The following is a 115,343-nucleotide window of genomic DNA, read 5'->3' on the forward strand; positions in this document are numbered from 1 at the left end:
AAGCTGATTGTCTTTGTATTCAGGACGAGACAAGGCTTGGGAGAGGGAATACAAAAATTGCTTTATTTCATCAACTGCGGAAAATGAATATTCCTATTTATACAATTACACATGAGGGAAGACTGGAGCTTAATGAAGCTGACTCTATGGTGTTAAATATTGTCGGTATAGTGGAAGAATATCAGCGTAAACTACATAATATGAAAATAAAACGGGGCATGCGCCGCGCTGTATCAAATGGATATAATCCTCAGAAAAATTTAAATCATATCAATCAGTCTCCGGGAAGGGAGCGTACTGAAATTCCGATAGAGGAAATTGTCCGGCTTCGTCAGAATAAATTAACGTTTCAAGAGATTACAACAATTTTAAACGGACTGGGCTTTGAGGCATCCAAAGCAACGATCCACCGGCGGTATCAGGAGTATATCAATTCCTTGAATGAAAATTAATCGTAGCGTAAGATAGAATAACAGGAAGTTTATCTCCTGTTTTTTTAGTAGAAGGAGGGACAAGATATATGTTGTCTAAAGATAAGCTGGACAGAATTAATGTCTTAGCTAACAAAGCAAAGAATGAAGGATTAACTGAAGAAGAAAAAAACGAGCAGCAGGCATTGCGTAAAGAATATCTGGGGAATGTACGGGGGTCTTTTAAAAATCATCTGAAAGGGATGACAGTAATTGACCCGAAAGGTAATGATGTTACTCCGCAAAAGCTTCGAGATTATCAAGAGCGCAATAAAAAACACTAATTCTACACAATCTTCACATTGACTTAGCTTGTATAGTAAAGGATTTCATTATAAAATAGAGTTAGAAATAGAATATGTTTTGAAGTGGAAGGAGAAAAATAATGACACAACAAATTGAACAACAATCTATTAATACGATTCGTACGTTATCCATTGATGCGATTGAAAAAGCAAACTCCGGACATCCTGGTTTACCAATGGGGGCAGCTCCAATGGCTTACACCCTTTGGACAGATTTTATGAATCATAACCCGAAAAATTCAAAATGGTTCAACCGTGACCGTTTTGTCTTATCTGCCGGTCATGGATCTATGCTGCTGTACAGTCTATTACATTTATCCGGTTACAAAGTGTCAATCGACGATTTAAAAGAATTCCGTCAATGGGATTCTAAAACGCCGGGACATCCCGAGGTACATCATACGGACGGTGTGGAAGCAACGACCGGCCCATTAGGTCAAGGGCTTGCTATGTCTGTTGGTATGGCAATGGCTGAAGCACATCTTGGTGCTACTTATAATAAAGAGGGGTATAATGTGGTAGATCATTATACATATGCGATTGTCAGTGACGGGGATTTAATGGAAGGTATTTCGCATGAAGCAGCATCTTTGGCCGGTCATTTGGGCTTAGGTAAACTGATCGCTCTCTATGATTCCAATGATATCTCATTAGATGGTGATTTGGACCGGGCATTCTCTGACAACTCAGAACAGCGCTTTAAAGCATATGGCTGGCAAGTTCTTCGGGTAGAAGACGGCAATGATGTCGATGCCATTCGCCAGGCGATTAAAGAAGCACAGCAAAATCAGGATCAGCCGACACTAATTGAAGTTAAAACAATCATCGGTTATGGTTCTCCAAATAAATCTGCTTCCAGTGCTTCACACGGATCTCCACTTGGGGCAGATGAAGTGAAGTTAACAAAAGAATATTATAAATGGAATCATGAGGATTTTTATGTATCTGATGAAGTGTATGCAGACTTCAAAGAAAAGATTGCTACGGATGGTTCAGAAAAAGAATCTGCGTGGAATGATCTTGTTGCCAATTATAAAGAAGCATATCCGGAACTAGGTGAGCAATTTGACCTTGCGTTGAAAGGCGAGCTTCCTAAAAACTGGCATGAAAGTCTTCCAGTGTATGAGGAAGGATCAAAGCTTGCTACACGTGCCTCTTCAGGAGAAGTATTAAATGCCGTAGCAAAAGCTGTTCCAAACTTCTTTGGCGGAAGTGCGGACCTTGCAGGATCAAATAAAACGACAATTAACGATGAAAATGATTTTACAAAAGCAGATTATGCCGGCCGTAATGTCTGGTTTGGTGTTCGTGAACATGCAATGGGCGCTGCCTTAAACGGAATGGCTCTCCATGGCGGGCTTCATGTTTTTGGCGGAACATTCTTTGTGTTCAGTGACTATTTACGTCCATCTATCCGTCTTGCATCTATAATGAATATGCCTGTAACCTATGTGTTTACACATGATTCGATTGCCGTTGGTGAAGATGGTCCAACGCATGAACCTGTGGAGCATTTAGCTGCTTTACGTGCGATGCCGCATCTATCATTAATCCGTCCAGCTGATGGGAATGAAGTGCAGGCAGCATGGAGGTTAGCTCTGGAATCAACGGATCAGCCTACAGCTCTCGTGTTGACCCGCCAAAATCTTCCTACATTAGCTAATACAGCAGAATTAGCCTATGAAGGGGTTAAAAAAGGTGCTTATATTGTAAGTAAATCTGAAAAAGAAACACCGGATGCGCTTCTGTTAGCTACAGGCTCTGAAGTTCAATTAGCAGTTGCAGCTCAAGCAGCATTGAAAGAAAAAGGATTGGATGTTCAGGTAGTAAGTATGCCTTCATGGGATCGTTTCGAAGCACAGGATGAAGCATATAAAAACGAAGTACTTCCTAAAGAAGTAACAGCCAGAGTCGGCCTTGAAATGGCTGCGTCATTTGGATGGGACCGTTATGTGGGACTCGAAGGTAAGACACTTACTATTGACCGGTTCGGTGCTTCAGCGAATGGTGATCTATTGATTGAGAAATATGGTTTTACAGTCGATAACGTTGTTAAATTAGTTGAAGAAATTACGAAATAAGGTAAGTTTATATATTTTATATTTGCCAGGAGAGAGGTGATAGAGCCTCTCTCCTTTATTTATTTCAGTTTCGACAAAAGAAGTTGTTCTTTGCACACTATTTTGACAACTTTCGGAAATAGATTCCTCTATAATAATAGTCAAAGGAGGAATGCGTGATGAATGAATATGCAATTTATTGGATAGAAGAGAGTGTAGCAAAAAATTATTTTCATAAAAGTGATTTATTACATCGATTTTTTTTAGAATGTGCTGAAAATCAGGATGAGATTATCATTAGAAAGCAATTTCGTTTCATAACCAGAAAAATCCATTTTTATAAGTTTGCTATGCATTTAAAGACGTTTTCTTCACCTGATATTATGATAAAACGAATCGGGAATAGAGTGATTGTAAAAAAAGGAGAAGAAACACTTTGTCTATATATAGAGAATGGGCAGTTAATTTTAAAATGTAATCATTTAGTTTCTGCAGTATCGGTTCTTTTCCCTATATTAGAAGATATCCATCCTTATTTCTTTGTACAGGGGAAGGATACGCCTCAGTATGGATGGATTTCTCCAAAGCCGGTAAAAGCGCAGGATGATGAAAGTCAAGTGTTGTATAATTTCCTCTAATCTAATATACTGTATTAGAGACAACACGAAGGAGGAAATTTTGTAACATGAGTACGATATGGGTAGTATTAATTGCAATTGCAGCTTTAGTTGCTGGTGTTGCTCTTGGATTTTTCATTGCCAGAAAATATATGATGAATTATTTGAAAAAGAATCCGCCGATTAATGAGCAGATGCTTCGTACATTGATGATGCAAATGGGCCAAAAGCCGTCGCAGAAGAAAATTAATCAAATGATGCGGGCGATGAATAACCAAAATCAGTCTGGGAAATAATTTATAATTATTTTATGGACAAGCACTAAAACCACTTTTTTAGAAGGTGGTTTTTCTTATTGGCAAAAATGCTTAGTATGCAGCAGAAAAGGTTAAAATAAAATCTCCTCAGTCATCTTTTTAAATTATTAACGTAAAATGTATAGAGATTGTCATAAAATAATCTTTTATTTTTGTATTTCTCTGTTAGAATAGAAATGATTGATAGGGGGATTATCATGGAGGAAATTAATATTTTCTTGGCTTTTTCAGCTGGATTTCTTTCCTTTATTTCACCTTGTGTTCTTCCGCTGTATCCTGTATTTCTTTCTTATATTACGGGGATGAGCATGAATGAAATAAATCAGGATAACAGAAAACTTGATCGAAAAGCAATTTTACATACGATATGTTTTCTAATCGGTTTTTCAAGTATTTTTATAATGATTGGTTTTTCGACAACGTATATTTCTGATTTCTTGAATATGTATCAAAATGAAATAAGACAGATTGGTGCTATTTTAATTATCTTTTTTGGATTGGTTATTGTCGGGGTATTAAATTTTCAATTTCTCATGAAAGATCGGAAAATACAATTTAAAAACCGTCCGGCAGGGTATTTGGGATCTATTATCATTGGCATGGCATTTTCGTTAGGGTGGACACCATGTACTGGGCCAATTCTAGGCATTGTATTTACACTGGCCGCAACAAGCCCAAATATGGGATTGATTATGATGACCAGCTATATTTTAGGATTTTCTATTCCTTTTTTAGTACTGGCCTTCTTTATCGGCAAATTAAAATGGTTTAAAAAGCACAGCCAGAAAATGGTGAAAATCGGCGGCTGGATTATGATTTTAGTAGGAATTGCATTGTTTTTTGATTGGATGACAAAATTAACTGGATTTTTAGCAGGATTATTCGGCTTTAGCGGGTTTTAAATGCTTTCAAATAACATCATTTCGAGTTATGATTAAAAGAAAGATGTTAAATTTGAAGAAGGAAAGCATCGAATAATTTTTTGAGAGATGCTTGCCAGAATTTAGAGAAAAGAGTTGTTAGGAATGTATTTAGCACTTGCAACTACGGCCGTTTTTGCATTTATGGCAATTGTGATGATATTTGTACGTATGCGTGCTTCCAGAAGACCGGCATCTGTAAAAAAGATTATTCTGCCGCCGTTTTTTATGAGTACAGGGGCGCTGATGTTCTTATTTCCGATGTTTCAGATAAGCTGGCTGCAAGTTGCAGAAGCGCTTATTGTAGGAATGATATTTTCTATTTTTTTAATTAAAACATCAAAATTAGAGCATGAAGGAGACCATGTTTATGTTAAGCCATCAAAGATGTTTCCTGTCATTTTGGTCAGTTTGCTGGTGATCCGTATTATCATTAAACTGATTATTGGTACAAGCATCTCTGTTGGTGAAACATCCGGTATGTTCTTTTTACTTGCTTTAGGAATGATAGGAACATGGAGATTGGCTATGCTTTATCAGTATTTACAATTAACAAAAAAGCAAAGTGCAGAAATTTAAGCACTTTGCTTTTTGTTTATGAAAATCATTTTTTATTAGGATATACTTATTTATCCTAGAGATTTGCAAACTATGATTTCTTTTGCTTATATTTTTCTTCCCAATTCTCCTGATAATTGTCTTTCGACTGTTGGAAAAAATCTTCATAGGGCGCAACATCAATATTTTTTTCTTTCAGTTTTTTGCGGAGAAATTTATGATCTCTTTTTGGTGTTGCTAAAATATATCCTTCAATTAATGTCGGACGAGTAATGGAATCCTCCTTTTTTTGAATGGATAATTCGCCAATTTTACTGGCAATTCTTTGTCTGGCCACATCTCTGAACAATTCAGGGACCGGTGAAACCAGCTCTTCCAAGAAGTCTTTTTCTGTCTGAGACCATTTATGTAATGTCTGTTCAAAATAATATTCTTCCCAATCCATAATGGACCGTCCGTCCTCTTTCGGCAGCCGCTTTAAGAACTTTCGAAACATAAAATACCCACCGATTGCCATCAAACCTATTAATAAACAGCCCCACATTATAACAATAAGTGATATCATCGTACACCTCACCTTAATCTCACAAGAAAAATTACGAATATTGCTAATTATTATAAACTATCAATTTATTTTTTTAGAAAATTGTAGTAACATTAACTTAACCATTGTCATCATTCCTTACTTTTATATTATAAAGTTAATAAGAAATATACACAAGTATTCATAATTGTTTCGTCATAATCATACATATTATTTATAATAATTTCTGGAAGGAGCATGGGTATGGATAAAAAACCAAAAAATGAACTGCCTAATGGCTTACAAAGTTCTGAAAGTCGTCATAATTTACACCCCGATGCAACGCTTTCAGCAGCCATTGTTTCATGGCTGAGTAAGAAAATTGAAGGAATTGTGGTAGCATTCAAACGAAGCGGTGAAATAGAATATATCAGCGATTCTGTCTATAGAATACTTGGCTATGAACCAAAAGAAGTAATCGGGACAACGTGGAAGGATGCTCCAATCAGAATAGATTCTGAGATTACAACACAGTTTTTGACTGATGACAAAGTGAAACAAAAAAATCTGTTAATCGATATTCCTAATAAACAAGGAGAAGAAATATCTTTTTCCTGTGAGTTAAATTATACTTTAACGGGAATAGATACAGAAAAAAGAATTTTGGCTTATCTGGAGAAAAAAACAGAAGATTCCATGCTTGAGGACTTGATGATCCGTTCAGAGAAGATGAATGTAGCGGGCCAGCTGGCCGCAAGCTTAGTGCATGAAATTCGTAATCCGCTTACGTCCTTAAAGGGGTTCTTGCAATTACTCCAGGCCGGCGCCCAGCATAAGGAAGAATACTTTAATGTGATGATTGAAGAGGTTGAAAAAATCGAATCAATTACATCAGAATTATTATTTATTTCGAAGCCATTGACAGATAATCGTTCTAAAGAAGAAGTAACAAGTATGATGCAGGATGTAGCAATGTTATTACAATCCCAGGCGAATCAAAAGAATATTCAAATCCAGCTGCAAAGCAGTACAAATGCACCGGTTCTTTGTGATCGTTCTCAAATTAAACAAGTTCTAATTAACCTGGTGAAAAATGCAATTGAAGCCATGGATCAGCCCGGGCAAATTATTGTGAAAGCAAAAGAAAATGAAGATAAAATAAAAATTTCCGTTATTGATGAAGGCTGCGGGCTGCCGGAAGAAGTTCTGCACCGGCTTGGAGAACCTTTTTTTACAACAAAATCATCTGGAACAGGACTGGGGCTGTTAATTACCAAAAAAATTCTCAGTAACCATGATGCGGATTTTCATATGTATAATAATGAATACAAAGGAAGTACTTTTGAAATTATTTTTCCAAAAGCTGATAATGAAACGGATTTATAAAATTATTTTTGACGGTTATGTTGTCCTTTTCCAAACCATTAAGAGGATATGCAGCACTCATATTATTTTCACTATCAATAAATTAGGGATTGTATAAGTTAGACTTATCTCTTGGCATAACTTTTTACTATCTACTATTTAACAATAATTATTTGTTTTATTTGCTAGATTCCTATATTATATACTATGAACAGTCTATTTATTTGAATAGCAGAATTGATTAAAAAAAGTAATACCTCCCTGTGAAAAGACGGGGAGGAGAGGAAATGAAAGGGGTAACACAATATGTCGAACACAAATGCGTACAATGCAAAAAAGCAGTTCGAGCTGAACGGTAAAACGTATAATTATTACCGTTTAAAGGATTTGGAAGAAGCAGGATTAGGCAAGGTGGACCGTTTGCCATTTTCTATCCGTGTTCTTTTAGAATCTTTATTAAGACAGCATGATGGACATCAAATTAAAAATGAACATGTTGAATCACTGGCAAACTGGGGAACAGATAAGGCTACAGGAGCAGATGTACCTTTTAAACCTTCCCGTGTTATTTTGCAGGACTTTACAGGAGTTCCTGCAGTTGTTGACCTTGCTTCCCTTCGTAAAGCAATGGTAGACCTTGGCGGAGAACCGGACAAAATCAATCCGGAAGTTCCAGTAGACCTGGTTATTGACCATTCTGTACAGGTTGACCAATACGGAACAGCGGATGCGTTACGTGCAAATATGGAATTGGAGTTTGAACGTAATGCGGAGCGTTATCAGTTCTTAAACTGGGCTCAGAAAGCATTTAATAACTATCGTGCGGTACCGCCGGCAACAGGTATTGTTCACCAGGTAAACCTGGAGTATCTTGCTGATGTTGTACATGCGCTTGAAAATGAAGACGGCACTTACGACACGTTCCCTGATACACTTGTAGGAACCGATTCTCACACAACAATGATCAATGGTCTGGGTATTCTGGGCTGGGGTGTCGGCGGAATTGAAGCGGAAGCAGGCATGCTTGGACAGCCTTCTTATTTCCCTGCACCGGAAGTAATCGGTGTGAAATTCACTGGTTCATTCCCGAATGGTACGACAGCGACTGACCTTGCATTGAAAGTAACACAGGTATTGCGTGAGCAAAATGTAGTCGGTAAATTTGTAGAGTACTTCGGACCAGGTCTAAAGGATATGCCATTAGCTGACCGTGCGACTATTTCTAATATGGCGCCGGAATACGGTGCAACTTGCGGATTCTTCCCAATCGATCAGGAATCGCTTGATTATTTGAAATTAACCGGGCGTGACGATGAGCTGATTGCAACTGTTGAAAAATACTGTAAAGAAAATAATTTATGGTATGACGCAGATGCTGCTGATCCTGAATACACACAAGTAATTGAAATAAATCTTTCAGAGTTAGAACCGAATCTTTCCGGACCAAAACGTCCGCAGGATTTAATTGCGCTTTCTAACATGAAAAAAGAATTTAATAAAGCAATTACTGCAAAAGAAGGAAACCAGGGATTTGGATTAGATAAAGCTGAATTTGATAAAGAAATTGAAATCAAGCATCCAAATGGTAAAACTTCTGTTATGAAAACAGGAAGTCTTGCTATTGCAGCAATCACATCCTGTACAAACACATCTAACCCGTATGTTATGTTAGGGGCAGGTCTTGTTGCGAAAAAAGCTGTTGAAAAAGGCCTGGAAGTACCTGAATATGTTAAAACTTCACTGGCGCCAGGTTCCAAAGTTGTAACACGTTACTTAGAAGATGCAGGTTTACAAACGTATTTAGATAAACTTGGCTTTAATCTTGTAGGTTATGGATGTACAACATGTATCGGTAACTCTGGACCATTACGTGAAGAAATTGAAGAAGCTATTGCTGAAAGTGATTTAATTGCGTCTTCTGTATTATCAGGTAACCGTAACTTTGAAGGACGTATCCATCCGCTTGTAAAAGCGAACTACTTAGCTTCACCGCCGCTTGTAGTTGCATATGCACTTGCAGGAACAGTGGATATTGATCTGACGAAGGATGCTCTTGGTAAAGATACAGAGGGCAATGACATTTATATGTCTGATATCTGGCCGACACTTACTGAAATCAAAGAAGAGGTTCAGAAAGTAGTTACTCCGGAAATCTTCCGCAAAGAATATGAAAATGTATTTAATTCCAATGAAAAATGGAATGAAATTGATACAACAGATGAACCGTTGTTTGAGTGGGATGAGGAATCTACTTATATCCAAAACCCTCCATTCTTTGAAGGGCTGACTCCGGAAGCGGGCACGGTGGAACCGCTCAGCGGATTACGCGCTATCGGATTATTTGGCGATTCTGTAACAACAGATCACATTTCTCCGGCAGGTGCAATTGCAAAAGATATGCCAGCAGGCAAGTACTTGCAAGAAAAAGGAGTTTCACCTAGAAACTTTAACTCTTATGGATCCCGTCGCGGGAACCATGAAATCATGATGCGTGGTACGTTTGCTAACATCCGTATCCGTAACCTGTTAGCTCCTGGTACAGAAGGCGGTTATACTACTTACTGGCCAACTGGTGATGTAATGCCGATCTATGATGCTGCAATGAAATATCAGCAGGATGGAACAGGTCTTATTGTTATGGGCGGAAAAGATTATGGTATGGGATCATCCCGTGACTGGGCTGCAAAAGGTACCAATCTATTAGGAATCAAAACTGTTATTGCTGAAAGCTTCGAACGTATTCACCGTTCCAACCTTGTTATGATGGGTGTATTACCATTGCAATTTGAAAAAGGTCAAAACGCTGAAAGCTTAGGTTTAACAGGTAAAGAAACATTTGCGGTAGACGTTGATGAATCTGTAAAACCGGGTGACCTGGTCGATGTAACTGCAACAGATGAAGCTGGTAAAGTAACTTCATTTAAAGCAGTAGCCCGTTTCGATAGTGACGTAGAAATTGATTACTATCGTCATGGCGGTATCTTACGTATGGTACTGCGTGAAAAAGTAAAAGCATAGCAGCCTGCTGCTTTATAAGAAAGAGAGTCTTGCTGTAATCAGGCAAGGCTCTTTTTCTATGCTTTTCCCAGGGCTCTATTCTTTACAAATTTCAAGTTCCTCTTTACGATAGAAGAAGGAAACCAATTAATTGGGATGGTAGGAGATAAGAAGTGTATAAACGGATATTTGCCCTTGCCTTATTATTAGTGCTTGTGGGGATTGTTATTGCAAATATTGTGCAGAACCGAATAATGGACAATACTGCAGGTGGAGAAGAAGAACCAGTTCTTATAGACGATGGTACTTCCGGACAGGGTGCTGCCATTGCTCCTGCTGAAAGCGCCGGAGTAGAACCTGGTGAACAAGCTCCTGATTTTGAACTCGAGACATTAGAAGGAGACAGCTTTCGGCTTTCAGATTTGGAGGGGAAGAAAGTAATTTTGAACTTCTGGTATTCCTGGTGTCCTCCTTGTATAGAAGAAATGCCTGAGCTTCAGAAATTTTATGAGGACTATCAGGAAGAAGTGGAGGTAGTCACTGTTAATCTGACTGACGTTGAAAACAGCGTATCCGACGCGGAGACATTTATCAAGGAACATGAATATACGTTTCCTGTACCTTTAGATAAAGATAATGCTGTGTCTGATCAATATGTTGTCTATGCGGCACCGACTACATATTTCATCGGAACAGATGGGAAGATACAGCATCCAAGAAAAATGGGTCCAATGGATTATGAATATATGGAGGAAATGGTTCAAGAAATGAATTGATTGCAGGAAGCAAGAGGAGGAAGAATGCTTGTTAATTACAGAAACACCAATAGAAGTAAGATATCAGGAAACCGATCAGATGGGTGTCGTCTACCATGCGAATTATCTGGTATGGTTTGAAATCGGGCGTACAAAGTTTGTAGAAGCTTTAGGGCTTAACTATCATCAAGGGATGGAGCAGCATAATGTTGTTTCCCCTGTAATAGATGCACAAATTTCATATAAACATGCCGTTCGCTATGGTGAAAAACCAGTAGTAAAAACCTGGCTGGAGGCTTATGATGGTTTACGTACTGTTTACCGCTATGAAATTTTAAATGGAGCTGGAGATTTGGCTGTCACTGGTACAACAACCCATACGATTGTTGATAAAGATACCTTTCGACCGTTGTCAATCCGCAGAAAATTTCCTGACTGGCACGCTGCATATCAAGATCAGCTCAAGAAAGAGGAGTAGGAATGGCTTTTGGATTAAAAAGAGAAGAATTAAACCAGTGGAAGCGCAATGTGCGGGCCGGACAGATTGATTTTATCACCCATTATTGGCTGGATGACCGTTTTCCCGGCTGTAATACAGTGACAAAAGTTGGCTGCAGTGATTTGGAGAAGCTAAAAGAGTGGGGGAGGAAGTATAATTTAGATGAATCCTGGATTGATTTAAAACCAGAATACCCTCATTTTGATTTATTTGGTGATTACCAATGGCAGATTTTAAAATCTGAAAACAGGCTGAATCAATTAGAAAGATTTAAATAACAAAAAGTGCAGGAAATTTAATCTCCTGCACTTTTTGTTTGTTATACGGTAATTTCATTCGTTCTTTTCAGGGTATTCAATTTTTGGTTCTTTTTTAGATTCATCATAAGACACAGATAAATTTGCTCCTTCAAAATACCAGTCATCGGATTCTTCAATAAAAAAATGGATACCTTCTACCGTGGTTGAAGCAATTTCGTCTTTTGGCGCCTCCGCTTTAATTCCAAGGGAAAAACCGGCAATTCTGCCGCCGACACCGCCATATCTTGGAAAGAACCGTACGTTCTTTTCGTTTTCTAAAGATAATTCTTCTTTATACCATTGTGCAGCTTGTTCTGATACTTTAATGTCCATTGTCTCTCTCCCTTTTATGAATGCTTTTTCTCAGATTTTTCTGGAACGTAATCAACCCCGCCTGGATGGAATGGATGACATTTACTAATTCTCTTTATAGTCAATATTCCACCTTTAAAAAATCCAAAACGTCGAAATGCTTCTATAGCATAGGCTGAGCAGGTAGGATGGAAACGGCAGGTTGCCGGTGTAAAAGGACTGATAGCAAGCTGGTAAAAGCGAATAAGTCCAATAAATATATATTTCATATTAAAATCAACCTTGTCCGTTGCGCTTATCATACGTAACAGAAGCAATTGCATCATGCATATGAATGGATTCTTCGTTACGGCAAGCTACATGAAATTTGAGAACAGAAGGCAATTCATAAAGATCTGCTGCAATTAAGCGGACCATATCCTCTACAAATCTCGGATTTTCGTAAGCCTGTTCTGTTACCATTTTTTCGTCCGGTCTTTTTAAAATAGGGTGAAGTCTGGCACTTGCATTACTTTCAGCAGCTTCCAGTAAAAGAACCTTCCAATCATCATCTTCATTCGAAAAATTGGACTCCAGCTCTGTTTCAATCGTCACATTGCCGCGCTGGTTATGAGCGCTGTATTCACTTATTTCTTTTGAACAGGGACATAGCGTCGTTATCTGTGCTTTTAAAGAAACATTGATTTGATAATCATCCTGTTTGGAATAACGTACAGAAGCAGATGCTTCCGCATGATTCAGCCCGGTAGCAAGGGTTTGCGGTGCTTCACGCTCATAGAACCAGGGAAAGCTTACAGAGACAGAGGCATCTTCCTGTTCCAGTTTATTTGCCAGATCCCTGGTAAACTGTTTCAGGTCATCAATGGAAACGGTAAAGCCTCCTTGATGATATTGCTCTAACAGCTCCATAAAACGGCTCATATTTGTGCCTTTACTATTGGCCGGGATGCTGGATGAAAATGTGAATGTCCCGATAGTTGTCTGTTCAAAAGGTGCTTGCCCGCTCAGAACACGGACAGGGTATTTTACATTTGCTATTCCAACAGTATCTAAATCAAAAAGAAAATCGCGTTTTACATTTTGTAAATCAGCCATTTTGCTTTTTTCAGTAGGTTTTTTTTTCTCACCAGGCGGGACAGAACCAAATAATCTATGTCTTTCTTCCTTAGATGGAAGTTTTTTTAATGAAATCGTGTCTATTTGCTGCATTAAAAAACGCCCTTTCTTGTAAACATCTGTAATACCTTAGATGCTTAAACAATCAAAATTATAACTAGCCACTAGTATACTGAATTCGGCTTAAATATTCAATTTATCGGCTTTCTACATCCACGTTATTTTAGGCTCTGTACCATTTTTTATTCGTTTAATATTCGCCCAATGACGATAGGTTACAAAAGCAGTTAATAAGAAGATAACAATCGTCAGTCCGATATCATTGAAAAACAAGGAAGTAAAAAAGGCAACAATTCCGGCAATCATGGATGAAAGTGATACATACTTTGATAAATATAATGATAATAAGAACGTTACAATCATGATAATAAACAGAAACGGATTAATTCCGAGAATCATCCCGCCTGATGTTGCAACTGCTTTTCCGCCTTTGAACTTAGCGAAAATTGGATAAGTATGACCTAAGACTGCTATAATACCAATGATTAAAGGATAAACATTTGCATCAAATAATTGAGGTAATAAAACAGCTGCAGTTCCTTTTAAAATGTCACCTATAATAACGATGCTTCCAGCTTTTATTCCAAGTACTCGAAAGGCATTGGTTGCGCCAAGGTTACCGCTCCCATGCTCACGAACATCTATTTTATATCCTGCTTTGCCAATAATTAAGGCAAATGGAATAGACCCTAAGAGATATGCGATAATCCCAAAAATAATATAATCCATACGTTCCCAACTCTCTTTTCCAAATTCTTATTCTATGCTCCTATGATTATTTTAGCATGAACCAATCTGTTTAAGTAAAAAATTTTTTAGAAAAGCTCATCTAAGCTGGTCTTTTAGCAAATTTATTTTTTGATGATACGTATCTTTATAAATTACTCTACTTCGCACTTTAAAAAGAAACTTCCTAGCTGCAGGAACAGGGGGATCATTTCTTCCATCTAACTCTTGACAAAGCATAAACTCTATCGACAAAGAAGGTAACGTGTGAGGCGACCGCTGCGGCGGACCGTTTTGCTTTCGACGTACAGGACGTACTAATGCAGGCGTTGCAACAGGACGTTGCGACTTTAGCCTGCCTAGGGGCACGATCTTCAGATGGTGCTGATCCCTCAGGAGTCAAAACGGTCCGCCTCCGCTAGCAGGGTGGGTTCTATACTGAAATAACTGGACAAATAAAAGGCAGATCTAACAGAACAAATTTTTTGTGTTAAATGGTAAACATGCCTAGTAATCCTTATTTCTGGTGCATGAAAGCTATTCTCGATATAAATTATTCCTGCTGTCATGATTTGAACTGCTGAAAATCATTTGAAACACTAGCATGATTGTTTATTTAGGCTGAAAAACGATGATTTCATCTAACTTCATCAGGATATTATTTCTTCCATGCGCTGTAGAAGCCTAACTGAGCGCAGACCAACCACGTAGACTCCTATGGGAACAGGGCGAGCTGAAGATCCACTTGAAAAGCGGGTTTCTTTTCAAGTTAGCTGAAGCCGTCCCCATGGAAAGCGTAGTGGTTGGTCGAAGCGGAGCTATACAACAATCTTCATTTCAGAATGATAATGAAGAACATGTTTATCCTGAAATAGGAAGGTATAGATGCTTATTCTTAGGTGCGGAAGTTGAGTAATTTATATAAAGTGAAAAATAAAGCTGTAGCAGGTTTTTAAATACGTACAATCGGGAATGATTTTACGAAGGGGGATTTACGATGATTACATTTGATGATATTACAAAAACATACCCGGATGGGACAACTGCTGTAGACCGTTTTAATCTGACGGTGGAAAAAGGTGAATTTATGACATTGATTGGTCCCAGCGGCTGTGGAAAGACTACCACGATGAAAATGATTAACCGTCTGATTGATCCGTCTGCAGGAACAATATACATAGATGATAAGCCGGTAAGCGAATACTCTATTCATGAATTGCGATGGAATATCGGTTATGTTCTGCAGCAAATCGCTTTGTTTCCTCATTTGACAGTTCAAGAAAATATTCAGGTGGTTCCGGATTTGCTGAAATGGAAAAAAAGTAAAATGCAGAAACGGACAGATGAATTATTGGATATGGTAGGACTAGATCCATCCATTTTCAAGAAGCGATATCCAGGAGAACTGTCAGGAGGGCAGCAGCAGCGGATCGGTGTTATCCGGGCTTTAGCTGCGGATCCTGATATTGTATTAATGGATGAGCCGTTTAGCGCACTCGATCCAATCAGCCGGGAGCAATTACAAATAGATATAAATAAATTACAAACAGAGATCAAAAAGACGATTGTTTTCGTTACGCATGATATGGACGAGGCGCTGAAAATGAGCGACCGTATCTGCCTGATGAAAGAAGGCAGAGTTGTTCAATGCGGATCGCCTGAACAGTTGATGAGACATCCTGAAAATGAATTTGTGGAAGAATTTATCGGGAATCGGCAGTCACCATGGCTGAAGCCGATTAAAGAAGTTATGAAGAAGGATGCCGCGTATTTTAGGGAGGACAATGCGAATGATATGATAGAACACAGAGATGCTTTTTTCATGCTTGTGGACAAGAACCAAATTTTAAAAGGAATTTTTGAAAATCAAAAGGAGCAGAAAGAAGCTGTGACGATTCCTGTCGAAAGTACAGTTGAGGACGCATATGCCATCATTCATTCCTCAAATCAGACTTATTTTCCGGTGGTGGAGGATAATCACAAAGCTGTCGGTGTTGTTACAAGTGATGAATTGCTTCAATACTTCTATCAGCAGGAAAAGGAAGGAGCAGGCATCTTATGAGTTCATTTATAAATGTGTTCCAGAATCGGCAGGATATGCTCCTCCAGGCTATTTGGGAGCATTTACAGATTTCTTTAATTTCACTGGGTATTGCTATTTTAATTGCTGTTCCATTAGGAATTCTACTGACAAGATATCCACGTGTTGCAGAGCCTATTATCGGCACATCTGCAGTCTTACAGACAATCCCGAGTCTTGCGGTGCTTGCCTTTTTGATTCCTTTTTTAGGGATCGGAATTCAGCCGGCTATTGTTGCGCTTGTACTATACGGCCTGCTGCCAATTCTCAGAAATACATACACCGGAATTGACGGGGTCGATCCGGCATTACAGGAAGCTGCCAGAGGGATGGGGATGAATACCAGGAAACAATTACTGAAGATAGAGCTGCCAATTGCGATGCCGGTAATTATGGCCGGTATTCGAACCTCCATGGTCCTTATTGTTGGTACAACGACGATTGCAGCTTTAATCGGTGCCGGCGGACTTGGAGATATAATTTTACTCGGCTTGGACCGTGGAGGAGACATCCCGCTCGTCTTATTAGGGGCAATACCCGCCGCTTTATTAGCTGTCATTCTTGATTTTATTCTCCGTTTATTTGAGAAGCTGTCTAAGAAATATGGAATGCAGGCTTTTGCAGCCATGTTATTGGTTGTTGTGCTTGTGCTTGCGATTCCTTTTATGATACCCAACAGCCAAAAAGGCGAAATTGTCATTGCCGGAAAATTAGGAGCAGAACCTGAAATTATCATGAATATTTATAAAATCTTAATTGAGGAAGAAAGTGATATTAAAGTTGATTTAGAGCCGAATCTTGGAAAAACAGATATGGTGTTTAACGCACTGGAGCAGGGAAGTATTGATATTTATCCGGAATTTACAGGAACCGTTATTGTTTCGCTGCTTGATGAACAAGCAGAGTCTAATGAAGCTGAGGAAGTATATGCACAGGCCAGAGATGGCATAAAAGAAGCATATAATTTGGAGCTTTTAGAGCCAATGCAGTTTAATAATACGTATACAGTATCTGTTACAAAAGAATTTGCAGAAGAAAATAATCTTAATGATATTTCAGACTTAAAGCCGATTGAAAATGAAATAACTGCCGGCTTTACATTAGAATTTAATGATCGCTATGACGGTTATGTAGGGATGCAGGAAGTATACGGACTGGATTTTAACGAAGTAAAAACGATGGATGCAGGGCTTCGGCAGGGCGCAATTTCTGGCGGAGAGGTAGATGTTATTGATGCATATGCAACGGACAGCTATATGGTAGAATTAGGATTGGTATCCTTGGGAGACTCTGAAAATTTATTTCCGCCATATCAGGGTGCACCGTTAATGCGGGCTGATACATTAAAGCAATATCCAGAACTGGAGGATATTCTTAATCAGCTGAGCGGGAAAATTACAGATGAAGAAATGAGAGAAATGAATTATCAAGTGGATTATGAGGATGCATCTGCAGAGGATGTAGCCAAAGATTACTTGATAGAAAATGGTTTTATTGAATAATTATAAAAGGAGGAATTATAATGTCCATTGAAAATCCAAGTAAAGAAAGGTTAAAAGAAATTCTGACAGGAGCAAAAACAATTGCAGTTGTGGGGTTATCTGCCAATCCAGAGAGGACATCACACCAAATAGCTAAAAGAATGCAGGAGGAGGGATATAAGATTATTCCTGTGAATCCGACTCTTGATGAGGTTCTTGGAGAAAAAGCCTATCACTCGTTAGCAGAAGTAGATGAGTCTATTGATATTATTAATGTTTTCCGCCGGCCGGAGCATTTAATGGATGTAGCAAAGGATGCTGTACAAACAGACTGTAAAATGTTTTGGGCACAGCAGGGGATTGTAAATGAAGAGGCTTATCATTATTTAAAGGAACATGATTTTGAAGTGGTAATGGACCTTTGTATTAAAGTGGTACATTCGGTGTTATTGAAGTAAAGACTTTATTTTTATATTTTGTACATTTATAAATTGCTTATCTTCGGGCGCTATTATAAATGTTCTAAAAAGCTGAGTCAGGCATGGAAGCCAGATTCAGTTTTTTGGATTAAGAGGATATTCAAAAAGTGATATATAAGTTGATTCTCGCTCGTAGTATTTGCTAAAAACCAGGTTGGGCCCATTCGTGTGAATCTGCCGGTTCACACGCCTTTCAGCTCTGCTGAAAGGTGCAGTATGATGATATAACAAGGAAATGGATCAAGAGTACATACTAGCACTTAAGGACTTTTTGAACATGCTCTTTAAATAAAATATTGAAATGAAATTTACTTGTCAAAGAATCATAAATAAATGATTGCCTTGCTTTTCTTTGGTTTTTCCAATAAGATATTAATGATGTAAACATTGATATAGTGCGTTTAATCCTAATCGGATAAAGCTCTCTCAAACGATAATTTTATAGAAGATATTCATTAAAAAGTTATCTGATTTATTGGAAGCATGCATGTTTAGACTAGACGGAAAAACAAATTTTGCTCTATAGTGTATAAACAAGGTTAAAATTTCTTATATAGGTAGAACAAAGATGGAAAAGAAGTATCATATAAGCATAGCTGCCTGAAGCTCCAAGCATTCAGCTGCTTACAGACTTTTAAAACAAGGTTTGTAACCCAATTGGTTTGCCGCTGAATTATCGCTGTGTGCTTTTTTCTTTTATTAGAATGCTATAGTTGGGCTTATGCAAAAAAAGATTTTACTACTTACCCAGTTGCTTAATAAGAACGAATGTTCTGTGATGTGTATAGAGGAAGTTTTGAAAGGAGAAGATGGTTCGTGGAGAAAGAAAATCAATACTCTGACAGTTCTATTCAGGTGCTGGAAGGACTGGATGCAGTACGCAAACGGCCAGGGATGTATATTGGAAGTACAGACATCCGTGGATTACATCATCTTGTTTATGAAATTGTTGATAATGCTGTCGACGAAGCATTGGCAGGTCACGGCAATCAAATTATGGTAACCATACATAAAGATGAAAGTATTTCAGTGGAGGATAAAGGCCGCGGGATGCCAATCGGGATGCACGCGACCGGAAAGCCGACAACGGAGGTTATTTTCACTGTTCTGCATGCAGGCGGAAAATTCGGTCAGGGCAGTTATAAAACAAGTGGAGGACTGCATGGGGTAGGAGCTTCCGTTGTAAATGCCCTATCTGAATGGCTGATCGTAACGACTTATCGTGATGGGCGTAAATATGAGCAGCGTTTTGAAGATGGCGGAAAGCCTGTAACCACTCTGGAGGATAAAGGCCCTTCGAAAAAGAAAGGTTCCTGTATTCACTTTAAACCGGATCCGTCCATCTTCTCTACAACGGTATTTAATTTTGAAACTATTTCAGAGCGTTTAAGAGAATCTGCCTTTCTGCTCAAGGGCCTGAAAATTGAGCTGAAGGATGAACATAGTGGCGAACAGCAGGTTTATGAATATCCTGAAGGGCTGCAATCCTTTGTAGAATGGCTGAATGAAGAAAAGGACGTTCTTCATCCGGTTGTTTCGTTTGAAGGAGAGCAATCGGAAATTGAAGTTGAATTTGCTTTTCAATTCAATGATGGATTCGCTGAAAATATGCTCTCATTCGTAAACCATGTGCGGACACGTGATGGCGGCACACATGAATTTGGAGCAAGAGCTGCAATCACCCGGACCATGAATGATTATGCGAGAAGAGCCGGTTTATTAAAAGAAAAAGATAAGAATTTAGAGGGGACAGATATCCGGGAAGGATTGACAGCAATTATTTCTGTTCGTGTCCCGGAGAATAAATTACAATTTGAAGGGCAGACAAAAGGAAAGCTGGGAACTACAGAAGCACGCTCTGCAGTTGATTCCGTTGTGTCTGAAAATCTGACTTACTTTTTAGAAGAAAATGTTGAAATCTCTTCTTTGCTGATTAAAAAATCGATTCGTGCGAAAGAAGCAAGAGAAGCAGCGAGAAAAGCACGGGAAGAAGCCCGTTCCGGTAAAAAGAGAAAAAGAAAAGATACCTTATTAAGCGGGAAATTAACCCCGGCTCAATCGAAAAACCCTAAAAAGAATGAATTATACCTGGTAGAGGGAGACTCTGCAGGCGGATCGGCAAAACAAGGCCGGGACCGTAAATTTCAGGCAGTGCTTCCATTACGGGGGAAGGTCATTAATACAGAAAAGGCAAAGCTTGAGGATGTCTTTAAAAATGAAGAAATCTCAACAATTATTCATACAATTGGAGCGGGTGTCGGCGGAGATTTTAATATGGAAGATGTCCAATATGACAAAATTATTATTATGACCGATGCAGACACCGATGGAGCACATATCCAGGTGCTTCTGTTAACTTTCTTTTACCGTTATATGCGCCCATTAGTAGAATCAGGAAAAGTGTTTATTGCACTTCCGCCGCTGTTTAAGATTTCTAAAGGTAAAGGAAAAAAAGAAAAAACGCTTTACGCTTGGGATGAAAAAGAGCTGAAAAAAGCAGTCACAGAATTAAAGAATGGTTATATTATTCAACGCTACAAAGGTCTGGGCGAGATGAATGCTGATCAGTTATGGGAAACAACAATGAATCCAGAATCCCGTACGCTTATTCGTGTATCCATTGATGATATCGCCAGAGCGGAACGAAGAGTAACCACCCTGATGGGGGATAAAGTAGAACCGCGCCGTAAGTGGATTGAAGGACATGTTAAATTTGGTTTGGAAGAAGACGGGACCATTTTAGAAAATGAAAATATTCATAAAGAAGATTAGTTCGGATTGTAAGGAGTGATTCCATTTGGATCATACAGAGAAATATTTAGATCTTCCTTTAGAAGAAGTTATCGGAGATCGTTTTGGAAGATACAGTAAATATATCATTCAAGATCGTGCCCTTCCTGATGCAAGGGATGGATTGAAGCCTGTGCAACGGCGTATACTTTATGCAATGCATGTAGAAAGAAATACACATGATAAGAATTTCAGAAAAGCCGCTAAAACTGTTGGAACAGTTATCGGTAACTATCATCCGCATGGAGATTCTTCTGTTTATGAAGCAATGGTACGCTTAAGTCAGGACTGGAAAGTACGTAATGGGCTCATTGAAATGCATGGAAATAACGGCAGTATTGATGGGGATCCTCCTGCTGCAATGCGTTATACGGAAGCGAGGCTGTCTCCTATTGCTTCAGAGCTTCTGCGTGATATTGATAAAGAGACGGTTGAGTATATTCCTAACTTTGATGAAACCACAGATGAACCTGTTGTTTTACCGGCAAAATTCCCGAACCTGTTAGTAAATGGATCAACCGGGATATCTGCAGGGTATGCAACGGATATCCCTCCTCATAATTTGGGAGAAGTAATCGATGCTGTTATTACGCGGATTGACAAACCTGAGGCCGGTGTAGATAAACTGATGCAGGTGCTGAAGGGTCCAGATTTCCCGACAGGCGGTATTATTCAAGGTATTGAGGGAATTAAGAAAGCATACGAGACTGGAAAAGGAAAAGTTATTGTCCGTGGTAAAGCGGCTATCGAGAGCTTAAAAGGAAACCGTGAGCAAATTGTTATTACGGAAATTCCATATGAAGTAAACAAAGCAACGATGGTCAAGAAAATGGACGAGCTGCGTATCGACAGGAAAGTAGAAGGAATTGCTGAAGTCCGCGATGATACGGATCGCACTGGATTACGTATTGTTGTTGAGCTGAAAAAGGATGCGAACAGTGAAGGTATCTTAAACTTCTTATACAAAAACACGGATTTACAAATTACCTATCATTTCAATATGGTTGCTATTAAAGATAAAACACCGAAGCTTTTATCATTGCCACAGCTTCTTGATGCGTATATCAGTCATCAACGTGAGGTGGTAACGAATCAAACACGGTTCGACTTAAACAAGGCTAAAACCAGAGCGCATATTGTGGAAGGATTAATTAAAGCTATTTCGATTTTAGATGAATTGATTGCAACCATTCGTGCGTCAAAAGACAAAGCGGATGCCAAAAATCAAATCATGATAAAATACGGATTTACAGAACCGCAGGCAGAAGCTATTGTTACACTCCAGCTTTACAGATTGACGAATACGGATATTGTTCAATTAGAGGAAGAAGCAAGTGAACTGAAAAAGCAAATGGAAATGCTTTCTGAAATCCTGAATAGTGAGAAGAAGTTACTCCAGACCATTAAGAGTGACTTGAGACAAATCAAGAAAAAATTTGCGGATGCCAGACGTACACATATTGAAGACAAGGTAGAAGAATTAAAGATTAATATTGAGGTTACCGTTGCAAGTGAAGATGTACTAGTTTCCATTACCAGAGATGGATATGTGAAGCGCACAAGCTTACGTTCTTATTCAGCTTCCAACAATCAAGATTTACCGCTGAAGGATGATGATCATCCAATAAGTTTATTAGAGGTCAATACAACAGATGATTTATTAATCTTTACAAATAAGGGAAGATATATATTATGCGCTGTTCATGAACTGCCAGATATTCGTTGGAAGGATATGGGGCAGCATATCTCGCATATCGTACCATTAGAAAAAGAAGAACATCTGATTAAAGTAATTCCTGTTCGTGATTTTAAAGAAGAGGAAGGATTTTTAGTGTTCTTTACCCGAAACGGCATGGTTAAACGAAGTGAATTCCAGCTTTACGAAGCACAGAGGCGTGGAAAAGCATTAATTGCCTTAAACCTCAAGCAAAATGATGAGCTTGTACAAGTAAGCCGTACAGATGGAAATAAAGATATCTTTATCACAACAAATAAAGGTTACGGCCTATGGTATGAGGAAGCTGAAGTATCTATTGTCGGTCAAAGAGCAGCAGGGGTAAAATCGATTGCTTTAAAAGACGATGATTATGTTGTAAATGGACAAGTATTTGATCACGAAGTACAAAAAGATTTATTTGTGATAACGCAGCGTGGAGCTTGTAAACGTATGAAACTAAAATCCTTTGAAAAAGCAAGCCGTGCCAAGCGCGGATTAATTATGCTGAAAGAATTAAAACAGAAAGCTCATCGGATTGAAGGATTCTTTATGGTAAATAAACAAGAAACGATTTGTTTTAGAACGAAAAATGGCGGTACGCAAAAGATATATCCACTGGAGTTATCTATTGCTGATCGTTATAGTAATGGTTCTTTTATCATTGATACGGATCAAACTGGTGAAGTAATCGAAGTGTATAAAGAAACAGCCTATGAAAAGCCATTTGAAGATATGGGCGGCGAAATATAGTCAATCCAAAAATCTCCTTAGCACGTAATAACGATGCCGGGGAGATTTTATACTATAACACCAAGCTTTGAACAAAGTATAAATGCTTTTTATCATAATGAACTGAAACGTTTCTTGACTTTAGTCGTGAGCTCTTGCCGGGTTTATGATAAAAAAACATTTTATCTTTTTGTTTGCCTAACTCCCACCTTTTGATAAAATAGATATGGAAGCGCATTCAATTTTTGGGGTTTAATATTGTTAAAACTTCCTGTAAAAAAATTTCAATCTATCGAAATAAATAATGAATGCGGTATTTAAGTCAAAGGGGGCACGAGGATGAATTTTGATTTAACCAAAGAACAAAAGATGATTCAGCGAATGGTTTCTGACTTTGCAGAAAAAACCATCCGGCCAAGAGCAATAGAAATCGATGTAAATGCAGCTTTTCCAGAAGATATCTTTCAAGAAATGGGAAAGCTTGGCTTATTAGGAATTCCTTTTCCTGAAAAATATGGAGGCTCTTCCGGTGATACCGTTTCATATGCAATAGCCGTAGAGGAAATTGGACGGCGTTGCGGAAGCACTGGATTAAGCTATGCAGCTGCCGTATCGTTGGGAGCCAGTCCCATTTACTATTTTGGAACCGAAGAACAAAAACAAAGGTTCTTAAAGCCGATTGCTGAAGGACACTCGTTAGGAGCTTTTGGATTAACAGAGCCAAATGCGGGATCAGATTCTGGAGGCACAAGAACGACTGCTAAATTAGATGGAGATGCATATATTATTCAAGGAGAAAAATGTTTTATCACCAATGCCAGCTTTGCAGATTTTATTATTGTTACGGCTGTTACGAAAAAAGATGAAAACAATAAAAATCGAATTTCAGCCATTATTGTTCCAACAGATGCTGAAGGGCTAACAATTCGCAGTAATTATGAAAAAATGGGAGTCCGCGGATCAGATACAGCAGAGATCATCTTAGATAATGTCCGTGTCCCCAAAGAAAATTTACTTGGAACAGAGCATCAGGGACACAAACAATTTTTGAAAACATTAGATGGCGGGAGAATTTCTATTGCTGCGTTAGCAGTTGGTGTTGCACAGACTGCTTTAGATCGTTCCCTGCAATATGCCAAAGACCGGAAGCAGTTTGGGAAATCCATTTCCAGTTTTCAGGCGATTCAATTTAAATTAGCTGATATGGCTATGGAGATTGAGCTTGCCCGGAATATGGTTTATAAAGCTGCCTGGTTAAAGGATCAGGACAGGAATTTTTCCAAAGAAGCGGCATACGCCAAATTGTATGCATCAGAAATGGCCTTTCGTGCTGCAAATCAGGCGATTCAAATTCATGGCGGCTATGGTTACATGCGTGAATATGAAGTAGAAAGACTATTAAGAGATGCTAAATTACTGGAAATTGGAGAGGGAACCTCAGAGATTCAGCGCCTGGTTATTGCGAGGCTCCTAGGCTGCTAGAGAAGGGGAGAAGTCAATGATAAAAAAAATATTAATTGCTAATCGAGGGGAGATAGCAAGGAGAATTATCCGTACCTGCAAACAATTGGGTATTCAAACAGTAGCTGTATATTCAGACGCTGATCAGAATGCGCTATTTAAAAATGATGCTGATGAAGCGTATCATATCGGACCATCACAGGTACAGCAAAGCTATCTTCAATTAGACAACATCATTGGAGTTGCTAAACAGACAAATGCTGATGCGATTCACCCCGGTTATGGTTTCTTAAGTGAAAGCCCGGCATTTGCAAAACGCTGCCGAGAAGAAAATATTGCCTTCATCGGTCCACAAGCAGACATATTACGGCTGATGGGGAGCAAGATTGAAGCCAGAAAAGCAATGATAGAAGCTGGGGTACCAGTAATTCCAGGTACAGATCGAGCTGTAGGCTCTGCAGAAGAAGCTGTCCGATTTGCTGAAGAAATTGGCTATCCGGTTATGTTAAAAGCATCTGCCGGGGGCGGCGGTATCGGTATGGAGGTAGTGCATTCAGCCGATGAGCTGAAAAAAGCTTTTGAAAACAATTCCAAGCGGGCTGCATCTTTCTTTGGTGATGGCGCGATGTTTTTAGAAAAGCACATACAAAATAGCAGACATATTGAAGTGCAGGTATTAGCAGATCACCATCATCATACAGTTCATTTATTTGAACGGGAATGCTCGATTCAGCGTCGCAATCAAAAGGTATTAGAGGAGGCTCCTTCTCCATCCATTTCTGAACAGCTTCGCGAGGAATTAGGAAGAACTGCCGTTATCGCAGCGGAAGCAATTCATTATACGAATGCCGGGACAATTGAATTCTTAGTTGATGAATCAGAGCAATTTTATTTTTTAGAAATGAATACACGTATTCAGGTAGAACATCCAATTACAGAGGAAATTACCGGTATTGATATTGTCAAGGAACAAATCAGTATTGCAAATAATCAGGTACTCTCTTTTAAACAGGAGGAGATAGTAAGGAAAGGCCACGCGATTGAGGTCAGGATTTATGCAGAGGATCCTGTTCGCTTTCTCCCATCACCAGGTAAAATCACAGCGCTTGAGTTGCCGGAAGGGAAAGGTGTCCGCAATGAGTGTGCAGTTACTTCTGGAGATACAGTAACACCTTTTTATGATCCGATGATTGCGAAACTGATTGTTTATGGAGAAAAACGGAAAGAAGCAATTAATAGCCTGGAGGAAGCACTCCGTCAATTTAATATTGAAGGAATTAAAACGAACATACCTATGCTGCAGGAAATTATAACGTATGAAGCATTTCTGAAAGGAAATACACAAACATCTTTTTTAAGTAAATACTATCAACCAAATTCAGGAGGTAATTAACATGGAAATTAAAGCATCAATGGCAGGAAATGTATGGAAAATTACAGTTCAACAGGGAGAAGCAGTAGAAGAAGGACAGGATGTTGTCATTTTAGAGTCTATGAAAATGGAAATTCCGATTGCTTCCGAAGAAAAAGGAACTTTGAAGGAATGGAAGGTGCAAGAAGGGGATTTTGTCAATGAGGGAGATACAATGGCAATTGTTGAATAAACCAGTCTGGAGTGTATATCTATGCAATATATAAACTATGAAACGGTTGATGAGAATATCGCTGTTTTAACATTCAACCGGCCGGAAGCTGCAAATGCTTTATCTTCAGCTTTATTAACAGAGTTAGAGAATAGTATCCAACAGATTAGAGCCGAAGAAAAAATCCGTTGTGTAATTATAACTGGAAGCGGAGAAAAAGCTTTTTGTGCGGGGGCTGATTTGAAAGAACGAAGGACCATGAGTGATACAGAGGTTGTATCTGCCGTACAAAAAATCGGCAGGGTCTGTGATTCTATAGAAAAAATAGATGTACCGGTTATCGCTGCTATCAATGGGGTTGCCTTTGGCGGAGGGCTGGAACTCGCTTTAGCCTGTGATCTGCGGATTGCCGCCAATCATGTAAAGCTGGGGTTAACAGAGACATCTTTAGCGATTATCCCAGGTGCTGGAGGAACACAGCGGCTGCCTAGATTAATAGGAATAGGGCAGGCAAAACTGCTAATTTATACTGCCAAAACTATCTCGGCAGAGGATGCTTTAGCAATCGGACTGATTGAGCGGTCAGTCGCCCCGTCCTTTTTACATGACGAAGCAATCAGTATCGCCCGGAAAATAACAAAAAACGGCCCAATCGCTGTGAAACAGGCTAAAAAAGCTATGAATCAGGGTATTGATCTTCCACTGAATGAAGCAATTCAACTGGAACATGAATCTTACCTGAAGGTTATACCGACAAAAGATCGAAAAGAAGGCCTGCTGGCATTTCAAGAAAAAAGAAAGCCCGATTATCACGGAAACTAAAGCTGGAAGGAGTGTACTTATATGAGTATTGAGAAGGAACTGGAGCAGCGTATTGAAAAAATAAAAAAGGGAGGAAAACAAAAATATCATGACAGTAATGCTGAAAAGGGGAAGCTTTTTGCAAGAGAAAGAATTCATCTTCTTTTTGATTCACATGAGATAATGGAGGATGGCTTATTTGCAAATGCGCTGGCTGAAGATTTGCCGGCAGACGGCGTCATTACTGTCACAGGAAAAATAAATGGTCAGACAGTCTGTGCGATGGCAAATGATTCTACTGTCAAAGCGGGAAGCTGGGGGCAGCGGACTGTGGAGAAAATTTTACGTATCCAGGAGACAGCAGAACGGCTGGAAGTGCCGATGATTTATCTGGTTGACTCTGCCGGTGCAAGAATTACTGATCAAATAGATATGTTTCCGGGAAGAAGAGGCGCAGGACGGATTTTTTATAATCAAATTAAGCTGTCTGGAAGAGTTCCGCAAGTCTGCTTATTATTTGGTCCATCGGCGGCCGGGGGAGCGTATATTCCTGCTTTTTGCGATATTGTTATCATGGTTGATGGAAACGCATCCATGTATTTAGGTTCTCCACGAATGGCGGAGAAGGTCATTGGAGAAAAGGTTTCCTTAGAGGAAATGGGCGGAGCAAAGATGCATTGCACAACCTCAGGGGTAGGTGATGTATTAGTAGATACAGAGGAGGAAGCTATTCAATTTACACAGAAGTATTTAACGTATTTTCCCGCCAATTTTCGGGAAAAACCAAAAAAAATGGATTCTATGGAGCCAAAGACATTTGATAAGCCTATCAGCGAAATTATCCCGGAAAATCAAAATGCAGCTTTTAATATGTACAATCTGATTGACCGTACAATTGATGAAGGCAGCTTTTGTGAGATAAAAAAACGCTTCGCACCAGAATTAATCACAGGACTGGCGCGTATTGACGGCCAAAGTGTAGGGATTATTGCAAATCAGCCCTGTGTAAAAGGAGGCGTCCTTTTTACAGATTCAGCAGATAAAGCAGCGAAGTTTATCCAACTATGTGATGCGTTTGAGATTCCGCTGCTGTTCTTAACAGATGTACCAGGATTTATGATTGGAACTAGAGTGGAGAAGCAAGGGATTATCCGCCATGGAGCAAAAATGCTGTTTGCAATGAGTGAGGTAACAGTTCCTAAAATATCCGTTATTGTCCGAAAAGCATATGGGGCAGGTCTATATGCGATGTCAGGGCCTGCTTTTGAACCGGATTGCTGCTTAGCTTTCCCCAATGCACAAATTGCTGTCATGGGGCCGGAAGCGGCGGTGAATGCGGTGGAAGCAAATAAAATCGCCAAGCTTCCAGAAGAAGAAAGAGCAGCTTATATTCAGGAAAAGCAGACGGCTTATAAAGAGAATATTGATATTTACCGTTTGGCTTCGGAAATGATTATTGATGATATTATTGATCCAGATCAGCTTCGCAAGGAATTAATCAGTCGTTTTTCCGTTTACCAGAATAAAAATAAGCAATTTACAGAAAGAAAGCATGGGGTTTACCCTGTGTAAGAGCTTTTTTAACGCTCAGGTTAATTAGAACCTGAGCGTTTTAGTATACATAGATAAATTAATATCATTTTTATAATAATCTTGTTTATCTAAATTATCTGATATATAATAGGTTAGAAGATTAATTGGAAAGGGGTGAGGTTGATGTCTGCTAATTCAATAGGTTTAGTTTGTCCATCCTTGCTCATGGTTGATAAATATTAATGGCTGGCCTTATGGATGGATGAGACTGTGGGGCTTCCATCATAAAAGATTTTTCATAAAGCATCTTTTAAATAAACAGGAGAGCCGAAGCATATAGTTTTGGCTCTTTTTTTATCGCATAAGAATTATAGAATTATTGCCTTGTGTATAACTATTCATAGAAAAACAGCCGCGTCCAGCTCCGAGCACCAAAAACTAGAGATTTCACGTCACGCCCTACGATAAGTCAACATCGGTTTAAAGTAAAGGAAGGCCGACTAAAAACAGGCTGAAGCCTAACGTCGGCATACCCCTAAAGGGGCATGTTTCCTTTATCTCAGTTGCGCCGCTCCAATCTCTACGTTTTTAAGCAGGCGCTCTGCGCTTTTGTTCTTTAAAATTAGCCTTGAAGCTTATTGGATATTTTATCAATATTCGTAAGAGGGGAAGTTATATGTATGATGAAATTAAGTACGATGAAAAAAGTAATGGATACTGTTGACAGTGAATGGAGGAGCCCGCTGGGAGAAGAAATTTTGGAACGGTGGGGCTATGATGAAGGCTCTGCAACTATTTTGCGGGCAAGTGCAAATTTTATTTTTGAATTTTATAAAGAAGGGGAACAATTTTTCCTGCGATTTAATGATTTATCAGAACGGAATTATTCGTCTATTGAAGCTGAACTGAACATTGTAAAGTATTTGGGGAATAGGTCGCTAAACGTTGCTCAGCCAATAGCATCATTAAATGGAAATGATATTGAAGTCGTAGAAACGAAGCTGGGAACTTTTTTGGCAGTCGTATTTGAAGCTCTGGAAGGTAAGCATCTCGATATGGAAGAAATTTCAGATCAGCAGGCTTACATCTGGGGCAAATCGTTGGGTAATTTACATGCGAATCTTAAACAGCTGCCGGAAAAATATCGAGTTAATCGTCCAAGCTGGAAAGAGCTTTTACTGGAAGCGAAAGAAATTCTTCCAAAAAAAGAACTGGCAGCCCATAAAGAAGCTGATAAACTGTTAAGCTGGACGGATACCTTAAGCTTATCAAAAGAAAATTTCGGAATTATTCATTATGACTTTGAACTGGATAATGTGATTTTTAATGATAACACAATTGGAATGCTTGATTTTGATGATTCTTCAGTGCATTGGTTTGCAGCGGATATTGTCTACGCATTAAGAAGTGCGGGAGATTTTAATCTTGAAAACCCAGTGATAACAACATTTATTAAAGGCTATAAAAGCGAAACGGATTTAGACATGGAAATGCTCCATGTATCCTTAGGTTTTGAAAGATTACACAAATTAATATCCCTGGCAAAATTGATAAGAGCTGTCGATATTGATGCAGCTGAAGATCATCCTGAATGGCTGGTAAATCTTCGGGGAAAGTTGTCTGGTATAATGGGAAAATACCGTCTTTCCATTGAAAAACAATAGTGTAAATATAATCGGATATGATTATGAATCGGCACAAGAAAAAGAATTAAATTTTTTATAAGCGAATAGTAAAAAGAGCGATACATCCGGAATATGTGTATCGTTCTTTATTTTATGAAGCAGGTACTAGTTAAATGGGCAACAGGAAGAGTACGATTGTAGAAAAAGCAGTTGATTCTGAGAAATCGATGCCATTTCATTCAATGTAGCAGAGGTAATTAATTAACCATAAAAATATTATGTAAACTAATAAATTTAATATCTAGAAATCAATACGAATATTACGTATAATGAAAGTGTTATGCAGAAGACCGGAAGAAACATTCAAACGTAAAAAATAGGTATGAATATGAAGGACAAAGGGGAAAAGGCTTGTGATCACGCATATGGAAAAAAGGGTAACGGAACAGCAAATTGCATCTCTTTATCAGGAAATGAAAAATAGGGGAGATAAAATTAATGCAGGTAAGATGCTTGATATACTGGAAAAATACTTTAACCAGGAATTTATTATCACATTGACAGGGCATTTTTCTGCGGGAAAGTCTTCATTAATAAATCAGTTATTAGGGCAGGAGATTTTAGCGAACAGTCCCATTCCTACCAGTGCAAATATTGTTAAGATCTCATCTGGAGAAGGTACTGTCGAAGTGTTTTTTCATAATGGGGAAGTGATTGAATACCACGAACCGTACGATTTAGAGCAAATTAAAAAGTTCTCAAAAAATAAAGATCAGATAAAAAAAATGCATATCAGTACCGGCGAGGATATTTTACCTCCTCATACAGCTATTTTAGACACGCCGGGAATTGATGCCGCAGACGATATTGACAGAATGCTCACAGAAGCATCTCTTCACTTATCAGATTATCTTATTTACGTAACAGATTATAATCATGTTCAATCTGAAGTGAATCTGTTATTTCTTCAGGCGATGCAGGAAAATGGTCTCCCATTCATGATTGTTATCAACCAGATAGATAAGCATAGTGAAGCGGAGCTGCCTTTTGTCGAATTTGATAAAAAAATTAAACAAACGTTTGATCAATGGAATCTGCACCCTTCTTCCATTTTCTACACATCTCTTAAAAATCCGGAAGCACCGCATAATGAATGGTCAGAGCTGAAAGACACCGTATTTCAGATGCTCAGGTCTAAAGATGATTACATGACGATGGATGCGAGTATTCGACAAATTGTGAAAGATCATAAAAAAAAAGTACATCGGGAAATGTCGAATCAAAAAACATTTTTAGATGAAGCCGGGGAAGTGTCATTGACAGAGCGAATAGACACATTAACGGAAGAGATTGAAAACCTGCAGGAGCAGCCGGGGAATATAGCAGCCGGGTTTTTAAATGAGGTCGATCAGACGGCGAAAAATGCGTATCTGATGCCGGCAGATTTAAGAGAGCTTGCAAAGGCTTATTTGGAATCTGTGCAGCCTGACTTTAAGGTCGGCGGCTTATTTACAAGCAGTAAAAAAACGAAGGAAACAAAAATAGAGCGGAAGCAAGCCTTTATGAATGCTTTAGAAAAGAATGTTGAAACCACATTAAAATGGAAGCTCCGCGATAAGTGGTATGAACAAATTGAAATGAATCAACTGGATTCCTCTTATCAGGAAAAAAGTGTCTCCTTTTTAGAATGGTCTTTAAGAGAAGAGCTGCTGGAAAGCAATTTGCGTAAAGGCGCAACCATAAATGGAGATTATATATTAAATTATACGAATGATATTGCTGCCAGTTTAAAGACACATTTCAAAAAACAAATGAGACAGCTGGCAAAAGAAGTAAGAACAGAGCTTGAAGAAAAGAATAAGAATCAACTGCAGGAATGGACGCAACAATTGCAGGAGCTGCAGGCTGCAGAAGCGGATCAGCAAGCCAATCACGCACTGGAAAGCAAGGAAGCAGCTTATTTCAAGCGTTTAGATGAGCAGCAGGAAAACCCTGATGAGTTACCGGAAGTCATCACAGAGATGAAGGAAGAGCTTCAAGCGCGAATAGTAATTTCGAGACAGGGAACAGAGGCTATGGAAATGCTTGAAGAGGAGATATATGCTGAGGAAGTAGAAGAAGTGCAGGAAGAGACAGGGAACGAGACACCTGCAGCAAAAGACGAGCATGTCGTCCGTGATATAGATAACGTTTTACAAGCCATTCGTCTACCCGGGTTTGAAAGCTATCGGCAGGACTTAAAGAAACGAAAAATATCTTTAACAGAACGCTCCTATACCATTGCTTTGTTTGGTGCATTTAGTGCCGGGAAATCCTCCTTTGCCAATGCTATTCTTGGAGAACATGTCCTGCCGGTATCACCGAATCCGACAACAGCTGCGGTTAACCGGATTCGTCCCGTTACAAATGAAAACCGGCACCGGGATGTTATTGTCACCTTTAAATCAGAAGAAATGCTGGTAGATGATATAAAGACTCTGGCAAAGGAATGTGAACCGCCAAATGCTTCTCTGGATGAGCTGATTACATGGCTGAAAACAAAGAATGTATTGATAGATTCACGTTTGCCGAAAATGTATCAGGCTTATTTAAATGCGATGCTCGATGGCTATGAAGGGGCCCAATCTGTCATTGGCTCTGCCCAAAAAATAACCTATGATAATTTTGAATCTTACGTGACAGATGAAGAAAAAGCGTGTTATATTGCATCAATGGATCTTTTTTATGATTGTGAAGTAACGAAACAGGGAATTACGCTGGTTGACACACCGGGTGCCGATTCGATTAATGCCAGACATACGAATGTATCCTTTGAATATATCAAGCATGCAGATGCTATTTTATACGTTACCTACTATAATCATGCGCTTTCCCGTGCGGATAAAGATTTTCTGATGCAGCTTGGACGTGTAAAGGATGTATTTGAGCTCGATAAAATGTTTTTTATTGTTAATGCAGCAGATCTTGCCAGTGATCAACAGGAATTAGATCTGGTATCCGGGTACGTCAAAGAGCAGTTAGCACAACTGGGAATTCGTTTTCCGCGTCTTTACCCTGTTTCGAGTAAGCTGTCTTTAGCCGAAAAATTAGAGCAAAAAACACTAAATGAGCAGATGCGGACATTTGAATCCCGTTTCTATGATTTTATTCATCATGACTTAACTGCGCTTGCAAAAAGAGCAGCAATCAGCGATATCGAACGGTCAGGTGAAGCACTAGAACAATTTATCCAATCGTTAAAATTAGACCAGTCTGCAAAAACAAAGCGGAAAGAAGTACTGCAAAATGCTTACCAGCAAATCGTTCAAACAGCGGAAAATTTAGATTTAGTCTCAACTGAAAATAGATGGCGCCAAAAATTAGAAAAACAAGCCTTTTTTCTAAATCAGCGCTTTGCAATCCGCTTTCATGATCTATTTAAAGAAATTTATAATCCGACAACGATTACGGAATCAGGCAGAGCCGGCCGGGAGCAGATGGCGAAGCAGTTTGAACAGCTGGTCCTCTATATGGAAACGGAGCTGCATCAAGAGTTGTTAGCTGTTTCTTTACGAGTTGAGCAGCTGTTAAAAGGATTGTTAAAAACTAATCAGCTTGAAATGATAGAAAAAGCGAAGAGATTTGATCCTGTTTTTTCAATATCTGAGTGGGATATTTCAGGATTCAATACACCTGATTTAACAATTAAACTATCGATACAAAAGCAGAGCGAGCTTCAAAAATTATTTGGTAAATTTAAAGATACAAAAACGTTCTTTGTTCAAAATCAAAAGGAAGAGATAAAGGAGCAGCTATACGAAATCATAGCGTCCGATGTCCAGGATTTTGTAGAAGAAGGTGCAAAATTGATTCAGTTGTCTTATCAGGAACAGTGGGAGGAAGGGATTCAGCAAGAAAAATCAGTCCTTGTACAGGAAGCGGATGTACTTTATCAGCAATTTATCGACCGTTTATTTGTCGAAGTGGACATGGATGATCTGGCTGATAGAAAAGAACAAATGGATCTGATTTTAGATCGTTACAGAGAGGAAGGAAATGAAGCATGACAGCAAATAAAGTTTTATTAGTAGATGGGATGGCACTTTTGTTCCGGGGATTTTTCGCAACATCTTTCCGGGGGAATTTTATGTATAATTCAAAAGGAGTTCCGACAAATGGAGTTTATCAATTTCTGCGCTATTTAACAGATGCCATTCACACTTTTGAGCCATCGCATGTTGTCTGCTGCTGGGATATGGGAAGCAAAACATTCCGGACAGAGATGTATGACGGGTATAAAGCAAATCGGGATGCGCCGCCTGTGGAATTAATTCCGCAGTTTGATCTGGTAAAAGAAATTGTGCAATCTTTTGATATTCCTAATATAGGGTTAGAAAACTTTGAAGCGGATGATTGTATGGGTACACTTGCAAACATATATAATCCAGAAAATGAAGTATTTATTCTTTCTGGAGATCAGGACTTGCTTCAATTAGTAAAAGAAAACATCCGAGTTATTATTATGCGGAAAGGCCAGGGGAATTATGAGGTCTTTGATAAGGATAATTTCTATGAGAAAAAGGCCCTTTCTCCGGCACAAATCATTGATTTAAAAGGATTGATGGGAGACTCTTCAGATAATTATCCTGGAGTGAAAGGAATTGGAGAAAAAACAGCCTTGAAATTGCTGCAGGAATTTGAAACGATCGATGGTTTAGTAAAGAACATTGAAAAGCTTCCAAAAGGAGTACAAAATAAATTACAGGCCGATATGGATATGCTTTATTTATCACGGCAACTGGCGGAAATAAAATGTGATGTTCCGATTAGCTGTGATTTAGAAGGTTCCAGATGGGATTTTAAAGAAGATAAAGTGATAACTGAATTGGATAAACTGGAATGGAAGCATCTGGATCGTTTACTTGCTCCAATAAAAAATAAACCATCTGTGCCATTTTAAATTAACCCAACTTCCGCACCTGAGAATAAACAAGTTATTTTTTAAGGTGAGAAAGTAGAGAAATTAATTTATTTTCTTGCAGGGGGTATCCGTTATACCTAGGAAGGGTATAATGGATACCCCTTTTGTTTTTTGCTCTGAAGTATATGAAATGCAGACAGGGGTTACTTATGCTTGCAGTAGAAATGAACCGAAGACTGATGTGTTCTTTATAATGAACATTTATTGGGTCTGTATAAGTTTTTCTTATTGTATAAATTTTGTATGCGGCAATAATGTTGAAATTTGGTATATATACTTTCAGTAGCTATAATGGAAGAAGAAACATTGTCAGGATGAATGGGGGAATATAATGTATTTTGAATCGAAAAAGGATACTTGGATGGTGATTATACTTTGGGCTGTTGTGCTTAGTGGCGTGCTTATTCCATTACTGAAAGGGCAGATAATTAATTTAGTCATTATGCTCATCCTATGCAGTATATTGCTTTGGTTTTGGTTCCACACCGGATATAAGATTGATAAAGACCGTTTAATTGTCTATTATGGTCCAATCCGTCAAACGATTTATATAGAAAATATGGAGTTAATTCTTTTGGCAAAGATGCCGATTATTGCACCGGCATTGTCACTTGATCGTATACAAATCCGAAGTGGAAAATATGATTTGATTGCAATCTCGCCGAAGGATAAGTTTACTTTTGTAGAAGAACTGATGAAGATAAATCCAGAAATTTCAGTAGATAACCGTTTATTAAAAGAATAGAAGGGGGGGAGCAATGATGAGAGTTGTAGATAATATTACAGAATTAGTAGGAGAGACACCCATGGTGGAGCTAAATAAGCTGCAGCCGGAAAATGCAGCAAAAATTTATGTGAAGCTGGAAATGTTTAATCCGAGCGGAAGTGTAAAGGACCGGGCTGCAACTCATATGATTTATATTGCGGAGCAGAAAGGGCTTATAAAACCGGGTGATACGATTATTGAGCCGACTAGCGGGAATACAGGAATAGGACTGGCAATGGCAGCTTCTGCAAAAGGATATCAGGCAATCCTTGTGATGCCGGATAATAGTACAGAAGAGAGGAGAAATCTTCTGAAAGCATATGGAGCCAAGGTGGTTTTGACACCAAGTAATAAAAAAATGCCGGGAGCCATACAGAAAGCACTGGAATTACAAGCGGAAATACCAAACAGTTTTATTCCCCAGCAATTTAAAAATATTTCGAATCCTGATGCGCATCGTAAAACGACAGCATTGGAAATTTTAAGAGATATGGATAATCAATTGGATGCCTTTGTCTGTACTGCCGGTACAGGAGGAACCGTAACAGGGACAGGGGAGTCACTAAGAGAATTTATTCCGGATTTACATATTACTGTTGTAGAGCCAAAGGGCTCGCCGGTCTTATCAGGAGGAGAGCCCGGCCCGCATAAACTGGTGGGAACAAGTCCCGGCTTTGTACCTGAGATTTTAAATACCTCCATTTATGATGAAATTATGCAAATTAATGACGGGCAGGCATTGCATTTATTGCAGGAGCTTGCTCAAAAAGAAGGGTTGTTTATCGGACCGTCCGGGGCTGCAGCTGTTTATGCAGCCAGAGAGGTTGCCAAGCGGCTGAAACCTTCCCAAAAGGTGGTTTGTATCGCTCCTGATACGGGGGAAAGATATTTGTCTATGGAATTTTTGCAGGGGAAGTAATGCAGTGGCAGGCGAATCACCTATTTTTTTATTTTGCATAGTTTACCAGTAAAGAAGTTGAACAATAACAGGTGTCTGCACCTTAAAGTGGTCGATATAAAGCTTTTCTCATTCCATAAAAATCTCTATTTTTATTTGTTTTTCTTGCGTATTCCTGCTATAATACAGACAAATTCATTATTCATAGATGAACGATAGAGGTGCAAAGACCATCAGTAAATATGCAGAGGCAGAACAGGCTGGCAATGAAGCATATGGAAAGGGGAATTTGCCGAAGTATAATAAGCCTTATTCTTATTATACTGGTACTGGGATTGAACAAATCCGGTGCTGTCATATAGGAAACTATGTGGAGGGCTATCAGCTGAGAGGACAATTAATTGTTTGTGCAGCAGCGGTCTCCGTTGGTGCTTTTTATTTTGTGGAAATAATGGAAGTAATGAATAATGATAAGAGAACCAAATAAATTCAGAAGCAGTAAGGGTAGAGGTAAAACTGTTTCTGCTTGTCTTTATTATTTTCCATCCTCTAGTTTTTTAAGGCACTTTACTTAGGCGCTATCCGTCTATTTTTCATCAAGTGATGTTGATATTATACAAAGGGTGTGTTGTTATGAATTTTGGAAAAGTGGTTACGGCGATGGTAACGCCATTTAACGAAGAGAAAGAAATTGATTACGCTGCATTAGATAACCTGATTGAGTACCTGATTGATAATGGTTCCGATGGATTGGTGGTAGCTGGAACAACAGGCGAATCTCCTACTTTGTCAAATGAGGAAAAGCTGGCATTATTTTCACATACGGTACAGAAGGTAAATGGAAGGGTTTCAGTGATTGCAGGCACAGGATCAAATCAGACAAAAGGGTCTATTGAGCTGTCACAAGCTGCTGAAAAAACGGGTGTTGATGCAATTATGCTTGTAACACCTTATTATAATAAACCTTCTCAAGACGCTTTATATGAACATTTTAAAACAGTGGCGAATGCGGTTCAATTACCAGTGATGCTATACAATGTACCTGGCAGAACTTCTGTAGATTTAGCGGCTGAAACAGCAGTTCGTTTGTCTGCTGTTGATAATATTGTGGCAATTAAAGATGCGAGCGGCGATATGGATAAGGTAACAGAGATGGTGGCACAAACAGACGCGAGCTTTTCCGTATATTGTGGAGAAGATGCTATCACATTACCATCTCTTGCAGTCGGGGCAATAGGTATTGTTTCCGTTTCCGGGCATATTATCGGCAATGAGATGCAAGAGATGATTGCTGCATATGAACAGGGAGCTGTGAAAAAAGCTGCTTCTATTCATCAGCGAATTCTGCCGGTTATGCAGGAAATGTTTGCAGCACCGAGCCCTGCTCCAGTAAAAGCAGCATTAAACCGGAATGGCGTTAACGTTGGCGGAGTCCGTTTGCCGTTACTGCCATTAAATGATGAACAGCTGCAATCCTTAAATCATAAATTAGATTTATTTGAGAAAGTAAAATAAGCAATAATTAAATTAAAAACCTCTCTAGCAGATTTAGAGAGGTTTTTTGATGGATTTTATTATCTGCATTTCTTTCCAATTAAAATAATGGCTATATATTTACTATAATCTTTAAAAATACTCCGCAATACCTGCGAAATTATCAATTTTAAATGGTAAAATATGATACAAGCTAAAAAAGTGAAGGGGATGGGGAGCTGATGAAAGAAACATTCATTCAGGCAGATGATACGATCACGCTATGGGGAATTATCATTATTTGGGCATCTGTCAGTATTTTTTTAGAACAACGCTATAGCTGGGCTTCTAAGATCACAGGAGCAATAATTGCATTAGTAGGAGCAATGGCTTTATCAAATTTTGGCATCATTCCTACGGAGTCGCCGGTATATGATGCTGTCTGGTCTGTTATTGTGCCATTAGCAATACCGCTTTTATTATTTCACGTTAATATTAAAAAAATATGGAAGGAAAGCAGCAGATTATTGCTTATTTTTCTGCTGAGTTCTATTGGCACGGTAGCTGGAACAATTGTTGCATTTTTTACTTTGCGGAATTACATACCTCTGTTAGATCAATTAAGCGGTATTTTCAGTGCTACATATATTGGGGGAGGCGTGAATTTTGCGGCAATGTCAGCAAAATTTGATACTCCCGGTGAAATCATTTCTGCAGCTGTCGTTGCCGATAATTTAATGATGGCATTGCTATTTATTATTCTAATGATGGTACCAGCCGTTAATTTTATCCGAAAACGTTACCCGACACCGCATATGGAGGAAGTAGAACAAAACCAATCAGTGGATGATAACAAAACATTATCAGAAAGCTTTTGGAAGAGGAAGGAAGTTTCACTGAAGGATATGGCACTTTCTATTGGAACTGCCTTTCTTTTAGTCGTTGTTTCTTTGAAAATTGCTCAATTTTTTGCGGGTATTATTCCAAGCGGGGAGAACGCTTCTTTTTTCAATAATCTGTTAAACGGAATCATCGGGGATCAGTATTTAGTGTTAACAACGCTTACTTTCATTGCTTTGGGTGTTTTTCCGAATTACTTTTCTAATTTAAACGGCAGTCAGGAAATAGGTACCTATCTGATTCACATCTTTTTTGTTGTAATCGGAATACCTGCTTCCATTACGTTAATTATTCAAACAGCTCCATTATTGCTTGTTTTTGCGTTTATTATTGTGGCAATTAATTTAATTCTATCTCTTCTATTTGGAAAACTGTTCCGGATGAGTTTAGAAGAAATTCTGCTGGCAAGTAATGCAAATATAGGCGGACCAACAACTGCAGCCGCATTTGCGATTGCAAAAGGATGGAGACAATTAGTCGGTCCAATATTAATTGTCGGGACACTGGGTTATATTGTTGGAAATTATATCGGCACCTTCCTTGCTGTCTGGTTTGGAACCTTGATGTAAGAATAGTAAAAAATCTGCTTCTAACCTTATGAAGGAAGCAGATTTTTTGTTGTCTAGCGTACTATAGAATTATTGTCTTTTGGATAACCATTTATAGAAAAACAGCCGCGTCCAGCTCCGAGCGCCAAAAACTATGGAGCTAACACGTGAGCGCCCTACGATAAGTCAACATCGGTTTAAAGTAAAGGAAGACCGACTAAAAGCAGGCTGAAGCCTAACGTCGGCATACCCCTAAAGGGGCATGTTTCCTTTATCTCCTAAGTAAAGGAAGTTCGACCAAGGTCGAACCACCCCCAAAGGCCGGGGGCGCAATCTCTACGTTTTTAAGCAGGCGCTCTGCGCTTTTGGTCTTTATATAACATGTCTTTATCAAGAAAAAATGCTCAGATTTGTTGAAAGTAATTTAAAAATAGTATAATTTACATAAGTTAACTCCCTAATAAATTTTTTAGGATTAACAAAGACTGATTCAGTAAATAATAGAATATCAGCTATAATTCTTTTGCTGCATCAAAGAGATTAAAAAGGTTGGGGTAGCTATTTTCAAGCGATTATTTTTTTTGCTGTTAATTATAATATTAGCCATTTGGACTAAACCATTATGGGAAGAGCCGGTCCGCGATATTATCCCCGAATCTGTAAGTGATACATTTTCCTCTGCAGGCGATTTTATTAATGACGCGGTAGATAATGACTTTTATTTCCGGCAAGTATCCGATCAGGCTGCTTCTTTTTTTAATTCCATTACAGGTTCAGAAACAAATAGAGAGTATGAGCAAGTAGAAACACCAGAGCTCACTACACCAGAGGAGCAATCTTTTTCCATCGGCAATGTAGAAATTGGAGACACAAGAGATCAGGTTGAAGAGATGTACGGGGAAGCTGAACGGAAAAGTGAAAATGAATATGGGGTAGAGTGGTCCGCTTACCATGAAAACTATCAAAACTTTATGATGGTTGCTTATGATGAACAGGATGTAGTCCGTGGACTCTTTACCAATCAGGATTTACTATCATCAAAGCACGATATAGCGCTTGGTGATTCCAAGACATCTGTAAATGAGACATTAGGTCAGCCGGAAGAAATGATTCGTAACGGCTGGTTTAATTATAAAATAGAGAGTGAAGGCGAATATGATGTTTATCATATGGATGGCACTTATGTAACCATGTTTTATGATTTGCATGAATCGGATGAAGTAACTGCTGTCCAAATCATAGATGAAGACTTAGAGGCTGCGAAGAGCACACTTTATACTCCCGGCAGTGAGGCACTAAAGGAAGGACTGGAATACCAGTTATTTGATTTAACCAACGCCACCCGCGTGAAACAGGAGCTGCCTATTTTAAAATGGGATGAAGAGGTAAGAGAAACTGCAAGAAAGCACAGTACGGATATGGCTGTTAATCAATACTTCAGTCATACTAATTTAGAAGGCCAATCTCCTTTTGACCGGATGAAGGCAGATGGCATTTCTTTCTTAAGTGCAGGTGAGAACCTCGCTTACGGACAGTTCAGCAGTATTTTTGCCCATCAGGGTTTATTGAATTCCCTCGGTCATCGGGAAAATATTTTACATGAGAGCTTTAGCTATTTAGGGGTCGGTGTTGATTTCAATGAAAGCGACCAGCCGTTTTATACAGAGAATTTTCTTCAGTAATAAACGGAAGAAAATTCAAAAAGTGTATGATGCCCTGAGTGCTGTATTGATAAAGCTTCAGGATACATTTTGGGAAGCAAAGTATGCAATAGTCAAAGATAGATTTGGGGTTATTTGAGATTTGAATTATACAAAAGAATAATGAATTTTATATGAACTATTGAGGATGAACAATACATATCTGTGTTGTTTATCCTTTTTTATTTGTTCAGTAAATGATGTGTCCCACGTGCATTACTTTATATTTTTTGGATAATAATAAATCTTGATTAAACGTTTTCGTGAAGCGGATTTATTGAATGGAACAGGTGATGAATTCAGAAGGTATAAGAAGAATATTTTTGAAAGGGGGTAATAACTTTGATTTATATATACAACGATTACGGCGGTACACATACTACTTCACTTGCAGCAGCTTATCATTTAAAAAAACTTCCCTTGGACCGAAAGCTGACCAAGGAAGAAATAATTAGTGTCAGATACTTCAATAAGTTAACGAAGCATGATCTTGGTAAGCTTATTTTCCATGGTATCGATGAAGAGGATAATGCAGTTTATACCATAGGAAGAAGAAATAATAAATATGTTGTGCCAGCTATAAAGGATCTGGCAGCTTTATTACAGGAAAGAACTTCGATGAATGAAAAGATTATTATTTCCAATACTTCTCCTACAGTACCATTTGTGATGTCAGTGGGTGGCTTCTTATCAAGAGGATTGAATATCAATTTTTTAGGAGAACCTTTATTAGTGGCCGGTGCAAAGCAATGCTGTGTAAAGATTAACCGGTTAGTTGAGGAAACAAAACAAGCGGGCCATTCCATGAATGCCAAAGTTATTGTACTAGAAAATAAGAAGTTTCATTAATTTTATCCAGGAAAAAGTTTCTATAGGACACCGCGGACTATCATGTATTTTATTCTGATAGTCCGCGGTGTTTTTTAAAAGATGAGGGTGACCTGTCTGCAAGCTTTAATTAGAAGAAGTTGTTACAACAAAAACAGAATTTCCTTCTGTTATTATTCCTTTGCCTATTATCACAACGATTCGATTCACGACATCCGTGATGATGTTCGTTTCTGTGATTACCTCTGCTGTGACAACAATCTTCATGTCTGTTTTCACATCTGTTATGATTTTGCTGACTGTTATGACAGCAATCCTGTTTATGATCTCTACGACGATAGTCGGCGCCTGGACGACTTGTGTTGCGACAAGGGTCTTTACGTCTTCCTCCTGTTGAGTGATGACCGCACATAGCTTATCCCCCCTTTCCCATTCAATATACGTTAGTAAGAAAAAAAGGATTAGACAAACTTAATAGGAGCTAACACATTTTTGAATGGAGATTCCATATTCATACACGAATCACATAAAAAATACAGATGAATTTGAAACTTTTTTTCAATCATTTCGTATAACCTGATTAAGAAGAATAAGTGGGATGAGGAGGACTCGAATTGACAGAAATTGCATTGGAATTAAAAAATGTCAGTAAACGCATCAAGAATAAAGAAATTATTAAAGACGTCAGCTTTCAAATAAAACAGGGGGAAGTCTTTGGCTTTGTTGGACCGAATGGTGCAGGTAAAACAACTACGATCCGGATGATGGTCGGTTTGATGAAGATGACAGAAGGTGATATCCGCATTGTCGGCAAAAGTATTCAAACGGATTATAGTGCAGCAATCAGAGAGGTTGGCGCCATTGTTGAGAACCCGGAAATGTATCCTTTTTTAACCGGAAGAAAAAATCTGGAGCAATTTGCCCGGATGATACCGGGTATATCAAAAGAACGGATAGAAGAGGTGGCCCGGTTAGTTGGTCTGGAGAAGGTAATCAACGATCGAGCCGGAGGGTATTCTCTCGGAATGCGGCAGCGGTTAGGAATTGCCCAGGCTTTGTTACATAAACCGTCGATTCTTATTTTAGATGAGCCAACCAATGGTCTCGATCCATCTGGAATGAAGGAAATCCGTCAATATATCCGCACGTTGGCAGAGAAGGAAAAAGTCAGTGTTATTGTTTCCAGTCATTTATTGTCTGAGATTGAATTAATGTGTGACCGTATTGGCGTTATTAAAAATGGGGCTTTAATTGCGGTAGAGGATGTAGAAAAGAACAGAAAGCTTCAGGACAGTGATATTTCAGAGTATATCATCTCTGTAAGCAATGCGCAGGCTGCGAAGGAATGTCTGCATGACATGGATGATTCTTTATTTGTAGAGACAGCAGATGAAACAACCTTAAAAACAGCTATCAAACGGGAACAAATACCAGCAGTTCTCAAAGAATTATTAAATAATAATATCAATGTATATGAAGTGTTGGCTGCTAAAGGCACGTTAGAAGACAAATTTTTCGATTTGATTGGAGAGAATGTCATTGAGTAATCTGAGTCAGCTTATAAAAAACGAATTTATTAAACTGCATCATTATAAATCTACGTGGGTTATGTATATCATTATTGCGATTCTTCTGATTGGTGTGGCTGTCATTACAAACTTTGTAGCTAACCAGAGTATGATTATTGACGCAACCTTTCAAAGTGAACTTGTCCAGGCCTATGAGTCGATGGGGTTAGAGATTCCTGCTTATGATATGTGGGCTTTCGTGGCTGATAATATCTCGCTTATCAGTTTTATTACCATTTTTATCATTGTTGCAGCTGCTAAAATTATCTCGAATGAGTATAAATGGGGAACGATTAAATTGTTACTTATTCGCCCGGCAGGAAGAGGAACCGTATTAACGTCCAAATATATTACTGTTTTGCTTTTTGCAGCTGTGTTAATTCTTTATACAATTATTCTATCCATGCTTATCGGCCTTATCTTTTTCGGTGTAGATACCTGGAATCCAACCATTGTAGATAACACGGGTTCGGGTTATACAGAAATTTCGATCATTGCTTCTATTGGAAAAAATATACTATTTAGCCTTGTACCATTAATTATAGTGGCAACCTTATCCTTTATGATTGCAATTCTGTTCAAAGGAAGTGCCATGGCAATTGCAGCAAGTATTGTGGTTTTCATTGCTGCACCAATTATTACCATGATGGTCAGCCAGTATGAAATTGCAAAATATCTGTTAACGGCACATCTTGATCTTCAAAATATTTTTGCCGGATCACCATTAATTGAAGGAATATCTCCTGGATTTTCTATTGCTGTTCTTATTGTTTATTACATTATATTTATGGCAATAGGATGGCTTACTTTCAAAAAAAGAGATGTAGCTGGAAACTAAGCGGAAAGGATGAAGCAGTGTGAAGAAATCTTCTACTCTATTATTTGTATGCCTTCTGTTTCTCTTGGCAGCTTGTTCCAATAATAACAAGGAAGAGCAGAAAGATAATCAAGATGATACGGAACAAGAAGATGAACTTGAAGAAAAGGACAATAAAGAAAATCTGGATCCGGCAACAGGGCTTTTCATGGAGTTTATAAAAGAAAATAAGGACTCTGAGCGGGTTGCTTTTTTAGCCAGCTGGAATGATAAACCAATAGCGGAAATTAATCCGGATCTAGCTCTTCCGCTAGCCAGTGTTGTCAAAATAGTTATTGCGATTGAATTCGCCAGTCAAGCGGAAGAAGGGAAAATCGACCCTTCAGAAATGATATCTATGGAAGAAGTGGATAAGTATTATTTTGCTAATACAGACGGCGGAGCACACGAAGCCTGGAAGAACACTCTGGGGGGCGGGGAAGGGCAGGTCTCCCTGGAACAAATTGCACAAGGAATGATGGATTACAGCTCTAATGCAAATACAGATTATTTAATAGAACGATTGGGGCTGGAAGAAGTAAATAATCGGGTTGAGGAATTAGATTTAAATAACCATGATCCGATTTATCCGTTAACAGCAAGTATTGCAATTCCGGAGAGAGTATTGGAAGAGAATAATTTAGAAGAAGATGAATTAGAAGCAGCATTACGTGATTTAGATGATGATGCTTACCGGCAGATAGCTGTCGATCTTTTTGAAGAATGGCAGGAGAAACCATTAAGTGTAGAGGAAAAAGAAAAAACTGTTGCATTAGTGGATATGCCGATTCAGAAAGTCTGGTCTGATCGATTGACTCATGCAACAGCGGAAGACTATCATAAAATCATGGCTATGCTGAATAAAAAAGAGCATTACTCCGATGCTTTTTATGAAGAATTGGATGCTATTTTCAGCCTGGAACTAGAAAATGAAGCAATTGAACGTGCGGCACAAAAAGGCGGGAGTACTGCTTTTGTTTTAAATCAGGCTGTATATGCAGAAGACAAGGCAGGAAATCGTTTAGAGATGATTTTATTTACAAATGATCTTAATCTTTCTGAGTTGGAGGTTGCTGCTATGCAAGTGCAGGCTTTGACGGATAAATTAGTAAATGAGGAAGATTTTCGTGAGGAAGTCAGAGATACATTAGCTGAATAATGATAATGATATAATCCCCCTGACGCTGGCAATTTGCACCGTATTAGGGGGGGTTTGAATGAGATAGTAAAGAAATGAACAGGAGACATTTGCCTGAGAGAATGAAAAAATGAGAGATAATAAAAATAAACTGAGAAAAGTGGTGCAGGTCAATGTCAATTTATATTGAAGAAGTAAATAAGGAAAATTGGAGAGAAATTGCTGCATTAGAAGTAACTGAAAATCAAAAAGACTTTATGGAAAGTGTATCATTTTGTTTAGCAGAAAGCTTTATTGAACAGCTCACAACATCGCTTGGCTTGTATGATGACAATCAACCGGTTGGCTATGCCATGGTCGGCTTTTATTTTGATGAAAAAAGAAGCGTCTGGTTTGATCGTTTTATGATTGACCGTCGTTTTCAAGGGCAAGGCTATGCAAAACAGTTTATCCCATTAATTGAAAAATACATTAGAGAGCATTATGATGTGCAAATCATACGTTTAAGCTTTGTGCCGGGAAACAATCCGGCTGAACAATTATATAAAAAGCATGGTTTTGTACGGACAGGGGAGTATGATCCAGAAGGAGAAATTATAATGGAGAAGCATTTTAGATAACCATAATTATATTATGTAAACTTAATGGCTTGAATATTATTTTCTATTATTAAAACCTGGCAGGGCCCCTCAAAAATGAATTTAAATTTTACGCAGGAGTATTTAGAGACGGTATCACGCCAGTCTAGACGAAAGGGTTAAAGGCTAAGAAGTTATTACATTAAAAATCGAACAGCTGGATTAGAAATGGAATGGTATCTCAGTAAGAGGTATCATTCTATTTTTGTATTTAGCAGGAGCCTCTTCATTATTGGAAAAGCACTGGCGCGGAGGTTTAGAAGTACATAGACCCTAAGTCTTAGACAAAGATATTTCTCAGGCTCATTACGCAAAAAGCAGGTGCGCGATAAGATAAAGATACAATAACGAAAGGAGGAAAACGAAATGAAAAAATTCATGTTATTTATCGGAGGACTTGTCGCAGTGCTGATACTTCTGGCAAACCTTGGTCCGATGATATTACTTGCATTAAGCGTATGGCTGCTCTATATATGCTTTAAAAAATTTATGAGTACAGATTCAACCGCTGCAAAAGTAGGCTGGGTGATTGCAGGATTGATCGTATTAAGCATCACGTTCTCTAATATCTATGCCGTTTTAGGTGTTGCAGCAGCTTATGCACTTTACCTAATCTATAAAAATTGGAACACATCGGAAAGCTCTGTTGTCCATGAAATAAAGGAAGAGGCTGATCCATTTACAAATTTTGAAAAACAGTGGGCAGAGTTAAATAAATAAAATAACGAAATTTAAAGGAGAGATGGATAATGTCAACAAATATTTTCACTCGAATGAAGGATTCGATTTCAGCAGACTTACACACAATGATGGACAAAAAGGAACAAAAAAATCCTATTGCTGCACTTAATCATTATTTGCGCCAAAGTGAACAGGAAAAAGAAAAGGTAAGAAAGCTGATTGACCGCCAATATAAATTAAAAGAAGAGTTTGCACGGGAGTATTTGAAAGCACAGGACCTTGCTGATAAACGCCTGAAACAAGCACAGATCGCAGAGCGTGCCCAGGAAGAGGAAATGCACGAATTTGCATTAAAAGAGCATGAAGAGTATCAAAACCGTGCAGATCGCATGAAAGCATCCAGAGAAGAAGCTATTACCCAGCTTGAAAATCTGGAGCAGAAATATGAAGAAATGAAGCATCGCTTAAAGGATATGCACCTGCGCCGTATGGAGTTAATGGGACGTGAAAATATCGCGAAAGCAAACCATCAAATTAACAGAGTAGTGGAAGAGTCACCAGAAAAACCTTTCTCGAAATTTGAAGAAATGGAACAATATATTGAAAATCTGGAATACAGAGTAAACAGCTCATACTATCAAAGCACATTCGATAATAAAATTGCAGCTATTGAAAAGAAATTAGAAGAAAAGGAAAATGAATAAACTCAGAATTTGTAGGGTGAATTAGAAAATCATGATATACTTATACTGGCGCAGATTGTTCTTGCGCCAGTATAGTTTACATAATAATGAAAGGAGAATGGAAGGATGTATAAACAGCTCAGCACGAGAAATTTAAACTGGATATGGATTACCGTCGCCATTCTTCTTGTTTTTGAAATCGTCTTTTTCCATGGCGGTTCACTGATATCAGCGTTAATTTCCGGCTTCTTTGTTTACTTCAGCTGGAAAAGACTGCATTCACTCGGCTGGAAGATTGTGTTCGCAATTGCTGCAATATCCTTCGTTCTAAACGTTTTTAATTTATTGGCGGTTCGATTTTTAATTGTTGTTGCTATTGTTTTCTTTATTTTAAATTATATCAAATCGACGAAAGAACCCAGTAAAGAAAAACCGGAGCTTCCGAATAAAGCAAGCTTGAAAGACGACGAACCTCTTGTTCAGGTTGATAATTTATTTGATGAACGCTTTTTTGATGATTTTCGGACGGAGGAAACAGCTTATCAATGGAAGGATGTCAATATGCACGGCATTTATGGTGACCGTGTGATTGATTTAAGTAATACTGTGCTGCCTTATGATACGGCAATTATCTCTATCCGGCATCTTGTAGGCAATATTGAGATTTACGTTCCTTATGAAATAGAGGTCAGTATTCATCATAGTTCTATATTCGGCAGAGCATCCATTTTTGGAGAATATCACGGCCGGCTAATGAATAAATCACTTCATTATGAAACAAAAAATTATAATACAGCTCATCAAAGAGTAAAAATTGTCACATCTTTATTTTCCGGAGACATTGAGGTGAAACGCATATGAATACGATTATCCGTTTTGTTCTCTTGTCTATCGCCTGCAGCTTTGTTCTGGCTATTGCCGCAGTTTTAACGACCTTCGTTACCTTCTCCGTAAATGAGTCAGCGGGCTGGAGTGCACTTTGGGAAGGGCAAATTGGAGGTGTTTCTTTTCTTCTGACAGTTCTGGCTTTTGTGATTATCTTCGGTTCCATAGTCGGTGCAATTATTGGCTGGTATTGGAAGGGAAATTTGAAAAAAATTGAAAAAATGCTTACAGGCATTATTAAAGGAGAAAGACATCCTGATACAGAAGAAATACCAAAAGAACTGGAACCAATCTCTGTGCGAATGAATCAGGTTCAGGAGAAGCTGCGTGCACAAACGGAGCATGCACAAAAGATTGCTACAGAAAGAGCAAACGAAAGGGAACAGAGTTTGCAGGAAGTAGTTGTACAAGAAAGAAATCGTTTAGCCCGGGAACTGCATGACTCCGTGAGTCAGCAGCTTTTTGCAGCTTCTATGCTGATGTCAGCAATTAATGAGGCAGGATCAGCTGAGGATGCAACATTAAATAAACAGTTAAATATGGTGGAAAAAATGATTCACCAATCACAATTGGAAATGCGTGCACTTCTTCTGCACTTACGGCCGGTTGACTTAAAGGGAAAGACATTGCAGGAGGGCGTAGAGGGGCTTTTAAGAGAATTGACACAAAAAGTACCTTTAGAAATCGATGCAAAAATAGAAGCATTTCAAGTTGATAAAGGGGTAGAGGACCAGCTATTCCGTATCTTTCAGGAATCTATCTCCAATACGCTGCGTCATGCGAAGGCTGAAAATCTGCAGATATTATTACTGGAACGGGATGAAAATATTATTATGCGCGTGGTTGACGATGGAGTCGGGTTCGAGACAGAAGCTGTTAAAACAAGCTCGTACGGAATGCAGAATATGCGTGAACGTGCTTACGAGGTTGGCGGTACTTTGAAAATTATCAGTCTGCCGAATGAAGGCACGCGTTTGGAAGTAAAAGTCCCTATTTTAAGAAAGGAGCATAACCCTGATGATTAAAGTTTTATTTGTCGATGATCATGAAATGGTGCGAATCGGCGTGTCCGCGTATTTATCTTCACAGCCGGATATTGACGTAGTTGCAGAAGCAGACGACGGTTCCCGTGCTATTGACCTGGCATTAGAGCTTCGCCCGGATATTATTTTAATGGATCTTGTGATGAAGGAAATGGATGGAATTGAAGCAACAAAGAAAATTATTGAATCCTGGCCGGAAGCAAAGATTATTATCGTTACCAGCTTTTTAGATGATGAGAAGGTATATCCGGCACTAGAAGCAGGAGCAACCAGCTATATGCTGAAAACATCAAAAGCGGGCGAAATTGCCAAAGCGATTCGTGCTACATACGAAGGGCAATCTATCCTGGAACCGGAAGTTACCGGGAAAATTATGAATCGTATGCGCACAAAGCGGGAGACCGTGTTACATGAACAGTTAACTGGAAGAGAAAAGGAAATATTATTATTAATGGCAAAAGGGAAATCGAATCAGGAAATTGCCGATGAGCTGTTTATCGCATTAAAAACAGTGAAAGTGCATGTCAGCAATATTCTAGGGAAATTGGAAGTTCACGATCGTACACAGGCCGTAATTTATGCTTTTCAAAATAAGCTGGTAGAGTAGTATTTTGGCATATGACCAGTATATAAAAAATGAAAAGGGAACGATAGTTTTAGGAAAATGGTGATATTATGATAAATAAAGAAATGATGGATGCTTCTATTAAAAAGAAGGAGGCAGTGAAATTTCTAAAAAACGATGAAAAATCTCTCAAAGAAAAAAGTCTGGAAGAAATATTAGCTGCACGGTCGCAGTATCCTGTGGAATCAGCTGAATGGGAGTATTTAAATAAGATTAAATCGGGAATTTTACAAAAGAAAAAACCAAGTACTGCAGAAAAAATATTATATTTTAAAGAAGCCGACTTAGACAGTATTCCATGGGGATTTAGTAAAGCAGATAAACTCCCTTCTATAGATTATAGAATTGCAGAACGCAGTTTACTGGAGTACCACCCGGATCAAAGGCATCCGATCCCGTATGTCGCTGTAAGATATGAAGAAGCGTATTTCTTTATTTTACGCGGAGCAGGTGTCGGGGAAAGCAGGCTGGCAGGAAGGAAAGGACTGCTTGGGGGACACGTCGGAGAAATGGATGCAGTACCCGGGGATATTCAGAGTTCAATTGTAAACGGACTTTGGCGTGAGCTGGAGGAAGAAGCAGGGATAAAAGCAGAAATGGTTAAAAAGCTGGAGATGAAAGGTATAATTAAATCAAACGATGGTGTTGATAGTGATCATCTGGGCATTGTTTATGAAATTGAATTAAATAATAAAGATATTCAATCAGAAGAAGAAGAGCTCACCGGAATATGGATGACTAAAGACGAATTGAAACAACATTTTGAGGCATTTGAGTCATGGTCCAAATTAGTTGTTTCTAACCTTGTACTTTCCAATTAGAGCTGCTGTGATTTAATTAAGGGGATATATGCTTATTAGATAAGATGTATTTCCCCTTTAGTCTCTATATAGAATATTTATCTGAATATTGGAATATTTAATTCTGACTGCAGGCAATTACATTTCAAAATAACCTAAAAAGAAGGAGGTAACTATTTGGAATTAAAAAATATTGACTTGGAAGAACGGATGAAGTTTTATCATGTTAATGGGTTGAGTATGACATTGTTTGAGAACAGTCAAATCAGCAGAATGGTAAATAAAGGCTTGCTGGAAGCTGAAAGCAATAGAGAAGTAAATGAAGATTCTATTTTTAATGCTTGTTCCATCAGCAAGTTTTTAGCAGGTATCCTTGCTATAAAATTGGTAGACGAAGGAATTCTACATTTAGATGAAGATGTAAATAAAAGACTTATTTCCTGGAAAGTACCGGAAAACGATCTTACTGAAAACCAGAAAGTTACATTAAGAAACTTATTAAGTCATCAATCTGGAATAATAGATCCTGAGGGCGGCTTTTCTGAACTGGATCCACAAATAGGAATTCCTTCTATAGTTACATTATTAGAAGGAGAAACACCTTATTGTAGAGCCCCTATTAAAGTAAAGTGTGAACCCGAAAGTGAATTCCACTATTCGGATGCAGGCTTCTGTATTATTCAGCAATTGATAGAAGATGTTATGGCAAAACCGTTTCATCAGATTATGAATGAGCAGGTATTTAAACCGCTTGGAATGAAAAACAGCTATTTAGATACAGCAAAGATGGAACTGGATAGAGGAAATTTTTCTTGCGGGCATAACAAAAACGGTGAATTAGTAAATGAAAAATACCCTATATATCCTTATCCGGCAGCTTCTGGATTATGGACAACCTCTATCGATTTAGCAAAATTAGTTCTTGAATTAATGCATGCTTTAAAAGGAGAAAGCAAAATAGGTATTTCGGAAAATATGGCAAAAGAAATGATAACTCCGCAAAAGGGAAAAGGCTGGGCTGGATTAGGCGTGTTTCTTGAAGGATCTGGAGATGAACTGGAAATATCTTCGCTTGGCTGGGGCGTTGGCTTTCAATGTATGATGGCAGCATATCCGTATTCGGGAAAAGGTGCAGTGATCATGACAAATGCAGAATTAGGTGTCCATCAAATGGAAGGTATCATAGGAGAAATATATCAATCTCTTTTTTCTTAGAAAGTATTATATTATGAGAGAAGACAACCAGATAGAAGATTTTGCGAAGCGGTTGACAGATTAGAGAAGGGCTTTAGGATTATTCCTATTTGGCAGCTTCTTCTATTTTCTTTGATGCACAAACTTTTAAAGAATTTATCGGAAAATCATAACTTAAAAGAAAATCATCATAAGAAAAGCTCAAATTATTTTTTGAGCTTTTCTTATGATAGATAATTGATACAATATATTTTTTAAAGCTGGGGACCAAAGAGGTTTTATCTAGCGGATTCCACCTCCGCCTCCTCCACCAGCTCCGCCACCGCCGCCGACGCTTGTAATCCCGCCGTTGCCGCCTGACGCACTAACAGAGGAAGTACTGGAATGAAAGCCGCCGCTGGCTAAGCCTGTAGTCAAGATTGTACGGGCGTGGACAGTTCCATACCAGTAATTAAGGTATACCAAGTCCTCTTCATAGCTGTTTTCAGGAACTAAAGCCTCTAATTTTTTAGATACTTTATCACTTTTACCGAGTAAAACACTCCATAGCATCATATCTTTTAATGAAAGTGGCTTGGAAGCGTTCGTAAATTGATTTATATCTGCTTCGCTTAAATAGTTATTAAATTGTATCAAACGGTCCGCCAGTTTGTCTCCCTCATCACTTGGTACCGTAATAGATTGTAAAAATCCGGCTGCCTTAATTTCTTTAAAAGAAAACAGTCCTTGCTGCTCCAGGTAAGCTTCGGAATAGTCCTTGAGATAATCAGCAAACGTACTGACTTCCTTCGCATACTTTTTACTCCATTTTTGAATGGCGTCATCTGTCACGTTGCCATTTCGATCTGCAACGTCTAAAAGTATCGTCCATAGGCCGGTTTCATATGTTTTATCATATCTTTCGTCTTCGATTTGATCCGTCAGTTCTCCAAAGGTTGCTGGATGTTTATCCCGTTCATTTTTAAAATCGTTGATAGTAATGGTCGAACGATACTTTTTCCCGAAAACCTTACTTTTTTCTTCTGCTGCGATAGAGATTTTCTTATCCACTGACCATTTTAATAGATAAGCCTGGAAAATATCTTCAAAATAACCCAGTCGCATCTGAGTTAGAAGGGCACTTAAACCTGCATAGTCTTCTCCATCGAAAGGCACGGCTGCATATGTTTTGCCTTTATTTTCTGCCACTCGTTTATGCAGTGGCTTCATTGCACCGGCTTCTCTTTTTACTTTATTGGTTTTAAGAATAATGAGGAGGGTTCCAATACCGATTAATAGTATAAAACCAACGACTACGCTAATGATGATAATAGCTGCCCTGGAATTGTCACTTGAATTATAAGCAGAACCATCCATTGCTTCTTCTTGTTGTTCGGATAATGTCATGTCCTCTGTTTGTTGTGCTTGAAAGAAATCAGCCGGAAATTGTGTCAAAACAATCACATCTCCATCGACTTCACTATTTGATTCCCATACAATTCGGCCATCTTCAAGCTGCATGTCACTAGCAAAACCGAATCCCCAGAAATTTACCGTTTCCTGTGTAAAAGGCTGAAAACCGGAAATTTCAACTGTCAAATTTTGAGCAGGAACATCAGAAAAGGTATCGAAGTTCCAAAGCATTGCCTGCCCGTCATCTAAATTACGAACAAGATTAGAAAGCGTGTAGGTTATGGTATAGGAATTTTCACCGTACTCTCCAGTCCCCCAAACTAACTCAACTCCATCAACATCAGGTATTGTTCCATATTTTCCAGTCTTTTCTTCCCGGGAAGCGTCGGAGTTCCAGTCAGGCTCCTCTGTAAATCCTTCAACGGAAAAATCCAATACTTCTGATCCCTCAAGATTGGACATATCGATGAAAAACTCCGTACCGCTATCTATATTCATTTGTCGGTGTTCGGTAACAACTCCTGAACCATCCTCCTGCAGCTCTACTTCAATATGTAAATCGTTCATCTGATTTTCCGCAAATGCCGTGAGTGTCAGTCCCATGTTAACTGTGATTACCAGCGCTATAGCAACAAGTAGCTTTGTCCACTTACTCATTTGTGTCCATCACTCGCTTTCATCATTATAATATTATCCTTCAAAATGTATTGTAAATCATATACCCTTTTTTAAGCGCTGCTAATCGTAAATCTATGGTGTAGCAGATGATCATTTAAGGCAGGAATATACCAGCCTTGAATTTATTTGAGATATTTATCCTTTATAAAATATTAAAAGGGATAGATGAATTTTCGAATGAAGGAAAATCGATTAATAACGCAGAATGTTTCCTGTTTTGTATAATACGGCTTTTTTCATAAATAGAAGCTTTGAAAACGGCATACAAGTGGTTAACGTGAAGGGCCCAGCTCAGAATCTGTGAATAATAAAAAGAGGTAAAAAATAATTATAATCGTTTTCCCCCTTGTTCAGAAGAGGGGATATATGAGTTAATAAGGGTGTCGGACCGATAGAATATCGGAAAGGAGGCTGATTTAAATTGATCACAAAATATGAGGTGGTTTCCGCATAGCGGAAATCATAAAAGACGGGACCGCATTTATTTTGCGGTCTCCTTTTCTTTCCCGGATTAATGTATACTAAAAGTGAAAAGGCTTACGTAAAATAAAACCAAATGAGAGGAGTTTTAATAATGAATGAGAAAATAATGCATACCCAAAGGACCACACATCTTGAAAGAAAGGATGTTCTTACTTGTCATACAAAAATGGAAAAGAGGTGCTTCCGCCTCATTTGCTGAAGGAGCTCCAGAAATATATTCAAGGAGAGCTTATTTATATCCCAAAACAAAACAACCAGCGGGCAGGGTGGGGAGAAGCGAATGGATCACGTCTCGCCCTGGCCAAAAGAAACGAAGAGATTTATCGATCGTATAGGGAAGGCCAGTCATTTGAGGAATTGGAACAAACCTATAATTTATCGATAGATAGCATTCGTAAAATTGTCTATAAAACACGTGAGATTAATGGCGAAATAAAATAAGGATAAGAATGTTTTAATATGAAGGCTTCAGAAAAGGTCCCGGCAACTAACAAGGCAGCACTTACTAATATTTTAGTGCGCGCTATTCTTTTTATCAGATATCGGACACAGGCAGAAACAAAGCTTACGAATAATCAGATACAAAAAGACTGCCGGGCTCATTTATTTAGCAGTCATGTCCGCTCTGCATTAACAGAAAAAAACTGGTATTAAAAGAATGTAAAGAAATCATTCTGCAATACCAGTTTATATATTGGCGGGAGGGGGAGCGAAATAATTATTTCGTTTTCCCTCTGCTTTATTTCATCCAGATCCCAACCCTGTTTAAGCAACTATATAAAATAAATATTCCTGTCCGTTTTTTACTGGTTCTTTAGCAAATTGATAGCCATGTTTTAATACTTCTTCCGGAACATTTCTAAACGAAGCAGGGCAGTCCGTAATGACCTGGAGGAGTTCTCCTTTTGTCATCCCTTCCAGAGCTTCTAATGTGTAGATGACTGGATATGGACAGGATTCACCCCGTAAATCTAATGTGAAATCAACTGACATATTTCTTTTCTCCTTTCTTAGATCGCATACCGGCGAAGCGATAAGTTTTTTGCCGATAGACAGTTAGCAAATATAAGATACTTAACATAACAAGTGTTGCCAGGATTGCACCAAGAGGTCCAAATGCAGAAATAAGATTAATAGATTTTCCGCTTGCAACGAGTGCATGATAGAGCCCAAGGTGATCCCAAGCATAAGCAAGTGCAGTTACGCCTATGATATTACCTGCAAACACGGTCAGGTAGAGGATTTGTCCTTCCATTAATCGATACATCATGCCCGTTTCACAGCTGCTTGCCAAGACAATGCCAAGGCCAAACAGAAAGCCTCCAATAAAGGTGCTGGGAGCAGCAATTTGTGTAATTGGCTCCATACCGTAGATGACAATGACAAATAAGGTAATCACAGAGCTGACAGCCATTGCGATAATAATTGCCTTTGCCATCAGACCTCTGCCGGTTAGCCATAAATCCCGGAATGCCGATGTAAAGCAAATTTGCCCTCTTTCTATTAATATACCAAAAAGTGCGCCAAAAATGGCTGCAGTACCAAGCAGAGGTCTGTCTGTGACAAAGAAATATAAAATCAGTCCAGTATACATCAGCGCAATAATCCCGCCAACGTAAGGCTGAACTTTTCTACTCTTTTCAGCAGAAGGTTTTTTATCGCCTTTCGTTAAGGAAGGTTTACCTTTCCACCATCGTGTTTTTGCGATTTTTGCCCCCAAATAGGTTCCCGCTCCTGTGGCAATGATAAAAATCCAGGAGTGGAAGGAAAACTGTGGAACTCCCGTGAAGAATGCTGCCAGGTTACAGCCCAATGCGAGACGTGCACCAAAACCGGCGATAATTCCGCCGGCTAACCCCTGTACCAGGCGCCGTTTTTGTTTTGGAACACGAATCTTGAAATTGTTGCTAAAAAGAACCATTATTAAAGCGCCAATAAACATTCCCCAAACAATCCAGCCGTCAGATCTTGAAAACGAAGAGCCCTGCATATGGACCAGATCAAAATAAGCCCAGTCTGATATGTCTGCTCCAAAGAATTCCAGGATATGTCCTCCCAAACGAGTAAATTCGCCGGTTACTGCCCAAACGGTGCCGGTAATACCAAAATAAATTGCACTTAGGATCCCAGCAAGAATAAGTGCGACATATGGATTCCAATAATGTGTAAATAGCTTATTCAATATTGCTTTCATTTTTTAACTCCTTAATTTTAAAACATTGGAAATCAATGAATGATATTTTTATAGTTCATGTCAGCATTTATTATTTTAATCCTTTTTTTTGAACCTGTCACGTGCATAATTATTCATGATTTAATTGAAAAAGTCTCTTGTACTTTTGTTTTTATTTATCATGCAAATATCAAAAGGTACAAAGGAAGAGCAGCTAATTGAAATGTATTAGATAACTGGAGAGTTCTTTTTCGCCGGTTCAAAATTTTTCATAAACTTTCTGAGCTTTCGTCCAGAACGAATTTGTACAAACGAAAGCTGCCCGTCATATCTATTTTTTAATGATTTGACCTGTAGATTATTTTCTTTCTTATAATTCCAGACAAAACGAAGAAAAGAAAAATCTAATCTATCCGGATTCCCGTGTGGATTTTTCTTTCCTCTATTTTTTACATATCGTTTGAATATACGATATAAACAGACGCTGCGGGGGAAAGCTAACCAAATAACCATTTCTGCATATTTCATTCGCAATTCCAGTGTTCTGGCATAATTACCATCAATAACCCACTGATCTTTTTGGAGTTCATCTTTTAATTTTGCATCAAAAGCAGCCTGAGAGATATTAGTATCGTTGTCAATCCATTGAATGCTGTCTAAGTGTACTACCGGAATGCCTTTTATTTGAGCTATGCAGGTGGCTAATGTGGATTTGCCTGCACCAGGGCATCCAATGATTAATATTCGCATCGCGGGACCTATCTTTCTGCTCTGTTGTACTTTATCGATTATATCCTGCAGATACCACCGGAATTCCAGAAAAAACTGTACGAATCATTACCAATCGCACAAAATGAAAAGGAGGAAGGAAAAATAATGGGAATGGAAAAGTTAAGAGATACGCCGACGTTCGGAAGACTGTTTAGAGAAATCGAGGAAGAAGCGACAAAGAGGGGCTTGGAACAAGGAATAGAACAAGGAATAGAACAAGGAATGAAAGAAGCAGAACGAAATTTTGTTAAAAAGCTTTTAGACAAGAATTATACGGATGAAGAGATATCTGAATTAACCAGCCTTGAGCTTGAAGAAGTAAGCATGCTTCGAAAATCACTTGAAAATTAATACAATACAACTGCGAGGGAACCTATTTCTGTTAATTATGTCACATTAGCAATAATGGGTTCTTTACATTTTTCAGAAGCGGCTATGGAGTACAATATCTTTAATTATAAATGATGTTGAGACATATTTTCATCTTTAAAATTGGGATTATCGGAAACAGTAAAGCCAATAATCTAAAACAAAGCTGAATAAAGGTTTGATGCATTTATATTTTAAAAAATTGACATTCAAATATATTCATTATAAAATACTCAACATTAAGTAAAGGGTGTGACTTTGATGACAAGATTACTTGTACTTGGCATGTTAGATACAAAACCAATGTCCGGCTATGATATTCAGCAGGCACTGCGGATGACAGATGCAGAAAGATGGGGCGGTGTATTAATAGGTTCGATTTATCATGCGCTCAAAAAATTAGAAAAGGATGGGTATATTGCAATTGACAAGGTAGAACAAACTGGTCACCGGCAAAAGTTTACGTATCGAATCACAGAAGAAGGAAAAAAACACCTGAAAGATTTGGTTCGAGAGGCATTAACCAGTTCATCCGTTCAATATCCTTCCTCTTTATATACTGGCATTTCTTTTTTTGATAAGCTGTCTGTAGAAGAAGCACGTCAAGCTTTAGAACAGCAGCAAATGACGTTGGGAAATGAATATCGCAGTGTTCAGGCAGGTTGGAAGGAAAAGGAAGCGGCGATAGAAGGCGATATTCCTCCCATGGTACAGCTGGTTTTTGATAATATGTTTGCCACTATCAGGCAGCAACAGGATTTCGTTGAGAAAGCATTGATGTACCTGGAAAAAAATGATCAGTAATTCTCCCTCTTTAATAAGAGGGAGAAAAAATTACATCTATAGTCAACATTGAATAATCAATAAAAAGTAAATTATATTTTATTTAAGATGGATAATAGCAGTCACAAAAGTAAAATAAAGAATTACTGCGGTTATCGGTGGAGGCGGCGTGTTAACGAGGCGATAAAAACGATTATTCCTTTTCCTCTTAAGGAGTAAAAGAAGAAAGGAGGCATTCAGCTTCTAAAAAAGGGGAGTGATAGTTGTTGATATCAACAACAAAATATTTGAAGAAAGAAGGAAAGTAAATGAATTAGGAACGAAATATTAAAAAAGCTCAAAAAAGCGTCTTGTTAGTTGTAACTTTAGCAATCTTCACGGATATGCTGCTTTATGGAATGATTGTTCCTATATTGCCGGACTATGCTGAAAGCTTAGGTATATCACAAACTGCAATCGGCATTTTATTTGGCAGCTACGCAGCTGCTTTATTAATTGCTACGCCTGTATTTGGTGTTGTTTCAGACAAATTTGGAAGACGCGGTCCGATGCTGTGGGGAATTTTAGGACTCGGTGCCGCTACATTGTTATTTGCGTTTGCGAATACTTTTTGGCTATTGCTCCTTTGCCGTGTTTTGCAAGGAATCGCTGCAGCTGCCACCTGGACATCCGGTCTTGCCCTGCTGGCAGACTTTTATCCATCTAAAGAACGGGGAAAAGTTATGGGAATTGCTTTATCCGGGCAAGCTGTGGGGACATTGCTGGGCCCGGCTTTCGGTGGCTGGCTCTACCAATTAGGGGGATATATGCTTCCGTTCTTTATAGCGGCAGGAATTGCCTTAATCGATGGATTGCTGCGAGTGTTTTTATTGAAAGAAGAGCCTCACAGAAAAGAAGAAGAGCCATCAGGAGCATTGCGTTTATTGAAAAATCGTACTTTGCTTATGATCGGCGGGGCAGTTGTTATCGGTGCTGCTATTCCAAGTGTGCTGGAACCGACATTTCCAACTCACTTAAGAGATGTGTTTAATGCATCACCTGGAGCTATCGGTTTATTATTTGGCGTACCTTCACTTGCTTATGCATTTACAGCTCCCATTATTGGAGGTCTTTCCACCAAAATCGGTCATCCTAAAACAATCACCATTGGTTTAGCCATTACTGCTGTTTCTCTGGTGCTCGTTGTTTTACCAACTAATATGTGGCTGCAAATTGCTGCTTTAGCTTGTATAGGGGTCAGTATGGGGACGGTGCTTGCGCCGACGCTTCCTGAACTTGCTGATATTGCACAGGAAAGTCAAACCCAAGCATATGGTGTTACCTTTGCAATTTATAATACAGCTTATTCTGCAGGAATGATGATTGGTCCAATGATTAGCGGGGCAGCTTCTGATTTTTTCGGTTTACAGCTAAGTTATTTTGCAATTGGGCTTATTGTTTTGGTATATATGCTAATTTTTGCAGTGATGACACCTTTGAAAAAGAAAGCAGGTTGAAAACTATGGAGGAACATAACATTTTTTCGGCTGCTGGCGGTTTGATATTTTCGAAAAGAAATACAGAAGGATAAAGTAAATATTTCTCAAGAGTGGATCATATTTAAATTGAAAAAGTACCAAGCAATGATTAAATAAAGGGCAGTAGTTAAAATAAATTTACTGCCCTGAAAGGACTTTGATTTATAATAATTGAGCAAATAATACTCAATAAAATGATATATCTTCATAATTAATTTCATGGGCGAGAAGTCCGACAGCTTTAATCTGCGTATCGTCCAACTGCTTCATGAAAGCAATATAATGTATTTTCCACTCTTTTTCTGTTTCAACGCCTTCAGCAATCATATCTAAAAAATCACTTATACCATCCCTTAATTCTTCATAAAATACGATTTTAGCTAAAATAGCCAGCTCGACATTGCCGAAGGACGCAAAAAGTGCATCATATTCTTTATTAAACAAACATCCTGCATGAAGCAGATCCAGATAATCATGCAGTGAAACAACATGCTCTCGAATGAGTTGTACTTTTTCTTCAGTATCGTTGCTTTCCAATACACGATCTACTAAGTTACGCATCTTGATATCACTCATCCGGTCATTCTCATTTACCTTGAACACCATTGTTTTTTCATGTTCTTTTACCTCCCTGATGATAAGTTTTTCGAAGCTGCCGATTTCGGCAGCGTTATTTACTCTTTGGACCAAAGTATCCCGATACAAATTGATGTAATCAGTAAGTGCCTGACCGGTTTGCAGGGATTCCTGTAATTGAGAGATTGATTCATGAACCGACTTTGCCCTTTGATCAGCAGGCGAGTCTGCTAACATCTGTTTAAGCCGTTCAAATTGTATTTCCGAAATTCGGACATGAGTCGCTTTCCCGCCGGACATAAGGGAAAAAACAGCATTATTTATCATTAATTCAAAAATATTAAATAGCTCAATTTGATAATTAAAGCGATTTATTTTCCCGAAATTTATTAAAATATACATGATATCCTGATAGCTAAAAAAGTGGCAGAAGCTTGTCTCCATTTGTAACCTTTCTAAATACTGCTTTATATAAAAAACACCTTGGAGCCGCATATCATCAACGGCTAAAGGATAGTCAATACTAGCCATGGTATTTTGGGCTTCAAAAATAATATCATAGTGTCTCATAAATACCGGCAACGATTCATCTATGGTCATTTGATATGCATCGACGGGCACATTTAATTTCAGTTTTTTTACTTCTTGATACAGTTGTTTCGTCTCGTCAACATAACGGCGCAATAACTCAACGCCTTTAGAATGAATTTCTTTTATGCTCTTATTATTGAGTTGAATCAAAGCTTCTTCCGGATTCTTAAAATGCAGAGTATAGGCATCAATAGCGTAAATCAGGGACGTCATCATTCCTTCTGCTGTTTCCGTTGTCACCGACGAACTTTCTCCTTGCGTATGCTGCAGGAGCAACTGCTGGAGAACCTGCAGCATTTCTACCTGTATCTGATAAGCTTTTTGATTTGAGATAAATCCCGACCGCTGACCTTCTTGCAGAAGAGACAGGGTATATTGGTTCTGCTTTAACCGTGATTGATCAATTAACTTATTAGAAATCCGCCGGGAATGCTCAGATTTATGATTGAATTCCATATGTTATTCATCCCCCTTATATATAGAATCAGGAAATGAAATATCCCTTCTGTAATTCTCTGCGAATTCTTCCATTTTACTTCTTAACAGTTCGATAGAGCCGGCGCAGGGTCCGTTATAATAATCATTCATCCGTTGAATAAGCTTTGTATCTCCAATCCTGTCCTCCGTTTCGTTTCTAAGATAATAAAAAATCTCCTGAAGTTCATTTAATGTATCTATATAATACTCTTGATTCATATAAGGGGAAGCAGAAAATACCTCAATTAACTCCTTTAGCACACCAATGCTCATTTCAACTCTCGCATGGTCGCGCAGTACTTTATTTCTGGAGATCACCAGCGATTTTGCCTCATCCGGTGTCAGCATCAAACCATGCTCTTTTGTTTTTTTATTTAAACCAACCAGCTCCATTACTGTATTGGAGTTCTGGGATAATTGGATGGAATGTAACATATCGGATAAATTCATGAGGTATCACCTTTCTTAAAAAGATATTTAGAACACAAAAAGGGTTCCCTTGGCCGAGGGAACCCTATTATATAATTAAAAATAATAAAAGTAAATTATAGCATAAATAATATTTTTTGTCAAATATTTAGATTGGTAAAAGCGTGAGTTAAATTATCCGGTATTTACAACTATTAACCCATCGTATACACTTATTAAAGGTGGTTAATAAAGTAGGTTAATTAATGTGAGGGGGTTGTTCAGTTGAGTGAAGAAAGCAATCTTATCAGACGTGAAAATTCTAAATTATTGAGAGCACTGCTGTTTAGAGAAAGAAAAGCTATTAAAGCAGAGATGGTTAAAGAAACTGGTCTTAGCGTGGTCACTATTAACTCACTGGTGAAAGAATTAGTACAGGAAAACATTTTATTAGAGAACGCTTCTGTACAACAAAAGACAGGAAGACCAGCAGCTGAGTACATTTTTAATTATGACAAATCATATTACCTTCTCATTTCAATCCAAGAAAAAAAGAGTCATGAAAGGAAAAGAAGATTAGAAATAATAGTTAAAATAGTAAATTTGGGCGGCGTTGAAATAGTTTCTGAAGTTCTTGAATTCTCGAATAACATGGAAGATCTCTTGGGAGTTATTGAAAAATATATTCATAGAGAATACGAAATCGAGCGCATAGGACTGGCGCTGCCCGGGAAAATATTTGAAGGTGTTATTACCTCAAGCTGGGGAAGTGTGTTTGATTGCTGGAATATTGAAGAAGAGCTAAAAAAAATTACCGACATTCCCATAAAAATTCAAAATGATGCCCATATTATGACGATGGGGTTTTGTGCGGAACATAATCTTACAGATGGAAGTGTTGTAGGAATATTTTATCCGGAAAAAAGCATGCCGGGTGTAACGATACTTTCGAATGGTGTACTTATAGAGGGACAAAAAGGGCTGGCAGGTGAAACAAAGTATCTTCCGATGCTGATGGATAAGGCTGCTCCGGATACCGATATAGAATTGGCGAGCAATCTTTCAGAAATAGTTGCTATCTATAATGCTGTTATAGCGCCTGATATTTTTGTGATTTCCTCTGAAAATATCGATGAAAAAATCATAAGGAAGCAAATTGAAACGAATACTTATCTATCCAGGCAACCGAACAATCCTGTTATATATTTTGACCGGAATTTCCAACAAAGCATGACGGCAGGCTTAAGGTGGCTGGTTACAAAAGATTCAATTTATAACATTTGATAGACTGTGATGCATTTCAAATGCTTGCAAGAGATGACGATTAACTGATCGTTTCTAATCTTTATCAAACAATAAAAATAATGGGAGAAGGAATATGGCAATATATCTTTTACTAATCATCTATTTAGCTTTTATCAGTTTAGGTTTACCCGATTCATTATTGGGCGCGGGATGGCCAGTGATGCAATCAGATCTTAACGCACCGATTGAAGCAGGTGGAATTCTTTTTATGCTGATTGCATCTGGCACGATTATCTCCAGTTTAGTCAGTGGTAAGCTTCTTAAATTATTCGGTACCGGTAAAGTAACTTTTGTTAGTGTTCTCATGACTGCCGTTGCTTTATTAGGGTTTTATTTTGCCCCTTCAGTTATTTGGTTAATTATCTGCACCATTCCTCTCGGGTTGGGAGCTGGAGCTGTTGATGCGGGATTAAATGACTATGTAGCAACTCATTATAAGGCACATCATATGAGCTGGCTGCATTGCTTCTGGGGAGTAGGGGCATCGCTCGGCCCCATGATAATGGCTCTATTTATTTCGGCGGATAATTCCTGGAGAAATGGGTATCTCGTCATTGCCGGCATTCAGTTTGTGTTGGTTCTGATTTTATTTTTTTCCTTACCTTTATGGAACAAAGTAAACCTAAACAGTAATAACGGTGTACAAGAGCAGAAAGAAGATGAAATTCATCAGCCGGAAGATGACACTGTTAAAAAGTTAAAACCAACCCAAATGAAAGGGGTCAAACTGGCACTTGTCTCCTTCTTATTGTATTGTGGTGTTGAAGCGACGGTGAACCTTTGGGGGAGCAGCTTCCTGGTAGGCGTTAAAGGATTAGATGCGGCAACTGCAGCCGGCTGGGTTTCCTTGTATTTCGCGGGAATAACAATTGGCAGGTTGATAACGGGTTTTATTACCTTTAGAATAACTAATCGGATCTTGATTAGAGCGGGTCAGATGACAGCATTAATAGGAGCTGTTATCCTGATGCTGCCATTGCCGGATCTTTTCTCATTGGCTGGGTTTATTATTATTGGACTTGGCTTAGCTCCGATATTTCCGTGTATGCTGCATGAAACGCCATCACGTTTTGGGAAAAAACACTCTCAGACAATAATGGGTTATCAGATGGCTGTTGCTTATACAGGCACTACATTTGTACCGCCTGTTATTGGTTTTGTTGCGTCACATACGACACTCGGAGTCTTCTCAATTTGTATTCTTATTTTTATTGCAGCAATGTTTCTGAGTTCGGAGAAATTGAACAGCTTGTTGAAAAAGAAACCATTATTGGAAACACAGAAATAAAAAATGATTAATCAAATTCTGGATAGGAATATATTTATTTAAAGCGGCAGGAGGAAATCATATGATTAAATTAATATTAACGGATATGGATGGTACATTTTTGAATAATAGTGGTGATTTTAATCGGGAATTGTACATAGAGGTTAAAAAGATAATGAAGGAAAAAGGCGTGATATTTGCACCTGTTACCGGAAAGCAGTGCGAACGTGTGGAGGCATTATTTGGAGACGATTCAAAGGATTTATGGATTCTGGGGGACAGCGCAACGAGAATCAAGCATCAAGGTAAATTTGTTTATGAATCATTGCTAAGCAATAAATTAGGACTGGAAATTATTCACTTACTTGAGGAAATTAGCTCAGAGCATACGATTATCGCATGCACAAAAGAGGCGGCGATTGTTAAACAAAACCTTTCACCGGATGAAATGAATATTGTCAAAGGGTCATATACGCAGATTAAGCAAGTTGCCGATTTTAATGAAATAAAGGATGTTTTTATTAAGGTAACCGTTCATGATCCGCTTTTAAATTGTTTTGAGACGAAAGAAAAACTATCTCCGTATTTTGAGTCGGCTTATATTGTTGCTTCTGAAGCAGCCTGGATTGATATTGCAAATGCTAATGTTCATAAGGGGACTACCGTTGAACATTTACAGCATTTATTAAATACAGCCCCTGAAGAAACGATGGCGTTTGGTGATGGTTACAATGATTTGGAGCTTATGGCACGTGCGAAATATAGCTTTGCAGTCCGGAATGCAGTGCAGGAATTAAAAGACGCTGCAAATTATATCACTCGTTCCAATGAAGAAGATGCTGTAATGAAGACCATTATTCAAATGTTATCTTTGCAGAGGAATCAATGATAATTGAAGTATCCCGCGTTCGCATCTTGTTATTCTGATAGCAGGATGCGAATTGTTTTGCAGGAAAATCTTCGTAACGTAAGACTTATCTCCGCAAATTAATAAAATCTCACCAAATACTTAAAATTCAATATCGGTTTTTGGATTTTACTATAACAGAAAGAGTAATAAATCGAAAAATTACTCTTATACCATAATAATAAATAAATAGTGACAAATCATTTAAATTATTATTAATTAATAAATGGTTGATCTTTTAGTGTTTTTTAATATCTGATATTATTAATTCATTTTATTTATAATTACTTTGACACATAGAGTAATAAATGATAATATTACTCTATCAGATAGAATTATATGACGAGGAAGGATTATTATGATTAGAAGTGATATTATCCGGGGGCATCTGGAATCGATTATACTGCGGCTGATTTATGAAAATGATCAGTATGGTTATGAAATATCAAAACAAATCAGCTTACGGACAGAAAATCGTTTTCAGATTAAAGAAGCAACATTATATGCCGTTTTCCAACGCCTTGAAAAGAAAGAATTAATTGAGTCATATTATGGTAAAGTGTCTCATGGCAGAAAGCGGAAATATTACAGAATTACGATGTTAGGTAAAGCATATTTAAAAGAGACAGCCAGGGAATGGAAGGAAACAAAAGAAATTATTGATTTGTTTATGGAGGGATTAGATTGAATAAGATAAAAAACCATGTAGATGATTTATTTAAAGATATACCAAAGAGTGAGGAAAAAGAAATCATCAAGCAAGAGATTTTTCAAAATCTGGAAGAAAAAGTATATGATTTAATGGCTCACGGGAAAGAAGAAGAGGATGCTGTCAATAAAGCTATCGTGGAATTTGGCAACATTGACGAAATAAAAAACGAGTTAGGTGTTTATAACGTAAGCAGTGATGGAGATGAAAAAAGAATTGAAAGAGCAAAAATCGATTTGAATTTCTCTATCTGGGGGAGTATTTTATTTATTGCCTTGATGGTTTTTATTAATTTGTACTACTCCCCATCAACAATTTGGTTTGTTTATCCGACCTTTGCTATTTTATGGTGGCCGCTCAGTATGTTTTACCGCTGGAGAAAATTAAAATAATAGAGGTGCCGATATGAAGCAGGAAATTGTTTTTGCAACACTTGGCAGTATGATGACGATTGTATTTTTGATGATAGTTAATCTTCTCACCAGTCCTGAGCATTTTTGGTTTTTATATCCTTCTCATATACTTATTTTGTGGCCTGTCAGCCTTTATTTTTTAAATGAAAAGCAGTATAAATTTGGTGTTCTTTTTGCAGGACTAGTAATCATCTTTTTCTTATCAATAAATAATTATTTCAATTCACCGGGGCACCCATGGGTTTTATACGCTGCTTATCCAATTGTTTTAATAGTAGTCTTAACTTTCTTAGGTAAAGCAAGTATCAAGCTATCTGTTGCAATAATCGGAAGTTTGGCTGCTATTCTGTATTATTCAATCTTGAATTATTATTTTTCCCCAGGATATCCATGGGCGGTTTATCCTGCATATGCGGTGTTATGGTGGCCAGCTCTTTTATATTTTATCAAATCTAAAAGATATTTTGGACTGTCTGTTTTCGGAACTTTCTTAACTGTTGTATTTTTCATTGTGATCCGTGCAATTTCCACCCCAAATGTTATTTGGGAAGTATTTCCCATTTTTCTGATTCTGTGGTGGCCTTTGAGTATGTATTTTTATGGTTCTAATAAAAGAACCCGGGAAGTATAGAATGAAGTTGATTTAGAAAAACATAACGATTTGTTATCGATCTGAGTGAATAGACGACAGTCAATGGAGCAATGAGACATATTGAAAGATAAGAAAAATCTTTTCCGGGAAACCGGATTAATATCTGGAATTAAAAGTCTGCTAAGTTAATGCAAATGGGTGTACAGCACAGGAAGGAATTAAATGTATAAGATGAAAAGTATAAAGAAAATAATAATATATATAGCAATCATTATTGTAACTGTATTCGTTATAACATTGGTATGGGATGTTCTCAGGAAAAATTGTTACCTCAAATGTTAGAAAATCCATTACCTCAAGTTGTAACAGAGCTGGATATCCCTTTATACTTTGTCATGGGTAAATACGATTACATGACTTCCTATCAAGCAGCGAAGCAATATTTTGATAGCATTGAAGCCGAACATAAGGAATTTATTCCTTTTGAGAAATCGGCGCATTATCCTCAATTTGAGGAGAAGGAGAAATTTTACCGATGGATGTCTGATACATTTTGTATATATTGTAATGATTAACTATGGATGATATCCACTATTTCTCTGGTCGCTTTTTTTGCTTCTGGAATAGGGTAAAGTACAAAGATATGATTCATTTTTGGATATTCAAAATAATTTATATCCACTTTTTTCGCTCTCAGTCTGTTTCTGAACTTTCTGGCATCAGGTAAAAAAACTTCATGTGTCCCGACAAATAAAGTGATTTCTCCCAACCCATGTATCTCTCCGTTTATTGGGCTGAGTAAATAATGATTCGGATCTGTGTCTCCTGCATACGCTTTTCCCATTTCAATTAATCCAAAAATACCCAGCATTGGATCTTTGCGTTCCAACGCAGCAGCATCTGGATTTTTCATTGTAATATCCAGCCAAGGTGAAATTAAGATGATATGCCGTGGCTGTGATAACCCTTTTTCCAAGAGCAATTGTGCTAATGCTAACGCAAACCCTCCCCCGGCTGAATCGCCCATCAAGGTAGTGTTAGCTTTACCGAATCTCTTCAGAATCCATTCATATATTGGAAGAACTTTATCAAATGATTCATTATATTGATGGTTGGGGGCTTTGGGATAGATTGGAACGAAAATTTTAGCATTCGTTTCTTTTGCTATTTTTCCAAGAAAAAGCCAGTGGAAGACGGACGGCTGTTCTATATATCCGCCTCCATGCAAATAGAGTACAGCTTTTTCAGAAGTATTTTTTTCTTGATTAAAAATATAATAGTCCATTCCATCAAACTTTTGTTTTGTTATATCAAATTTTCTTTTAATAAATTTCGGCAAGACATAAGGCTTCTCATTTTTGATTTGTTTTTCTTTTAAAAATTTAGCGTATAATTTATGATTGCTAAAATTATTTTTATTACTCAACCGTGTGAGTAAACGTTCTGCAAGCCAGCTCTGAATACTTCTCATATTCGCATCCTCCTTGTATGTCATTATCATTTGCTTTTATTTACAGCGGTCAGCCTATTTTGAACAATAATTTCTACCATGCCATAGTTAAAGTGATTTTTAAGTATTTGAACGCTGTGGTATATGTATTGCTTCATCGGTAAACCAGCAGGTAAGTTTGTATGGGTATAACCGGTACAATCTCATTTAAACAAACTAAAAAACCATCCTTTCAGTATAAAACAAAAGGAGATGGCCGCATTCCCTTCTAAACACCATAACAAGTATATACTCTTCTTCAATATTTATCATCTTTAAATAGGATTGCGACAGGACGTTGCGAATTTAACCGAACTTCCTTCCGTTTTGGGACTGGGACTGGGACTGCGATTACTCGTCCCACCGAAAACCGTCGCAGTGGCGGACATCTCCTTGGCAAGAACACAGGTTTTTTAAAGACCAAATGATTTTCTTGGTTTTTTTACAGTAAAGATTCAATTTGTTTGGAAAATATACAGTTCATTTTGCCTGACTATTATCAGGGTGAATACTACGAATATTTATATAAATTGATGGACAGAGCCCTGTAAAAAGAGAAATGACATCTTCTTTTCTCAGCAGGGGAAGCATATTATGTATTAATCTTACTGAAAATATTACAGAATAGAAAGGATTTAATGAGTAATTTTCAGCAGGTATTTTGAATCTGTACCTATAAGCAAATATGTAGATTTCAAAAGAAAAAAAGAGTAGTATGAAAATTGAAAATAAAATTATTTAAAAGGGGGTAACTTAAAATGAAAAAGTTCTATCTCATGTTATTAGCCTTGATTTTAGTGTGCGCATTAGCAGCCTGTGGAGGAGACAGCAAGGATGAAAACGCTGATAATGCAGGGAGTGAAGGAGAGACGGAAACAGAGCCGGCAGGTGATGAAGATGATGAGGGAAATGGAGAATCTGCCAGCGTTGAAGCGGGAGAAGAAGTATTTCAAAACAACTGTACCGGCTGCCATGGTCAGGATATGGCAGGAGGAAGCGGCCCGGATTTAACAGAAATCGGCAGCAAATATTCTCAGAATGAGATTGCTGACATTGTTGAAAATGGAACAGATGGAGGAATGCCAGCTTTTAAAGATCTTGAAGACGATGAATTGGATGAACTGACTAATTGGTTAAGTGAACATAAGTAATATGTACTGAAAAATTACAAGTATACATTGAAATGCTCCCTTTATAGCAGAAAGAGAGTTCTAACACGATAAAGGGAGCTTCTTTTTCGGTTTTCCTGATAATTGATTACAGGGCTACAAAGAAATGCGATATGCAAATACACTGAATTAGAAAAAAAGGGGAAAGCTGTTTTTACTTAATAGGTTAGACTACAATACAGATTCGATTTGAATTGGAAAGGTTTAAAGAAGTATATTATTGAAATACTGCTTCCTCAAACGGGTTAAATGAATTTTTTATATGTAATTCTTCTTTTAATTCTGCTTTTAGTTGTTCATATATTTCATCGGATACACCATTATCGAAAAAAGTGGGGTTTTCCATTCGAAAGCTCTGCTATTTTGAATAGAAAACACTTAAAATTATTAGAATTTTTTAAATAATAACTGTCAAAGTATCTCTTTAATGATATGATAAATACAGAATTTGTATATAAAAGCAGAGGGAAGGTAACAAAATGATAAAAAGAATCAGCATTTTTCTTTACATATTCTTATTATGGCTATGTTTTCCTAATCCTTTCTCGGCAGCGGAAAATTCAACGCCATCAGGGATACCGATGGATGAACTGGAGGAATTTATAGATAATTATGCAGAAGAATACATCGGAGATACCGTAGCCGGTGCAGCAATTATTGCTATCAAGGACGACCAGATTGTCTTTTCTAAAGGATACGGTTATGCAGATGTAGAGAATCAAATTCCGATGGATCCGGAGACAACCGTTCTGGAATGGGGGTCGATTACCAAATTATTTGTCTGGGTCTCTGCCATGCAGCTCGCTGAGCAGGGAGAACTGGATTTGGAGGAGGATATACGAAACTATTTACCGGACGGTTTTTTGACTAAATTAAATTATGATGAACCCATTACCGTCTTAAATTTAATGCATCACAACGCAGGCTTTGAAGAGAATATTTTTGATTTATTATTCGATTCCCCAGAGCAGTTGGTTTCCTTGGAGGAAGTCTTGAAAATAGCGGAGCCGGAGCAGGTTTTTAAGCCTGGCGAGGTTGTTGCTTATTCCAATTACTCTACTTCTTTAGCAGCTTATATTATTGAAGAAATAACCGGCCAGCCATTTTATGAATATGTGGATAAACATATTTTTGAAGAATTAGAAATGGATCATTCAACCATGCATCTGCCTGTGGAAGATAATCAGGAAATGGCACTTCATAAAGGAAAAGGGTATTTTTCAGGAGAGAACGGTGACTTTATAGAATCGGATCCTTTTTATATTTCCATGTATCCCAGTGGAGGAATAAATGGAACTGCAGCTGACCTGGCGAAGTTTGCGCAGGCTTTGATGCTGCCTGAGTCAGAGGATACTTCTTTATTTCTGGAAAACGGCACAGTTTCTGAATTGCTTGCAACAAGCTACACTCCTGAAGAAGGAGTTCCGGGACTCGCACACGGTTTTTGGGAATACGATGGCAAGTATAGAGGTTTAACACATTCAGGGAATACGGTTGCTTATTCCAGTAATATGCAAATTGTACCAGAAGATAATTTTGCCATTATTATTTTAACCAACCAGGCAGATGAAATCGACCTTTTATTTGGCCTGACAGATGAATTGGTGGGCAGGGGAGATTATACCGTACAGGAAAACCTTCCGGCGGCGTCGAAGGTAGAAGGATCTTATTTGTCGGCACGCCGTACATATAACGGATTTATGAATCTATACGCATACCTTGCACCATTGCATGTAGAAGCTGTGAATGATGAGGAAATTGAATTGGATATGGCAGGTTTTAAAGCTGTTTATACACAAACAAGTCCATATGTCTATAAGTTAAAAAGTGGAGATGATGTCTTTATACCAAGCAATGTGATGTATTTTCATGAGAATGATGGAAAAATAGCCCAAATTTCAACAACATACGCTGACTATCTCCCGATGGATAAAAGTAAAGCCTTCTTATTTATCAGCTTAGGGTTATTTATTTGGTGCATGCTTTACTTTCTAATTAACCCGTTTATCCTAGCAGTAATGGCTTTTATACAAAAGAGAAGAAAGAAAAAAATATTGGCGGTTACAAAATGGAATTGGATTTTGACACTTTCAGGCACTGCCCTGGCATTAAATATAGCAGTGTTAATTATACGTATGTTAAGTAAACCAATGCGGGCGTATTCAGAATTGCTTCCTCATTTTATAGGAAATTATGTTTTTTCTGTTGCCAGTTTTATTTCCGTTATTATAGTGATTGTATTGTGGAGTAAAACGCAGCTGTCCAAGGTGCAGAAGATTGGATATGCATTGACTTGCATCAGCAGTATTCTGTTTATTGTCTGGTTGATGATTTGGCAGATGTATTCATAAGCTTAAGCTGTCTGATTTAAATTGCCGGAAATAAGAAAGGAAGCTCTGATCTTTTGTGAAGACTGATGATTACTTCGTTGTCTTGTTCTTACGCAGCTTTTGCATAGAAATGGTTGCATTTTGCCAGAAGAAGAGCTATCTTGAAAATAAGAATTAGATTAAAAAGCTCGTAAACTGAAAATATAGTGAAAAAGGACGTGTTTTCTTGGCTCTTCAAGTAAAAATTAGTATAAAAAACATGGAACAACCTGTATGGCGGACATTGATCGTATCAGAAGAGACAACTTTTGAAGAATTCCATATCTATTTACAAATAGCGTTTGCATGGCCCGATACGGCTTCACATCTTTTTTTACAGGGTGATCAACGATTTGGTTCAGAAGAAGAGAATTTGTTTATAGGTGAATCTGCTTTCGATGAAGAAGAGGTCACTTTAGCAGAGTTTTTGAAAAATATTGGTGACCGGATGACTTATATAAACGATGCAGAGGGCAGCCGGTGGTATCATGAAATTATATTAGAACAAAAAGCAGATTTACCAATGGATTTACCTTTGCCATTTTGTTTCGCCGCTGAAGGCAATTCACTTAAGGATAAGGAATTTGTTATGGAGTATAATGTAGAACCAATGGCGAATAAGGAACTTGCTGAATATATTAATGAACAGTTTAGTGAATTTTATGATGACTGGTTTTTCGAGGCTTCAGAAGAAACAGAACCGGATGAAGAAGAATGGAATGAATTATTTGATGCAGCGGATCAGGTGAAAAATAAAAAACCATGGCTGGAGCTTTATGATGATCAATTAATTGCCATCTGGTCAGAAGCAATAAATGATTATGCCTATTGCTCCATTATGGGGAATGCAGGAGAGAGCTATGGCGTTACCTGTTTCCTTGGCTCCAAAGGTTTATTATCGTTTTTTGATATTATAGATTCAGATCCATATGAAGACAACCCTGCACTTCTTTTTAATCAATACTCCGTCACGGTCGATTTTAATAACCGGGATGATTTGGATGAAGAAGAATATGAGTTAATAAAAAAACTGGGCAGAAAATATCGCGGGAAATATCAATGGCCTTCTTTTGTCAGTATGATTCCGGATCAATTGCCGTGGAGGATTAACCAGGAGGAGTGTCTCCTTTTAACGGAAATTCTATTAAAATTGGATACTTTTCTTTCAGATACGGAAAACCTGTCTGAAAAGGTTCCGAGCTTTGGGGGAACCATGCTTGCCATTGATGAAAATGAAGCGTTAATATACTTATCAACGGATGAATTGATTGAAGAAGCCCTGCAAGAACCTGTTTTAGAGCTGGATATATCTGAAATAGAATGGAAACGAATGAGGAAAAAGGCAGAGTCTGCAGGTGGAAAAGAAGTAGAACTGGCATTGATTCAAATGGGCGAACCAGTACAGAACACTCCAGATTCACGACCTTTTCTTCCGTATATTCTTATCCTTGTTGAACATGAAACAGGAGCAGTTCTTCATTATGATTTAGCAGAATCAGTTTATTATGCAGAAGGTGTACAGCAGGCAATCTATCAGCTTTTTGATAAAATAGAAGTTTTACCGAAAACAATTTATATGATCGATGATTTCTTTGCTGTAAATGCGGAGCCGCTTTTTGATAAAATATCGATTCCTCTAATCAAAACAGATGAATTAGAGGGTGTTGAACAATTTGTCGAAATGATGATGTCGGAGGATGGTCCGTTTTAAGGAAATAGAGAACACTCGCAGTTCAGTTACTTCAAAAATATGAAAGCATCCATTTCTTTGGTGTAGTTTGAAAAACAAGTTAAACAAAGAATAGGAGCGTAATTATATGAACAGGTCTATAGAAATAACCTTAACGATTATTGGCGGGCTGTTCTATGTATTTTTAGTTGGAATGTATATGGAAGCAATAGACAAGGCATATGCAGAATCGAATAGTATGGGTGGACTATTAGAGGGGGTTACCATCGGTTTTGGAATGATGGGAATAGCAATCATTATCGGTGTCCTTGCCTCTATTTGGTTTAAGGGGGACAAGAAGGCCAAAACTGCCAGCATGATGTTAATCATTTTTGCAGCAGTTTCCTTGTTTATTACGCAAGGCGGAACTTTTGTTGGAGCTTTCTTTTATTTTGCTGCCGGAATATTGGGTATTATACGTAAACCAAAAAGCAGTTAGTACTTAGAATGCTGCCGGTTTAACTGCTCTATAAAAACTGTCAGCTGATTTTTTCAACTGACAGTTTTTATAGGTTTATTTTGGCATTGAATCTTTATTTCACAGTAGGGAAGATAAACGAAATAACAGCTGCAATAATGACAGGAATAGCAAAATACTTGCCTGCCAGAGCTCTTACCTTCTCAAGCATTTCATAGATTAACCCTATTATCAACATCTACAATTTTCGATGGATTCAGTATATTATTTGGATCTAATGCTTTTTTAATATTTATCATGACATCAAGAGCTGCGCCGTGCTCTTCACGCTGATATGGTTTCTTTCCGATACCTACACCGTGTTCACCAGTGCAGGTTCCCCCGCGCTCTAAAGCATAACGCACTACTTTCTCATTAAATTGCTTTGCTTTTTTTACTTCTTCTTCGTTCTTCATATCGATCATAATTAATGAGTGGAAGTTTCCGTCCCCGACATGCCCCAAAATACCTCCAGGGATATTCAGTTTTTCTAATTCTTCTCCAGCATAAATAACGGAATTTGCCAGTTCAGAAATGGGAACTGCGACATCTGTCAGCATCATTTTTTTACCAACATGGCCATGAATATATGCGTATGCTAAATTGTGACGTGCGTCCCATAAATGGTTACGGGCAGCGTTATCTGTTTCCGAGCTGAAATTATCACAGCCGTGATCCTGCATAATTTCCTGTGAAAATGCAAGGTCTTCTTGCAAACCAGAGGCATTTCCATGGAATTCCAAGAAAAGAGTTGGCTTAATAGGATAATCCGTCTCACTGAATGTATTAATTTGTGTTATGGAAGCTTCATCAACAAACTCAACTCTTGCGATGGGAATCCCCGCATGTAAAATAGAGGTTACAGCTTCAATCGCGTTAGTAAGGCTTGGAAAAGTAGCCCGGGCAGCAACAATATGCTCCGGTATTCCATAGACCTGAAGTGTGAGTTCGGTAAAACAGCCCAGCGTACCTTCAGAACCGATGAAAAGCCCGTTTAAATGATAACCGGAAGAGGACTTTGCAGCCAGATTCCCTGTATGAATCACGCTGCCATCCGCAAGCACCACTTCCATATCCCGGACCTGATCACGCATAACGCCATACTTTACTGTAGTGGTACCGCTTGCATTTGTTGCTGCCATTCCGCCAAGAGTGGCATTTGCACCAGGATCTACAGTGAAAAAAAGACCATACTTCTTTAATTCTTTATTCAGCTGTTCTCTTGTCACTCCCGGCTGAACTTTTACAAGTAAATCACTTTCTTTTATTTCCAGAATCTGATTCATTAATGAAAAATCAATCGTAATCCCGTTTTGGTAAGGAATAACATGACCTTCCAAGCTGGTACCGACTCCAAAAGGGGTTACCGGAGTTTGGAATTTCTGGGCAACCTCCATAATAAAGGAAACTTCCTCTGTTGATTTTGGAAACACGATGACATCAGGCAGACTTGTCTGATGATAGGTTTCATCTTTACTATGTAGTTCTTTCACTGTGTCATTCGTGGATATTTGATCACTTGATAATCTTGTACTTAAAGCTTGTATAACTTGTTCCATTTTCTTGCTCCTTTCCTTCGTAAGAATTGAAAACCATATTGAACATAAAGTAACTATATCATTTAATATATTATACTCATTATAAATCCTTTTCAGATTAATTCAATAATAGTAAAAGAATTTTAAGCTTTGACAGGATAATTTATCGCAGAGGGGAGAGTGGAAAAGTTAGCTGAGGAGCATGCCACTGGGCAGCCTAAGATCGCAACGTCCTGGGACTGCGGTTACTCGTCCCACCGAAGAGCTTTTGCGATTACTCGCCCCATCGAAAACATTTGTACGTCGAAAGCAAAACGGTCCGCTGCAGCGGAGGTCTTCCACGTTACCTTCTTTCAGAAAGAGTTTATGCTTTGTCAAAAGGCAGGAGGAAGGAACGATTAACACCTGTCTCTATGAAAAATAAATTATTTTTTTTAGATGCGAAAGTTGGGTAATAATGAAAACAGCAAAATACCACCTGCTTATGCTGAGCAGATGGTATTTTTCACACCTCTTTATGAATTCATAAAACTGCTTTTAGATGAACATAAAGGGATGTTATCATTTTTATTTATTTTAATTCTTCACTGGATTTAGCATTCTTTCAATTTTACCCATAATTAAATCTGCTGCAATGGCCATCAATGCTGTAGGGACAGCACCTGCTAAAATAATCGCTGTTCCATCCGTTGCATTTGTACCGCGTACAATGATGGAGCCCAGACCTCCTGCACCAACAAACGTTCCGATTGCTACAACACCAATGCCGACAACAAGCGCTGTACGGATTCCCGCCATCATTACGCTGACCGCAAGAGGCAATTCTACTTTGAACAACAGCTGAAATCGTGTCATTCCAGAAGCATAAGCAGCTTCCTTCACTGTTTGATCAACCCCGGTTATCCCTACATAGGTATTTTGAATAATGGGCAATAGGGAATAGAAAAAAACAGTTGTAATGACGGTTGTCGTTCCAAGTCCCATCGCAACCATGGTAATAGCCATAAATCCTAATACAGGGATGGTTTGAATGATGCTTCCAAGTGTCAGCACCCATCCGCTTAGTTTACCATACCTGGCGATCAGAACGCCGATTGGAATAGAAACAATAGAAGCGAAAAGAACACCGTAGGCAGCCATTAAAAAGTGGCGGTAAAATTCTGTCCAAATGTAAAAACCATTTTGAGATACATAGGTTGTGAATTGTTCCCAGATGCTCATTACATCCCCTCCTTATCTTCAAAGTAGTTGTTTTCTTCCAGAAAATCGCGGGCAATGGTTGCCGGGCTGACTAATTCCACATCACCTTGGTAGTTCATTTCCTGCATATCCTCTGTCGTTACTGTGTCGCTCAGCTTGTCCATTACTTCTTTAATCTCCGGATTTTTCTCCAGGATTTCATTTCTTGCTACAGGAGAAGCATCATAAGGAGGGAAGAAGTCATCGTCCAGTACTTTTAAATCGTAAGCGGCAATTCTTCCGTCTGAGGAGTAGCCAAGTACCGCATCCATATTCCCAGATGCAGCAGCTTCATACACGAGACCAATTGCCATTGGATAAACATTACCAAAAGCAAAGTGTGTCTCTGTAAAAGCTTCGTAGCCGTCACCTGAACGGTTTACCCATGCGTTATCCACTCCAAAGTTCATATCATCAGCGAAGGGCTTCAGATCATCTACGTGTGTAATTCCATTTTCATCTGCAAATTCCTGTGTAACAGAAATGGTATAACTGTTTTCAAAACCGTAGGAGTCACCCCATGTCTGATCAAATTTTTCGTCAAATTCCCGCTGGACAATTTCCATTGCCTCCTCAGGGTCTGTAACATCTTCATAATTTAAGACACCTGCAATATCCGTTCCTGTATATCTGGTAGCGGTAATATCTACTTCATCCTGCATCATTGCTTGGTGCAGGACCATAGTTGATCCCAGATTTGTTACTAACTCCGTATCTAAATCAGTATAGTACTCAATCATCTGAGATAGAATATTGCCCCATATTTCGGATTCTACCGTATCTAAGGTTGCAATTCGAACGGTACTTTCAGAAGGACCGCTGAGACCTGGCAGTGCGCATCCTGAAAGAAGAAATGCCGAAAGAAGGGGAACCAGCAATAATTTCTTCATATATTATCCTTCCTTTTTATACAGTTTTTCTCGCAGTGCAACTGGCTATAAGACTCCCACTCCTAACACAGAGAAAACTCGAAATTTCTATGTGGGAGATCAAACAGCCAGTAACGGCCCGATTGGTTCAACTAATATTCAGTGGGAAATGCTAAGAAAAACCCCACTGAATAAAGTTTCACTTTATCAAAGCTTTAGGTGTTAATCCTTTTTCAAGGAGTGATAATAGCCCATTAGCAATTAAAGCTAAAATCGTTGCCGGAACCGTACCTAAAACAATCAATTCAGGTTTATACAGATTCAGACCATCGAAAATGAGATCGCCTAAACCGCCGCCGCCGATAAATGCTGCCAGTGTAGCCCAGCCAATCAGGTAAACTGTTGCAAATCGTATGCCGGACATAATGACAGGCAAAGCCAGCGGCAGTTCAACTTTTCGAATAATCTCAAAGGTACTCATTCCCATGCCTTTTCCTGCTTCTTTTAAACTTGCATTTACTTCCATAACGCCAGTGTACGTATTTCTAAGTATGGGAAGTACAGAATAAATAAACAAAGCAATAATCGCAGGTACAACGCCTACACCCAGAAAAGGCATTAAAAAAGCTAAAATAGCTAAACTCGGGACGGTCTGCAATATGCCTACGAACGATATAAACCGGTCTGCTGTTTTACTTGGTATCCGTGTCAGTAAAATTCCCAGTGGAACAGCAACCAGTACGCCTAAAACAATAGCGGCGATAGAGATGTATAAATGCTCTCCCGTTTTATCTAACAAATCCCATCCATAGGATGAGAGTGTATCCATCATTGTCTGCATCCTCTGCTGCCTCCTTTATTATTCAATTGCACTGCCTTCAGCTGTTTCCTCACCCCAGATAGTGTTATACACCATATCTGCAAGCGTTGCTCTTGTTACAATTCCCGCCAGCTTATTATTATCAGTCACAACGGGTACGTAACTGCTGCCGCGGCGAAGCATTCGATACATCGTATCCCGGAGCAGGCTGTTTTTATCCACGGCATATTTTGCAGTATCCATCACTTCATAAACCTGATTTTTCTTTTTATAGTTTGAATCGATCATTTCAATGTCGACGTAGCCTTTTAAAATTCCTGCCCCGTCAATCACTAATAGGGAATCCACGCGTTTTGCGTGCATTTTTTGAATTGCTTCTTTCAGACTGCTTTCTTCTTCTATCGTAATTGGATTCGGATTCATAATCTGTTCGACACGCGTTACTTCCGGGCGGCTTTCTAATAACCGGTCTTTTCCGATAAAGTCTTCTACAAATTCATTAGCGGGATGACGTAAAATATCATCCGGAGTACCGGCTTGTACGATTTCACCTTTATTCATAATAACGATCTTATCAGCAAGCTTTATCGCTTCATCCATATCATGCGTTACAAAAACGATTGTTTTATCCATTTCCCTTTGAAGCTTTTTAAACTCCTCCTGTAAGCTGTCACGGGTGATCGGGTCGAGTGCACCAAAAGGCTCGTCCATTAAAATTAATGGGGGATTTACAGCCAAAGCTCTCAGCACCCCAATCCGCTGCTGCTGCCCACCGCTTAGTTCATGAGGATAACGGGTTAAATAATCCTCAGGCAGGTCAACTAACGAAATAAGTTCTTTTGCCCGTTCCTGTTGTTTTTCCTTATTCCATTTTAAAAGGGACCCTACAAGAGAAATATTTTCTCCTACTGTCATATGAGGCATTAATCCAATTTGCTGAATAACATAACCAATGGATCGTCGCAGCTGGACAACATTTTGCTTGAGAACATTTACTCCATCCACAAGAATTTCTCCGCTGGAAGGTTCAATTAACCGGTTAATCATTTTCATTGTTGTTGTTTTCCCGCAGCCGCTTGGTCCAATAAAAACGACAAACTCTCCACGTTCTACTTTTAGGTTCAGTTTATGAACAGAAGGATAGTCGTTCCCTTCGAACTGTTTTGTTACATCTTTAAACTCTAGCATCCAAAGCACCTCCATTGCTTATTTCCGTAAAACTAAATTTCAGACTTCCTCAGTATAAAAAGTATCAGGCAAAAATGAAAATCCGAAAATAGCGATTTAAACCATAAAATCTGTGCAATTTAAACTTTACAAAGTATACAGAAGGGTTTATCTTAGAATTGCTTTATTTTACGTCTGTTTTCTATAGGATCTGCTTTTTTCATTTTTGATTGATTCATGTTAAAGTGGCACATATACAGGAAAAAGGGGGCTTGACGATGGCATCACTTTCAAACGATCAATTGCTTCAAGAAATTAAATCCTGCGAGGATCTTCTTACAGATCGAATTGCAGATAATATGGAAACCTTCGGCGTTTCTTCGACGGTAGGCCGTCTGCTTGGCATTATTTATATGAACAGAGAGGCGATGACATTAGATTCACTGGCTGATGAAACAGGTATGAGTAAAACAAGAATGAGCCAAGTCATGCGGCAGATGATTTCACTGAATATCGCTGAGAAAGAATACGTGAAAGGCAGCCGCAAGGATCATTACAATGTGGAACGCGACTATGCGCAAACGTTTATTTCATTATTTACAAGTAACTGGGCAGAGGTTGTAAAACGTAATACCAGTTTAGAACGCCGTCTCAGAGAACAAATTCGCCATTTAGAAACTTGCTTGACGGAGGATTCTTCTGAAGATGTAAAGGTTCGAATGGAGAGATTACAGCAGGAATTGGATGAATGGAATACCTACTATAACTGGATTAATAATCTTGTTGCATTTTTTGAAAGTGGCGAGATTTTTAACCATGTCCCGATTATCACCCCGAACAAGAAGGAGGAAGAACAAAATGAAGAATAAACGAATTATTACTGCCGCACTGACTGGCGCAGGAGATACAACGGAAAAAAGCAGACATGTTCCGGTTACGCCAAAAGAAATTGCGGAGTCTGCTATCGAATCAGCAAAAGCTGGTGCTGCAATTGCACATATTCATGTTCGTGATCCAAAGACTGGTAAGCTCAGTCACGATGTAGAGCTTTTTAAAGAGACTGTAGAACGAATTCGTGAATCCGATACAGATGTGATTATTAATATTACTGCCGGCGGGGGCGGAGACTTTGTTCCTAGCCTTGAAAATCCGGCACAAGGAGGCCCGGGAACAGATATTCAGACCCCGAAAGAACGGCATGAACCAGTCGGAAAACTGCTTCCGGAGCTCACCACATTGGACTGCGGCAGTCTGAACTTTGGTAACCAGGTTTATTTAGGACCGGAAGACTGGCTTCGCGAGCATGCCGGGCTGATTAAAGAGAGCGGCGTAAAACCGGAAATGGAAGTATTTGATACAGGTCATATCCGCCTTGCCAATCAATTAATTTCCGAAGGGCTGGTGGAAGGAACACCAATGTATCAGTTTTGTCTTGGTATTCCATGGGGCGCTGATGCTGATTCAGAAACAATCGAATATATGAAAAGACGTATTGTCGAGGGCTCTCACTGGTCTGCTTTCGGTATTGGCCGCATGCAGCTACCGATTGTGGCACAGGCTGCTTTACTCGGCGGGAACGTTCGTGTTGGATTAGAAGATAATCTATATTTAGAAAAAGGTGTGCTTGGCACCAATGAACAGCTGGTAGATCAAGCTGTCAGCATCCTAAACAGTGTGAAGCTGGATCCAATGACAGCGGCAGAAGCAAGAGAGCATTTAAATTTAAAAACATTTAATTCTTAAGAGGTGAACTATGGCACAAAAAACAATGGCAGTTTTAGGAACCGGTGTTATCGGCAATGGCTGGATTGCCCGCTTTTTAGCAAGCGGTCATAAAGTCAATGCTTTTGACCCGGCTCCTGGTGGGAAAGAAAAAACAGAAAAAATGATAGATGAAATTTGGACAACTTTAGAAGAGTTTGGAATAAGCGATGAAGCTGCGAAGGAAAATCTCAGCTTTTATGACAGCTTAGAAGAAGCTGTAAAAGAAGCGGATTTGATACAGGAAAACGTTCCAGAGCAGGAAGTGTTGAAGAAAAAAGTATTGGCACAAGTCGATGCGGCAGCTAAACCAACAGCGATTATTGCATCCAGTACCTCCGGTTATATGCCTTCTGTACTCCAGGAGGATTGTGTACATCATCCAGAACGGGTCATTGTCGCACATCCATTTAATCCGGTTTACTTAATTCCGCTTGTAGAAATTGCAGGAGGAAAACAGACTGAGCGCAGTTATATGGAAAAAGCAGAAAAAATGTATGAAAGCATGAATATGAAGCCGCTTGTGATGAAAGGCGAAATTGATGGCCATATTGGTGACCGGCTTATGGAAGCAATTTGGCGTGAAGGTCTTCATATTGTCAACGATGGCGTTGCCACAACCGAAGAAGTGGATAAAGCGATTGTTTATGGACCTGGCCTGCGCTGGGCCTTGATGGGGCCATTTTTAACACTTCATTTAGCGGGCGGAAAAGACGGTATGAAGCACATGCTTGAACAGTTTGGCCCTGCTTTGAAGCTTCCGTGGACCCGCCTGGTTGCTCCGGAATTGACCGAAGAATTAAGTGAAAAAGTAATTTCAGGAACTGCACAGCAAAGCGGAGACGTACCAATTGAAGATTTGGAGCATCGCCGTGACCGCTTCTTGATTAAACTGATGGGGCTTTTAGAGGAAGAAGGCTTCTGGCCGTCAGAAAGGCTGCTTTCCTATGACAGACAGTAAGCAAATATGGACGGGGCATGTATTGCCTGAATGGGTAGATTATAACGGACACTTAAATGATGCATACTATGCCTTGATTTTCAGTTACAGTCTGGATGCGTTGATGGATGAAATTGGGCTTGACCAAGAAGGAAGAAAAGCAAATGCTTATACTATTTTCACCCTGGAAGCGCATGTTAAATATTTAAAAGAGGCGCATGAAAATGAAGAACTGCATACGAACGTTACTGTTCTGAACAAGGATGAAAAGCGTATGCATCTCTGGTTTGAAATGAAAAATGAAGAAAATGATATACTTGCAACCAGCGAACAGATGGTGATGGGCATGGATCAGTCATCTGGACGTCCTTCTCCATTTCCAAAAGCTGTTGAGGAAAAGATGAAACAATTACCGGAGACAGCTAAAGATAATTGGCCTTCGGGAGCGAATAAGCCTATGGGTATTCGCAAGAAAAAGTAAAATATATTTTTGGCTGAAACAAAATGTTTGTATTGGCATAGGTAATATATGCTCTCTTTATTGTGAACAGAGAAATATAAAAATTCTCTAACATGGTAAAGGGAGCATTTGCTATGTCCGAAAGAACAGGTAGCATATGCTGTAAAACTGTATTAGCTGTTGAAAAATAATTCAGCATTTGTAAAAATGATAACATCATCAGGAAAAATATGTTATACTGCCATTTGTAATCAAGATAAATAAAATCTGCGAAACGAAGTAGAAGAGGTTCTAGCTAACACCCTCTATAAAAAACTAAGGATAACCATATCGAGCCTTAGATATGGTTTTTTATTATTTTCTGGGTGTATAGGATTCTCTTTTTCAAATTGGAAAGGGGATTTTTTTATGGAAAAAAATAATAAGCACGCAGTAGTTGTATTTAGCGGTGGTCAGGACAGTACCACCTGTTTATTTTGGGCATTAGAAAAGTTTGAGCGTGTGGAATTAGTGACCTTTGATTACAATCAGCGTCACAGCCTGGAGATTGAAGTCGCCAGGGAAATTGCTGAAGACCAGGGGTTGAAACATCATATTCTGGATATGTCATTACTGAATCAATTAGCTCCCAATGCCCTGACAAGAACGGATATAGAAGTGGAAAATGCCGAAGAGGAAGGAGAATTACCAAATACATTTGTTCCAGGCAGGAATTTATTGTTTCTTTCATTTGCAACGATTTTAGCAAAACAGATCAATGCAAAGCATATAATTACCGGTGTATGTGAGACGGATTTTAGCGGATATCCGGATTGTCGTGATATCTTTACCAAATCTTTAAATGTCACATTAAACCTGTCAATGGACGAAGATTTTGTAATCCATACGCCATTAATGTGGCTGGACAAGGCAGAAACATGGGAAATGGCGGATGGGCTGCAAGTCTTTGATTATATCAGAGAAAAGACTTTAACCTGCTATAACGGGATAAGAGGGGCCGGATGCGGAGAATGTCCGGCATGCCAATTGCGCCAGCGAGGCTTAGATCAATATCTGGCAAGAAGACAGGAGGCTAATCAATAATGTTCGGGTTTCGTATTGTGGAAGAGCTGCAAAAGCTGGATAAAGACATTCAAAGAGAGCAGTTGGTCTACCATCAAAAACGTGTAATGGTAAGTAAAGAATTTACATTCGATGCGGCACACCATCTTCATTGTTATGAGGGGAAGTGTAAAAATCTTCACGGACATACCTATAAAGTTATATTCGGAATCAGCGGTTTTGTCGATAAAATCGGCTTTGTTATTGATTTCTCCGATATAAAAAAGATTTGGAAGGACAAGATTGAAATATTTTTAGATCATCGTTATCTAAATGAAACCTTACCGAAAATGAATACAACTGCAGAAAATATGGTCGTCTGGATTTTTGAACAAATGGAAGAAGCAATCCGTGATCTGCCTAACAATTGTAGAGTAGAATTTGTCCGGCTGTTTGAAACACCGACGGGTTATGCAGAAGCCAGACGGGAGTGGATTTATCATGCGTAAAATACCTGTTTTAGAGGTATTCGGCCCTACGATTCAGGGGGAAGGAATGGTAGTGGGACGTAAGACGATGTTTGTAAGAACAGCTGGATGTGATTATAGATGTGCATGGTGTGATTCCTCGTTTACCTGGGATGGAAGCGCCAAAGAAGATATTGTTCAGATGACGAGTGAAGAGATTTGGCAGCGGCTGAAAGAAACAGGTGGCAATCAATTTGATCATGTGACGATTTCAGGCGGAAATCCAGCTTTGTTATCTGCTATGGATAACCTGATTGATTTGCTGCAGAAAAATAATATCGAGGTCGCCCTGGAAACACAGGGGAGCCGTTATCAGGAATGGTTTGTAAAAATTGATGATCTGACCATTTCTCCAAAACCGCCAAGCTCTAATATGAAAACAAACTGGGATAAGCTGGATGATATCATCCATCAACTTAAAGCAAATGGACGATTAATACATACCAGCTTAAAGGTTGTAATTTTTGATAAAGAAGATCTTCGTTATGCTGAAAAAGTACATCAGCGCTATCCGGAGCTTTCTTTTTTCCTGCAGGTAGGGAATGATGATTTAAAGGAAGCAGAGCCGCAGCAATTATCCCGGCATTTATTAAATAAGTATGAGTGGTTAATTAATGAAGTAGTGGCCTCCACGGTATTGAATCGGGTTCGTGTTCTGCCGCAGGTGCATGCGCTAGTTTGGGGAAATAAGCGTGGTGTGTAGTAATAAAAAAGACAATTCAATTACTGCCTGCTCATTAGGTCTTAGCCTGCATTTTTAGACATACACCTGATAGATAATACTTGAGAAGTCAGCCTGACTTCTCAAGTATTCATTTTTAAAAACTCCTATAGGCAGAGAGAAATCAGAAACTTCTACATAAGAAACATAACTATTCCATTTCCAGTCCAAGCCCCTCTAAGTGTTTAATATAATTTTCCGTTTTTAAATCGTCTTCACAGATATATCTGCCTTCGAAACCATCGACGCCATTCAATTCCTCATATTGTTCCATATGTGTATCATGTTGTGACTCCAATGCTTCTCTAGTCCCATCATCTCCTAAATCAGAGTAGTACATCATATTTTCATATTTTACCGTTTGTACACGCCCATTTTCAGCCTCTATTGTGACTGTAGTTGCTACTTCATCCTGATCAGCTGATAAAACAATGGTTCCATCAGTTGGATAGGGTGGTTTAAGCCAAACAAAAATAACTAAACCAAGAATAATAACAAATGCAAATATAAGTCCAATCGTTTTTGTCATTTTTTTACTCATTCTCTTAGATATCCCTCAATAAATAATTTAATATAATTAGGTTATCTAATTAAAAATATGGGAGTTAATGGAAAATGAATAATTGTAATAGTATAGTTTTATAGAAATGAAGAAAAGAAAAGCTGTTATCATATGATAAAATAATCTTAGCGGAGGAGTGATTATATGAAACACCTTATATTTGGAAATGCAGCAGCCAGCTGTTTAAAGTATGCGTTCCTTAAGCAAAATCATCAAATTATCAGCTTTCCAATTGATTTTTCAGTAGGGCCAATTACTAATATTCATCAGCCTGGTGGCATCAAGGTTCATTTTGCCTGGAAAGCTTCTTGTTTTCAGGAGGTGCAAAACTTTCATGCAGATCAATCTGATTATCAAGAAGCGCTGGAGCAATTAGCAGAAATAAAAGATGGTGACCAACTGACCATTTGGACCTGTGAAAATGCCTCAGAGCAAATCGGTCTTCGAATCATCTGTTATTTATTAAGTGGTAAAGATGTGGAACTGAGGATAGTCAATACCACTAACGCAATGCAGGAATATATGAAGGGTAAGGGAATAGAGGTTATTATTCTTTCCACGGGTGGCTGTAATGCAAAACAGCTAATCCATTTTTATAATCATTCATATTCTTACATAACAAAAGAAATGCGGCAAGCTTTCGAGCAGGAGGGAGAAGAATTACTTAAGCATGTCAGTTTAGTTCGTTCCTGGAAGCAGGGGGAAATAATTGATGAACTAGAAACAAGAGACGATGCATTGATTTTAGAATATATAAAAAGTGTGGAACAAGAAGGAGGGGAAGAGACCTTTATCAATGCAGCGAGAGTAGTTGGAGGCGTATTAACGGAATCTGATCAATTCTTTTCAGATTCATGGATTGAGTACCGGATCCGTTCGCTTATCCAGTCTGGTTATCTGAGGTATGTAGGAAGTCTGCAAGCCATGCGGATGTACAGGGTAAAAACAGCTTGAAATAAGTTTAGAATTATATAGCTTTGCCCCTGTCAAAAGACGACGTATACCACTGCTTTTGATAGGGGGATGATATATCCTTTTTATTTTTCCATATTGGCAGACTAAAGTAATAAAATAATCCCGCCGAGCATTGGTACAGCAACCATGGCGATTTTTAATACCATCGGATGTAACCGTGTTGTAAATTTAGCGCCGATATAAGAACCAACAATTGTTCCTGCAACAACCTCTGCAAATAATTTTAAATCAAGAAATCCTACAGTATAATAACCGATACCGCCAACTAATGCGATTGGTATAATAACAAGCATGGTGGTACCTGCGGATAGTTGAAGCGATAAGCCAAAGAAGACAAGCAGCCCGATTTGAATAAATGGGGTGGACCCGATACCAAATACACCGGATAATAGACCAGTTACAATTCCAATACCACCTGCCGTCATCCAAAATCTGCTTTTTGATGAGCGATTTTTCTCTGCAAATGTTTGCGTGGCAAACCTGCCGAAGCCGACTGTGACACGAATCCAAAGCAAAATAGCGGATAAAAACAGCATTCCGGCTGTAAACCATTTCAAATCACTTTCAGGAATGAAAACTGCCAGTCTTGATCCAAAAAAGGCACCAATACCGCCAAACAATCCCGTTGCCAATCCTATTTTTAACATGGTATTTCTTTCTCTTAGATGGCTGATTGTGCCGGATAACGATGTAAAAACCATTGCTGCCAGAGATGTTCCAAGCGCTGTATGTATCGGGACATCAAAGACTTCACTCAGCATGGCAATAATAAAACCGGCGCCCCCGGCTCCAATAAATCCAAGTAACATTCCAATAACAAGCATCGTTAATAAAACAATCAAAATAAAAATCCCTTTCTTTTCTAAAACTACATGAAGTATTATAGCATATTAGCTGAAAAATATTGGGTGGCAGGTTTTATGCCGAAGTCTTATCAGATAAGGATATATTGTTTGAGAGGTGAGTATTCATTGTTCATACAGCTTGTCCAGAATAAAAAAAAGCGGAATACAAAGACCAAGCATAATTAGCTTTGTATCCGCTAATAGTTATTTTAATATAGCCGCAATGCTTTCAATGAATATTAAAGTTATAACAAACCAACCCACTGCCAATAAGTAGCACTGAACAGGATAATGAGCAGGTAGCCAATCACAGTAAGCGGCACACCAGATTTGATAAATTGTTTTAAAGTAAATGTTCCGGTACCATATGCCAGCATATTTTGCGGAGCGCTGACCGGTAACAGGAACCCGAAGCTGATCACAAACTGCATAATCAGGACAAGCCCAGGACCATTAAAGGCTGCCGGATCCATGGAGCCGCCCAAAGCAATAACAATCGGGATAAAGGCTGATGCCAGGCTGGTAGCACTTGCAAAGCCTAAGTGTATCAAAATATTAAATAAAGCAAGCACTGCAATCATACCGACCAGAGGCAGAGAAGACACGCCAAGTATTTCAAATGAATTAGAAGAAAGCCAGGTAGCACCCTCTGTCGCTAACAGAATAATCCCTAATGAAATTCCCGTTGCAAATACAATTAATGTGCCCCAGGGAACCTTGGCCTGTACTTCTTTCCAGGAAAAGATGCCAATAACCGGTGTCAGCATGACGGCAACAGCAACGATGGTGACCGTAGTTGAATCTAAAGGATGTAAAATACCTTCTGTGGACCAGAATAATAACAGCATCCCGGCAATAATAACCAAACGCCATTCTTTACCGCTCATTTTTCCCAGATCTTTCAGCTGATTGCCAATACTTATTCCCTCTGGCATTTCCGACATATTTGGCTTGATCAGGTTGACCATAACCACATAAAGCACAATAGACATGATAAAAGCCCATGGGGCAGCGTAAAGAAACCATTCTCCCCATGTCACATTAATTCCAAATGCAGATTCCATGAATCCTAAAGCAACCATATTTTGTGCGGCTGCTGTTTTTATACCAATGTTCCAAATGGATATAGACTGTACAGCGGTAATCATTAATAAAGCTGCCAGTTTACTTTGCTTTGCTAATCCAAATGCAGCAACAATTCCTAACAAAATAGGTACAAGTGTACCTGCACGGGCAGTAGCACTTGGCACAAACAATGCAAGTACAAAGCTGACAATAATCGTTCCCAAAACAAGTGCACCAGGCTTTGTCCCGACCTTCGACATAATATACAGTGCTATTCTTTTATGAAGTCCTGTAATCTCCATGGCTGTTGCCAAAACCAGCGCTCCGCCGACAAGCAATACGGCGGAAGAACTGAATCCCTCTACAGCCATCCCGAGCCCCTGGCTCGTTCCATAAATTATTCCCGGATCTTCAATAGTAGGAGATATCCCGATCAGGACAGCTAATAAGCTGACAATCATCACTGCGCTGACAGGATAAGAAACCGCTTCTGTAACCCATAAAACAACGGCAAAGGCTAAGACGGCAAGTGCTCTTTGTCCCACCAGCGGCAATGAATCAGGGTTAGGTAAGATTAAAATAATAATGAGTACGGAAAAAGCTGCAAGAAGTGCAATAGCATCTTTCTTTTTCATGAAAACCCCTCCCTTTATTTACCTTAATTATAATATATAATGCCTTATTTGTGATGAACTTCACATGTTACAGAATAATGAATTTGTAAAACACTTCACAAAGTATTCAATAAAAAAAGAAGAGAAAGAATGCCTTCATTTAAATTTTGCTTTACATTATAATTAATATTATCACTATTATTTCATCATGAACCGTCTGTTTATAAGAATTTTTGTAAGCGTTTTTATGAGTTGGTATGAAAAGACATATAAGAAGAGGGGGAAGAGGAGTGGCGATATTAGAGGCAAATCATATTGTAAAGATTTATGGGGATATAAAAGAAGACAGAACAACACAAGCATTAAATGAGATCAGCCTTTCTATTAATAAAGGAGAATTTATTGCTATTATGGGAGCTTCCGGCAGCGGGAAAACAACATTGCTGAATATATTGAGCGGTTTGGATAAACCGACATCCGGAGCAGTGACCATTGCCGGAGAAAAAATCAATGAAATATCACGTAATCAGTTAGCGCTTTTTCGGCGGCAGCAATTAGGCTTTGTGTTTCAGGATTTTAATTTATTAGATAGCTTAACAGTGAAAGAAAATATGGCGCTGCCGATGATATTAGAGAAAAAATCGTCAGCGGATATCGATCAAAAAGTGCAGGAACTGGCTGCTCTTTTTGGGATTGAGGATATTTTAGATAAATATCCATACCAAATATCCGGGGGACAGCAGCAACGGACAGCAGTCAGTCGTGCCTTAGTAAATAATCCAAGTATTATATTAGCGGATGAGCCGACCGGGAATTTAGATTCCGCATCTTCTGCAGATATTATGGAATGCTTTGAAACCATTGTGGAAAATTTAGCTTCAACTATTCTTCTCGTAACACATGATATATTTGCGGCAAGCTATTGCCAAAAGGTAATATTTATTAAAGATGGCATGATTCATTCCAGCATAATCCGGGAAAGCGGCAGGGAGGAATTTGCACAGCAGATCATAGCAGAACTCTCCGTTATAGGAGGGAGAAAGGATGTCTTTTAGTCAAATTGTCTGGAAGATGGCCAAAGCAAATTATAGGAAGTATATCTTTTATTATTTATGTAATACATTTGCCGTAATGTTTTTCTTTGTTTTTTCTACCATATACTTTAACAGGCAGGTAGATGAAGTAAAAATTTCAGGATCTATTCAATTTCTTTTAATGACACCCGGAGTAACACTTGTTTTATTTACTATCTTTTTTATCAGCTATGCACATCAAATTTTTATCAAGCAGAGAAGAAGTGAATTTGGACTTTTTATGACATTGGGAATGACTGACCGAGATATCGTCAAGCTAGTATTATTAGAAAATACGATTATTGGTCTTTTGTCTCTGACCTCCGGGATTCTGGGCGGAACCATCTTTTCCAGAGGGATCTTTTTTCTGTTAATGCACAGCGTTGGAATAGGGCAAGTGGCATTTCATTTAAGCAGTAACATGTTTCTCTATACAACTATTGCATTTGCAATTATCTTCCTGATTGCTGTCGGCAGTTCACTTTATCATGTTTTTACTGAGAATGTTATAGCAAATATCAAGAGTAGTAAAACAGCTGCTGCACTGAAAAATAATAGTCCGATAATTGGAGGAATAGGTGCTGCCTTTATTTTTATTTCTATTATCGGTGTGTATCTTACTTACGCCTATTCAAATTACGGAGGGGAATTACTATTTATTTGGGCCATTTTCACAATATTAGGGGTTTATATCAGTCTTAATCAGTTTATCAGCCTTTTTATTGAGTTCGTTAAAAGAAGAGAAAATTATTATTATCCGAGAATGCTATTTTTAACAAGTATCAATTATAAATTTAAACATCTTACCACGATTCTAACACTGGTCATCAGCTTAGTGATGATTACTATTTTGTATGGAACGCTTAACTTGAGTATTTACAGCATGGAAAAGAAAGATGTATTAGAAAGTAAGCCCTATGATATTGCATTTCTGCAAACAGAAACAAAAAACAATCTGGATCAGGAAACCGTTTATTCTATTATTGATCAAGAAGATAACAGGATACAAGGATACCAGCAGATACCTGTTTATACGCATTATGAAAGAATGGAAGATGATAATTGGCTTGTCTCGTATTCGTTTATGTCGATAGAATCATTTCAGGAACTAACTTCGATATCATATGAATTAGACAATAATGAAATGCTTTACTTTATAAACTCAGAATTTGAGAATAATGAGCAGGAGGAATATTATCAGGAAAATGCTTATTATTTTGCGGATGAAAATTTAGAATTTACTCTGAAGGAGATTATTGCCGGGAATAATATAAATTACGTCAGTGATAGCGCTTTTTTTATCATTAATAATACAGATTTTGAACAATTGGAAAGTCAATTTGACGGCTACAAATCAACTATCCATCAAATTAATGTAGAAGACTGGCGAGAAACAGATGGCGCAACAAATAAACTGGAAAAGAACCTCTTAGCTTATAATAAAAAGACCCCGCCTATCATGGATGAACGCACAGAAGGATCAACGGAAGAGGAATTTTTCAAGGTGGACTCTAAGATAAAGGCTTTTCAATCCATAAAAATGGAGAATGGCATCAGCTTCTTTGTAATGACTGTGCTTAGTATTATTTTCTTTTTGGGTTCGTTTATTCTGCTCTATTTAAATCTTTTTTCAGAGATTGAAAGTGAAAAAGAGAAATACCGTAAACTGCATGCAATAGGAATTACGGATAAAGAAGTGAAACAAGCGGTAACAAAGGAAATCAGAGCTATTTTCTTTATACCGGCAATTATTGGAGCAATACTGGCTTTCTGTTATTTTATTTCTATGATGCGGGATATAGGAGGAGTAATGGCTAATCCTGGATTGCTGCTTTATTTTGGCGGGATTACAATTACTTATCTTTTAGTGCAGTTTATTTTTTATTTGTATGCGAGGAAGAAGATAATTTATAAGTTGATGTAAAATAAGGAGATGTAATGATGAAAGTGAAAATTGAATTTTTAGTAAGATAGGCAATAAAGCCTGCTTATTATGGTAAAATAAAGCTACCTTAAAAGTAAGATTTCAATAAGGAATATAATTGGAGGAGGCGTTTTATATGATAAATAAAAATAGAAAGACAGTAAAACACAGAAAAGGGAGAACGCCTAACTAACCAGTTATATCGTATTTCCCTAAATTGGAAGGGGAATAAATTTGAATCAAGTATTATTAATTATTGATGCACAACAGGAATTATTGGATGGAAATCATGATAGGTGCGCAGTTTTTCAGAAATCACAGCTTTTATCTACTATTAATCTGGTAATTGAAAAAGCGGGTAAAGCATCTGTACCAGTTGTATTTGTAAGAGATCTAGATGTCAGCGAAGGTAAAGGAAAAGGGTTTGAAATTCACCAGGAAATTAATGTTCCGGCCGCAGCCGAAATCTTTGATAAATCTGCTACAAATGCTTTTTATGGAACTGGTCTGGCAGAATATCTAAAGCTACATCAAATAAAACATATCGTCGTGATGGGCTGCGAAACGCAGCATTGCATAGACAGTGCTGTCCGAACAGCGACGATTAACGGGTTTGATGTCACATTAGTCGGCGATGGTCACTCGACTCTGGGTAATGGTATCTTAAGCCAGGAACAAATTATAAAGCACCATAATCATACACTTCACGGGCATTACAATGTTGATCATTTTTCGATTGTGAGAAATGCGGCAGAAGATGTATTTTGTCCTACACATGATACCTATAGATAAACACCATAAAAGCAGTGCAGTTTTGTACTGCTTTTATGGTGTTTACAACGTTCTCTAAGAATGATTTATACCTTAAGCAGATAGACTTATATCTGACTTCTTATTATATTCCATTTGTACTATAATAAATTTATTAAATAAAAGAAAAATTTAGTAGATGTGGGGGAAGTATGGATAAAAAAAGAATCGTTATTTTCACGGTATTATTTTTATTAATTGCAGGATGTAGCCCATCAAAGGAAGCGGATACAACCAAATCATCATCTGAAAATGAAGCTTCTAATGAAAATATAGAAGCAGAGGAAAAGGGTAAAATGATTGTTATATATGAAAGTAGTCATTTTACCTTTTTCCAGTTCAGGTTTCTTTAATAAATACTTCTCCTGCAGCATTTTTCTCTGCATCCCAGACAGTGTGAATTTCAAATGTGCCGGGTTTAAAAAATAAATCAAATCGTAGTTTGATATCATTTTGCATCGGCAGATTTTTGGCTTCGTTGATATTAATCCAATGAAGTGTGCCTTCTGGAGGATTTTTCAATAGTTTTCCTTTAAAATCCTTTGTCCAGTAATTCATCATAATATAACGATCTTTTGCAACGGTATTAACAAATTCGGATATACCTTTAAAGACCAGGTTGGTTACTTCCAATCCAGTTTCTTCTTTTACTTCCCGGACGGCTCCGTCAACAAAACTCTCTGGGAAATCTACTTTCCCTCCAGGCGGGATAAATCCCTTAAAGTTATCGTGCTGTCTATTCAGTAATAAAACTTTATCTTCATGCTGAATCATTACGACAGTCCAGAATTTGTAATTAATATTTTGTTCCATGATACGCCTCCATTGAAAATTTGCATTATGTATGTAAAATTTTTATGATATATCACAGAGTATCACCAGTGAAAATCCTATTTTAATAGAGAGAGAACGAAAACTTTCGCTTTATAATAATTAATATTAGCATTGAATAAAGTCATCATCTACTGAAAGAGTTTTAAAAATTATAAATTATTGTTTTAAAGGAGCAGCATATGTTAGATCAATACTTACAATATATAGAACAATTACCTGATTCCAGAGAATTAAGGCGTGATGATCTGCTTCATCCTGATTTTCTTATAGAAAAAGAAAATAATCTGGAAATGTATTATTCCCCCCATAATGAATATATAAATGATCAAGCAAAGATTGTGATCGTTGGAATTACTCCCGGATGGACACAAATGAAAAAGGCATTTGAGACTTTTGTTGCTTTGAAAGCAACAAACCGGAGTGTAGACAGAATTCTTGAAGAAACGAAAAAGGAAGCAAGTTTTTCGGGTACAATGAGATTGAATTTAATACACATGCTGGATGAAATCAAACTGCATGATGCCCTTGGGTTGTCTGGTACATCATGTATCTTTGAAGACAGCAGGCCTATGTTGCATACAACATCAATGATTAAGTATCCGGTTTTTTATAAAGATAAAAATTATACTGGTCATCAGCCAAAAATGAATAACAGCCCGCTTCTTTCTAAATACGCATATGACAGGTTTTCTGATGAAATTAATTCGCTGCCTCCATCCTCCCTATTAATTCCTTTAGGTAAAACAGTAGATTCCATTATAGAGGAATTAAAGCTGGAGGGAAGAATTAATCAGGTTTGTCTGAAAGGTTTTCCTCACCCGTCAGGCGCGAATGGACATAGAATGAAGGAATTTAATAAACAAAAAGAATACCTGAGCGAAATGATTGATTATTGGAAGCAGAATAAAAGTGAGATGTAGTTATGATGTAACGTAGCAGTAGTAAACTTGCATTTGTGAACATTTTATTATGGGAATTGAACGAAAAAAGGTTGTTAATAGGAGGCTTAAATTATGACAAAAATAATTATAGACGATAGTATAATAAATGAAATACCAATTTAATTATCATACGAAAACGAAAGCAGCTAATTGGTTTGAAAAATATCTTAGTTAGTATCTGATGGGGGATACAAGCACATTTAAATCTACAAAACAATTGAGGAATGCATATGAACTTTAAACTGGATCGTTCAGACAAAACACCACTGTACAAACAAATAGCAGCTTATATTGAAAACGGAATTTCTACAGGTGAATTTTCTCCGGACACTGCGCTGCCTTCAGAACGCCACCTGGCGAAAGAGCTCCAGGTTAACCGCAGTACAGTAGTAGCCGCTTATGATGAACTGCAATCGATAGGCATTGTCGAAAGAAGAAAAGGCAGCGGAACACATATTAGTACAGATATTTGGGGGATTTCCGATAAAAGAATTCCTAACTGGGGAAGGTATGTGGAGGATGGTTCGTTTCTTCCTAATCTGCCATTAGTTCAAAAAATACGGACAGAAACCCAAAACAATGACATGATAAATATGGCAAGCGGGGAATTAGCAGCCGACTTATTCCCTGCAGAGCAGTTTCATTCTATTTTTAAAGAGAAGCCTTTTACAGAGCATCTGGGTTATGATCATCCTCAAGGAAATATCCGCTTGCGGGAAACTATTTCCAATCACCTTTATGGATATAAAGGCATATCGAATGATGCAGAATCTATCCTGATTACATCCGGAGCGCAGCAGGCACTTCACTTAATCGTACAATGTTTACTGAAGCCGGGAGATGCAGTAGCAATAGAGGACCCATCTTATGCATACTCATTGCCTTTATTTAAATCAGCAGGTTTACGTTCCTATTTATTAAAAAGCGATAAAAATGGAATTAACCCCGATGATTTAATTGAATTGCATAGAAAGCATCGTATCCGGATGGTATTTATCAATCCTGATTTTCAAAACCCGACCGGTGTACAGATGCCATTAAGCAGGCGAAAAAGAATATTAGAGATTTCATCTGATTATGGTATCCCTATTGTAGAGGATGATCCATACAGTATTACGGCGTTTAATGGAAATATAGCTTCTTCTTTAAAACGAATGGATTATAACGGAAATGTATTATATATCAGTTCCTTGTCCAAAATTGTTGCTTCCGGATTACGGATCGGCTGGATTGTTGGACCGAAAAAAGTAATCCAGCGTTTAGCCGATGCAAAGCAGCAGATTGATTTCGGACACAGCATTTTTCCACAATGGGTTGCAAATGAATTTATCGGTTCTCCGCAATTTGATGAGCATATTCATAAGGTGAGACAGCAGCTGGAAGCACGCAGAAAGCAATTATCAAAAGCGCTTATTCATTTTTTAGGAGACAAGGTGGAATTTATGGAGCCACACGGCGGGATTCATTTATGGTGTAAACTGAAAGAACCAGTCGATGAATTTCAATTGTTGAACGAATCTCTGAAGAGAGGACTTGCTTTTGTTCCCGGTTCTATTTTTGGTGAAAGTAAAGGATTTGTCCGTTTTACTTATGGCAGAAGTACCCCTCCAGATATTTGGGAAGGAATATCCAGATTTTCGGAAGCTCTTCAGCATTTGCATAAAAATAACCTATCCAATTCGTGAAGTGGATGGGCTATTTTTATGCAAATTGGATGGCATTATTTTTCGGATATACGATATAATTAAAGTTAGGATAAATTTGAATTTTATCAGCAAGTAACGCTGTATTTTATTAAATCGGGAAATGCAGTTTATTAGGGAGTTGGAATTTAGAAATGACATGGACTTTTGTATTAATCATCATAGCAGGAATTATAGTGAAATTTTTAACCAGTCCTCCAAGTGCTTTGGTTGGATGGTTCTTAGATAAATGTGAGTTACATCCAAAAATCGACGCAGCAGACAGTACCGTACTTTTTGATGGAGAATACCTGGATGAAGATGAAAAAAGCAGGTTTATCGATTCTTTTAATAAGGCCCAATTCTTAAACAAGAATCATATCTTTCCTGGAAAGGAAGAATTATTTCTCCATCCTGAAACAAATAGTACACCATATATTGTTCATTTTAAAAAGAAAAAGAAAGAAATGACGTTTCATGTTTTCAGCTATGACAATCATGTAGATGTAGTAAAACAATGGAAGAAAAAAATGGCTTCCTACACACTTAATTCCGAGTATCTGCAACAGACTGTCTTGACGGGCAGCAAGCCGCACAATGTCTGAGACTGCGTGAATAAAGCTGTATGAACTATTTAGATTTTTGAAAGGTGGGGAATGGAACATGATGAACGTCCTGATTATAGTGGTTATTGTTGTATGTATTCTTGCATTGATTGGAACACTTCTTGTCACAAGAATGCTTGATGACAATTATGAACGAAAGAAAAGCTTCTCAAGTCTCTCTTATATTTATTTTCTTGGTTTGCCTGCGATTATTTTAGCTTCAGTTCTTATATGGGTTCTTATCTAGTACCTTACTTGTAGTTTCAGATTGGATGTATACTTAGCAATAGAACTTCCTATTTAATAGAAGTTCTATTGCTATTTTATTGACTTCTTCGCAAATACTTTCTCTCACTAACATAAGAGTAAACGTTATTTTTTCGGGTAATCGGATAGTAGTGTGGAATACATTAATATGCACTTATCACGTTTCCTTATATAAATGTAGCTACTATATATTCAGTTTCTTGGATTGTCTTTAAAAAAGCTTTTTTGTGGATTAACTATTTGACAGCTTATTCCAAGGTTTGAATTTTTATTAATAAATAGGAAATCTATATTCAGGTGAAAAGGCTTGGAAGTTAGATTGGAAGATTACTCCCTTTTGTTAATTTCAGTGTATAGTAATGTTTATTATGCTGACACTTATTTTGTGTATCAAAAGTTTATGGTAAGACTAGCATTCCTATTTGGAGCTCAAATAGGATAGTGCATAAAATTTACTTCGATGCGGTTGCATTAATGTGTGTATTTAGTTATAGTATTCTTATAATAAACACTTTAGATATCTAAAATATTTACACATCTAAATGGAATGAGGGGTTTTATGCTAGAGAAGCGAATGAATGGGATTTTTCAAACATTAGATCAGATAAACTACGCATTGTTACATCACTACGATGAAGTGCTTGAACATAAATTAACACCGAAGCAATCCTTAATTATCGAGCATGTCCAGCAGCATAATACATTAACAGTCAGTGAACTGGCTGAAAAGATGAATGTGACTGCAGGTGCAGTTAGCCAGTTGTTAAATAAATTAGAGAAAGAGCATTATATCGAGCGATCCATTAATCCTAACTCAAGACGTGAAATCGTCGTAACACTTGGCTTGAAAGGTAAAGAACTTTATGAATTATATGCAAAAGTAGACGAGCAAATTGTATCAACATACTATGCTAAGCTAGATGACGAAGTAATTAATCAATTGGAACAGGCAGTGAACAAGATCTATAAGGTCATTTTGGAAGAACAAATGAAAGCAAAAGGAGAGTAGTCCCCATGAATTGGACTTATTTAGTTATTGTTTTTATCATTTGTATACCAGGCATTTATTTTATGTATCATTCGGAAAAAATACATATAAAAGAGGATGATGTGACAGATGGGCAACGATTAATTGCACATGGCTTAACAGCACTTATATTTTCAGCGATGGGCGCTTATTTTGTTCCTAAGATTCATGTTGTTCAACAAATAGAAATTAGTCAGATTTTATTATATGGTGTAGGTCTAGGTGTTATCTGTTCTCTTAGCCATTTGTTATTTTATTATCTGTATTTAGTGCCAAGATTGACAAAAACAGATTATATGGAAATTGAAACGCACTATGTAAATACAGGTATTTTAAGTCGTGTATTTTATGGTGGAGTTATAGAAGAAGTTATGTTTCGATGGGGCTTGCTTAGCTTATTTATTTGGTTATTTCAACTAATGAATATGGGTGATCGTGTTAGTACATTGTTTGCAATTTTCATTTCAAGTGTCTTATTTGCCGCTGTTCATTTACCATCTATTAAACTTGTGATCTCGCAACCAAAACCTCTTCTGTATGTGTATACGATTATTGCTAACATTTGGGTTGGTTTTTTCGCCGGGTTAGCCTTCATTCAAGGGGGATTATTAGCAGCTATATTTGTCCACATGCTTTTCCATTTAATATGGTGGCCAATTCAAAATCGTGAATATGTTAAGTTACATAGTAAATAAAGGTAAAACAAACTAAGAAACGAAAAATCACCCAGACGTTAAAACAAGAAAGGCAATGGTATAGATCGATTTGTTCAACCTGTCTAATCTTAAAGTAAAGGACATGAAGGAATTTGAAGACGATTACCCGTTTTTTCTAATATTGAAGGTTTTCTTTATTGAAAAATACTTTTTTTACATAAATTGTATAAGTTAAAACAACCATTGAAAAAATCATATTACCAATATACAGCTGGTCAAATGGATTGCTTATGAGCAGAGAGCTGATTACTCCGAAAACAGCTGAATAAGTTATCATCGTCCAAAAACCCCACTTCTTCATGCAGAAATAACCATAGATCATCACTAATGAAAATAAAGCTACGATAACTCTTGTTAAACGTTCAGACATATTTGGAAGTCCAAATCGCTCGGCTATACCAATCGAATTAGCACCAGCATCATAAAAAATAGCTGTAAATAATAAAACGGCCGCGCCAAAGATGTAGAAATAACTTATTAATGTAACACCTAAAGGTCTGTTCATTGCTGCGCCCCCCATACATCGACTTTAAAGAAGTACTGTCATTCTTATGTATCTTTAGTTAAAAGGATGCTTATTTTACAAAGTTAGATAATTTTAGTGTATCATAGGTTTCTGTGTTTGTATCCGTTTTATTTAAAAGCCTGCTTCCATTTTGGCGCTGGCTGACAATACATTCCCCGTTAAGGATATCTTTCTGATTTTTAGAAAGTGCTGAAACAATAAATTCATACCATTTGAGAGTTGCTTATATAAGCGATTATTCGCTATCATAATAGAATAAACAGAGTGAAAGTGAGAGGAATAAAAAATGCGTAAACTAAATATTGCTAATCTGGATACACCAATAAAAAAGCTGGAAAAACTAAGCGATCAGCTGGGAAAAAATATCTTTGTTAAACGCGATGATTTTACGGGTATTGAGGTCTCAGGCAACAAAGTAAGAAAGCTGGAGTATATCATCGCCTATGCGCTGGATAATGGCTATGATACCATTATCACAACAGGCGCTGTTCAATCAAACCATGCCCGGGCAACTGCTGCTGTCTGTGCGATGATGGACTTAGAGTGCCATTTGGTACTTAGAGGCGAAGTAAAGGAATATGAAGGAAATCTATTCCAGGACGATATGCTTGGAGCGAATGTAAATATTATTCCACCCAGTGCATCAAGGGAAGAGGCGATGGAGGAGCTGAAGCAAAAGCTGGAAGCTCAACAGAAAAAGGTATTGACTATTCCGGTTGGCGCATCCAATGCAATTGGTTCTTACGGTTATATTAATTGTTACAATGAAATTATAAAGCAGGAAGTAGAGATGGGTATTCATTTTGATTCTATCAACCTCGCAATCGGATCTGGCGGAACATATGCAGGACTCTGGTATGCAAATGAGGAAGCAGATATCAGAAAGAAAATCATTGGCTATTCTGTTGACCAGATAGCAGAGGTCTTCAAAGAAGATGTCATGAAAATTGTAAATGATTTGGAAGACACTAACCATCATTTTGATTCTATTACCATTAATGACAGCTATATTGGACTTGGCTACGGCCAAGCAACAGATGAAGAACTGGCATTTTATATGGACGTTGCTAAAAGTGAGGGAATTATTCTTGACCCGGTTTATACAGGAAAGGCTTTTAAAGGATTAATAACTGAAATAAAAAATGGAAATTATGATGACCAGGAAAACATTCTTTTCATCCATACCGGAGGGCAGCAAGGGTATACAAAAGAGATGAGAGAGAGAATAAAGGGCGTTTTAAGAAAGAATGACAGGGCGTAATTTTTATTTAAAGCTATGATAGTGCACATATAAAAAGACAAGGGGATATTGTAAAAACAGTATTTCTTTGTCTTTTTACATAAATGTGATGAAGGCACAATTATCTTGAAAATCCGGTGATTTACAGCGGTTATACCACTCACTTGGTGTACAATAGACGCTAGCATGCTGAAACTGACAGGCAGGTCTTGAAGATGGAGGTAAAATAAATTGGGAACTTGGAAAGAAAATAAACAAGGCATTTTAATCAAAACACCGGAACTATTTGATTTTAAGACAAATTTAAATTATTTACAGAGAAACCCCAATGAATGCATGTATGAGGTAGAAGAAGATAAAATTACACGTGTGATTGAAATAAATCATTTGCGTACATTAGTACGTATAAGTGAATCTGACAGCGAATATTTGGCTGTGGAGCTTCTAGCCGGGGCGAAGCTGGAATCAATGGAAGACAAGAAGGCAATTGTACGCTATGTTGAAGAGTGGTTTGATTTTGAAACCGATCTTACACCTTTTTATAAAATGGGAAGTGAGGATCCATTGCTGAAGCAGGCCATTGAAAGATTTTATGGTCTCCGAATTATAGGATTACATGATTTATTCGAAGCCCTGTGCTGGGGAGTTTTGGGGCAACAGATTAACCTGACATTTGCGTATACATTAAAACGTCAACTTGTTGAAAAATTTGGTGAGACCTTGGAGTATGATGGAAAAAACTACTGGATTTTCCCTTCATTTGATAAAATTTCTGGATTAAGCCCTGAAGATATGTCTGACATTAAAATGACAAAAAAGAAAAGAGAATATATTATCGGTATCGCTGAGTTGATGGCAAAGGGAGATTTAACAAAAGAAAAATTGTTGTACTTAGGTGATTTGAAGCAAGCTGAAAGGGAGTTGACCCGAATCCGGGGCATCGGGCCATGGACTGCTAATTATGTGTTAATGCGCTGTCTGCGCTATCCGGATGCTTTTCCTATTGACGATGCAGGATTGATCAATGCGATTAAACTGGTAACGGGAATGGAGCGGAAACCAACAAAGGAAGAGATTAGAGAATTGGCATCAGCATGGAAAAGATGGGAGTCCTACGCTACATTTTATTTATGGAGAATGTTGTATTGAACAGTATAAGCTGATTAATACGTATTTATTATGGGAAGCAGGATGAGTCTTTATATAAAGAAAGTGCAGATTATATCTATTGAAATGTGTCTTCTCAAAATAAAATTGTGAAAGGATATTCCAATTCAAGACATATAATGCTGGCAGATAAGGATCAGGAACAAATTCAAGCTGATATTTTACTGTTTTTGAATAATTTAAAATGGTGATAGAAATCGATTAAAGAAATTCTCCTTTCCAAATAGAATCTGAAAATAAACCGATCAAGATCAGGGGAGCTAATTTCCTGTTTCATCCAGACGTCTCATTTAATGCAATAAAAATAAAAAAACTACTGAATCAAGCTTTGCCAGGATAGAATCCTATATTAATGGAATGAATTATTAACTCTCTGGAATTTTAGATGCAAACTATAGTGTTTTTCCTTTTTTCTTAACATCTGCATCAAGACCTGCCCCGATGGCAACTCCAATACCTAAGCCAATTGGCAAACCTAATGCAAGATTATCGAATAACAGCCCAAAAATGAGACCTATGCTTAATCCCAAGGACATATATATGCTCAAATAATAATCTTTCGAGACTAATTTATGCTCTTTCAGAAGATGAGCACTAATATTTTCAAGCTTCTGGCTGTGCTGCTTAAAATCATTTTTGGTAAGTTGATCTGACTTATCTGTCAGTTCTGTTATATGTTTTTCAAAATCAATAAAGTACTGGTAACATTTTTCGCATTCGGACGAGAGTTTATGTAACCTTTGAACCAGCCGGTTACATTTATCCAATTCCAGTTTTGCGGCAATTTTTTCCCCCAGGCTGTTTCTTAGATCCTCAATTTTAGTGGTAAGCTTATCAGCTCGTTGACTTACCATCATAGGTAACCTCCCTCACATTTTGCCCGTATTTTAAATAAGAAATCCTCAGATTCTATGTCGGCTTTTCTATTACAGAAGCGCATTATTTTATACAATTATATGCAAAGGAAGTAAATGATGCAAATTTATTTTAAAATTTTGACTATATGTGAATTATAATTTTTTATGTAAGAAATAAGTGATAGAATAGATTTCATAAAGAAAATTTATTTAAGATAAAAATAAAAATACTTCTTCAAAATGAACACGTTAACATAAACACAAAAGGAGAGAAATCAAAAATGTATGAAAAAATAGTAGAAGCAGCCAAACGGATAGAAGGTATTGCACATAAAACGCCAGTTCTCACTTCCACACTCCTGAATGAATTAACCGGAAACCAAATTTTTCTTAAATGTGAAAATTTCCAGCGGATGGGTGCTTTTAAATTCCGTGGTGCCTATAATACCATCAGCTCCCTTTCGCAGGAAGAGAAGAATAAGGGGGTAATTGCTTATTCCTCTGGAAATCATGCAATGGCTACCGCTTTGACCTGCAAAATACTTGATATACCTGCTACGGTCGTCATGCCGGAGGATGCCCCACAGGTTAAAACGGCAGCTGTCAGAGATTATGGCGCAACTATAGTAACATATAATCGCGGGACAGAATCCAGGGAAGAAATAGCTCAAGGGCTGATAGATGAATTTGGCTATACGTTAATCCGGCCTTTTGACGCAGAGTCCATTATAGCCGGACAAGGTACCGTTGCTAAAGAGCTCATAGAAGAGGTAGGCGAGCTGGATTATCTGCTGGTCCCTTGTGGTGGTGGCGGACTGTTAAGTGGCTGCGCAATTTCTGCAAAACATCTGTTGCCTGAAAGTAAGGTAATAGGAGTTGAACCTGCTGTATCTGACGATGCCACGAGGTCATTCAGGGCTGGAAAATTACAATCCATTGAGAATCCAAACTCCATAGCTGACGGGTTAAACTCGCCTTCATTAGGGAAAATAACCTTTCCTTTCATTAAGGAAAATGTTGATGATTTTATAACGGTTTCCGAAGAGGAGATAAAAGCTGCGATGTACTTTCTTTGGACGAGATTAAAAATTGTTGTCGAACCATCTGGAGCTGTCGCTTTAGCAGCATATAAGAAACTTCCTGTTAAAGGGAAGAGAATGGGCGTTGTTTTAAGCGGAGGAAATGTTGATGTCAGGAAAGCCGGAGACTTATTTAAGGATATCAGAGACTAATTGGATGGAGAGGTGCGCAGGATGATTGATGCACATATTCATTTGGATTGGTATGAGCCGAATGACCAGCAGCTGTTAATTAATTCGCTTAAAATAGATGGAATGATAGCTGTTTCCAGTGATTTGGCGAGCTGTCAAAGGGTGTGGCAATTAGCACAAACATACCCGTTTGTTTACCCTGCTTTTGGCTGGCATCCAGAACAGGATCTGCCATCTGCGCGGGAAATCGACAATATTATACAAACGATTGATCAAAGATTTCAAGATATTGTCGCTATTGGGGAAGTAGGACTTCCATATTATAAAAAACGCAAAGAAGCCTCACTGGATGTTACTCCTTATCATGCGATATTGGAGCGATTTGTACAAGCTGCCCAAAAATATGATTTACCGATTGTATTGCATGCTGTTTACGAAGATGCCTCTGTAATCTGTGATCTCCTTGAAAAATATAAGGTAAAAAAAGCTCATTTCCATTGGTTTAAAGGAGATAAGGCTACTATGGAACGTATGATAAACAATCAATATTTGATTTCCATAACACCTGATTGCTGGTATGAAGAAGAAATCCAGTCAATCATTAAACAATATCCGTTAGAGTTTATCATGGCAGAAACAGATGGGCCCTGGGAATTTGAAGAACCTTTTCAAAATCAGATGACACATCCAAATATGATTATGGATGTTTTAAAGAAAATAGCTGAGATAAAGCAATTGTCTTTTGATAAAGTTCGACAGCAGGTTTATGCTAATACGACTAATTTCTATCAGTTAAAAAATTCATTAAATAGATTTGTATAAAAAATTGCATTCTAAGGAAAAGTGCGTTTAATTTGCACTTTTACCTTAGAATGATTCGATATTTAATTGAAGTATGCTTCTAATCCCTCAACAATGCCATTTGCTGCATTTTCCTGATAACTATCCGTCTGCACAAGCTTCTGTTCGTCTGGATTGCTTATGAAACCAAGCTCAATTAATATAGCAGGGTGTTTATTTTCTTTTAACACCTGAAAACCTGCCTGTTTTGCCCCGCGATTAATGAGATCAACGTGATTCATTAGTGATGTCTGGACGGAATTGGCAAGACTGCTCGCCTCGTTGTAAAAGGTTTCGACCCCGCGTGCATCCGGATCCTCTGATGAATTATAGTGCAGGCTGATAAAGGCATCTGCATCCGTCGAATTACTAATCACAGCCCGTTGTCCTAAGGAAATATAGGTATCATCTGCCCTGGTAAACGTTACAGAAGCCCCTTTATCATGCAATTTTTGCTCTAATCTTTTCGCTGAGACCAGTGTTAACGTTTTTTCATATATTTCTGATCCGATCGCACCGGGGTCTTTTCCGCCATGTCCCGGGTCAATAACAAAATGGTAACCGGCTAAAGGAGCACCGCTGTTTTGCTCTGCTTGAACCTCTTGTTTTTCTTCCTGAGATTCAGCAGCTGCTGCTGTTTCCTCATCTTTTTGGTCAGATTCTGCTTCTGACTCTTCTTTTTCGTTTTCCTCTGGTATTTGCTGTGAGTCAGTTGTTTCTGATTCTTCTGATACCTCATTATCTGTTGAATCGTTCACTTCATCCAGTAAATATAATGCAATCCATACTTCTTCATCATTATAATAAGTCTGGCCCCAGCCGTAGGATTCTTGAAAGATAGTAATCTGGCTGCCATTACTTAGCACAGTAATAACCGCTGCATTTTTATCCGGAGCACTGCGTAAATTTACAGCAGATGCGTTAATACGGTACAATTTTCCATTTTCTATAGATTTATTTGTTTCAGTGCTTGTTTCAGAAGCAGCTGCAGCTTCCTTATTTTGTGCTTCAGCATCCAGCTGTGCAGCTTCTTGATTTTCTTCCTTATTATTTATGTCATTATTTACTTCTGTAAGTTGATATAGGGCAACCCAAGCGGGTTCTCCGTTATAAAATGTTTTACCCCAGCCATATGAATCTTCAAAAATAGTGACCTTATAGCCTTTTTCTAATTCACCGAGAACAGCTGCGTCTTTAGCAGGCTCATTCATTAACTCTATTTTTTCAGAATCTACCTTATACGTTTTTCCGTTGTCTGCATGAACTGTTGGTAAAAGAACAAATAGGCAGATAAGAAAAGCAATGCCTATCGTTATGTTGTACTTCATATTGGATATACCTCCAATTAATAGTTTGTTATATTGACAGGCTTGCCAATAAATTCTATTAATATACATTTCATGCAAATTTCTTAGAATTTGAGTTTTAGAGTAGGAGACTGTAATTGTAATGATAAGGAAACTTCAAGATAAGATTACATGGTTCATAGTGGAGAACAGCCAGGTTATACGAAAAGGAGAATAATACTTTAATGAAAGGTAAACGAATATACTAATGAAGAAAATCAACCCTATTAATCATAAAAATTCGTATCTTGACAATAGGCTGCACAATACCATAACATATATTGTATTATTAAAAATATTTCCGTATCTTTTTCTATGATAAAGGATACGGTTAATAGAAAAGAAGGTATGAGATGGAGGAAAATAAAGGTAAATTAAAAAGCAGTGGGGTTGAAGAAGTAACCTCCAATAAGAGAATGCTATATTTAATTGCTATTATTGTAATTGGTTTTAATTTAAGACCGGCGATTACTTCTGTTGGACCACTGTTAGGAACGATTCGTGATCAGATAGGTCTGGAAAATTGGAGTGCAGGAACGATTACCAGTTTACCGCTGATAGCATTTGCTCTTGTATCACCCCTTGCTCCGAAGCTCGGCAGACGGCTGGGAAATGAAAAAGCTGTCCTATTGGGTCTGATCCTTCTATTTGCCGGAATCGGCGTCAGATCGGTCCCGTATACGCCAACATTATTTATCGGTACAGCCATTATTGGTGTTGGCATCGCAGTGATGAATGTACTGCTGCCGGCAGTTATTAAGGAAAAATTCCCGCATAGAGTCGGCCGGATGACCAGTGTGTATTCTACATCTATGGCAATATTTGCAGCTACTGCTTCAGGGCTTTCTGTTCCGCTTGCAAAAAATGCAGGCCTGGGGTGGGAATTAGCTTTATTATCCTGGGCGCTGCTGGCTGTAGTGGGAATAGTTATCTGGGTTGTAATTGTCAGACAAAATCCTGTGCCTAAAGAGGAACAAGTCCAGTTAAGCAGTAAACCTTTTAATGACAGCAGCTTATGGAAATCTCCATTAGCCTGGCAGGTCACCTTATTTATGGGATTGCAATCATTCATATTCTATGTAATGGTATCGTGGCTGCCGGAAATAATGCAAAGCTTTGGATTTTCTGTTTCAGCTGCCGGATGGATAATCGCTTATGTGCAGTTTGTCGGATTGCCTTCAACCTTTTTGGCACCGGTACTGGCAGAAAAATTCTCCAATCAGCAGGGGATTGTACTGGGAATTGGCGGCGGCGCAACAATTGGATTTATCGGTCTTTTAATCGGCGGACCGCTGCCATTGATTTTTGTCTGGGTAACATTGATTGGAGTTACTTTCGGTGGTGCTATCAGTCTGTCCCTGGCTATGCTTGGTATGCGGGCACGTAATGGGCAGCAGGCAGGCGCTCTGTCTGGAATGGCGCAATCTGTCGGATATATTTTTGCTGCAATCGGGCCATTATTTATCGGTTTGTTATTTGATATTACACATGCATGGAGTGCGCCGATTATGGCTATCATTGCAGTTTGTATATTGATGACGATAGCAGGACTGGGCGCTGGAAGGAATAAGTATGTGTAAACGAACCCTTTAGCTGTGCAATGAAGTGCTTGTGACAAAACATACACAGCAGATTATTTTAATGAATCAAAAAACAGTTTCATTTGTCTTGAGATAAAGCAAATGGGACTGTTTTTGTTTTAAAGTATGCGTTAAAAATTCTATAAGCTGTAATAAGACCTCCGCTTTACCATCGTTGAACAGGAAACAAAAACACGATATAATATGATTGATGTACCAATAAGCGGGAGGATATTCCATGAATAAAGAAGAACAGCTTATAACGAATTTCAGGGACTTATTTAACAAGATGGTTTGGATTAATAAGTATAAAATGGAAGACAGGCTTAAAGGACATACTCCTTCTGAAGTCCACTGTATTGAATCTATTGAAAAAAATGTAGATTCTAATGTGAGAGAGCTGGCAAAGTCTCTTTATATGACGAGAGGAGCTATAAGTAAATTAACGAAAAAACTTATGACAAAGAAACTTATTGAGAGCTATCAAAAGCCGGATAATAAAAAAGAAATCTATTTTAAGCTTACTCCGCAGGGAAAAGAAATTTTTAGAATTCACGAGGATTTACACAAAGAGTTTCGTGAACGGGATAAAGTCATATTTGAACAAATAACAGACGAACAGTTTGAAGGTGTACTGCATTTTGTAGAAAAGTATAGCAGTCACTTGGATGAAGAAATAAAAAAACAGGGATTAACAATAAATTAATTAGATCCATTCAAAATAATGAACTTACAGGCAGACCTTTGAGAAGGAACTGTCTTTTTTATTGGTTTTATTTTGTTGACTAGGAAACAAAATAATGTTATCTTTTTTGGTGACAAGGAAACAAAAATGTCGCGAGAAGGAGAATAATATGTCAAAAGACAATATAGAGAACCAGGGCTTACCAAAGGAAATGCTTGCCGCTGCCTGGGCTATTGCGCTTGGAGCAATTGCTCCCATGCTTGACTCAACGATGGTGAACATCGCCATTGACCAATTAATTAAGGATTTCAATACGACATTAGATATTATTCAATGGTCCATTACCGGTTATGTTTTAGCACTAGCAATTGCAGTTCCGGTATCCGGATGGCTGATGAACAAGTTTAATGGGAAGAAAATTTTCATCGGTGCGGTGATTGCTTTTGGAGTGATCTCTGTTTTTATTGGAATAAGCTGGGACGTTATGAGCTTCATTTTCTTCCGTTTACTTCAAGGATTTAGCGCCGGGGTTATTACGACACTTATGATGACACTCCTGGTTAAAACAGCAGGCCCGGAAAACGTGGGCAAAGTTATGGCCATTGTCAGTACACCGATGATTCTCGGCCCAATCCTGGGGCCTGTTATCGGAGGCTTTATCGTTCACGGTGCATCATGGCATTGGATTTTCTTTATTAATGTCTTCGTCGTTTTGATTGCTGCACCGCTTATGATGAAAGCTATTCCTAACTTCAAACCATTTAACAAAGATAGCAAACTCGATGTTTTTGGGATTATCGATTTATCGGTTATGAGTGTAGCGCTGATTTACGGAATTACGAAAGCAGCGGATCATGCATCATTTAATAATAGCGAAACCATTCTGTGTATGACGATTGGCTTTTTCCTGGCCCTGATTTACGTGATATATAATCATTTCAGAAAAAATCAAACGGTACTTCCGCTGAATTTGTTTGCACACAAAAGCTTTCTGGCATCAAGCGTCGGTTTGTTCCTGGCGAATATTGCTATCATGGGACCAATGCTGATTCTTCCGTTGTTCTTTCAGAATTTCCGTGACTTCACGCCAATTGAGGCAGCACTTGCTTTAATCCCTCAAGGTGTCGGGATGCTCGTTACCCGGCCGCTGATTGGAAAAATGATTGACAGGATCGGTGCAAAGTATGTCGTTATGGTCAGCCTTGTTATTTCCCTTATCGGCTCTGTCCCGCTTATCTTTATCACAGATAAAACGAGTATGGTCTGGATTTCCATTGTATTGTTTATCCGGGGCTCTGGTGTCGGAGGTGTTATGCTTCCGTTGACGAGTGATGCTTACACGGGGCTTGACAGCAGGCAGCTTCTAGAAGCAGGTGTTGGTATTAATATTATTGAAAACCTTGGTTCAAGCTTCGGTTCAGCTCTTATCTCAACCGTTGTCGTAGCTGTCACGCAAGGATTACAGTCAACAGTTATCAATAGTTTAAAAGGTTATCATGCAGGATTTTTAGTGTCTGCCATTGTGCTGGCGGTAATTTTTATTCCAGGTCTGTTTCTCACACATAAAAAGACTGGATAGTAAGTAAAGGGGGTAGAATTTAAGACGGGTTCTAGCCCTTATTTGTTAATTATCACAAGAATTATATGGAAGAAACAATCAATACCTGTCTTTATGATGATAAGCAAGTTATTTTTTAAGGTACGAAAGTTGAATGGATAATGTGTTAAAATTTATGCAGACATACTAATTACCCACAATCAAAAATAGCAGTTATCAAGAAAACCAGATTGAAATGGATAAGTATATATTTGGGGAGGACATTCTGTTGAACAATAAAATTTTAATCGTAGAAGATGATCTATCCGTAAGCGAAATGATACAGGATTACTTAGAAAAAGAGGGTTACAAGGTGGTTACTGCTTTTGAAGGGGAAGAGGGAATGCAAAAATTTCAAAACGCTACATTTGATTTAATCATTCTTGATATTATGATGCCTAAATTAAATGGTATTGAAGTAATGAAGCAAATTAGAAGAGACAGCTCCGTGCCAATACTTATTGTTTCTGCCAAGGACACGGATGTCGAGAAGGTTTTAGGCCTTGAGCTTGGCGCAGATGATTACATAGCAAAGCCTTTTTCCATGATAGAGCTTTCTGCCAGAGTAAAATCAGCGCTTCGGCGTGCTACCAGTTATTCGGAAGCAAAAAAGGAAGAGAATGTGGTTCATTATAAAGCTTTAACTATTGATATTAATAATTATTCTGTTCAGAAAAACGGCAAGGAAATTAAACTGACATCAAAGGAATTTGATATCTTAAAATTATTTCTCAAGCACCCTAATAATGTTTTTACAAAGGCCCAAATATATACGACAGTCTGGAATAATGATTATTTCGGCGATGAGAATGTGATTAATGTTCATATCAGAAGGCTGAGAGAGAAAATAGAGGACAACCCTGCAAAACCTGATTATATTATAACTATTTGGGGGATTGGCTATAAGCTGGGCGAATAACCGAATCAGTTAAAATAGTAAAAGGGGCAGATAAATATGGTTTACTTCTTCATTATGATTATCGTGATTTTAACAGGCATAATTATTTTTCAATATAGATCAAAGACAGCAAGAGATAAACAAATAAAATATATGTATGAAAAATTAGATAGGATTATTACTGAAAGAACAAGTGAGAATCTTCTCGTTTTTACCGATGATAAGGAGCTTATTCATTTACTGGTTGGGATTAATAATCTTTTAAACCATAACCAGAAAATATTGGCTGACTATACGAAAAAGGAAGAATCTATCCGGAAAATGATTTCAAATATATCACATGATTTGAAAACTCCGCTGACGGTTATTGTGGGTTATTTAGAAATCATCCAATCGAATAGGTCTATTCAAAAGGAGCTGGAAAAAGAAGTTCACAAGGCACATGAAAAGTCGATAGAGCTTCTGACATTAATCAATACATTTTTTGATTTGGCAAAATTGGAATCCGGTGATAAGGAGATACCGCTTGAAAAGATAAATATTAATGAGGCATGCAGAAAGAGTATTTTAGAGTTCTATGAAATATTAACCAATCAGGGATTAGATGTTTCTGTTAATATTCCGGATGAAACTATCTATGCGGCCGGAAACGAAGAGGCACTTGACCGAATACTCAGGAATTTGATATCCAATGCCATCAAATATGGAAATGATGGCGGTGTCGTCGGTTTAACCTTAAAACAGGACGAAGCATTTGCCTATATTGACATTTGGGACAAGGGAAAGGGCATTGACGAAATGAAGAAAGAAAGTGTTTTTGAAAGGCTCTATACGCTTGAGGACTCACGGAATAAGCTGTATCAAGGAAGCGGGCTGGGTCTTACTATTACGAAAAGATTAGTAGAAGGTATGGAAGGCGATATATTATTATCCAGCGACCCCTATGAGAAAACGGTATTTACCGTGAAATTAAAGAAATTGGCTTCACAAACTGGCTGAAAGCCGCTCCTGTCCTGCACTTTGCAAACTTAAGAAATTCGTAAGACTTCGTTAAGAAAAAAGATAATTTTAACGTTTACCATTAGAAATATAGAAATTTGCAAAGCAGAGGAGGACATATTGTGGAATATATTTTAAGGACACATGATTTAGGAAAATCTTTCAATGGAGAGAATGTTGTTTCCAGTATCAACATGAATATTAAAAAAGGAGAAATTTACGGTTTATTGGGTCCAAATGGAGCCGGAAAAACCACGGTCATGAAAATGATTTTGAATCTATTAAAGCCAAGCCGGGGGGCAATCGAAGTTTTTAATGAAACGCTGACAAACACTTCTTATGAATTATTTAAAAGAATGAATGCGATTATTGAATACCCGATATTTTATGAGAAGCTAACCGCGAAGGATAACCTGGATTTGCATTGCGAATATATGGGTTATCACAATAAACAAGATATCAAAACAGCTCTAGACCTTGTCAATCTGAAAAACATAGATAATAAAGCAGTTAAAAATTTCTCGCTGGGTATGAAGCAGCGGCTCGGGATTGCCAGAGCAATTATTACGAAGCCAGAGCTGCTGATATTGGATGAGCCTGTTAATGGACTGGATCCAGTCGGAATTATAGAAATTAGAAATCTACTTGAAATGCTAAACAAAGAATATGGTATAACAATCCTTATTTCAAGTCATATTTTAGCAGAAATAGAGCAAATCGCTGATACAATAGGTGTCATGAATAATGGATATTTGGTAGAAGAGGTCTCCATGGATTCGATTAGAGAAAATAATGCGGAGTATATTGAAATAGAAACCGGTGATGCTCAGAAAGTAGTATATATTATTGATTCAGAGCTAAATATAAAAAATTTCAAAGTACTGGATACGAACAAAATAAGAATATATGAAACAGGAATGTCGCAAAACCAGATATATAAAAAGTTAATGGAGAATGATATTTCTATTACATCCATCAATACAAAGACGGCTTCACTAGAGGACTATTTCCTGTCCTTAATTGGAGGCGGAAAAAATGCTTAAATTAATTCATTTAGAAATAAGAAAAATAAATTTCTGGCGTTATATCCTGGGTGCTATAGCGGCATGCTTTGTTTTTACCGGAATGTTATTCTTTTCGCTGTATGCTGATAGAAATGATCTTGCTAACACCATTTCGGATTTTTTCTTCGTCGTTGACAGCACAAGAATGATTTTTATTGTATTTGCAGGTGTATTAATTTCGAGACTGATTATTGAAGAATACCACGATAAAACAATTTCTTTGATGTTTACGTATCCGATTAGCAGAAAAAAGATTATTATTTCGAAGCTATTGATTATCATATGCTCTACCTTTTTCTTCATACTCGCATCAAGAATTATTGTAGCAGCTATCCTATATATGCTAAACAACAGCCTGCATTTTATCGATGGAGAGATTACGATTCAGATGATCACAGAATATTTTAGAAATACAATCATCTATGACCTATCTTTCAGCGGTATTAGCTTAGTCTCTTTATTTTTTGGGATGCTCAAAAAATCTGTTAGAACGACAATTATTGCCTCTATTATCATTGCAGTATTTTTCGGCATAAGCAATGAAGACCTGTCAGACGTTTCGATAAGCTCTTTTCTCGTCAGATCGTTGATATTTGCTGTTATTGGCGTGATTGCTACGTATTTTTCGATAAGAAATATTGAGCAGAAAGATGTCCTTTAATTTTAATGAAAAATGGGGATCGGGAATTCAAAAGAATTATGGAAGCAGTGTATTTTCCAATACTAATATGAAGAGAGGTAAGAGGAATGCTTAAGTTAATGAATTTGGAGATGAGAAAAGTAAATTTTGGCCGATATATAAACAACTCTTTAGCAGCTTGCTTTGCCGTTACCGGATTTCTATTTTTCATGTTATATGTCGACAGAGATTTTTATACTGCGAGCAGTACAGATTTCTTCTTTCTGGTTGATAGTATTACAAGAATGGTTTTTATTATCTTTTCAGGTGTATTAATTTCAAGATTAGTTATTGAAGAATTCAATGATAAAACAATTACTCTGATGTTTACGTATCCAATCAGCAGAAAAAAAGTCATTAGCTCAAAGCTGTTGATTATCGTAGGCTTTACCTTTTTTTCGATACTCCTGTCACGAATTTTTGCAACAGTTGTTTTAACGATGCTAGATAACAGCTTGAATTTTATCGAGGGAAACATAACGTTTCAAATGGTTATAGAGCATTTTAGAAATACAATCCTGTATGACTTTTCCGCCAGTGGTATCAGCTTAGTTCCTCTATTTTTGGGAATGCTTAAAAAGTCTGTCAGAACGACGATTATTACATCGATTATCATTGCCGCTTTTTTCGGTGCCAGCAACGAAG

Annotated in this window: 113 protein-coding genes, 1 pseudogene and 2 riboswitches (2 of these 116 only partly in view); of the genes and pseudogenes, 88 read left to right on the forward strand and 26 right to left on the reverse strand. The window is 38.0% G+C overall.

All coding sequences use genetic code 11. The features are described from left to right. From BN1068_RS03140 to BN1068_RS03170, 7 genes are all read left to right on the forward strand, one after another. A protein-coding gene (locus BN1068_RS03140) for a YneB family resolvase-like protein (protein ID WP_077601520.1) crosses the window boundary here: on the forward strand, window positions 1-452 show its 3' portion. Its footprint begins 199 nt before the window's first position; only the last 452 of its 651 coding nucleotides appear in the window; the start codon falls outside the window, past its left edge; it ends in the stop codon at window positions 450-452. Window positions 453-520: 68 nt separating this feature from the next. After that, a complete protein-coding gene (locus BN1068_RS03145) occupies window positions 521-754 on the forward strand; it encodes a DUF896 domain-containing protein (RefSeq protein WP_077601366.1) in 234 nt (77 codons plus the stop codon). Window positions 755-855: 101 nt separating this feature from the next. Beyond that, window positions 856-2,856 carry a transketolase gene (gene tkt, locus BN1068_RS03150; protein ID WP_077601367.1) on the forward strand — a complete coding sequence of 667 codons (2,001 nt, stop codon included), beginning with the start codon at window positions 856-858 and terminating at the stop codon, window positions 2,854-2,856. A gap of 158 nt (window positions 2,857-3,014) precedes the next feature. Beyond that, window positions 3,015-3,473: a sporulation inhibitor of replication protein SirA gene (gene sirA / locus BN1068_RS03155; RefSeq protein WP_077601368.1), complete on the forward strand. Its 459-nt coding sequence runs from the start codon at window positions 3,015-3,017 to the stop codon at window positions 3,471-3,473. A gap of 47 nt (window positions 3,474-3,520) precedes the next feature. After that, entirely contained in the window at window positions 3,521-3,748 is a 228-nt protein-coding gene (locus BN1068_RS03160; RefSeq protein ID WP_077601369.1) for a YneF family protein, read from the forward strand. A 218-nt stretch (window positions 3,749-3,966) separates the two neighbouring features. Then, window positions 3,967-4,671, forward strand: coding sequence for a cytochrome c biogenesis CcdA family protein (locus tag BN1068_RS03165; RefSeq protein ID WP_077601370.1), 705 nt, complete (start codon window positions 3,967-3,969; stop codon window positions 4,669-4,671). 123 nt (window positions 4,672-4,794) lie between these two features. Next, window positions 4,795-5,268 carry a CcdC family protein gene (locus BN1068_RS03170; protein ID WP_077601371.1) on the forward strand — a complete coding sequence of 158 codons (474 nt, stop codon included), beginning with the start codon at window positions 4,795-4,797 and terminating at the stop codon, window positions 5,266-5,268. Between the two features lie 70 nt (window positions 5,269-5,338). Here the strand turns inward: BN1068_RS03170 and BN1068_RS03175 are convergent, their stop codons facing one another. Continuing rightward, window positions 5,339-5,812, reverse strand: a complete 474-nt coding sequence (locus tag BN1068_RS03175) for a DUF2621 family protein (protein ID WP_077601372.1) — start codon at window positions 5,810-5,812, stop codon at window positions 5,339-5,341. Between the two features lie 222 nt (window positions 5,813-6,034). Between BN1068_RS03175 and BN1068_RS23910 the strand changes: the two genes are divergently transcribed. The 5 genes from BN1068_RS23910 (at window position 6,035) to BN1068_RS03200 (ending at window position 11,664) form a co-directional block, all read left to right on the forward strand. After that, window positions 6,035-7,156, forward strand: coding sequence for an ATP-binding protein (locus tag BN1068_RS23910; RefSeq protein ID WP_254846688.1), 1,122 nt, complete (start codon window positions 6,035-6,037; stop codon window positions 7,154-7,156). Window positions 7,157-7,441: 285 nt separating this feature from the next. Beyond that, window positions 7,442-10,153, forward strand: a complete 2,712-nt coding sequence (acnA, locus tag BN1068_RS03185) for an aconitate hydratase AcnA (protein ID WP_077601374.1) — start codon at window positions 7,442-7,444, stop codon at window positions 10,151-10,153. A gap of 152 nt (window positions 10,154-10,305) precedes the next feature. Further along, the gene (locus tag BN1068_RS03190) at window positions 10,306-10,908 is read left to right on the forward strand and encodes a peroxiredoxin family protein (RefSeq protein WP_077601375.1); all 603 of its coding nucleotides are present in this window, start codon (window positions 10,306-10,308) and stop codon (window positions 10,906-10,908) included. Between the two features lie 28 nt (window positions 10,909-10,936). Continuing rightward, window positions 10,937-11,365, forward strand: a complete 429-nt coding sequence (locus BN1068_RS03195; RefSeq protein WP_077601376.1) for an acyl-CoA thioesterase — start codon at window positions 10,937-10,939, stop codon at window positions 11,363-11,365. Window positions 11,366-11,367: 2 nt separating this feature from the next. Beyond that, complete coding sequence (locus BN1068_RS03200) at window positions 11,368-11,664, forward strand: hypothetical protein (protein ID WP_077601377.1); 297 nt, start codon at window positions 11,368-11,370, stop codon at window positions 11,662-11,664. Window positions 11,665-11,718: 54 nt separating this feature from the next. Here the strand turns inward: BN1068_RS03200 and BN1068_RS03205 are convergent, their stop codons facing one another. The 4 genes from BN1068_RS03205 to plsY all read right to left on the reverse strand — a co-directional run bounded on the left by BN1068_RS03205 (window position 11,719) and on the right by plsY (window position 13,902). Beyond that, entirely contained in the window at window positions 11,719-12,018 is a 300-nt protein-coding gene (locus BN1068_RS03205) for a HesB/YadR/YfhF family protein (RefSeq protein ID WP_077601378.1), read from the reverse strand. A 14-nt stretch (window positions 12,019-12,032) separates the two neighbouring features. Further along, a complete protein-coding gene (gene yidD, locus BN1068_RS03210) occupies window positions 12,033-12,266 on the reverse strand; it encodes a membrane protein insertion efficiency factor YidD (RefSeq protein WP_077601379.1) in 234 nt (77 codons plus the stop codon). 7 nt (window positions 12,267-12,273) lie between these two features. After that, the gene (gene folE2 / locus BN1068_RS03215; RefSeq protein WP_077601380.1) at window positions 12,274-13,206 is read right to left on the reverse strand and encodes a GTP cyclohydrolase FolE2; all 933 of its coding nucleotides are present in this window, start codon (window positions 13,204-13,206) and stop codon (window positions 12,274-12,276) included. A 114-nt stretch (window positions 13,207-13,320) separates the two neighbouring features. Then, complete coding sequence (gene plsY, locus BN1068_RS03220) at window positions 13,321-13,902, reverse strand: glycerol-3-phosphate 1-O-acyltransferase PlsY (RefSeq protein WP_077601381.1); 582 nt, start codon at window positions 13,900-13,902, stop codon at window positions 13,321-13,323. 994 nt (window positions 13,903-14,896) lie between these two features. On the opposite strand from plsY, the gene BN1068_RS03225 reads away from it, so the two are divergent. The 19 genes from BN1068_RS03225 (at window position 14,897) to BN1068_RS03325 (ending at window position 42,272) form a co-directional block, all read left to right on the forward strand. Continuing rightward, window positions 14,897-15,961, forward strand: coding sequence for an ABC transporter ATP-binding protein (locus BN1068_RS03225; RefSeq protein ID WP_077601382.1), 1,065 nt, complete (start codon window positions 14,897-14,899; stop codon window positions 15,959-15,961). Continuing rightward, window positions 15,958-17,481: an ABC transporter permease/substrate-binding protein gene (locus BN1068_RS03230; RefSeq protein ID WP_077601383.1), complete on the forward strand. Its 1,524-nt coding sequence runs from the start codon at window positions 15,958-15,960 to the stop codon at window positions 17,479-17,481. The genes BN1068_RS03225 and BN1068_RS03230 overlap by 4 nt, the downstream gene beginning before the upstream one ends. Window positions 17,482-17,501: 20 nt before the next feature. After that, a complete protein-coding gene (locus BN1068_RS03235; protein ID WP_077601384.1) occupies window positions 17,502-17,918 on the forward strand; it encodes a CoA-binding protein in 417 nt (138 codons plus the stop codon). Window positions 17,919-18,755: 837 nt separating this feature from the next. After that, window positions 18,756-20,711, forward strand: coding sequence for a DNA topoisomerase IV subunit B (gene parE, locus BN1068_RS03240; RefSeq protein WP_139344696.1), 1,956 nt, complete (start codon window positions 18,756-18,758; stop codon window positions 20,709-20,711). Between the two features lie 25 nt (window positions 20,712-20,736). Then, window positions 20,737-23,196 (forward strand): DNA topoisomerase IV subunit A, encoded by a 2,460-nt coding sequence (gene parC / locus BN1068_RS03245; protein ID WP_077601386.1) that lies wholly within the window; start codon window positions 20,737-20,739, stop codon window positions 23,194-23,196. Window positions 23,197-23,514: 318 nt separating this feature from the next. Next, a complete protein-coding gene (locus BN1068_RS03250) occupies window positions 23,515-24,657 on the forward strand; it encodes an acyl-CoA dehydrogenase family protein (protein ID WP_077601387.1) in 1,143 nt (380 codons plus the stop codon). A gap of 16 nt (window positions 24,658-24,673) precedes the next feature. Further along, on the forward strand, window positions 24,674-26,029 hold the full coding sequence (locus BN1068_RS03255; RefSeq protein WP_077601388.1) for an acetyl-CoA carboxylase biotin carboxylase subunit: 1,356 nt from the start codon (window positions 24,674-24,676) through the stop codon (window positions 26,027-26,029). Between the two features lies 1 nt (window position 26,030). Further along, entirely contained in the window at window positions 26,031-26,240 is a 210-nt protein-coding gene (locus BN1068_RS03260) for an acetyl-CoA carboxylase biotin carboxyl carrier protein subunit (RefSeq protein ID WP_077601389.1), read from the forward strand. Window positions 26,241-26,261: 21 nt separating this feature from the next. Next, on the forward strand, window positions 26,262-27,041 hold the full coding sequence (locus BN1068_RS03265) for an enoyl-CoA hydratase (protein ID WP_077601390.1): 780 nt from the start codon (window positions 26,262-26,264) through the stop codon (window positions 27,039-27,041). 21 nt (window positions 27,042-27,062) lie between these two features. Then, window positions 27,063-28,592 (forward strand): acyl-CoA carboxylase subunit beta, encoded by a 1,530-nt coding sequence (locus BN1068_RS03270; protein WP_077601391.1) that lies wholly within the window; start codon window positions 27,063-27,065, stop codon window positions 28,590-28,592. Window positions 28,593-29,233: 641 nt separating this feature from the next. Beyond that, window positions 29,234-30,217 (forward strand): phosphotransferase enzyme family protein, encoded by a 984-nt coding sequence (locus BN1068_RS03275; protein ID WP_077601392.1) that lies wholly within the window; start codon window positions 29,234-29,236, stop codon window positions 30,215-30,217. Window positions 30,218-30,591: 374 nt separating this feature from the next. Further along, window positions 30,592-34,224: a dynamin family protein gene (locus tag BN1068_RS03280; protein ID WP_254846689.1), complete on the forward strand. Its 3,633-nt coding sequence runs from the start codon at window positions 30,592-30,594 to the stop codon at window positions 34,222-34,224. Then, window positions 34,221-35,117: a 5'-3' exonuclease gene (locus BN1068_RS03285; RefSeq protein ID WP_077601393.1), complete on the forward strand. Its 897-nt coding sequence runs from the start codon at window positions 34,221-34,223 to the stop codon at window positions 35,115-35,117. The genes BN1068_RS03280 and BN1068_RS03285 overlap by 4 nt, the downstream gene beginning before the upstream one ends. Window positions 35,118-35,469: 352 nt before the next feature. Continuing rightward, window positions 35,470-35,883 (forward strand): PH domain-containing protein, encoded by a 414-nt coding sequence (locus BN1068_RS03295; protein ID WP_077601395.1) that lies wholly within the window; start codon window positions 35,470-35,472, stop codon window positions 35,881-35,883. A gap of 16 nt (window positions 35,884-35,899) precedes the next feature. Continuing rightward, entirely contained in the window at window positions 35,900-36,823 is a 924-nt protein-coding gene (gene cysK / locus BN1068_RS03300) for a cysteine synthase A (RefSeq protein WP_077601396.1), read from the forward strand. A 187-nt stretch (window positions 36,824-37,010) separates the two neighbouring features. Next, window positions 37,011-37,191: riboswitch (Lysine riboswitch) on the forward strand. A 244-nt stretch (window positions 37,192-37,435) separates the two neighbouring features. Next, complete coding sequence (gene dapA, locus BN1068_RS03310; protein WP_077601398.1) at window positions 37,436-38,317, forward strand: 4-hydroxy-tetrahydrodipicolinate synthase; 882 nt, start codon at window positions 37,436-37,438, stop codon at window positions 38,315-38,317. Between the two features lie 200 nt (window positions 38,318-38,517). Continuing rightward, window positions 38,518-39,744, forward strand: a complete 1,227-nt coding sequence (locus BN1068_RS03315) for a DUF819 family protein (protein ID WP_077601399.1) — start codon at window positions 38,518-38,520, stop codon at window positions 39,742-39,744. Window positions 39,745-40,304: 560 nt separating this feature from the next. Then, window positions 40,305-41,405: a CAP domain-containing protein gene (locus BN1068_RS03320; RefSeq protein WP_254846690.1), complete on the forward strand. Its 1,101-nt coding sequence runs from the start codon at window positions 40,305-40,307 to the stop codon at window positions 41,403-41,405. Between the two features lie 360 nt (window positions 41,406-41,765). Then, window positions 41,766-42,272 carry a DUF3189 family protein gene (locus tag BN1068_RS03325; RefSeq protein WP_077601401.1) on the forward strand — a complete coding sequence of 169 codons (507 nt, stop codon included), beginning with the start codon at window positions 41,766-41,768 and terminating at the stop codon, window positions 42,270-42,272. Between the two features lie 105 nt (window positions 42,273-42,377). Here the strand turns inward: BN1068_RS03325 and BN1068_RS23525 are convergent, their stop codons facing one another. Further along, window positions 42,378-42,518 (reverse strand): hypothetical protein, encoded by a 141-nt coding sequence (locus BN1068_RS23525; protein WP_175637049.1) that lies wholly within the window; start codon window positions 42,516-42,518, stop codon window positions 42,378-42,380. 347 nt (window positions 42,519-42,865) lie between these two features. On the opposite strand from BN1068_RS23525, the gene BN1068_RS03330 reads away from it, so the two are divergent. From BN1068_RS03330 to BN1068_RS03380, 11 genes are all read left to right on the forward strand, one after another. Continuing rightward, window positions 42,866-43,798 (forward strand): ABC transporter ATP-binding protein, encoded by a 933-nt coding sequence (locus tag BN1068_RS03330; protein ID WP_077601402.1) that lies wholly within the window; start codon window positions 42,866-42,868, stop codon window positions 43,796-43,798. Continuing rightward, entirely contained in the window at window positions 43,791-44,657 is an 867-nt protein-coding gene (locus BN1068_RS03335) for a DUF2705 family protein (RefSeq protein ID WP_175637050.1), read from the forward strand. The genes BN1068_RS03330 and BN1068_RS03335 overlap by 8 nt, the downstream gene beginning before the upstream one ends. A 19-nt stretch (window positions 44,658-44,676) precedes the next feature. After that, on the forward strand, window positions 44,677-45,834 hold the full coding sequence (locus tag BN1068_RS03340; RefSeq protein WP_077601404.1) for a serine hydrolase: 1,158 nt from the start codon (window positions 44,677-44,679) through the stop codon (window positions 45,832-45,834). A 152-nt stretch (window positions 45,835-45,986) separates the two neighbouring features. Further along, window positions 45,987-46,433, forward strand: a complete 447-nt coding sequence (locus BN1068_RS03345; protein ID WP_077601405.1) for a GNAT family N-acetyltransferase — start codon at window positions 45,987-45,989, stop codon at window positions 46,431-46,433. Between the two features lie 384 nt (window positions 46,434-46,817). Next, a complete protein-coding gene (locus tag BN1068_RS03350) occupies window positions 46,818-47,171 on the forward strand; it encodes a lmo0954 family membrane protein (protein ID WP_077601406.1) in 354 nt (117 codons plus the stop codon). A 29-nt stretch (window positions 47,172-47,200) separates the two neighbouring features. Continuing rightward, window positions 47,201-47,836 carry a PspA/IM30 family protein gene (locus BN1068_RS03355; protein WP_077601407.1) on the forward strand — a complete coding sequence of 212 codons (636 nt, stop codon included), beginning with the start codon at window positions 47,201-47,203 and terminating at the stop codon, window positions 47,834-47,836. Window positions 47,837-47,941: 105 nt separating this feature from the next. Next, a complete protein-coding gene (gene liaF / locus BN1068_RS03360) occupies window positions 47,942-48,676 on the forward strand; it encodes a cell wall-active antibiotics response protein LiaF (protein WP_077601408.1) in 735 nt (244 codons plus the stop codon). Then, window positions 48,673-49,725: a sensor histidine kinase gene (locus BN1068_RS03365; protein ID WP_077601409.1), complete on the forward strand. Its 1,053-nt coding sequence runs from the start codon at window positions 48,673-48,675 to the stop codon at window positions 49,723-49,725. The genes liaF and BN1068_RS03365 overlap by 4 nt, the downstream gene beginning before the upstream one ends. Continuing rightward, window positions 49,718-50,350, forward strand: coding sequence for a response regulator (locus BN1068_RS03370; RefSeq protein WP_077601410.1), 633 nt, complete (start codon window positions 49,718-49,720; stop codon window positions 50,348-50,350). Before BN1068_RS03365 ends, BN1068_RS03370 begins: the two co-directional genes overlap by 8 nt. Before the next feature lie 68 nt (window positions 50,351-50,418). Continuing rightward, window positions 50,419-51,189 carry an NUDIX domain-containing protein gene (locus tag BN1068_RS03375; protein WP_077601411.1) on the forward strand — a complete coding sequence of 257 codons (771 nt, stop codon included), beginning with the start codon at window positions 50,419-50,421 and terminating at the stop codon, window positions 51,187-51,189. Between the two features lie 156 nt (window positions 51,190-51,345). Then, window positions 51,346-52,383, forward strand: a complete 1,038-nt coding sequence (locus tag BN1068_RS03380; RefSeq protein WP_077601412.1) for a serine hydrolase domain-containing protein — start codon at window positions 51,346-51,348, stop codon at window positions 52,381-52,383. A gap of 261 nt (window positions 52,384-52,644) precedes the next feature. Here the strand turns inward: BN1068_RS03380 and BN1068_RS03385 are convergent, their stop codons facing one another. Beyond that, window positions 52,645-54,411, reverse strand: a complete 1,767-nt coding sequence (locus BN1068_RS03385) for a DUF2207 domain-containing protein (protein WP_217697296.1) — start codon at window positions 54,409-54,411, stop codon at window positions 52,645-52,647. A gap of 657 nt (window positions 54,412-55,068) precedes the next feature. Between BN1068_RS03385 and BN1068_RS03390 the strand changes: the two genes are divergently transcribed. Next, window positions 55,069-55,356, forward strand: coding sequence for a CD3324 family protein (locus BN1068_RS03390; protein ID WP_077601413.1), 288 nt, complete (start codon window positions 55,069-55,071; stop codon window positions 55,354-55,356). A gap of 18 nt (window positions 55,357-55,374) precedes the next feature. Further along, window positions 55,375-55,569 carry a hypothetical protein gene (locus tag BN1068_RS03395; protein WP_077601414.1) on the forward strand — a complete coding sequence of 65 codons (195 nt, stop codon included), beginning with the start codon at window positions 55,375-55,377 and terminating at the stop codon, window positions 55,567-55,569. Window positions 55,570-55,680: 111 nt separating this feature from the next. Here BN1068_RS03395 and yedF read toward each other — a convergent pair whose 3' ends face one another. From yedF to BN1068_RS03410, 3 genes are all read right to left on the reverse strand, one after another. Further along, window positions 55,681-55,908 carry a sulfurtransferase-like selenium metabolism protein YedF gene (yedF, locus tag BN1068_RS03400; protein WP_077601415.1) on the reverse strand — a complete coding sequence of 76 codons (228 nt, stop codon included), beginning with the start codon at window positions 55,906-55,908 and terminating at the stop codon, window positions 55,681-55,683. Then, the gene (gene yedE, locus BN1068_RS03405) at window positions 55,898-57,109 is read right to left on the reverse strand and encodes a selenium metabolism membrane protein YedE/FdhT (protein ID WP_077601416.1); all 1,212 of its coding nucleotides are present in this window, start codon (window positions 57,107-57,109) and stop codon (window positions 55,898-55,900) included. The genes yedF and yedE overlap by 11 nt, the downstream gene beginning before the upstream one ends. 207 nt (window positions 57,110-57,316) lie before the next feature. Next, complete coding sequence (locus BN1068_RS03410) at window positions 57,317-57,838, reverse strand: isopentenyl transferase family protein (RefSeq protein WP_077601417.1); 522 nt, start codon at window positions 57,836-57,838, stop codon at window positions 57,317-57,319. Between the two features lie 126 nt (window positions 57,839-57,964). Here BN1068_RS03410 and BN1068_RS03415 point away from each other — a divergent pair, with 126 nt between their 5' ends. The 3 genes from BN1068_RS03415 to BN1068_RS03425 all read left to right on the forward strand — a co-directional run bounded on the left by BN1068_RS03415 (window position 57,965) and on the right by BN1068_RS03425 (window position 60,507). Continuing rightward, a complete protein-coding gene (locus BN1068_RS03415; protein WP_077601418.1) occupies window positions 57,965-58,210 on the forward strand; it encodes an RpnC/YadD family protein in 246 nt (81 codons plus the stop codon). Between the two features lie 279 nt (window positions 58,211-58,489). Then, entirely contained in the window at window positions 58,490-59,032 is a 543-nt protein-coding gene (locus BN1068_RS03420; protein WP_077601419.1) for a PadR family transcriptional regulator, read from the forward strand. Between the two features lie 305 nt (window positions 59,033-59,337). Beyond that, window positions 59,338-60,507, forward strand: coding sequence for an MFS transporter (locus BN1068_RS03425; protein WP_139344697.1), 1,170 nt, complete (start codon window positions 59,338-59,340; stop codon window positions 60,505-60,507). A gap of 207 nt (window positions 60,508-60,714) precedes the next feature. On the opposite strand, the gene BN1068_RS03430 is transcribed toward BN1068_RS03425, so the two are convergent. Further along, window positions 60,715-62,151: a DUF6179 domain-containing protein gene (locus BN1068_RS03430; RefSeq protein WP_077601420.1), complete on the reverse strand. Its 1,437-nt coding sequence runs from the start codon at window positions 62,149-62,151 to the stop codon at window positions 60,715-60,717. Between the two features lie 3 nt (window positions 62,152-62,154). After that, window positions 62,155-62,622 (reverse strand): DUF6323 family protein, encoded by a 468-nt coding sequence (locus BN1068_RS03435; protein WP_077601421.1) that lies wholly within the window; start codon window positions 62,620-62,622, stop codon window positions 62,155-62,157. A 243-nt stretch (window positions 62,623-62,865) separates the two neighbouring features. Here BN1068_RS03435 and BN1068_RS03440 point away from each other — a divergent pair, with 243 nt between their 5' ends. From BN1068_RS03440 to BN1068_RS03470, 7 genes and pseudogenes are all read left to right on the forward strand, one after another. Further along, window positions 62,866-63,864 carry an ROK family protein gene (locus BN1068_RS03440; protein ID WP_077601422.1) on the forward strand — a complete coding sequence of 333 codons (999 nt, stop codon included), beginning with the start codon at window positions 62,866-62,868 and terminating at the stop codon, window positions 63,862-63,864. 94 nt (window positions 63,865-63,958) lie between these two features. Then, complete coding sequence (locus BN1068_RS03445) at window positions 63,959-65,173, forward strand: MFS transporter (RefSeq protein ID WP_077601423.1); 1,215 nt, start codon at window positions 63,959-63,961, stop codon at window positions 65,171-65,173. Window positions 65,174-65,234: 61 nt separating this feature from the next. After that, window positions 65,235-66,041 carry an HAD family hydrolase gene (locus tag BN1068_RS03450; protein ID WP_077601424.1) on the forward strand — a complete coding sequence of 269 codons (807 nt, stop codon included), beginning with the start codon at window positions 65,235-65,237 and terminating at the stop codon, window positions 66,039-66,041. Between the two features lie 376 nt (window positions 66,042-66,417). Then, on the forward strand, window positions 66,418-66,747 hold the full coding sequence (locus BN1068_RS03455) for a PadR family transcriptional regulator (RefSeq protein WP_077601425.1): 330 nt from the start codon (window positions 66,418-66,420) through the stop codon (window positions 66,745-66,747). Further along, a complete protein-coding gene (locus BN1068_RS03460) occupies window positions 66,744-67,160 on the forward strand; it encodes a permease prefix domain 1-containing protein (protein WP_077601426.1) in 417 nt (138 codons plus the stop codon). Before BN1068_RS03455 ends, BN1068_RS03460 begins: the two co-directional genes overlap by 4 nt. A gap of 13 nt (window positions 67,161-67,173) precedes the next feature. Next, window positions 67,174-67,812 (forward strand): hypothetical protein, encoded by a 639-nt coding sequence (locus BN1068_RS03465; RefSeq protein WP_077601427.1) that lies wholly within the window; start codon window positions 67,174-67,176, stop codon window positions 67,810-67,812. A gap of 218 nt (window positions 67,813-68,030) precedes the next feature. Beyond that, window positions 68,031-68,348 (forward strand): annotated as a pseudogene (locus BN1068_RS03470) (alpha/beta hydrolase); the annotation flags it as partial. Here the strand turns inward: BN1068_RS03470 and BN1068_RS03475 are convergent. Next, window positions 68,345-69,244: an alpha/beta hydrolase fold domain-containing protein gene (locus BN1068_RS03475; protein WP_077601428.1), complete on the reverse strand. Its 900-nt coding sequence runs from the start codon at window positions 69,242-69,244 to the stop codon at window positions 68,345-68,347. The pseudogene BN1068_RS03470 and the gene BN1068_RS03475 sit on opposite strands and share 4 nt — an antisense overlap. Before the next feature lie 776 nt (window positions 69,245-70,020). Here BN1068_RS03475 and BN1068_RS03480 point away from each other — a divergent pair. After that, window positions 70,021-70,413: a c-type cytochrome gene (locus BN1068_RS03480; protein ID WP_077601429.1), complete on the forward strand. Its 393-nt coding sequence runs from the start codon at window positions 70,021-70,023 to the stop codon at window positions 70,411-70,413. A gap of 235 nt (window positions 70,414-70,648) precedes the next feature. Here BN1068_RS03480 and BN1068_RS24145 read toward each other — a convergent pair whose 3' ends face one another. After that, window positions 70,649-70,777 (reverse strand): hypothetical protein, encoded by a 129-nt coding sequence (locus tag BN1068_RS24145; protein ID WP_260052924.1) that lies wholly within the window; start codon window positions 70,775-70,777, stop codon window positions 70,649-70,651. A gap of 133 nt (window positions 70,778-70,910) precedes the next feature. Between BN1068_RS24145 and BN1068_RS03485 the strand changes: the two genes are divergently transcribed. The 3 genes from BN1068_RS03485 (at window position 70,911) to BN1068_RS03495 (ending at window position 74,968) form a co-directional block, all read left to right on the forward strand. Beyond that, window positions 70,911-72,782: a serine hydrolase domain-containing protein gene (locus BN1068_RS03485; RefSeq protein ID WP_077601430.1), complete on the forward strand. Its 1,872-nt coding sequence runs from the start codon at window positions 70,911-70,913 to the stop codon at window positions 72,780-72,782. 205 nt (window positions 72,783-72,987) lie between these two features. Next, window positions 72,988-74,511, forward strand: coding sequence for a plasmid pRiA4b ORF-3 family protein (locus BN1068_RS03490; RefSeq protein ID WP_077601431.1), 1,524 nt, complete (start codon window positions 72,988-72,990; stop codon window positions 74,509-74,511). Between the two features lie 106 nt (window positions 74,512-74,617). After that, window positions 74,618-74,968: a hypothetical protein gene (locus tag BN1068_RS03495; RefSeq protein WP_077601432.1), complete on the forward strand. Its 351-nt coding sequence runs from the start codon at window positions 74,618-74,620 to the stop codon at window positions 74,966-74,968. A 191-nt stretch (window positions 74,969-75,159) separates the two neighbouring features. Here BN1068_RS03495 and BN1068_RS03500 read toward each other — a convergent pair whose 3' ends face one another. From BN1068_RS03500 to BN1068_RS03525, 5 genes are all read right to left on the reverse strand, one after another. Further along, the gene (locus BN1068_RS03500) at window positions 75,160-76,545 is read right to left on the reverse strand and encodes an FAD-binding oxidoreductase (RefSeq protein WP_077601433.1); all 1,386 of its coding nucleotides are present in this window, start codon (window positions 76,543-76,545) and stop codon (window positions 75,160-75,162) included. A 555-nt stretch (window positions 76,546-77,100) separates the two neighbouring features. Then, a complete protein-coding gene (locus tag BN1068_RS03510; protein WP_077601435.1) occupies window positions 77,101-77,745 on the reverse strand; it encodes an ABC transporter permease in 645 nt (214 codons plus the stop codon). After that, on the reverse strand, window positions 77,745-78,653 hold the full coding sequence (locus BN1068_RS03515) for a glycine betaine ABC transporter substrate-binding protein (RefSeq protein WP_077601436.1): 909 nt from the start codon (window positions 78,651-78,653) through the stop codon (window positions 77,745-77,747). Before BN1068_RS03515 ends, BN1068_RS03510 begins: the two co-directional genes overlap by 1 nt. A gap of 178 nt (window positions 78,654-78,831) precedes the next feature. Continuing rightward, window positions 78,832-79,473: an ABC transporter permease gene (locus BN1068_RS03520; RefSeq protein ID WP_175637052.1), complete on the reverse strand. Its 642-nt coding sequence runs from the start codon at window positions 79,471-79,473 to the stop codon at window positions 78,832-78,834. Between the two features lie 18 nt (window positions 79,474-79,491). Further along, window positions 79,492-80,640, reverse strand: a complete 1,149-nt coding sequence (locus tag BN1068_RS03525) for a betaine/proline/choline family ABC transporter ATP-binding protein (RefSeq protein WP_077601437.1) — start codon at window positions 80,638-80,640, stop codon at window positions 79,492-79,494. A gap of 257 nt (window positions 80,641-80,897) precedes the next feature. Here BN1068_RS03525 and BN1068_RS03530 point away from each other — a divergent pair, with 257 nt between their 5' ends. From BN1068_RS03530 to queE, 7 genes are all read left to right on the forward strand, one after another. Beyond that, window positions 80,898-81,488: a GbsR/MarR family transcriptional regulator gene (locus tag BN1068_RS03530; RefSeq protein WP_077601438.1), complete on the forward strand. Its 591-nt coding sequence runs from the start codon at window positions 80,898-80,900 to the stop codon at window positions 81,486-81,488. After that, window positions 81,478-82,362 (forward strand): beta-keto acid cleavage family enzyme, encoded by an 885-nt coding sequence (locus tag BN1068_RS03535; protein ID WP_077601439.1) that lies wholly within the window; start codon window positions 81,478-81,480, stop codon window positions 82,360-82,362. The genes BN1068_RS03530 and BN1068_RS03535 overlap by 11 nt, the downstream gene beginning before the upstream one ends. Window positions 82,363-82,372: 10 nt before the next feature. Next, a complete protein-coding gene (locus BN1068_RS03540; protein ID WP_077601440.1) occupies window positions 82,373-83,341 on the forward strand; it encodes a 3-hydroxyacyl-CoA dehydrogenase NAD-binding domain-containing protein in 969 nt (322 codons plus the stop codon). Continuing rightward, window positions 83,328-83,801: a thioesterase family protein gene (locus BN1068_RS03545; protein ID WP_077601441.1), complete on the forward strand. Its 474-nt coding sequence runs from the start codon at window positions 83,328-83,330 to the stop codon at window positions 83,799-83,801. The genes BN1068_RS03540 and BN1068_RS03545 overlap by 14 nt, the downstream gene beginning before the upstream one ends. Before the next feature lie 258 nt (window positions 83,802-84,059). Further along, window positions 84,060-84,105, forward strand: a riboswitch (PreQ1 riboswitch). 83 nt (window positions 84,106-84,188) lie between these two features. After that, window positions 84,189-84,863 (forward strand): 7-cyano-7-deazaguanine synthase QueC, encoded by a 675-nt coding sequence (queC, locus tag BN1068_RS03550; RefSeq protein ID WP_077601442.1) that lies wholly within the window; start codon window positions 84,189-84,191, stop codon window positions 84,861-84,863. After that, a complete protein-coding gene (gene queD, locus BN1068_RS03555) occupies window positions 84,863-85,330 on the forward strand; it encodes a 6-carboxytetrahydropterin synthase QueD (RefSeq protein ID WP_077601443.1) in 468 nt (155 codons plus the stop codon). The genes queC and queD overlap by 1 nt, the downstream gene beginning before the upstream one ends. Further along, a complete protein-coding gene (gene queE / locus BN1068_RS03560) occupies window positions 85,323-86,051 on the forward strand; it encodes a 7-carboxy-7-deazaguanine synthase QueE (protein ID WP_077601444.1) in 729 nt (242 codons plus the stop codon). Before queD ends, queE begins: the two co-directional genes overlap by 8 nt. 169 nt (window positions 86,052-86,220) lie before the next feature. Here queE and BN1068_RS03565 read toward each other — a convergent pair whose 3' ends face one another. Next, window positions 86,221-86,610: a hypothetical protein gene (locus BN1068_RS03565; RefSeq protein WP_077601445.1), complete on the reverse strand. Its 390-nt coding sequence runs from the start codon at window positions 86,608-86,610 to the stop codon at window positions 86,221-86,223. 165 nt (window positions 86,611-86,775) lie between these two features. Between BN1068_RS03565 and BN1068_RS03570 the strand changes: the two genes are divergently transcribed. Beyond that, entirely contained in the window at window positions 86,776-87,585 is an 810-nt protein-coding gene (locus BN1068_RS03570; RefSeq protein WP_077601446.1) for a DUF1835 domain-containing protein, read from the forward strand. Window positions 87,586-87,689: 104 nt separating this feature from the next. Here BN1068_RS03570 and BN1068_RS03575 read toward each other — a convergent pair whose 3' ends face one another. Both BN1068_RS03575 and BN1068_RS03580 read right to left on the reverse strand, forming a co-directional pair. Then, the gene (locus BN1068_RS03575) at window positions 87,690-88,448 is read right to left on the reverse strand and encodes a sulfite exporter TauE/SafE family protein (protein WP_077601447.1); all 759 of its coding nucleotides are present in this window, start codon (window positions 88,446-88,448) and stop codon (window positions 87,690-87,692) included. Between the two features lie 248 nt (window positions 88,449-88,696). Next, the gene (locus BN1068_RS03580) at window positions 88,697-90,151 is read right to left on the reverse strand and encodes a DASS family sodium-coupled anion symporter (protein WP_077601448.1); all 1,455 of its coding nucleotides are present in this window, start codon (window positions 90,149-90,151) and stop codon (window positions 88,697-88,699) included. Window positions 90,152-90,420: 269 nt separating this feature from the next. Here BN1068_RS03580 and BN1068_RS03585 point away from each other — a divergent pair, with 269 nt between their 5' ends. From BN1068_RS03585 to BN1068_RS03600, 4 genes are all read left to right on the forward strand, one after another. Next, window positions 90,421-91,185 carry an ABC transporter ATP-binding protein gene (locus BN1068_RS03585; RefSeq protein ID WP_077601449.1) on the forward strand — a complete coding sequence of 255 codons (765 nt, stop codon included), beginning with the start codon at window positions 90,421-90,423 and terminating at the stop codon, window positions 91,183-91,185. Next, on the forward strand, window positions 91,175-93,127 hold the full coding sequence (locus BN1068_RS03590) for an FtsX-like permease family protein (RefSeq protein WP_077601450.1): 1,953 nt from the start codon (window positions 91,175-91,177) through the stop codon (window positions 93,125-93,127). Before BN1068_RS03585 ends, BN1068_RS03590 begins: the two co-directional genes overlap by 11 nt. Window positions 93,128-93,361: 234 nt before the next feature. Continuing rightward, on the forward strand, window positions 93,362-93,919 hold the full coding sequence (locus BN1068_RS03595; protein ID WP_077601451.1) for an isochorismatase family protein: 558 nt from the start codon (window positions 93,362-93,364) through the stop codon (window positions 93,917-93,919). Window positions 93,920-94,089: 170 nt separating this feature from the next. Next, complete coding sequence (locus BN1068_RS03600) at window positions 94,090-94,290, forward strand: hypothetical protein (RefSeq protein ID WP_077601452.1); 201 nt, start codon at window positions 94,090-94,092, stop codon at window positions 94,288-94,290. On the opposite strand, the gene BN1068_RS03605 is transcribed toward BN1068_RS03600, so the two are convergent. Then, window positions 94,277-94,750 (reverse strand): 8-oxo-dGTP diphosphatase, encoded by a 474-nt coding sequence (locus BN1068_RS03605; RefSeq protein ID WP_175637054.1) that lies wholly within the window; start codon window positions 94,748-94,750, stop codon window positions 94,277-94,279. The genes BN1068_RS03600 and BN1068_RS03605 overlap by 14 nt on opposite strands. Before the next feature lie 200 nt (window positions 94,751-94,950). On the opposite strand from BN1068_RS03605, the gene BN1068_RS03610 reads away from it, so the two are divergent. From BN1068_RS03610 to BN1068_RS03635, 6 genes are all read left to right on the forward strand, one after another. Further along, on the forward strand, window positions 94,951-95,691 hold the full coding sequence (locus tag BN1068_RS03610; protein ID WP_077601453.1) for a hypothetical protein: 741 nt from the start codon (window positions 94,951-94,953) through the stop codon (window positions 95,689-95,691). Between the two features lie 251 nt (window positions 95,692-95,942). After that, window positions 95,943-97,397 (forward strand): MocR-like pyridoxine biosynthesis transcription factor PdxR, encoded by a 1,455-nt coding sequence (locus tag BN1068_RS03615; protein WP_077601454.1) that lies wholly within the window; start codon window positions 95,943-95,945, stop codon window positions 97,395-97,397. Between the two features lie 152 nt (window positions 97,398-97,549). Beyond that, complete coding sequence (locus tag BN1068_RS03620) at window positions 97,550-97,999, forward strand: YfmQ family protein (protein WP_077601455.1); 450 nt, start codon at window positions 97,550-97,552, stop codon at window positions 97,997-97,999. A gap of 58 nt (window positions 98,000-98,057) precedes the next feature. Continuing rightward, window positions 98,058-98,246, forward strand: coding sequence for a hypothetical protein (locus BN1068_RS03625; protein WP_077601456.1), 189 nt, complete (start codon window positions 98,058-98,060; stop codon window positions 98,244-98,246). A 579-nt stretch (window positions 98,247-98,825) separates the two neighbouring features. Continuing rightward, on the forward strand, window positions 98,826-99,275 hold the full coding sequence (locus BN1068_RS03630; protein WP_077601457.1) for a MarR family winged helix-turn-helix transcriptional regulator: 450 nt from the start codon (window positions 98,826-98,828) through the stop codon (window positions 99,273-99,275). Window positions 99,276-99,280: 5 nt separating this feature from the next. After that, complete coding sequence (locus tag BN1068_RS03635) at window positions 99,281-99,988, forward strand: CPBP family intramembrane glutamic endopeptidase (RefSeq protein ID WP_077601458.1); 708 nt, start codon at window positions 99,281-99,283, stop codon at window positions 99,986-99,988. Window positions 99,989-100,124: 136 nt separating this feature from the next. Here the strand turns inward: BN1068_RS03635 and BN1068_RS03640 are convergent, their stop codons facing one another. Further along, window positions 100,125-100,514: a hypothetical protein gene (locus tag BN1068_RS03640; RefSeq protein WP_077601459.1), complete on the reverse strand. Its 390-nt coding sequence runs from the start codon at window positions 100,512-100,514 to the stop codon at window positions 100,125-100,127. Window positions 100,515-100,821: 307 nt separating this feature from the next. On the opposite strand from BN1068_RS03640, the gene BN1068_RS03645 reads away from it, so the two are divergent. Then, window positions 100,822-101,796, forward strand: coding sequence for a D-cysteine desulfhydrase family protein (locus BN1068_RS03645; protein WP_077601460.1), 975 nt, complete (start codon window positions 100,822-100,824; stop codon window positions 101,794-101,796). Between the two features lie 210 nt (window positions 101,797-102,006). Then, complete coding sequence (locus tag BN1068_RS03650; protein WP_254846692.1) at window positions 102,007-102,924, forward strand: DNA-3-methyladenine glycosylase 2; 918 nt, start codon at window positions 102,007-102,009, stop codon at window positions 102,922-102,924. 410 nt (window positions 102,925-103,334) lie between these two features. On the opposite strand, the gene BN1068_RS23915 is transcribed toward BN1068_RS03650, so the two are convergent. Beyond that, complete coding sequence (locus tag BN1068_RS23915; protein WP_254846693.1) at window positions 103,335-103,799, reverse strand: glycine zipper domain-containing protein; 465 nt, start codon at window positions 103,797-103,799, stop codon at window positions 103,335-103,337. Window positions 103,800-104,080: 281 nt separating this feature from the next. Here BN1068_RS23915 and BN1068_RS03660 point away from each other — a divergent pair, with 281 nt between their 5' ends. Both BN1068_RS03660 and BN1068_RS03665 read left to right on the forward strand, forming a co-directional pair. After that, the gene (locus BN1068_RS03660) at window positions 104,081-105,031 is read left to right on the forward strand and encodes a threo-3-hydroxy-L-aspartate ammonia-lyase (RefSeq protein WP_077601461.1); all 951 of its coding nucleotides are present in this window, start codon (window positions 104,081-104,083) and stop codon (window positions 105,029-105,031) included. A 21-nt stretch (window positions 105,032-105,052) separates the two neighbouring features. Continuing rightward, entirely contained in the window at window positions 105,053-105,832 is a 780-nt protein-coding gene (locus tag BN1068_RS03665; protein WP_077601462.1) for a TatD family hydrolase, read from the forward strand. Between the two features lie 62 nt (window positions 105,833-105,894). Here the strand turns inward: BN1068_RS03665 and BN1068_RS03670 are convergent, their stop codons facing one another. Further along, a complete protein-coding gene (locus BN1068_RS03670; protein ID WP_175637055.1) occupies window positions 105,895-107,178 on the reverse strand; it encodes an N-acetylmuramoyl-L-alanine amidase in 1,284 nt (427 codons plus the stop codon). A 371-nt stretch (window positions 107,179-107,549) separates the two neighbouring features. Between BN1068_RS03670 and BN1068_RS03675 the strand changes: the two genes are divergently transcribed. The 8 genes from BN1068_RS03675 to BN1068_RS03710 form a co-directional block, all read left to right on the forward strand. Beyond that, window positions 107,550-108,776, forward strand: a complete 1,227-nt coding sequence (locus tag BN1068_RS03675; protein WP_077601464.1) for a CynX/NimT family MFS transporter — start codon at window positions 107,550-107,552, stop codon at window positions 108,774-108,776. Between the two features lie 238 nt (window positions 108,777-109,014). Continuing rightward, entirely contained in the window at window positions 109,015-109,482 is a 468-nt protein-coding gene (locus BN1068_RS03680; protein WP_077601465.1) for a MarR family transcriptional regulator, read from the forward strand. A 148-nt stretch (window positions 109,483-109,630) separates the two neighbouring features. Further along, complete coding sequence (locus tag BN1068_RS03685; RefSeq protein ID WP_077601466.1) at window positions 109,631-111,040, forward strand: MDR family MFS transporter; 1,410 nt, start codon at window positions 109,631-109,633, stop codon at window positions 111,038-111,040. Window positions 111,041-111,287: 247 nt separating this feature from the next. Continuing rightward, window positions 111,288-111,977 carry a response regulator transcription factor gene (locus BN1068_RS03690; protein WP_077601467.1) on the forward strand — a complete coding sequence of 230 codons (690 nt, stop codon included), beginning with the start codon at window positions 111,288-111,290 and terminating at the stop codon, window positions 111,975-111,977. Between the two features lie 36 nt (window positions 111,978-112,013). Continuing rightward, on the forward strand, window positions 112,014-112,955 hold the full coding sequence (locus tag BN1068_RS03695) for a sensor histidine kinase (protein WP_077601468.1): 942 nt from the start codon (window positions 112,014-112,016) through the stop codon (window positions 112,953-112,955). A gap of 122 nt (window positions 112,956-113,077) precedes the next feature. Next, window positions 113,078-113,998: an ATP-binding cassette domain-containing protein gene (locus tag BN1068_RS03700; protein WP_077601469.1), complete on the forward strand. Its 921-nt coding sequence runs from the start codon at window positions 113,078-113,080 to the stop codon at window positions 113,996-113,998. After that, on the forward strand, window positions 113,991-114,680 hold the full coding sequence (locus BN1068_RS03705; protein WP_077601470.1) for an ABC transporter permease: 690 nt from the start codon (window positions 113,991-113,993) through the stop codon (window positions 114,678-114,680). Before BN1068_RS03700 ends, BN1068_RS03705 begins: the two co-directional genes overlap by 8 nt. An 86-nt stretch (window positions 114,681-114,766) precedes the next feature. After that, window positions 114,767-115,343, forward strand: partial view of an ABC transporter permease gene (locus BN1068_RS03710; RefSeq protein WP_077601471.1) — the 5' portion only. It continues 107 nt past the right edge of the window; only the first 577 of its 684 coding nucleotides appear in the window; the start codon lies at window positions 114,767-114,769; its stop codon lies beyond the right edge, outside the window.

Origin of the sequence: Oceanobacillus sojae (assembly GCF_900162665.1) — a bacterium.
Taxonomy (GTDB): domain Bacteria; phylum Bacillota; class Bacilli; order Bacillales; family Amphibacillaceae; genus Oceanobacillus; species Oceanobacillus sojae_A.

Bases quoted from the DNA above. Each gene is read 5' to 3' on its own strand.
- cysK (WP_077601396.1), top strand. From the start codon at position 35,900: ATGAGAGTTGTAGATAATATTACAGAATTAGTAGGAGAGACACCCATG.
- BN1068_RS03295 (WP_077601395.1), top strand. From the start codon at position 35,470: ATGTATTTTGAATCGAAAAAGGATACTTGGATGGTGATTATACTTTGG.
- BN1068_RS03685 (WP_077601466.1), top strand. From the start codon at position 109,631: ATGTCAAAAGACAATATAGAGAACCAGGGCTTACCAAAGGAAATGCTT.
- liaF (WP_077601408.1), top strand. From the start codon at position 47,942: ATGTATAAACAGCTCAGCACGAGAAATTTAAACTGGATATGGATTACC.
- BN1068_RS03645 (WP_077601460.1), top strand. From the start codon at position 100,822: ATGCGTAAACTAAATATTGCTAATCTGGATACACCAATAAAAAAGCTG.
- BN1068_RS03445 (WP_077601423.1), top strand. From the start codon at position 63,959: ATGGCAATATATCTTTTACTAATCATCTATTTAGCTTTTATCAGTTTA.
- BN1068_RS03670 (WP_175637055.1), bottom strand. From the start codon at position 107,178: ATGAAGTACAACATAACGATAGGCATTGCTTTTCTTATCTGCCTATTT.
- BN1068_RS03615 (WP_077601454.1), top strand. From the start codon at position 95,943: ATGAACTTTAAACTGGATCGTTCAGACAAAACACCACTGTACAAACAA.
- BN1068_RS03200 (WP_077601377.1), top strand. From the start codon at position 11,368: ATGGCTTTTGGATTAAAAAGAGAAGAATTAAACCAGTGGAAGCGCAAT.
- BN1068_RS03530 (WP_077601438.1), top strand. From the start codon at position 80,898: ATGGCATCACTTTCAAACGATCAATTGCTTCAAGAAATTAAATCCTGC.
- BN1068_RS03260 (WP_077601389.1), top strand. From the start codon at position 26,031: ATGGAAATTAAAGCATCAATGGCAGGAAATGTATGGAAAATTACAGTT.
- BN1068_RS03590 (WP_077601450.1), top strand. From the start codon at position 91,175: ATGTCTTTTAGTCAAATTGTCTGGAAGATGGCCAAAGCAAATTATAGG.
- BN1068_RS03225 (WP_077601382.1), top strand. From the start codon at position 14,897: ATGATTACATTTGATGATATTACAAAAACATACCCGGATGGGACAACT.
- yidD (WP_077601379.1), bottom strand. From the start codon at position 12,266: ATGAAATATATATTTATTGGACTTATTCGCTTTTACCAGCTTGCTATC.
- BN1068_RS03580 (WP_077601448.1), bottom strand. From the start codon at position 90,151: ATGAAAAAGAAAGATGCTATTGCACTTCTTGCAGCTTTTTCCGTACTC.
- queE (WP_077601444.1), top strand. From the start codon at position 85,323: ATGCGTAAAATACCTGTTTTAGAGGTATTCGGCCCTACGATTCAGGGG.
- BN1068_RS03370 (WP_077601410.1), top strand. From the start codon at position 49,718: ATGATTAAAGTTTTATTTGTCGATGATCATGAAATGGTGCGAATCGGC.
- BN1068_RS03175 (WP_077601372.1), bottom strand. From the start codon at position 5,812: ATGATATCACTTATTGTTATAATGTGGGGCTGTTTATTAATAGGTTTG.
- BN1068_RS03675 (WP_077601464.1), top strand. From the start codon at position 107,550: ATGGAGGAAAATAAAGGTAAATTAAAAAGCAGTGGGGTTGAAGAAGTA.
- tkt (WP_077601367.1), top strand. From the start codon at position 856: ATGACACAACAAATTGAACAACAATCTATTAATACGATTCGTACGTTA.
- queD (WP_077601443.1), top strand. From the start codon at position 84,863: ATGTTCGGGTTTCGTATTGTGGAAGAGCTGCAAAAGCTGGATAAAGAC.
- BN1068_RS03570 (WP_077601446.1), top strand. From the start codon at position 86,776: ATGAAACACCTTATATTTGGAAATGCAGCAGCCAGCTGTTTAAAGTAT.
- folE2 (WP_077601380.1), bottom strand. From the start codon at position 13,206: ATGCAGCAAATAGACACGATTTCATTAAAAAAACTTCCATCTAAGGAA.
- BN1068_RS03145 (WP_077601366.1), top strand. From the start codon at position 521: ATGTTGTCTAAAGATAAGCTGGACAGAATTAATGTCTTAGCTAACAAA.
- BN1068_RS03510 (WP_077601435.1), bottom strand. From the start codon at position 77,745: ATGAGCATCTGGGAACAATTCACAACCTATGTATCTCAAAATGGTTTT.
- yedF (WP_077601415.1), bottom strand. From the start codon at position 55,908: ATGTCAGTTGATTTCACATTAGATTTACGGGGTGAATCCTGTCCATAT.
- dapA (WP_077601398.1), top strand. From the start codon at position 37,436: ATGAATTTTGGAAAAGTGGTTACGGCGATGGTAACGCCATTTAACGAA.
- acnA (WP_077601374.1), top strand. From the start codon at position 7,442: ATGTCGAACACAAATGCGTACAATGCAAAAAAGCAGTTCGAGCTGAAC.
- BN1068_RS03170 (WP_077601371.1), top strand. From the start codon at position 4,795: ATGTATTTAGCACTTGCAACTACGGCCGTTTTTGCATTTATGGCAATT.
- BN1068_RS03480 (WP_077601429.1), top strand. From the start codon at position 70,021: ATGAAAAAGTTCTATCTCATGTTATTAGCCTTGATTTTAGTGTGCGCA.
- BN1068_RS03435 (WP_077601421.1), bottom strand. From the start codon at position 62,622: ATGAATTTATCCGATATGTTACATTCCATCCAATTATCCCAGAACTCC.
- BN1068_RS03465 (WP_077601427.1), top strand. From the start codon at position 67,174: ATGAAGCAGGAAATTGTTTTTGCAACACTTGGCAGTATGATGACGATT.
- BN1068_RS03665 (WP_077601462.1), top strand. From the start codon at position 105,053: ATGATTGATGCACATATTCATTTGGATTGGTATGAGCCGAATGACCAG.
- BN1068_RS03535 (WP_077601439.1), top strand. From the start codon at position 81,478: ATGAAGAATAAACGAATTATTACTGCCGCACTGACTGGCGCAGGAGAT.
- BN1068_RS03705 (WP_077601470.1), top strand. From the start codon at position 113,991: ATGCTTAAATTAATTCATTTAGAAATAAGAAAAATAAATTTCTGGCGT.
- BN1068_RS03600 (WP_077601452.1), top strand. From the start codon at position 94,090: ATGGATAAAAAAAGAATCGTTATTTTCACGGTATTATTTTTATTAATT.
- BN1068_RS03565 (WP_077601445.1), bottom strand. From the start codon at position 86,610: ATGAGTAAAAAAATGACAAAAACGATTGGACTTATATTTGCATTTGTT.
- BN1068_RS03610 (WP_077601453.1), top strand. From the start codon at position 94,951: ATGTTAGATCAATACTTACAATATATAGAACAATTACCTGATTCCAGA.
- BN1068_RS03495 (WP_077601432.1), top strand. From the start codon at position 74,618: ATGAACAGGTCTATAGAAATAACCTTAACGATTATTGGCGGGCTGTTC.
- BN1068_RS03450 (WP_077601424.1), top strand. From the start codon at position 65,235: ATGATTAAATTAATATTAACGGATATGGATGGTACATTTTTGAATAAT.
- BN1068_RS03160 (WP_077601369.1), top strand. From the start codon at position 3,521: ATGAGTACGATATGGGTAGTATTAATTGCAATTGCAGCTTTAGTTGCT.
- BN1068_RS03385 (WP_217697296.1), bottom strand. From the start codon at position 54,411: ATGAGTAAGTGGACAAAGCTACTTGTTGCTATAGCGCTGGTAATCACA.
- BN1068_RS03345 (WP_077601405.1), top strand. From the start codon at position 45,987: ATGTCAATTTATATTGAAGAAGTAAATAAGGAAAATTGGAGAGAAATT.
- BN1068_RS03605 (WP_175637054.1), bottom strand. From the start codon at position 94,750: ATGGAACAAAATATTAATTACAAATTCTGGACTGTCGTAATGATTCAG.
- BN1068_RS03285 (WP_077601393.1), top strand. From the start codon at position 34,221: ATGACAGCAAATAAAGTTTTATTAGTAGATGGGATGGCACTTTTGTTC.
- BN1068_RS03315 (WP_077601399.1), top strand. From the start codon at position 38,518: ATGAAAGAAACATTCATTCAGGCAGATGATACGATCACGCTATGGGGA.
- BN1068_RS03680 (WP_077601465.1), top strand. From the start codon at position 109,015: ATGAATAAAGAAGAACAGCTTATAACGAATTTCAGGGACTTATTTAAC.
- BN1068_RS03630 (WP_077601457.1), top strand. From the start codon at position 98,826: ATGCTAGAGAAGCGAATGAATGGGATTTTTCAAACATTAGATCAGATA.
- BN1068_RS03540 (WP_077601440.1), top strand. From the start codon at position 82,373: ATGGCACAAAAAACAATGGCAGTTTTAGGAACCGGTGTTATCGGCAAT.
- BN1068_RS03455 (WP_077601425.1), top strand. From the start codon at position 66,418: ATGATTAGAAGTGATATTATCCGGGGGCATCTGGAATCGATTATACTG.
- BN1068_RS03500 (WP_077601433.1), bottom strand. From the start codon at position 76,545: ATGGAACAAGTTATACAAGCTTTAAGTACAAGATTATCAAGTGATCAA.
- BN1068_RS03545 (WP_077601441.1), top strand. From the start codon at position 83,328: ATGACAGACAGTAAGCAAATATGGACGGGGCATGTATTGCCTGAATGG.
- BN1068_RS03350 (WP_077601406.1), top strand. From the start codon at position 46,818: ATGAAAAAATTCATGTTATTTATCGGAGGACTTGTCGCAGTGCTGATA.
- BN1068_RS03365 (WP_077601409.1), top strand. From the start codon at position 48,673: ATGAATACGATTATCCGTTTTGTTCTCTTGTCTATCGCCTGCAGCTTT.
- BN1068_RS03640 (WP_077601459.1), bottom strand. From the start codon at position 100,514: ATGAACAGACCTTTAGGTGTTACATTAATAAGTTATTTCTACATCTTT.
- BN1068_RS23525 (WP_175637049.1), bottom strand. From the start codon at position 42,518: ATGAAGATTGTTGTCACAGCAGAGGTAATCACAGAAACGAACATCATC.
- BN1068_RS03250 (WP_077601387.1), top strand. From the start codon at position 23,515: ATGAATTTTGATTTAACCAAAGAACAAAAGATGATTCAGCGAATGGTT.
- BN1068_RS03520 (WP_175637052.1), bottom strand. From the start codon at position 79,473: ATGCAGACAATGATGGATACACTCTCATCCTATGGATGGGATTTGTTA.
- BN1068_RS03620 (WP_077601455.1), top strand. From the start codon at position 97,550: ATGACATGGACTTTTGTATTAATCATCATAGCAGGAATTATAGTGAAA.
- BN1068_RS03235 (WP_077601384.1), top strand. From the start codon at position 17,502: ATGTCCATTGAAAATCCAAGTAAAGAAAGGTTAAAAGAAATTCTGACA.
- sirA (WP_077601368.1), top strand. From the start codon at position 3,015: ATGAATGAATATGCAATTTATTGGATAGAAGAGAGTGTAGCAAAAAAT.
- BN1068_RS03525 (WP_077601437.1), bottom strand. From the start codon at position 80,640: ATGCTAGAGTTTAAAGATGTAACAAAACAGTTCGAAGGGAACGACTAT.
- BN1068_RS03395 (WP_077601414.1), top strand. From the start codon at position 55,375: ATGAAGGCTTCAGAAAAGGTCCCGGCAACTAACAAGGCAGCACTTACT.
- BN1068_RS03635 (WP_077601458.1), top strand. From the start codon at position 99,281: ATGAATTGGACTTATTTAGTTATTGTTTTTATCATTTGTATACCAGGC.
- BN1068_RS03165 (WP_077601370.1), top strand. From the start codon at position 3,967: ATGGAGGAAATTAATATTTTCTTGGCTTTTTCAGCTGGATTTCTTTCC.
- BN1068_RS03355 (WP_077601407.1), top strand. From the start codon at position 47,201: ATGTCAACAAATATTTTCACTCGAATGAAGGATTCGATTTCAGCAGAC.
- BN1068_RS23915 (WP_254846693.1), bottom strand. From the start codon at position 103,799: ATGATGGTAAGTCAACGAGCTGATAAGCTTACCACTAAAATTGAGGAT.
- yedE (WP_077601416.1), bottom strand. From the start codon at position 57,109: ATGAAAGCAATATTGAATAAGCTATTTACACATTATTGGAATCCATAT.
- BN1068_RS03475 (WP_077601428.1), bottom strand. From the start codon at position 69,244: ATGAGAAGTATTCAGAGCTGGCTTGCAGAACGTTTACTCACACGGTTG.
- BN1068_RS03430 (WP_077601420.1), bottom strand. From the start codon at position 62,151: ATGGAATTCAATCATAAATCTGAGCATTCCCGGCGGATTTCTAATAAG.
- plsY (WP_077601381.1), bottom strand. From the start codon at position 13,902: ATGGATTATATTATTTTTGGGATTATCGCATATCTCTTAGGGTCTATT.
- BN1068_RS03375 (WP_077601411.1), top strand. From the start codon at position 50,419: ATGATAAATAAAGAAATGATGGATGCTTCTATTAAAAAGAAGGAGGCA.
- BN1068_RS03205 (WP_077601378.1), bottom strand. From the start codon at position 12,018: ATGGACATTAAAGTATCAGAACAAGCTGCACAATGGTATAAAGAAGAA.
- BN1068_RS03415 (WP_077601418.1), top strand. From the start codon at position 57,965: ATGGGAATGGAAAAGTTAAGAGATACGCCGACGTTCGGAAGACTGTTT.
- BN1068_RS03515 (WP_077601436.1), bottom strand. From the start codon at position 78,653: ATGAAGAAATTATTGCTGGTTCCCCTTCTTTCGGCATTTCTTCTTTCA.
- BN1068_RS03625 (WP_077601456.1), top strand. From the start codon at position 98,058: ATGATGAACGTCCTGATTATAGTGGTTATTGTTGTATGTATTCTTGCA.
- queC (WP_077601442.1), top strand. From the start codon at position 84,189: ATGGAAAAAAATAATAAGCACGCAGTAGTTGTATTTAGCGGTGGTCAG.
- BN1068_RS03230 (WP_077601383.1), top strand. From the start codon at position 15,958: ATGAGTTCATTTATAAATGTGTTCCAGAATCGGCAGGATATGCTCCTC.
- BN1068_RS03255 (WP_077601388.1), top strand. From the start codon at position 24,674: ATGATAAAAAAAATATTAATTGCTAATCGAGGGGAGATAGCAAGGAGA.
- BN1068_RS03265 (WP_077601390.1), top strand. From the start codon at position 26,262: ATGCAATATATAAACTATGAAACGGTTGATGAGAATATCGCTGTTTTA.
- BN1068_RS03660 (WP_077601461.1), top strand. From the start codon at position 104,081: ATGTATGAAAAAATAGTAGAAGCAGCCAAACGGATAGAAGGTATTGCA.
- BN1068_RS03410 (WP_077601417.1), bottom strand. From the start codon at position 57,838: ATGCGAATATTAATCATTGGATGCCCTGGTGCAGGCAAATCCACATTA.
- BN1068_RS24145 (WP_260052924.1), bottom strand. From the start codon at position 70,777: ATGGAAAACCCCACTTTTTTCGATAATGGTGTATCCGATGAAATATAT.
- BN1068_RS03275 (WP_077601392.1), top strand. From the start codon at position 29,234: ATGATGAAATTAAGTACGATGAAAAAAGTAATGGATACTGTTGACAGT.
- BN1068_RS03695 (WP_077601468.1), top strand. From the start codon at position 112,014: ATGGTTTACTTCTTCATTATGATTATCGTGATTTTAACAGGCATAATT.
- BN1068_RS03485 (WP_077601430.1), top strand. From the start codon at position 70,911: ATGATAAAAAGAATCAGCATTTTTCTTTACATATTCTTATTATGGCTA.
- BN1068_RS03270 (WP_077601391.1), top strand. From the start codon at position 27,063: ATGAGTATTGAGAAGGAACTGGAGCAGCGTATTGAAAAAATAAAAAAG.
- BN1068_RS03420 (WP_077601419.1), top strand. From the start codon at position 58,490: ATGACAAGATTACTTGTACTTGGCATGTTAGATACAAAACCAATGTCC.
- BN1068_RS23910 (WP_254846688.1), top strand. From the start codon at position 6,035: ATGGATAAAAAACCAAAAAATGAACTGCCTAATGGCTTACAAAGTTCT.